The organism is Streptomyces flavusporus (genome assembly GCF_046267975.1).
Lineage (GTDB): Bacteria > Actinomycetota > Actinomycetes > Streptomycetales > Streptomycetaceae > Streptomyces > Streptomyces flavusporus.
The window spans coordinates 5,664,475-5,779,125 of sequence record NZ_CP176503.1 but is presented as its reverse complement, the minus strand read 5'-3'; the positions used below and the strand labels follow the sequence as shown (position 1 = coordinate 5,779,125).

Here is a 114,651-nt window from a genome sequence, read left to right as displayed (position 1 = left end):
ACTGGCGGTAGAGCGTGGCCTTGCTGGAGCGTGTCCGGGCGGCCACGGCGTCCATGGTGAGGGCGTCGTAGCCGACTTCACGGAGCAGGTCGAGCACGGCCTCGTACAACTCGGCCTCGCGCTCGGGAGTGATACGACTGCGACGCGGCGTCGCGACCTCAGCCATTCCGCTCACCTTCCCGCTTCCGAACGACACGGTTTCGTACACGACGAATGTAGCGCAGAGACTCGCGAAACGAAACGGTTTCGTACGTGCGCTGGGTCACGCCCAGCCTCTTTTCCACAATTTGCCCTGGTCCATCCCCAGGCAAAGCATGGAAACGTGACCTATCTGCGCCTGCCCCACCTCAGCGGTGACCTGCTGTGCTTCGTCGCCGAGGACGACCTCTGGCTCGCCCCTCTCGACGGCCCGGGCCGCGCCTGGCGGCTCACCGTCGACCGCACCAAGATCGGTCATCCTCGCTTCTCGCCGGACGGCCGCCACCTCGCGTACACGAGCTGGCGCAGCCTCGTCCCGGAGATCCATCTCGCGCCCGTGGAGGGCGGTGCGGGACGCCGGCTGACCTACTGGGGCAGCGCGGACACCCAGGTCTGCGGCTGGACCCCGGACGGCGACATCCTCGCCGTCGCCTCGCACGGCGAGCCCTTCTCCCACTTCACCTGGGCCTACAAGGTCTCCCCCGACGGCGACCCGGGCCGCAAGCTGCCCTGGGGGCCGGTCTCCGACATTCAGGTCGCCGACATCGAGGGGGAGCGCAAGACCCTTCTCCTCACCGGCACCCCACCCCACGAACCGGCCTCCTGGAAGCGTTACCGGGGCGGGGCGATGGGCCGGCTGTGGCTGCACGGGCAACGCCTGCTCGCCGACCTGAACGGCCATCTGCACTCCCCCATGTTCGTCGGCGGCCGCATCGCCTTCCTCTCCGACCACGAGGGCGTCGGCAACCTCTACTCCTGCGCCTACGACGGCTCCGACCTGCGCCGCCACAGCGACCACGACGCCTTCTACGCCCGGCACGCGTCCAGCGACGGCACGCGGGTCGTCTACCAGTGCGCGGGCGACCTGTGGATCGTCGACGACCTGGCCGCGGACTCGGCGCCCCGCCGCCTCGACGTACGCCTGAGCGGGCCGCGCGCGGGCCGGCGTACATACCAGGTGCCCGCCGCCCAGAACGTGAACGGCATCTCCGTGGACGAGACGGGCCGCGCGAGCGCGGTCGTCGTACGAGGGAGTCTCTACTGGCTGACGCACCGGGACGGACCGGCGCGCACGCTCATCGACACGCCCGGCGTACGGGTCCGGCTCCCGGAGATGCTCGGCTCGGGCGACCAGGTCGCCTACATCACGGACGCGGAGGGCGAGGACGCGATCGAGATCGCCTATCTGCCGCGGGCCACCGGCGATCGCCGGCCGCGGCGGCTGGCACAGGGGGAGCTGGGGCGCGTCCTGGAAATGGTCTGCGATCCGCAGGGCGAGCGGCTCGCGATCGCCGCGCACGACGGCCGACTGCTGCTGATCGACGCGACCGAGGAGTCGAACGGTGAAGTGACCGAGCTGATCCGGTCGATCAACGGATCGGTGCGGGACCTGACCTTCTCGCCGGACGGGACGTGGCTGACGTGGTCGCACCCGGGGATCGGGCGCACACTGCGCCAGATCAAGATGGCCCGCATCAAGGACCGTTTCATCGTCGACGTCACCAACGGCCGCTTCGAGGACGAGAACCCGGTCTTCACCAGCGACGGCCGCTATCTCGCCTTCCTCTCCTGGCGCGGCTTCGACCCGGTGTACGACGTCCACACCGGCGACCTGTCCTTCCCGCTGGGCTGCCGCCCGTACCTGGTCCCGCTCTCCTCCGCCACGCCCTCCCCCTTCGCCCTGAATCCCGACGGCCGCCCGGCCGCCGGCGGTCTGGACCCGGTCGAGGAGGAGGAGCCCGGCGAGGCCGGCGCGGTGACCGTGGAGATCGAGGGTCTGGAGAGCCGGGTGACCCCGTTCCCGGTCGCGGCCTCCAAGTACTCGGCACTGGCCCCGGTCGCGGGCGGCGGCCTGGTCTGGCTGCGCTGGCCGATCTCGGGCGCGCTCGGCGAGACGTTCGTGAACCCGGACGACACCAGCGGCCGCCCCACCCTCGAGTACTTCAACATCACCAAGGCGAAGAAGTCCGAACTCGTCCAGCACCTGGACTTCTTCGCGGTCAGCGGCGACGGCACCCGGCTCGTCGTGGTCGACGAGGGCGATCTGCGCGCGGTGCCGTCCACGGAGGCCGGCGACAGCGACACGACGACCTGGATCGACGTGCGCCGGATCATGCACGAGGTGGACCCGGGCGCCGAGTGGCGCCAGTCGTACGAGGAGGCGGGCCGGCTCATCCGCGCGTACTTCTGGGACCCGGGCATGTGCGGGATCGACTGGGACGCGGTGCTGGACCAGTACCGGCCGCTGGTCGACCGGGTCGCATCACCGGACGAGTTCGCCGACCTGCTCCGCGAAGTGCTGGGCGAGCTGGGCACCTCGCACGCCTACGTCTCCGCCGCCCGCCGCAACGAGGGCCCCGCGCACTACCAGCGCTGGCAGGGCCTGCTCGGCGCCAACTTCGTGCGCAGGGACGGCGGTTGGGCGGTCAAGCGGATCCTGCCGGGTGACTCCTCCGACTCCAAGGCCCGCTCCCCGCTGGCCGGTTCGGGGATCCGGGAGGGGGCGATCCTGACCCATGTGGACGGACGCCCGGTGGATCCGGTGGCCGGCCCCTACCCGCTCCTGGCCGGTGCGGGCGGTACGACGGTGGAGCTGACGTTCACCCCGGCCGGAGGCGAGGGACGCTCCCGCCGGGTCGCCGTCATCCCGCTCGTCGACGAACGGCCGCTGCGCTACCAGGACTGGGTGGCCAAACGCCGTGCGGTGGTACGGGAGTTGAGCGGCGGCCGCTGCGGCTATCTGCACATCCCCGACATGGGCGGCTCCGGCTGGGCCCAGTTCAACCGCGACCTGCGGATGGAGGTCTCGCGGCCCGCGCTGATAGTGGACGTGCGCGGCAACGCCGGCGGGCACATCAGCGAACTCGTCATCGAGAAGCTGACCCGCACGATCCTCGGCTGGGACCTCACCCGCAACGCCCAGCCGGTGTCGTACACCTCGAACGCGCCCCGCGGGCCGGTGGTGGCCCTGGCCGACGAAGCCACGTCCTCGGACGGCGACATGATCACAGCCGCTTTCAAACTCCTTAACCTGGGCCCGGTCGTCGGGCAGCGCACCTGGGGCGGAGTCGTCGGCATGACCGGCCGGCACCGCCTGGGCGACGGCACCGTCATCACGGTCCCGATGAACGCCGCCTGGTTCGACGCCTATGGCTGGTCCGTCGAAAACCACGGCGTCGCCCCCGACTTGGAGGCCCTGCGCACCCCCCTCGACTGGGCGGAAGGCCGCTACTCCCAACTCGACGACGCGGTCCGGCTGGCCCTGGAGCTGTTGACGACCAACCTCGCGGCCACTCCCCCGGACCTCAGCGACATCCCGGACCGCGCCCGCCCCAAGCTCCCCCCGCGGACCTGAGCGCCGCCCCCGTGAACGAAGGAACGCGGGGCGCCCTCACAAGCAGAGGGCACCCTGCGTCAATCGGCCGCGGCCGAGGACAAGTTGACGGACGTTACACGTCGTAGTCCTGGTCGAAGCGGTCCTCCGCCTCCCGCTGCTCGCGCTCCGTCTCGCGCCGGCTGCGCTCGCTCATCGGCTCACCGCGCTCGCCGCGTTCGCGCTCACGCTCGTCCTGTCGACCGACCTTCTCCTTGGCCTGCTGCTTGATCTGCTCGGCCTTGTCCTGGAACTGGTCCTTCATGCCCATGAGATTCACTCCCAATGTGGGTGAGGGGATCGGGCCTCGACCAGATTTACACGGACGGACTAAGCGCGCATTTCGATCAACTACGCTGCGTAGCGCGGGCCTGTTCATCGGCGGCGCCGCCCGCACCGACGAGCCCGGTCCGCATCCCCTGCAACCGGTCCGCGAACCGCCGCATCTCCCGCTGCCCCACCGTCCCGATGATTCCCGGCAGATACCCGCGGACCCCCTGCATCCCGCGCAGCCACCACTGCCCGTACACATGGCTCGACCGCCGCTCGATCCCGGCGACGATCCGGTCGACCGCCGGCCCCAGCGGATACGTCTTGTTGGACGGCCACGGCAGCCGCTGCCTCAACTCCCGCATGACGTCGTCCTGATCGGCCCCGCGCACCATGTCGGTGTCGGTCCACGACAGATACGCGACGCCCACCTTCACGCCCTGGTACCCGACTTCGGCCCGCAGACTGTGCGCGTACGCCTCGACGCCCGACTTGGAGGCGCAGTACGCGGTCATCATCGGCGCCGGTGTGATCGCGGCGAGGGAAGCGATCTGGAGCAGATAACCCCGGCTCTCCACCAGCACCGGCAGGAACGCCCGGGCCGTCACCGCGGACCCGATCAGATTGACCTCGATGACCCGCCGCCACGCCTCCGGATCGGAGTCGACGAAGGGACCGCCGGTCGCGACACCGGCGTTGGCGACGACGATGTCGACCTTGCCGAAGCGTTCCTTGACTTCGCGGGCCACCCTCGCCATGGCGTCGTGGTCGGTGACGTCGGCGTGCCAGTGGTCGCTGTCGCCGTGCAGCCGCGCGGAGACCTCCTTGAGCGCGTCCGGCTCCAACCCGACCAGCGCCACCGTGGCGCCGCGCGCCGACAACTTCCGGGCGAGCAGCTCGCCGACGCCCCGCGCGGCCCCGGTGACGACCGCGACCTGCCCCTGAAGGCTCACCCTGCTCATGCGCCCTCCTTGACGTCGGTGTCCGCCGCGCTGTTCGCGTAGGTGGTGACGAGTTCCCGGATCCTGCCGGTGACCAGCTCGGGCGCCTCCACCGGTGTCATGTGCCCGAGCCCGGGCAGCTCGGTGAGCCCGACGCACTGCGGCAGTGCGGCGACCAGGGCCCGCGAGTGCACCGGCGGAGTGAGCCGGTCGTGCGACCCGACGACCACCGCCGTCGGTACCGCCAACTCCCGTACGCCGTGGTCGAGATCGAGCAAGTCGAGTACGTGTGACCAGGCGTGGCGCACCTTGCGCGGACAGGCGTGCACGATGTGCGCGCAGGCCTCCACCATGTGCGGGGCCGAACCTGCGCCCATCGTGGCGTACTTGAGGATTCGCCGGGCGAGCGGCGTGACCGGTCCGAGCGGCGCCCGGGAGCCGAGGACGCGCCGCGTCAGCGCGGTGCGCAGCCGACCCGCGCGCAGTGGCAGCACCGTCGACTCGGCGACCAGCCGCGAACTGCCTGTGCTGCACAGCAGGACGGCTGCCGCGTGCGCCTGGAAGCGGGGGCGCGCGGATGCGGCCATCACCGTCATGCCGCCCATGGAATGCCCGGCGATCACCGCCCGTTCGCCGGGCGCGAGCGTCGCGGCGAGTACGGCTTCGAGGTCGTCGGCGAGCGCCTCGGTACTGCATGCCGGACTCGCGGGGCTGCGTCCGTGGCCGCGCTGGTCGTAGGCGATGACGCGGTGGTCGGCGGTCAGGGCCCGGATCTGCGCCGCCCAGAAGGCGGTGGAGCAGGTCCAGCCGTGGACCAGGACGACGGGGGGCGCCTGTTCGGGGCCGTGCACCTCGACATGCAGGTGGGAGCCGTCGGCGGAGGTGACGGTGAGCTCGCGGGCGGGGACGGGTGGGGCGTAGGGGCCGGACGAGACGTGCAGCAGACGGCTCATACGGCGGCCTCCACGGTGTCCTGCTCGCCGGTCCTGACATCGGTCCGGGGCCGCAGCACCGCGTACTCGGCGAGATCCACCCGCCGTGTCGCGCGCCGGAACTCCCCTGTCGTACCGGGCCAGATGGTCGTGTTGCGGCCGGCCGCGTCCAGGTACCAGCTGGTGCAGCCGCCGGTGTTCCACACCGTGCGCTTCATCCGCTCCTGCACCCGCCGGTTCCAGGCGTGCACGGCACTCGGGCGCGCGTCGAGGGCGACGCGCCCACCGAGCACGTCCAACTGCCGTACGAAGTCGGCCAGGTAGTTCAACTGGGACTCGATCATCAGGATCATGGACGAGTTCCCGAGGCCGGTGTTGGGCCCGATGATCGTCATCCAGTTGGGGAACCCCGCGGCGGAGGCGCCGCGCAGGGCCTCCATACCGTCCTTCCAGACCTCCGCAAGCGTCCGGCCCTCCGCCCCGACGACCCGCTCGGCGATCGGCATGTCGGTGACGTGGAAGCCGGTGCCGAAGACGATCGCGTCGACCTCGGTCTCGGTGCCGTCGGAAGCGATGACTGTCGAGCCGTTGATCTCGCTGAGCCCACTCGCGACGACGTCCACATTGGGCCGGGCGATCGCCGGATAGTAGTCGCTCGACAGCAGGATCCGCTTGCAGCCGATGCGGTAGTCGGGCGTGAGCTTGGCGCGCAGGGCCGGGTCCTTGATGGCGCGGGCCATGTTGCGCTTGGCCAACTGCTCGACCAGACCCAGCTCGTTGGGGTGCTTGGTGAAGGCCTGGACCTGCAACTCGCGGATGCCCCAGAGCAGTCCGCGGCGGAGCTGGGTCGTCAGCGGAACGGCGCGGTGGAGCCGGCGCTCGGCGCCGGTGATGGCGCGGTCGATACGGGGCATCACCCACGGCGGGGTGCGCTGGAAAAGGACCAGTTTCGCCACGTCGGGCTGAATGGCCGGCACGATCTGGATGGCGGAGGCGCCGGTGCCGACCATGGCGACCCGCTTGCCGTGCAGGTCGTAGTCGTGGTCCCAGCGGGCCGAGTGGAAGACCTTGCCGGGGAAGGTGTCGAGCCCTGGGATGTCCGGGACCTTCGGGTCGGGCAGGGGGCCGGTCGCGGAGACCACGAGGTCGGCGGTGAGCCGGCCGGAGCTGGTCTCGATCTCCCAGCGCAGCTCCTGGCCGTCCCAGGTCATCTTCTTCACCTCCGAGTTGAAGCGGAGGTGCGGGCGGAGCCGGAAGACGTCGGTGACGCGCTCCAGGTAGGCGCGGATGTGCTCCTGCCCGGAGAAGGTGCGCGGCCAGTCCGGGTTGGGCGCGAAGGAGAACGAGTAGAGATGCGACGGCACGTCACACGCGCACCCCGGATAGCTGTTGTCCCGCCAGGTACCGCCAACGCTGTCGGCCCGCTCCAGGACGACGAAGTCGGTGACACCCTCGCGCCGCAGCCGTACGGCGGCCCCCACCCCGCCGAACCCGGACCCGACCACCGCGACCCGCACATGTTCGTGCTCGTGCTCGGCCATCCCGCCTCCACGCTTCGTTCGCGACTCCGCCAGTGAACACTGGCGCAATGGGAGGGTAGGGCAGCTCCGTACTGATGGGTAGGGGGCGTGCGCCAGGAAAGTTACCGGCAGTACGACTTAGGGTGCGTTCGTGGCAGACAAGCGTGAGTACCGCATGGAGGAGCTGGCCCGGCTGGCCGGCATCACAGTGCGCACCCTGCGCTTCTACCGCGAACGCAAGCTGATCCCACCACCGCGCCGGGAAGGCCGTATCGCCTGGTACGACGACCACCACCTGGCCCGCCTGCGCACCATCGGCGCACTCCTCGAACGCGGCCACACCCTGAGCGGCATAGCGGAACTGGCCGAGGCCTTCGACAACGGCCGCGACGTCGGCGACCTCCTCGGCCTGGGCGCCCCCACCGAGGAAACCCCCGTCCGCCTCACCCCCGAGGAACTCGCCGACCACTTCGCGGGCCAGGCCACCCCCGAGAACCTCGCCGCCGCAATGGAACTCGGCTACCTCGGCACCGACGGCGACGAGATCGTCCACATCAGCCGCCGTCTGCTGGAGGTGTCCGCCGCACTGGTGCGGGAGGGCATCCCGCTCGCGGAGGTCCTGGCGGCGGGCAAACTGGTCCGCGAACATGCCGACGCGCTGGCCGAGTTGTTCGCCGACCTGGTCCTGCGCCACGCCACCGAGGACGACCTGCCGCGCCTGCGCCCGCTGGCCCGCAGCGTGGTGGAGGCGGAGCTGTCGCTGGCCATGGACCGGCGGCTGCGGAAGAAGCCGTAGGCCCCGAGCGGGCTCGGCGAAGTCCGGTGCGGTTCGGCAGCGCCCCGAAGGGGCGCGGGGCTGTTTCGATATGCGGCTCCGCCGCGTGGGCGCGACCAGCCACGACGCACCCGCAGGTGGCGTACCCGACTTCCAGCGGAGCGCTTGGTCATCGCTCGAAGAGCACCGTCACCGGCGCATGGTCCGACCACCGCTCCGCATGCGTGGCCGCCCGCTCGACGACCGCCTTGACGGCGCGTTCGGCGAGCCCTGGCGTCGCCACCGCCAGGTCGATACGCCATCCCGTGTCGTTGTCGAAGGCCCGCCCCCGGTACGACCACCAGGTGTACGGCCCCTCCACGTCCGGATGCAGCGCCCGCACCACGTCGACGTAGCCGCCGTCCCCGGCGTCGAAGACCCGCCCCAGCCACTCCCGTTCCTCCGGCAGGAAGCCGGAGTTCTTCGTGTTGCCGCGCCAGTTCTTCAGGTCGGCCTGCTGGTGGGCGATGTTCCAGTCGCCGCAGACGAGCACCTCACGCCCGTCGGCGGCGGCCCGCTCGCGCAGGCCCTTCAGATGGGCGAGGAACTCACCCATGAACCGGACCTTCTCGTCCTGCCGCTCGGTGCCGACCTCGCCGGAGGGGAGATAGAGGGAGGCGATCGTCACACCGGGCAGGTCGACCTCGGCGTAGCGCCCACTGTTGTCGAACTCGGCCGACCCGAACCCGACGCGGACGGCGTCCGGCTCACGCCGGGTGTACAGCGAGACGCCGGCGCGCCCCTTGGCAGCCGCGGGGACGTGCACGACATGCCAGCCCTCCGGCGCGCGGACCTGCTCGGGCAGCTGCTGCGGCTCGGCGCGCACCTCCTGCAGGCAGAGCACATCGGCTTGCGTACCGGCGAGCCACTCCACGAAGCCCTTCTTCGCGGCGGCCCGCAACCCGTTCACGTTCACAGAGGTCACAGTGAGCACCCGGGCACGATACCGGCACACTGGACGAAGTCCGGATTCGATTATCGCATAGATGTACGATGCCCAGCATGAATATACGTCGCGTCTCCTTCGAGCACCCCGACGCCGTCAAGCTCAACGACGAGGTCCAGGCCGAGTACCACGAGCGCTACGGCGACGGCGGCGACGCCACCCCCCTCGACCCGTCGGACTTCGCGCCGCCGAACGGCGTGTACCTGATCGCCTACGACGAGAGCGACCGCCCCGTCGCCACCGGCGGCTGGCGCAGCCAGGACAAGAACGGCGAGGGCAACGAGGACGGCGACGCCGAGCTCAAGCGGATGTTCGTGATCAGGGAGCTGCGCGGCCGCGGCCTGGCCCGGCGCATGCTCACCACCCTGGAGGACGACGCCCGCGCGGCCGGCCGCGTCCGCATGGTCCTGGAGACCGGCACAGAGCAGCCGGAGGCCATCGCCCTGTACACATCCAGCGGCTACGAGCCGTGCACCAAGTTCGGCTACTACCGCTTCCACGAGGCCAGCCGCTGCTTCGCGAAGCCCCTCGCCTGACCCGGCATCAGCCGGGCAGGGGGCAGGCAACAAAAAGAAGTCCGCCCGATCAACCGATCGGGCGGACTTCCCTCAACCGACTCCGAGTTTCCCCGGGGCAGTTGTTGCGGTGGACCTGAGGGGATTTGAACCCCTGGCCCCTCGATGCGAACTACGGGCGGGGTGGTTGCCGAGGTCTGCCGAGCTGGCTGATTGGCTCCCAGGGTGCGTTGAAGGTCGGCTACGGTCACCGTGGTTGCTGTACTCCGCTGCTGTACAGCACGGCCGCCGACCACCGCTTTGCAAGTTCGATCGGGGTAGGTGCCGACTGCTGGACCACCGCGCTCACCGTGCGGCACCTTCTCCATCGGGCAGCGTCGTGATCCGCTCGCGTCCGCCGTCGGTCAGATGTGGATGTCATCGACTGCCCCACACACCGCGCGTACGAAACTACACGCACGGCTCCGGAGGGCCTTCGGCCCCAGACGTCTGCGCAGGTCAAAACCCCTGCGATTGATCAACGGGCTCGCGAAGTGGGCCATGACCACCGGGACCCACTTCGCGAAGCGCACCAGCTAGGGCTCGATAGTGATGATGGTTTCGGCGGCTTTGTTCGGATTCGACTTGCAGGCGAAGTAGATGCGTTCGGTGGTTCCGCGTTTGGCATGTTCGTTTATGTGGGTTATGCCGACGAGCGTTCCGGAGGGGTGCTCTCCGGTGGTGTCAAGCTTGAGCTCCGTGATCCCGATGGGGGATCTCGCTGTAGTCTCGCCGCCGATGAGCGCGCCCTCGGCAAGCCCACCCTCGCTGGGGTTCTCGCAGTTGCGCAAGGTCAGGATGACGGTTTCGCCGGGCTTTGCGGTCTTGGGGTCGACGGTGCCGATGGGTTCGACGGCCATCGCAGCAGGGGCCGACAATCCCAGCACGATGCACCCTGCGACGGCGACAGCGGGTATTCGAAGCATGGTTGCCTCCTTCAGGCGCAATCTGCGGGATCCCCGAATGGATGACCGAACCCCGTCCCTTCCGACCGTAGGAACGCAAGGCGTGCGCCGCGTTGTCGATTAGCCCAAACGAGGGAACGACTCGGGCGATCGGCCCCTCGCAGCGAGCTTGCGCGCCTGACCGTTGGCGGCGGCGGATCTGGTATCGGTGGCGGCTCCTGTGGCCTACCGATGGGGCTGCTGCCAGGGGGGTTCACGAGTGCTGATGACGTGCGGCGACAAGAGGCCCTGAAGATCGTTCCCCGTGTTGACGAAGATCGTTCCCCAGCCGCCAGGGAAACGGAACCAGTCGCCGCCGTTCGGCCGCTCGTGAGGTGTGCGTGACCGGTCCGCTGCTCTGTGCCCCTCTTCTGGGTGATGGCGCCGGGGCGAGTTTCGAAGTAGTTTCAAAGTTATGAGCATCGAGAGCGCCGCCGTGAACTTCTCCGAGCTGGTGAACAAGAACAAGCAGACGCTTGCCCGGCTCCAGGAATCGCCGAGACTGCTCCTTCACCGCAGAGACGGCGAGGATCTGGTCCTCACCACCGCGGCGCGGGCCGAGCAGGACCGGACGGTGGTGTCGGCCGCCACCCGGATGCTGGCCGCGATGGCCCGCCGGGAGCCCGGCAGCATGGAACTGCTCCTCGACATACTGCCGGACGCCTTCCCGTGGGTCCGTTTCCTGCCCGAGCCCGAGCTCCACGCCTTCGCCGTCGAACTGGTCGACACCATGCGTGCCGCCGACTCAATCGGCAACAGCGCGTCCGTCGCCCAGTTGCTCATCGCCTGGCAGCACACCGCCGAGGTCTACTCCGACCCTGAACTGCTCGCCGCGCTGACCCAGGACCACGGCGAAGACTACGGCCCGGTACCGGACCCGCGGGGCACCGCATGACCGCGGGTCGCGGCGACCGCGCCGCGCCCCCGGCACCCGACGGCCACTGGGAAGTCCGCTTCGCCGACGCGGCCTCGGCCAAGGGCTGGGAGAGCCTCGCCCAGCAGGCCCGCGAGAACACCTACCGCGCCTGGATCACCATGCGCAGCGCCCCCAGACCGGCCACTGAGACACCCCGGCACCACCGCCTCAAGGGCGGTCTGGCGCACGGAACCCACCGCGGGCAGACCTGCGAGCAATGGCAGATCGAGGTGACCGGCGGCGGCCGCATCTGGTACCTCCTGGACACCGCCCGCGACACCTGCTGGATCACCTTCGCGGGCACCGGGCACCCGCGAGCCACAGACCGCCGCTGAGCCAACACAGCTTGGTGGTCGGCGGAACGGGACGGCGCGAATCGACCGCCCCGTTCCGTCCTTGGTCGTTCAACGTGGCCGGTACACCGATACAACGAAGGAAGCAGTCGCCTGGAAGGGTGTTCCCAGTAAGGCGATCCGCCGGCGCAGTACATCGGCGTTGATGTGGCGGGCAGTGGGGCCCATGGAGGACAGGGCCTCGATGTCCTGGGCGGTCAGGACCATGACGTACTCCAGCGCTTCGGTCTGATCGCGCTGGAAACCCGTGGAGAGCGTGCGGCGAAGGCGCTCTTCCTTGGCTGGGTCGACCGACAGCAGGCCGAGATGCCGCTGGAGTTCGCCGAGGTGCTGTGGTGAAGGGGTGACGGTCAGCAGGACGCCGTTCGGCTGGAGGGTGCGGTGGAACTCGGGGCCGTTGCGGGGTGCGAAGACGTTGAGCACGAAGTCAACGGCGTGGCTCCGTATCGGAAACGGTTGCCAGATGTCCCAGCTGGCGGCTCCTGCGCGGGCGTGGGACCGGGCTGCCCTGCGGAGAGCGTACGGGGATGTGTCCAGCCCGAGGCCGACGGCTGTGGGAAGAGTGTTCAGGACGGCAGCGAGGTAGTAGCCGGTGCCGACCCCGGCGTCCAGGACGGTGCTGTCGGGCGGGCAAAGCGCCGCGGTGAGACGGGCAAGAGTACGCGCGAGCGGTGCGTAGTGGCCGGTCTGCAGGAAGAGGGTGCGGGCCTGGACCATGGAGGCAGTGTCCACGCCGGTGGAACGCCGGTTGCCGGCCAGGAGGCTGGCATAGTCCTGCCGGGCGATATTGAAGGAATGTCGGCTGGGGCACCGCAGCGCCTGGCCTGGAGGCTTGAGGCGGTCGTGGCACAGCCGGCACCGGATGCAGCCCCTGCGTCCCGCTTCTTGGTGAATACGACCAGGCCCCGTCCATTGGCGCCCGGTCTCCGGACTGACCCCGAGCCGCCGCGCTGCCCGATCAGCGCTGCAGCCCGGGCAGGCCGACCGTCAGGATTCTTCGCCCTGCGCAGGGCGGGTGAACGCTCCGGCGGCAGCGGCCAGGGTTGCTGTGGTGGCGGCGTGACCGGGCAACTGCGGATCAGGAGCGGTCCGCAGGAGTACTAGCTGGTGGTAGAGCGGTGCGGTGGCGGCGATCAGCAGACGCCGCGCGTCCGTGTGCGGCGGGAGTTCACCGCGATCGATGGCGCGCTCGACGAGGGCCTCGCAGCGCGCGTACCGGTCCTCCCACAGCTGATGCTGGGCGTGGGCGGCTTGCGCGGAGCGGAACGAGGCGGCCATCAGGGCTTCGGGGACCGACGGTTGTGCGACCAAGGACTCCTGGATCTCGTCATTGAGGGCTGTCAGATCGCCGCGCAGGGAGCCTGTGTTCGGGGGCTGCCAGTCGTCCTCGCCGGCGGCGTCAAGGACGTCGGCGAGCAAGCCACCGACGTCCTGCCAGCGCCGGTAGACCGTGGCGCGGTGCACGCCGGCGCGGGCCGCCACGCCCTCCATCGTGAGCCCCTCGTAACCGTGTTCACCGAGTTCGGCGCGCACCGCGTCGAGTACTTGGGCTCGGATGCGGGCGGTGCGGCCGCCCGGTCGGCGGTCGGGCGGTGCGGTGGGGCGGGCAAGTTCCGGCGGGTTGTCCGGTGGGTCTGTCATCGGGAATCCGGTTGCTCGGCGGGACTAGATCATGACAGCATCTTAAAGTAACAGCTGTCGCACTAGTGGAGTTGCCGATGCTCTTCCGAAGCGTTCTTCCGGCCTTGCGGTCCCAGGCGACCGTTCCGTCCCTGACAGCTTCGGAGTTGCTCGTATGTCCACACAGATCACCGCGCTCGCAGTCAGCAAGTCCTTCGACGGCAGGCCCGTTCTCGACTCGGTGACCTGCTCGCTCGCGAAGGGTGAGTGCACCGGGATCGTCGGCGAGAACGGGTCCGGCAAGACCACCCTGCTGCGGCTGCTCGCCAAGCGGGAGCGCCCCGACCAGGGGGAGATCATCCTGCAGGCCGACGGTGGCGTCGGCTACCTCGCCCAGGACGGGGGCCTGCCAGCGGATGTGACGGCCCAGCAGGTCATCGACCAGGCACTGGGCGATCTTCGTGCGACCGAAACGCGGATGCGCCGCCTGGAGGCAGCGATGGCCGACGGTGACGAGTCGGCGCTCGACGCGTACGGCGAGGCCGTCTCGGCCTTCGAGCTGCGCGGCGGCCACGACGCCGATGCCCGGCTGGAACGCGCTCTGCACGGCCTCGGCCTGAGGCAGGTGGGCCGTGCCTCGACTATGGGCAGTCTCTCCGGCGGCGAACAGGTCCGGCTGCGTCTGGCGGCGGTGCTGGCAGCTGCCCCGGAGGTGCTGCTGCTGGACGAGCCGACCAACCATCTGGACGAGGCCGCCCTGGCATGGCTGGAGGAGCACCTGCACAGTCGGCGGGGCACCACAGTGGTTGTTTCCCACGATCGGGGCTTCCTCGAACACGTCGCTACAAGCCTGCTGGAGGTGGACGGGGACCGACGCAGCGTCGTCCGGTACGGCAACGGCTACGCCGGCTACCTCGCGGAGAAGGCGGCGGCGCGGCGGCGCTGGGCCCAGCACCACGACCGGTGGCGTGCCGAGGTCGACCGAGTGCGCGCCTCGGCTTCGGGTACCGCCCGCCGGGTGGCCCCCGGCCATGCGATGAAGGACGGCAACAAACTGGCCTACAACCAGGCCGGTGCCCGTGTGCAGCAGTCCCTGGCCAGCCGCGTCCGCAACGCCGAGGAACGGCTGCGCCGCCTGCAGGCCGACCCGGTCCCGGCCCCGCCGGAGCCTCTGAACTTCTCGCCTGCGCTGCGCGCCGGACAGCTGCACGGCGCCGTGCTCGACGCCGTCGGGGTCGCCGTCGCCGTCGCCGGCAGACTCGACCCGATCGATCTGACAGTCCGGGCGGGCGAGCGCCTGCTGGTCACGGGCGAGAACGGCGCGGGCAAGAGCACCCTACTGCGCGTCCTAGCCGGCGATCTGGCCCCCGGCCGCGGGCACGTCAACAGGCGCGGCCGGATCGGGCACCTCCCGCAGGACCCGGACCCCGGTTCGGCGGATGAGACCCTCCTCGCCGCCTACGCCCGTGGGCGGGCGGGGGAAGCCGACGACCACGCCGAACGGCTTCTGGCCCTCGGGCTGTTCGACCGGTCCCGGCTGGCGGTGCCAGTCACGCGGCTCTCCACCGGCCAGCGGCAGCGGCTCGCCTTGGCGCGGTTGGTCAGCCGGCCTACGGACATCCTGCTGCTCGACGAGCCCACCAACCACCTGTCTCCAGCCCTTGCCGAGGAACTGGAGACCGCCTTGGCCAGTTTCGCCGGCACCGTCGTCCTCGTCAGCCACGACCGGTTGCTTCGGCGGCGCTGGAGAGGAACCCACCTGGCGCTGCACGCCGCCCGAGTGCCCGTGATCAGAGGCTGAGGGTTCCTGTCCGACCCCAACGCCCGTTCCAGAGAGGAATCGACTCACGATGCCGGCTGCTCCCGCCGACCCCACCGTCCTGCACCCCATGCCCGAACAGCAGCGGGTGGTGCTGCTCAAGCCGCTGGTGAAGTCCCCGCTGATCGAAGTCGGCGAGTACTCCTACTACGACGACCCAAATGACCCGACTGCGTTCGAGACGCGCAACGTCCTCTACCACTACGGCCCTGAGAGACTCGTCATCGGTAAATTCTGCGCGCTGGGCACCGGAACACGGTTCATCATGAACGGCGCCAACCACCGTATGGACGGCCCCTCGACCTTCCCCTTCCCCACCATGGGCGGCTCCTGGGCCGACCACTTCGACCTGCTCACCAACCTGCCCAGCCGGGGCGACACCGTAGTCGGCAACGACGTCTGGTTCGGCCACAGCGCGACGGTCATGCCCGGCGTTCGGATCGGCCACGGCGCGATCATCGCCTCCGGTGCCGTGGTCACAGGCGACGTACCCGACTACGGCATTGTCGGCGGCAACCCTGCCCGGCTCATCCGCACCCGCTACGACGCCGAGGACATCGCCCGCCTCCTCGCCGTCGCCTGGTGGGACTGGCCCGCGGATCACATCACCGAGCACGTACGGACGATCATGTCGGGATCGGTCGCCGAGCTGGCGGCAGCCGCCCCGCGCACTCGTCATCCGTGACACCGACGGATGCACCTCGATCCCGCCCATGCCCACCCCGCACCCGAAACGAGTGATCGCCCATGTCCCGTCGCCGTGCCCACATCGCGATGGTCGGCATCCCCGCCGTCAGCCACGTCCTGCCCAGCCTAGAGATCATTCGCGAGCTGGTGGCCCGCGGCCACCGGGTCACCTACGCCAACGACCCAGCCGTGGCCGACCGGATCGCGGACACCGGCGCCGAACTGGTGCCCTGCACCTCCGTGCTGCCGGTTGCCGACAACAACTGGCCCGACGGCCCCATCGCCGCGGCGAACCTTTTCCTCGACGACGCCGTCCAGGCACTCCCTCAGCTGCGCGCCGCCTACGACCACGACCCGGCGGACCTGTACCTGTACGACATCGGCGCCTACGCCGCGCGCGCCCTCGCCGAATCGCAGGGCCGGCCCCTCATGCAGCTGTCCCCGACGTTCGTGGCCTGGGACGGCTATGAAGAGGAGATCGCGGCGCACCTGCGGAAGTTGCCGGGTGCCGACGTGTACCGGGCGAGGTTCGCACACTGGCTCGCCGACTGCGGGGCGACCACCACGGACGTGGACGCCTTCTCCGGTCCTCCCGCACGGGCCCTGGCCCTGATCTCTCGGGCGATGCAGCCGTACGCCGACAAGGTCGACACCGACTCGGTGACCTTTGTCGGGCCCTGCTTCGACGCACGTGCGGACGCGGACAGCTGGACACGGCCGGCGGACGCGGAGAACGTACTGTTGATCTCCCTGGGCTCGGCGTACACGCGCCAACCGGAGTTCTACCGCAAGTGCGTCGCGGCGTACGGAAACCTGCCCGGCTGGCACATCGTGCTCCAGATCGGCAAGTACACCAACCCGCACGAAATCGGCGACATCCCACCCAACGTCGAGGTGCATTCCTGGGTCCCGCAGAGGGCGATCCTGGAGCAGGCGGACGCCTTCGTCACCCACGCCGGAATGGGCGGCTGCGGCGAAGGACTCCTTGCGGGCGTCCCGATGATCGCCGTGCCGCAGGGCGCCGAACAGTTCGTGAACGCGAACCGGCTCGTGGAGCTGGGCGTCGCCCGCCGCATCGACACCCCGGACGCCAGTGCTGAGACCCTGAGAGCGGCCCTGAACGAACTGGTCACCGACACGGAAGTCGCCCGCCGATCGGCACAGTTGCGCGCCGACGCCCGGGCCGAGGGCGGCACCCTGCGCGCCGCCGACCTCATTGAGAACATGCTGGCCATCGCTGACGGACCGGCGGGCTGACTGGTGCTGTAGCTGCAAGCAACGGGTCTTACGGCGCTGCGCGGGACGACACCGCGAACGAGCTGGGTCAGCTTCTGAAGACACTGGCTGCCGGGCAGCGGCCAGCAGCAGCGGATGAGCGCTGACGTGCTCGAAAGCCAGCTGACCGATACCGGTACGCTCCTTCGTCACAGCCAGATTGGTATGGAGGAGGGAAATGGGATGGGGCGTAAGACGTGGTTGTCCATAGCAGCAGCCTTCTTGGTGGGCGCAGGGAGCGCGGCGACGGCATACGGGCTGGCCGGAGCATCGTCGGGGGTGACGGTCGCCAGCCAGCCGCCGGCTGATCAGGTCCCCCGCACACGGCAGGCCCTGGTCGCCCAGTGGGAGAAGGAGCTTGCCAAGGCAGACCTCAAGCTCCCCGAAGGCTGGGAGAAGATGTCGACGGACCAGATCCGCGCCCAGTACATCATCCAGAGACGGCACAACGCAGGCCCGCTCCCCACCGGCCCGGACTACGACCCCGGCTTCCACAACAACCCCTACGGCTGACACAACAAGCGGGCCCCAGCCGAATCCGGCCGGGGCCCGCTTGTTTGCGCCCTGCTGCTAGCTGAGCGCGCCCACCGCGTTGATCACCTCGATCGCGTTGTCCGCGTGCGCCGAGCTGTACAGGATCGGCACCGTCGTGGTGTTCGGGTCGTCGCCCTCACCGTGCGAGTTGGTGCCGACGATCTGACCCTCCGGAGTGGCCATCGGACCGCCCGAAGCACCGTGGCCCATGTCGCAGTCGAACTTCAGCCGCTCATCGATGAAGAGGTACGGGTTGGCGTCCTCGGCGTTGCCCGTGCAGTAGAACTGCGTGTAGCCGTCCATGTCGGTGCGCTGGTAGCCCTCGCCCGGGAAGCCGGAGTTGATGATGTCCGACCAGTCGGGGCCGGAGCCGAAGTTGTAGCCCAGGGCCCCCACCGTGTCGGTCAGGTTCGTGTACTCGGGCGGCGCGGTGACCGTGAAGGCCGCCATGTCGGCCCAGAGCACGTCTCCGTCAGCAGTCCACGAGGTGGGTGCGACCTTCCCCTTGGCAGCCCACTCGCCCCACGGGGCGTCGTAGCCCTTGGGGTCCAGTTCGTTCTTCTTGAAGCCGGGGATGAACAGGATGTCCTGGTAGAAGCCTTCCGCGCCGGTCCCGTCCCCGGGGTGGATGCAGTGCCCGGCGGTCCACACGGTGTTGTTGTTGGCGGTGACGATGGACGACCCGCTACAGCCGTGATCCTTCCCCTCCTTGTCGGTGAACAGGATCTTCCCGACCACGACGGCGGGCTGAGACTGCGGGAAGGGCACCGGCTGGGCGTACGGCATCTCCGGCACACTCGTGGCGGAGGCCGTGGACAAAGACGTGAGCGTCTTGCTGGAAACCGCGGTCCTGGACTGCGCCGGCAGGACCTGCTTGACGGGCGCCCGGCCCTCGCTCCTGGTCCCGGCTGCGGCCCTCTTGCTGAAAGCGGCCTGGTCCTTCTTCTCGTTGGCAAGGGCACGGCTGACGCGCTCGGCGGTCCAGTACTCCCGCACCTTCTGCGGGTCGTCCGTCTGCTCGCCGACGGTCAGCTTCGGCGTGGGCTCCGGCGTCTTGGCCTGCGCGACACCGGCGGAAACGAGGGTGGCGGGAAGGAGCGCTATGGACAGCAGGGCGGCTGCAGTTGCTCGTCCGGTCGTGCGTAAGTTCACAGTCGGCCTATCCGGTCGGGAGGTTGATCTTGATCCGAGAGTGAAGCACGTCGATGAGGAGGGTCAGTGAAGCGCGTGTGAGGGATTCCCCTGGTTCAAGAGCTGGTTGAGGACGGTCTCGCAGCGCTCTTCGCAGTCTGCGCCACCCTGATCTCCGGGGCGACGACCGCGCTCGCAGGCCGTCCGTCTCGCCGCGGCCCTGCGGCTGGCACTGTCGGCCGTGCCGGCCTCCATTCGGTCCGCGGTCCGCGAGTACCTCGACGTGAGGTTCCCCTCCTACTGTGGAGACCGTGACCGGAGGGATAGTTGGGGTCATGGCATCCAGGAAGCGCATCTACGACACTGAGTTCCGCGAGGGAGCGGTACGGATCGTGACGGAGACCGGGAAACCGATTCCGGAGGTGGCTGAGGATCTGGGCATCCGCCCGGGGACGTTGCACAGCTGGGTGTCGCGGGCGCGGCGCACCGGGTCGCCCTCGTCGGACCGGCCGGTGGCCGAGCCGTCGCCCGGCGGTCGTGTGCGGGAGAGGGAGCGCGCTGAGCTGGAGCGGCTGCGGACCGAGGCCAGGGAGAAGGACAAGCGCATCCGCGAGCTGGAGAGGGAGCGTGATGTGTGCAAGCGATTCGTGGCCTTGTGGGTGAAGTAGCTGAGGCGGACCCGGCCGTCGCGGTCGGGGTGATCAGCAGCTGCAAGGCCGAGCAGAAGATTCCGTACCGCACCGCCTGCCGGGTGCTGGGGGTGTCCGAGTCGTGGTTCTACAAGTGGCGGGATCGTCCGCCGACAGCGCGTGAGGCGCGCCGACAGCAGCCGGCCGAGGAGATCGAGGAGATCTTCCACGGCTCGGGCGGCACCTACGGCTCGCCGAAGGTGTTCATCGAGCTGGCGCGCAGAGGCTGGCGAGTATCGGTGAACACGGTCGCGAAGGTCATGGCCGAACTCGGGCTGGCCGGACGGAAGGTGCGCCGCCGCCGGTCGCTGACGAGGCCGGGCAAGCGGCCGGCCGCCCCGGACTTCGTGCGCCGGGACTTCACCGCCGAGGAGCCCGATCTCGTCTGGGCGGGCGATCTCACCGAGATCGAACCCGGCGAGGGCAAGCTGTACTTGGCGACGGTCATCGACCTGTTCTCCCGCCGCCTGCTCGGCTGTGCGATGGCCGAGCGGCACGACGCCGACCTGGTCGTCGCGTCCCTGAACACAGCCGCGGCCACCCGCGGCGGCGACGTGCGCGACGTGATCATGCACACGGACAGGGGCAGCGAGTACTGCTCGCGGCGGTTCAGGCGGGCCCGCCGAAAGCTCGGCATGGTCCAGTCCATGGGCAGAGTCGGATCGTGCTTCGACAACGCCGTGAGCGAGGCGTTCAACAGCGTCCTCAAAGTCGAGTACGTACACCGCCACACTTTCCGCACCCGCACCGAGGCACGCATCAAGATCGCCACCTGGATCACCGACTTCTACAACGCCAGGCGGCTACACAGCGTGTGCGGGTTCAAGAGCCCGATCGACTACGAACGTGACTACCGAGCCACCCTCGCCGAGGGACTGGCCGCATAGATCGTCTCCACGCTGCGAGGGGATTGACACATCAACCGGCGTCTCATCCACGAAGAGACCAAGACCGAAGCATCAACGGCCACACTCCCACTCCCCCAGATCTGCGTCACCGCCCTCCAGCTCCGCCGGAAGGAACAGGAGTTGGCCAAGCAGGCGGCCGGTGAGCTGTGGACGTCCTCCGATTTCGTGTTCACCACCCGCTACGGAACTCCGATCAAACCTCGCAACTTCAACCGACAGTTCGCGGCCCGGTCGGTCAAAGCCAGGCGTCCGCCGCATCCGTCTCCACGACACCCGGCACACGTGCGGCTCACTCCTCGCCGCTCTCGATGTCCACCCGCGCGTCGCGATGCAGATCCTCCGGCACAGCAAGATCGCCGTCACGATGGAGGTGTACACGCACGTCCCGTCAGAGGCCACCCGCCGGGCACTGCGAAAGCTCGGCAAGCACCTCGGCCAGCAAGATTGGAAGTAGTTGCTGTACTTCGCTGCTGTACGGCATGCAAGAGCCCCCGCCGGCGATCACCGACAGGGGCTCTATGCTGCGTGGACCTGAGGGGATTTGAACCCCTGGCCCCCTCGATGCGAACGAGGTGCGCTACCGGACTGCGCCACAGGCCCTTGCAACGAGTGAAACTTTAGCACCCCGATCGGCCTGCTCGGAAATCCGTTGCCGTGAGGGCCGAGGTGCTCTACTCGTTGGCCGCCCGCGGTCGCTCCCCGTCCTCGTACTGGTCGAACAGGGGCGTACGCCCGCGTTCCCGTGCCCGGCGGGCCGAGGCCGCGCGCCGGGCGTCGCTGCGGTCGTCACCGTCCGTACGGTCCGCCGCCTCGTCCGGCTCCGCCGTCTCCACGCCTTCCGGGGAGGCCGTGGAGGAGGCCCCGTCCCCGGCCTCCTGGTCCCGCGCGACGGAACTCGACCGCGCCGAACTCCACGCGTCCGGTGCCCCCAGATCGACATCGGGCGTGGCCCGCGGAGCGACCGGCGCCGTCACATACGTCGGCAGTGGCACCGGCACCGGCTCCCAGCTCTCGCCCCGGCCCGGCCCGCGCTGCCGCTCCCGCTGCTGGTCGACCCACTCGGCGTGATCGGTCTGCTCGACGAGCGCCCGCCGGTCCGCCGCAAGCGCCGACAGCCCGGGGTCGGCCTCCGGCTCGGGTCCCTCGTCGGGGTCGCCGGCGTCGATCTCGGCGGCCGCCTGCCGACGGGGCTGGCGTGCCCGCTCGCGCAGGTGCTGCGCTGCGACCTCCGCCCGGCGGCGGTCCATCTGGTAGGTGAAGCGGCGGCGCTCCTGGGTGCGCAGATACGCGATGTACACGCTGAGCAGCACTGCGGGCACACCGGGCGCCCACAGGAAGGCGAGCCCGCCCACGGCCGCGACGATCGCGCCGAGCGTGAACGCGAAGAAGAGCACCACTGTCGTACGTCGGCGGCGCGCGAGCACCTTCGAGCGCTGGGCGCGCGCCGCGGCCGCCTCCGCGGCGGGCGCGCGACGGGCGGACGGCACTCGGTTGCCCGTCGGCGCCGAGGCGCCCTCGCGCGCGGACGCGGCGCCGGATGTGTGCGCGGACGCGTCACCGGGCTTCCACGCGGGCGCACTTTCCGGCTCCCGCACGGACGCGCCTGCGGGCTCGCGCGCCGGTTGTGTCTGCTCCGTGCCCTGCGCCTGGACCGTCGCCTGCGTCCGGGGCCTGGTCGGAGACACAGCGAAGGCCCGGACGTCCACCGAGTCGGTGACGGCGTCCGGGTCGCCGGGGTCGGGCTCCCCCTCATCGGCGGAGCGCGCCTGCAGGTCCTTGGCGTATCGACGCTCCATGGCCGCCCGTCCGGACAACAACCGGATGGCGGTGCTGAAGCGCTCCGTCGGACGGGCCTCGTTCAGCTCGTCCTGCCTACGGAGCCACATGGGCACCAAGTAGGCGGCCCAGGCCCCGACAATGACTGCGTAGATGAGGCCGCTGCTGCTCACGCCTCACACGGTAGAGGGGTTTGCGTGAGGCCATCTGCCAATTGAGCCGGTGTGTCGCACGATCTGGCTGATATTTCGAGCTTTTTTTGTGAGCGATGCGATCAGTAGGTCACCGAGGTCGCGAATTCAACGCCCCGGAGTGGTCACCGTCCGATCATTTTCGAACGTTTATTCAATTCCGGGGTTACGCGTGATTGCCCGGGGCGTTCTGTGGGTTCCACGGCAGGCTCTGCGGGTTGCGCGGCGTGCTCTGCCCGTTCTCGCCCGTGCTCCGCAGCCGGTTCCGCCGCCAGCGGCTCAGCAGTCCGTCGGGCACTTCTTCCGCGGTGAGGGCGAAGACGAGGTGGTCGCGCCAGGCTCCGTCGATGTGGAGATAACGGGGCCTGAGGCCCTCCTCGCGGAATCCGAGTTTCTCCACGACGCGGCGGCTGGGTGCGTTCTCGGGGCGAATGCAGACCTCGATGCGGTGGAGCCCGACGGTCCGGAAACAGTGGTCCACGGCGAGCGCCACAGCCGTCGGCATCACACCGCGTCCGGCCACGGACTCGTCCACCCAGTAACCGATGTGCCCCGAGCACATCGAACCCCAGGTGATCCCGGCCACCGTCAACTGCCCGGCCAGCCGCCCCTGGTACTCGATGACGAACGGCAGCATCCGGCCCGCGTTCGCCTCGGAGCGCAGATGGCGCACCATCTGGCGGTAGGTCGGCCGGTGCGCGGTCGGCCCGCCGGGCGCGGGCGGCGGAATGGTCGCCTCCCAGGGGCGCAGCCAGTCGCGGTTGCGCCGGTTGACCTCACGCCAGGCCCGCTGGTCGCGCAGCCTTATCGGCCGGAGGACGACATCGCCCTCCACCAGTTCGACGGGCCAGGATGGGCTGTTCAGCTCGCACCCCCACTGCTGGGTCTGGGGTGATCGCCGCCGCGCAGCTGGTCGACGGCGTGGGTCAGAAGGGGCTCCAGGACGGCCAGTCCGTCCCGCACCCCGCCGGAGGAGCCCGGCAGGTTGACGATCAGTGTCCGCCCCGCGACCCCGGCCAGCCCCCGGGAGAGCGCGGCGGTCGGCACCTTCTCCCGTCCGAACGCACGGATGGCCTCGGCAATCCCCGGCACCTCGTGGTCGAGCACCGCGCGGGTCGCCTCGGGCGTGCGGTCGGTGGGCGAGATGCCGGTGCCGCCGGTGGTGACGATCACGTCGTACCCGGCGTCGACACCGGCGCGCAGGGCGGCCTCCACGGGGTCCCCGTCGGGGACGACCTGCGGTCCGTCGACCGCGAACCCGAAGCCTTTGAGGCCCTCGGCGATCAGCGGGCCGCCCTTGTCCTCGTACAGGCCGGCGGCAGCCCTGTTGGAGGCGGTGACCACAAGTGCGCTGTACGGCGCGAGCAGTGCGCCGCCGGCCGACGCGTCATGTGTCATGCCCGGCTCCAGTCGCCCGACTTGCCGCCCGTCTTCTCCTCCACCCGTACGTCCGTGATGACCGCTCCCTTGTCGACCGCCTTGACCATGTCGATCACGGTGAGCGCGGCGACGGAGACCGCGGTGAGGGCCTCCATCTCGACGCCCGTGCGGTCCGTCGTCTTCACCGTGGCCAGGATCTCCACGGCGTCGTCCGCGACCGACAGGTCCAGTGTCACACCCGACACCGACAACGGGTGGCACAGCGGGATCAGGTCCGGGGTGCGCTTGGCGCCCATGATGCCCGCGATCCGCGCGGTGGCCAGGGCGTCGCCCTTGGGTACGCCTTCGCCGCGCAGCAGCTCGATCACACGGGGCGAGACGAGGACGCGTCCGCTCGCGCGCGCGGTGCGCGCGGTGACGTCCTTGTCCGACACGTCGACCATGCGGGCGGCCCCCGCGTCGTCGATGTGCGTCAGTCGGTCCTGCACAGGGGGTCCGGGGGTCTCCCCCCGGGAAGGCACGGTCATGGTGTGGCGCTCCCGGTCCGGGCCCGTCGCGGTGCGGCGCACGGGCCTGCTGTGCGCGACACGGTACCGCCAACCTGGGGCGCTCAGCCGAGCAGGACCACCTCGACCTCGGTGCCCGGCGCGACGGACTCGACGTCCTCGGGGATCACGATCAGCGCGTCGGCGTGCGCGAGGGCGGCCACCAGGTGGGAGCCGGCACCGCCGACAGGGGTCACCTCGCCGTCGGCGTACGTACCGCGCAGGAACTGCCGGCGGCCCTTCGGCGAGGTCAGCGCCTTGTCCGCGGTCAGGGTCGCCCGGGTCCTGGGCCGGTGGACGTCCTCCAGCCCCATGAGGGTGCGGATTGCGGGGCGGACGAACAGTTCGAAGGAGACGTACGACGACACCGGGTTGCCGGGGAGGGCCAGCAGCGGGGTGTGGTCGGGGCCGATGGAGCCGAAGCCCTGCGGCTTGCCGGGCTGCATGGCGAGCTTGCGGAACTCGATGCCGCTGCCCGGTTCGTCCTCGTCGGCGACGTGCGACAGCGCCTCCTTGACGACGTCGTACGCTCCGACGCTGACGCCGCCGGTGGTGACCATGAGGTCGGCGCGGACGAGCTGGTCCTCGATGGTGGTGCGCAGGGTCTCGGCGTCGTCGGCGACGGCGCCCACGCGGTAGGCGATGGCGCCGGCGTCACGGGCGGCCGCGGTGAGGGCGAAGCTGTTGGAGTCGTAGATCTGGCCGCTGCCCAGTTCCTCGTCGGGCTGGACGAGTTCGCTGCCGGTGGACAGCACGACCACGCGCGGGCGCGGGCGTACGCGTACCGTGCCGCGGCCGATGGCGGCGAGCAGGGCGATCTGCGGCGGGCCGAGGATGGTGCCGGCCTCCAGGGCGCGGTCGCCGGCCTTCACGTCGCTGCCCTTCGCGCGTACGTGCGCGCGTGCCTCGGCCGGCCGGTGCACGCGCACGTGCCCGGTGGCGCCCTCGGGGGCGAGGCTGCGGGCCCGCATCCCGGTGACGGGTCCCTCGCCGAGGCCGCCGTCGGTCCACTCGACGGGGACCACCGTCTCGGCGCCGGGTGGGAGTGGGGCGCCGGTCATGATGCGGGCGGCCTGGCCGGGACCCACCTGGAGCAGGTCCGCCTGGCCGGCCGCGACGTCCCCGATGACCTCGAGGACGGCCGGGAACTCCTCGCTCGCGTCCGCGACATCCCCGACCCGCACCGCGTACCCGTCCATGGAGCTGTTGTCGAACGGCGGCAGGGAGACCGGCACCGTGACGTCCTCGACCAGGACGCAGCCCTGGGCGTCGAGGAGTTGCAGCTCGATGGGTTCGAGGGGGCGGACGGTCTCGAGGATGTCCTCCAGGTGTTCGTCCACCGACCACAGGTGGTCCTGGCCGGTGGCGCGGGGCGCGGTGGTGCTCAAGGTGGCTACATCTCCTCGGTGACGTAACTGCGAAGCCAGGTCCGGAAGTCCGGGCCCAGGTCTTCACGTTCGCACGCGAGTCGGACAATGGCACGCAGGAAGTCGCCGCGGTCGCCGGTGTCGTAGCGGCGGCCCTTGAAGACGACGCCGTGCACGGGGCCGCCGACCTTTTCGTCCTGGGCGAGCAGCTGGAGGGCGTCGGTGATCTGGATCTCGCCGCCGCGGCCGGGCTCGGTCTTGCGCAGGACGTCGAAGATGCGCGGGTCGAGGACGTACCGGCCGATGATCGCGTAGTTGGAGGGGGCGTCGGCCGGGTCCGGCTTCTCCACCAGGTCGCCGACCTTGACGACGTCGCTGTCCTCGGTGGTCTCCACGGCCGCGCATCCGTAGAGGTGGATCTGCTCGGGCGCGACCTCCATGAGCGCGATGACACTGCCGCCGCGCTGCTCCTGGACCTCGATCATCCGCTTGAGGAGCGGGTCGCGCGGGTCGATCAGGTCGTCGCCGAGGAGCACGGCGAACGGCTCGTTGCCCACGTGCGGGGCCGCGCACAGGACGGCGTGGCCCAGTCCCCTGGGGTCGCCCTGGCGCACGTAGTGCATCGTCGCGAGGTCGCTGGACTCCTGGACCTTGGCGAGTCGCTCGGCGTCCCCCTTCTTCTCCAGGGCGGACTCGAGCTCGTAGTTGCGGTCGAAGTGGTCCTCAAGGGGGCGCTTGTTGCGGCCTGTGATCATGAGAACGTCGTCGAGACCGGCGGACACGGCCTCCTCGACCACATACTGGATCGCAGGCTTGTCGACAACCGGCAGCATCTCCTTGGGAGTGGCCTTGGTGGCCGGCAGAAAGCGGGTGCCGAGGCCTGCTGCGGGAATGACGGCCTTGCTGATCCTGAGGTGCGACTGAGTCATGCCCGCAACCATATCCGGTGCCTTTGTGCGGAATCTGTAGCTCCGGTTAATTGGCCCTCATATGAGTACTTTGAAGACGGTACGGGAGCGACTCATGAGTCACATCGGACGCGCGGCCGAGCCTGACAAGCGAACGTTGCGGCGAGAAATCCTCGCAGTGAGAGGCAGGTTGCCTGCGGATGACGTACAGGCGGCCTCGGCCGCGTTGGCCCGGCGTGCGCTGGATCTGCCCGAACTGGCGCAGGCAGGCACCGTGGCGGCGTACGTCTCCGTGGGGAGCGAACCCGGAACGCTCGCCCTGCTCGACACACTGTACGCCCGGGGCGCACGCGTCCTGCTTCCGGCTCTTTTGCCCGACAACGACCTGGATTGGGGCGCATACGCCGGGGAGGGTTCCCTCGCGCGCGTCCAACACGGCGGGAAAATGACCCTTTTGGAGCCCATCGGCGAGCGCCTCGGACCGGACGCGGTGACCGCCGCCGACGTCGTGCTGCTGCCGGGGCTCGCGGTCGATGCGCGCGGGATGCGTCTGGGGCGCGGCGGAGGCTCGTACGACCGCGTGCTCGCGCGCCTGGAGGACGCGGGCGCCCGGCCGGCGCTGGTGGTACTCCTGTACGACTCCGAGCTCGTCGAGCGCGTCCCCGCGGAGGCGCACGACCGGCCGGTGCACGCGGTGGTGACGCCGTCGGGGGTCCGCCGCTTCACCGGCGACTCGTAGCACTCGTAAGGCGAAAGGGCCCTCCACGCGCGCGTGGAGGGCCCTTGGCGTCGCTCGCCCGTCAGCGGCTCACGGCTTCAGTACGAGCGTGTCGCTGGTGCTCCTGTCGACCGCCTGCCTGGAGAAGGACCAGTCCAGCAGCTCGCCCTTGGCCCACTTGCTCGTCTGGTCGGTGTAGTGGGCGTTGTAGGCGTGCCCCGAGGCTCCGGTGAGGTTGATCCACTTCGACTTGTCGAGGTCGTCGAGGTTGACCACCATCCGCATCGACGGCACCCAGACGACGCCGTAGCCGCCGGCGGCGTTCCAGCCGCTCGCGTTGACGGTCGCCTCGCCGCCACTGAGCTTCCAGGGGCCGCGGTTGAGGGCGTACTGCAGGAAGCCGGGGCCGTCGTTGCCGAGGGTCTGGTTCTTCAGGAACAGACGGTGCAGCCGGCCCCAGCTCCAGGTGTCGATGTCCTTGCCGAGCTTGGCGGTCAGCTCCCAGCGGGCGTCGATCATGGCGCGCTTGAACAGATCGTCGCGGTTGCGGTCCGCTCCCTCGCGGGCGCCCGACGCGGGCGTCGTCCACCAGTCGCTGTTCTCGTCGTCCATGAGGTTGCGTACCACCTCGAACCAGCGGTCGCCGCCGTCCGGCTGCGCCTGGTCGGCGTCGCGCGCCCCGCATTCGCGCACCCGGCGCTCCTCGTCCACGGGACCGGTGGTGTCGACCGGCTCGACCCACAGGCACTGGCCCTTCACGCGCAGCTCCTTGGGCAGCTTGTGGCCGAACGCGAGCTTGAGGACGTTGCGCCAGACCGAGTTGAAGTAGGCGGCCGCCGCGGAGTCGGCGTCCTGGGTGTAGTCCCAGCCCTCGAGCAGCTTCTGCGCCTCGCGGACGTCCTTGTCACCGACGTCGATCTTCAGCAGCTGCGGCACCAGCAGCTTGGCGATCTCGCTGGAGTTGTCCAGCTGCATCTGGCGCATGTCCTCGGTGGAGACCTTGCCGCCGCCCTTGATCTTGGACTCGATCAGGTCGGCGATCCGCTGGCTGCGGGCGCCGTAGCTCCAGTCCGTGGTGAGCGTGTAGGGGTAGTCCTTGTCCACGACGGCCTGGTTGGCGGTCACGATGTAGCCGCGCTCCGGGTTGTACTCGTAGGGCAGCTCGTCCTGGTCGATATAGCCGGTCCAGTCGTACTTGGCGTCCCAGCCCGGCGCCGGGATCGAGCCGTCGTGGCCCTGCGCGCGTGTGGGGATCTTTCCGGGCAGGGTGTAGCCGATGTTGTCCTGGGTGTCGGCGTAGACGAGGTTCTGCGAGGGCACGTCGAACAGGGCGGCCGCCGCGCGGAACTCGTCCCAGTCGGCCGCCTTGTTCATCGCGAAGACGGCATCCATGGAGGTGCCCGGTTCCAGCGCGGTCCACCGCAGGGTGATGCCGTAGCCGTCGCCGCGGTCGGGTGCGGCGGTGTCGACGGTGGCCTTCTTGCCGACCTTCACGAGCTCGTCGTCCCGGTCGGACAGCAGGGGGCCGTTGTGGGTCTCCCGGACGACGATCTTCTTCGAGGTGCCGCCGGCGACCTTGATGGTCTCCTCGCGGGAGTCGAAGGGCTTCACCTTGCCGTCGTACAGGTAGCCGTCGCCGGTGAGCTTCTCCAGGTAGAGGTCGGTGACGTCGGCGCCGGAGTTGGTCATGCCCCAGGAGATGTCCTGGTTGTGGCCGATTATCACGCCGGGCATGCCCGCGAAGGTGTAGCCGGAGACGTCGTACTGGCACTTGTCGGAGACCGTGCGGCAGTGCAGGCCCATCTGGTACCAGACGGACGGCAGGGAGGCCGACAGGTGCGGGTCGTTGGCCAGCAGCGGCTTGCTGGTGATCGTGTGCGCTCCGTCGATGACCCACGAGTTGGAGCCGATGCCGTTGCCGTTCACGCCGACGGCCGTCGGGACGTCCTCCAGGACCTCGTAGAGGCCCGACAGCTGGCTCTGCAGCGCCGACGAGGCGGAGGAGGACGTCGACGTCCCGCTCGCGGGAGTACCGGTGCCACTGACGGCCGTGCCGTCCGTGGAGGTGCCGTCTGCGTCATCGGCCCCCTCGAACGTCCCGTTGAGCTCGTCGTACTGGCCCTGCTGGACGATCACCTGGTTCCGGCTGTACGGGTACTGCGGGTACAGCTCGGCGATCTGCTGGGGGCCGAGACGGCTGGTCATCAGGGAGCGGTCGATCTCGTCCTGCATGTTGCCGCGCAGGTCCCAGGCCATCGCCTTCAGCCAGGAGACCGAGTCGACCGGGGTCCACTGCTGCGGCTTGTAGTCGTTGGTGAAGCCGAGGGCCGCGTACTCCAGGGAGATGTCCTCGCCTTCCTTGCCCTTCAGGTAGGCGTTTACTCCCTTGGCGTACGCCTGCAGGTACTTCTTCGTGGCGGCGGACAGCTTGGTGTCGTACTCCTCCTTCGCCACCCGGTCCCAGCCCAGGGTGCGCAGGAACTCGTCGTTGTCGACCTGGTCCTTGCCGAACATCTCCGACAGACGCCCGGAGGTCATGTGACGGCGTACGTCCATCTCGTAGAACCGGTCCTGCGCCTGGACGTAGCCCTGCGCCATGAAAAGGTCCTCGTCGGAGGAGGCGTAGATCTGCGGGATGCCATGGCCGTCCCGCTTGACGTCGACGGGGCCGGACAGGCCGTCCAGCGTGATCGAGCCCTTCGTCTGCGGGAAGGAGGCGCGGACGGTGCTGATGGACCAGTACGCCCCGCCCGCGACGCCGCCGACGACGGCCAGCACCAGCACGAGCACGATAAGACGGGCTTTGCGCCCCTTCTTCCTGCCGGACTTGCCGGGCTGCTGACCCGTTGGAGCGGTGGTGTTGGGGGGCATCGCTGTCCTTGCTGTCCTAACGCGAGCGGCAGGTCGGGCTGTGACTTTGAATGAACGCTGGAGCAACCATAGGCGCAGGGCCCGACGGGCCTTGACGCGGACTGGGGAACCAGCACGGACGGACGTTCGATCTTGCCCTGGCAAGCGTCAAGAAATCGTCAAGAGTTAGGTAAGGTAACAAAGTAACTGCACCAGGGAAGGGAACGGCCGCTGAGTATCCACGACCTCAATGAGCTCCTGCTCGTCTGCTCGATCGTCCTGCTCGCCGCCGTGGCCGCGGTCCGGATCTCCTCACGCAGCGGGCTCCCCAGCCTGCTCGTCTACCTGGGCATCGGCGTCCTCATGGGCGAGGACGGGATCGGCGGCATCCACTTCGACAACGCCGAGCTGACCCAGGTCATCGGGTACGCAGCCCTGGTGGTGATCCTGGCCGAGGGCGGTCTGGGCACGAAGTGGAAGGAGATCAAGCCGGCCCTGCCGGCCGCGACCTCACTGGCTCTGGCCGGGGTCGCCGTGAGCGTCGGAATCACAGCTGCGGCCGCGCACTATCTGGTCGGACTGGAGTGGCGTCAGGCGCTCATCATCGGGGCGGTCGTCTCCTCCACGGACGCGGCGGCAGTGTTTTCCGTATTGCGGAAAATCCCGCTCCCCCCGCGCGTGACGGGCACACTGGAGGCCGAGTCCGGCTTCAACGACGCTCCCGTCGTCATCCTGGTGGTCTCCTTCTCCGCCGCCGGCCCGATCGAGCACTGGTACGTGCTGATCGGCGAGATAGCGCTGGAGCTGACCATCGGCGCGGCCATCGGCCTCGCGGTGGGCTGGCTGGGCACGTGGACGCTGCGGCACGTGGCCCTCCCGGCCTCCGGTCTCTATCCGATCGCCGTCATGGCCATCGCGGTCGCGGCCTACGCGGCGGGCGCGCTGGCGCACGGCAGCGGCTTCCTCGCCGTCTACCTCGCCGCCATGGTGATGGGCAACGCACGGCTCCCGCACTGGCCCGCCACGCGCGGGTTCGCCGACGGGCTCGGCTGGATCGCCCAGATCGGCATGTTCGTCCTGCTCGGCCTGCTGGTCACCCCGCACGAACTGGGCGACGACATCGTGCCCGCGCTCGTCATCGGGCTCGTGCTGACCATGGTGGCCCGCCCGCTGAGCGTCGTGTTCTGCCTGCTGCCGTTCCGGGTGCCGTGGCAGGAGCAGACCCTCATGTCCTGGGCCGGACTGCGCGGCGCCGTGCCCATCATCCTGGCGACGATTCCCGTGGTGAGCGACGTCGAGGGCAGCGACCGGATCTTCAACATCGTCTTCGTCCTGGTCGTCGTCTACACCTTGATCCAGGGGCCGACGCTGCCCTGGGTCGCCCGCAAGCTCCGCCTGGGCGACAGGTCCGCGGCCGCCGACCTCGGCATCGAATCGGCGCCCCTGGAGCGACTGCGTGGGCATCTGCTCTCCGTGACGATCCCCGCCGAGTCGAAGATGCACGGAGTCGAGATCAGCGAGCTGAGGCTGCCCGCCGGGGCCGCGGTCACCCTCGTCGTGCGCGAGGGCAAGTCCTTCGTGCCCCTGCCCACGACGGTGCTGCGGCGCGGCGACGAGCTCCTCGTGGTGGCCACGGATCCGGTCCGGGACGCGGCAGAGCGGCGACTGCGCGCGGTGGGCCGCGGCGGCAAGCTGGCCGGGTGGCTGGGCCTGAACGGCGGCGGAGCGGAGCGTTAAGGGTGTGTTTCACACAGTTCACACCACGGCCAATCACAGTCGAACAGCCCCATGGTGCTCGTTTTCACAGGTACACCAGGTGTGATCCCTGTACGATAAAGGCACCCTGATCGAACCAACTCTGCCTGACGCAGAGCTGGCGCGACCGTATGGCGGCCGGGACGCCCCCCTCAGTGGGCGCCGGTATCTACCGCAGTTCCGCGCAAGAGGACAGCTCTCGGCGCGCCCGCACGGGCGCGCTACCAGGCGGCAGAAAGGCACAGGCCGTGGCGTCCACGGTCACGCCGTCGAAGGACTCGCCGGCCCCCTCCTCCCGCCCGGGATACGGGCAACTGCTGCGCACCCGCGGCGCCTGGACGTTCCTGCTCCCCGGTTTCGCGGCGCGCCAGCCGTTCGCGATGCTCACGATCTCCATCGTGCTGCTGGTGCAGCACACCACCGGCTCGTACGGCGTGGCAGGCGCCGCCGCGGCCGTCACCGGCGTCTCCATGGCGCTGTTCGCGCCCTACAGCGGCCGCCTCGCGGACCGCTTCGGGCAGCGCGCTGTGCTGATCCCCGGCGTGCTGGTGCACACGCTGTCCGGCCTCACCCTGACGGCGCTCGCACTGGCGGACGCCCCCCTGTGGGCGCTGTTCGCGGCCGCCGTCCCCACCGGCGCCTCGGTCCCGCAGATCGGCCCCATGGTGCGCGCCCGCTGGGGAGTGAAGCTCAAGGACTCACCGCTGATGACGACGGCGGCGGCGTTCGAGTCGGTCACGGACGAACTGACCTTCGTCGTCGGCCCGCTGCTCGCCACCGCACTGTGCACCGCCGTGAACCCGGCCGCCGGCCTGGTGACGGAGGCGTCGCTGACCCTGGTCGGAGGTCTGCTGTTCGCCGCGCAGAAGGACACCCAGCCCGCGGTCGCCGCCGGTGGGCACGCGCGCGTGCAGCACGCTTCCGCACTCCGGGTCCCCGGGGTGCGTGTTCTGATCGTGGCCTTCCTGGGCATCGGCTCCGTCTTCGGCGGCATGCAGGTGTCGCTGGCCGCCTTCACCGAGTCGATCGGCGAGCCCGGCCTGAACGGCGTCCTGTACGGGACCTTCGCCGCCGGCAACATGCTCTCCGGGATCGCCTGCGGCGCCATCGCGTGGAAGGCGGCCCCCCACCGGCGCCTGGTCGTCGGATACGCGGCCCTCGCGCTGGCCGCCTCCGGCCTGTGGGCGGCACACTCGGTGCTGCTGCTCGCCGGTCTCGGCCTCCTGGTCGGCATGTGCATCGCGCCGACCCTGATCACCGGCTACACGCTTGTCGAGGGGCTGGTTCCGGCCGGGGCGCGCACCGAGGCCTTCACCTGGCTGACCGGCGCGGTGGCGCTCGGCCAGGCGGGCGCGGTCACGGTGGCCGGACAGTTGGAGGACCGCTTCTGGGGCGGCGCCGGGTTCCTGGTTCCGCTCGGCGGCACGGTGCTCGCCCTGGCGACGCTGGTGGCGCTTCGCTCGCGGCTCACGGCACGGCCGCACAGCCGCACCGTCGCGCGTGGCGTCGGTCACCGCACGCCGGTCGCAGTGGACTGAACCCGAGGAATACGTCACTATGGACCGTCGTTAGCACTCATTGAGTGAGAGTGCCAGGAGGAAGACAAGTGCCGACCTACCAGTACCAGTGCACCGAGTGCGGCGAGGGCCTCGAGGCGGTGCAGAAGTTCACCGACGACGCCCTGACCGAGTGCCCCAACTGCGGTGGCCGCCTCAAGAAGGTGTTCTCCGCCGTCGGTATCGTCTTCAAGGGCTCCGGCTTCTACCGCAACGACAGCCGCGGCTCCTCGTCGAGCAGCTCGTCGGCGTCGTCGAAGCCGTCGTCCTCGTCCTCGTCCTCGTCGACGTCGTCCTCCTCGTCCTCGGACTCGAAGGCGTCGGGCACCGGCACCTCGGCCGGCAGCACCGCCGCCTGATTCACACGCACGGGACCCTGCCGTCGTACGGCGGCAGGGTCTTCGGTGTTTTCGGCACCGGCCCGTGCGCGTCGTCGGGCGCCAGCTACTGTGCTGGTCATGGCGAACGCAGAGATCGGTGTAATCGGCGGCTCCGGCTTCTACTCGTTCCTCGACGAGGTGACCGAGATCCAGGTGGAGACGCCGTACGGGCCGCCCAGCGACTCCCTCTTCCTCGGCGAGATCGCCGGCCGACGGGTCGCCTTCCTGCCGCGGCACGGACGCGGCCACCATCTTCCGCCGCACCGGATCAACTACCGGGCCAACCTGTGGGCGCTGCGGTCACTCGGGGTGCGTCAGGTGCTCGGCCCGTGCGCGGTGGGCGGCCTGCGGCCCGAATACGGGCCGGGCACGCTGCTCGTCCCGGACCAACTGGTCGACCGTACGAAGTCCCGGGTGTCGACGTACTTCGACGGGCTGCCGCTGCCCGACGGCACTGTGCCGAACGTGGTGCACGTCTCGCTGGCCGACCCCTACTGCCCGGCCGGACGGGCCGCCGCGCTGAAGGCGGCGCGTGGGCGGGACTGGGAGCCCGTGGACGGCGGCGCGCTGGTCGTGATCGAAGGGCCGCGCTTCTCCACCCGCGCCGAATCGTTGTGGCACCGGGCGCAGGGCTGGTCGGTGGTGGGCATGACCGGCCACCCGGAGGCGGCGCTCGCCCGCGAACTCGAGCTCTGCTACACGTCGCTGACCCTGGTCACCGACCTGGATGCCGGCGCCGAGACCGGAGAGGGCGTCTCGCACGACGAGGTGCTCCGGGTGTTCGCCGCGAACGTGGACCGGCTGCGGGGCGTGCTGTTCGACGCGGTGGCCGCACTGCCCGCGAACGACGAGCGGGACTGTCTGTGCACGACGGCGCTGGGCGGGATGGATCCGGGGTTCGCGCTGCCGTAGCGCGGTCCCGATTCGCGCTGCCGTAGCGCGGAACGTCCCGTTCGGGTGAGGGAGTTTTCCACAACCTGTCGGTAGTCCACCTGTCTCAGCGGGCTGTGGCGCGAAGCCTCATCGTGGGTTCGCAAGCCCAGTCCGCAGTGCAGGTGGTGGTCCACATGTCCCTTTCTCCCTCTTCCTCTCCGTCCTGGGCGGAGCCCTCCCCCTCTTCTTCCGTTCGGCGTCCGCATCCGCATCCGCCGGGTGGCGACGTGCCCGCGACGTGCGAGGTACCGCACTTCGCGCCCGTCCGCGTGCGCGGCGGGCGGTTTCTGCTGCACCGGCTCGTACGGCACCGGCGGCGGGCCCTCGCGGCCGGGCTCGCGGTGACCGCTGCAGCGCTCGTGGCGGCAGGACCGCGGGGCCCGGCCGATCATCATCGCAACGAGCAGGCCCGCGGTCACCCGGTGGCGGACCGTTCGTCGGAGCGCCGACCGGTGGAGCGGGTCTCCGCTCCCGTACGGATCGCCGACGCCGCCACGGTACGGCTGCTGCGGCCCGGCGACCGGGTCGACGTCGTCGCCGCCGAGGAGACGGCGACGGGCGGAGAGGCCGGCGTGGTCGCACGCGGGGCACTGGTGACCAAGGTGCCCGAGCCGCTGGACGGTGAGGTGGACAGCGGTGCGCTGGTGGTGCTCTCGGTACCGCGTTCCACCGCGGCCCGTCTCGCCGGGGCGAGCGCCACGGCACGGCTGGCGGTGACGTTGTGCTGAACCGAGCCTTGCCAACGGGGCGCCAATTGCCGTCAAGTCCCTCGTTCCAGCTACCGGATTGGACAGTGCTGCCTCGCTCTGACGTAGGTTGCGGAGCTGTTTGTTCCACAACCTGTGTGTGTGACGAGGAGAGGCCACGAGGTGAGCGAGAAGAAGGAACCGGGCGTCTGGGACGGCTTCAAGGCCTTCCTGACGCGCGGGAACGTCGTCGATCTGGCGGTAGCGGTGGTCATAGGCGCCGCCTTCACCAACATCGTCAACTCGGTGGTGAAGGGCGTCATCAACCCACTGGTCGGAGCGATCGGCACCAAGAACCTCGACAGCTACAGCTCGTGCCTGAAGGGCCCGTGCGCGCTGGCGACGGACGGTTCGGTCTCGCGCGGGGTCATGATCCTCTGGGGCTCCGTGCTGGGAGCCACGCTCAGCTTCGTGATCACCGCGGCGGTGGTCTACTTCCTGATGGTCCTGCCGATGGCCAAGTACCTGGCCCGTGTGGAGGCCCGCAGGAAGGCGAGGGAGGGCACGCACGAGGTCATCGAGGTGACCGAGCTGGAGGTGCTCAAGGAGATCCGCGACTCGCTGGTCGCTCAGCGCGGCTCGGGCCACACCGAGCATTAGGGCTGATTCGCGGGGCCCCGGGGGCGGTTGTCCGCCGGGACCCGCCGGTTCACAGGTGGTGGGGCGGCTTCTCGTCGAGGAAGCGCTTCAGGTCGTCCGTCGCGTCCCCGCCGGTGCCCGGACGCTCACCCCAGCCACGGTCCGTGTCGTCCGCGGACTGCTCGTTCAGCGGGTCGTCGAAAATCAGCGCGGCCTTGGGGTCGCGCTGCTCGGGGGCAGGGGAGGTGCTCATGCCCCCAGAGTACGGGGCCGAGGACTCCCCTCCTCGTGAATCCGTTCACACGACTTTCCGACCGATATCTGCTGTGCTGGGCATCATGACGTCCAGTCCCACTTCATCGCCCTCGCCGGCGGGCGCGCCGGGCAACCCTCACAGACCACTGCGCCGGCTCACGGCCCGCGGTCGCGGCGAGGCGCATCGCGTCGCCTCGCCGCTGGAACTCTTCTTCGACCTGTGTTTCGTCGTGGCCGTCGCGCAGGCGGGCATCCAACTGGTGCACGCCGTCGCCGAGGGACACGCGGGCGAGGGCATCCTCAACTACGCCATGGTCTTCTTCGCCATCTGGTGGGCCTGGATGAACTTCACCTGGTTCGCCTCGGCGTACGACAACGACGACGCCCTCTACCGCGTCGTGACGCTGGTGCAGATCGCCGGCGTGCTCGTACTCGCCGCCGGGATCTCGCGGGCGTTCGAGGACCATGACTTCACCGTCGTCTGGCTCGGCTATGTCGTCATGCGGCTGGCGATGGCCGCACAGTGGCTGCGGGCCGCGAGATCCGCCGAGGGCCGGGCGAGAGCGGCGGCACTGCGCTACGCGGTCGGCGTGCTGCTCTGCCTGGTCGGCTGGGTGGGGCTGGTGCTCCTGCCCGAGCCCGCTCGCCCCTGGTGGTTCCTGGTGATGGCAATCGCCGAGCTGTGTGTGCCGATCTACGCGGAGCGGGCCTCGATGACGTCCTGGCATCCGCACCACATCGCCGAGCGGTACGGCCTGTTCACGATCATCGTGCTCGGTGAGACGATCGCCGCGGCCACGGTCGCCGTGAAGTCGGGCGTGGACGAGAACGACGCACTCGGCGAACTGCTGCCGATCACGGTGGGCGGCCTGCTGATCGTGTTCTCCGCCTGGTGGATCTACTTCGTAGTGCCCATTCACGGACATCTGCGGTCCAGCAGACAGGCGTTCGTGTGGGGTTACGGCCACTATCTGATCTTTGCCTCGGGGGCCGCGATCGGCGCCGGCCTGGAGGTGGCGGTCGAGCAGGCGGTCGGCAAGGCACACATCTCCACCTTGTCCGCCTCTGCCGCAGTGACCCTGCCGGCGGCGCTCTACCTGCTCACCGTCTGGGCACTGCACTCGCGCCACTTCAAGGTGGGCATCACCGAGCAACTGGTACTGCCGACCGGGGCATTGCTGGTGATCTGCTGCACCTTCCTGGGCAACTGGGCGGTCCTCGCGGCCGGCATCGTTTCGGCGCTGACCGTGGCGATTGGGGAGACGTTGACGGCACGTACGGCGTTCGGACGGCTCAAGGCGAGGGTCACGACGCCGGCGGGCTGACGCCGTGCTGTGGGCGGGCGCCGGGGCGCGCGTGCTGGGGAGCGGGCCCCGAAGCAGGCGAGACTGATTCCCATGACAGTTGACGCTCTGACGGACGTGACAGGCCTGCGGGTGGGGCACGCGAACCGCACCGGCGACGGTTGGCTCACCGGCACCACGGTGGTACTCGCCCCCGACGGCGGGGCCGTCGCCGCCGTGGACGTGCGCGGCGGCGGTCCCGGCACCAAGGAGACCGACGCTCTCGACCCGCGCAACCTGGTGCAGAAGGTCGAGGCGATCGTGCTGACCGGCGGCAGCGCCTACGGGCTGGACGCGGCGTCCGGTGTGATGGCCTGGCTGGAGGAGCAGGAGCGGGGCGTGCGTGTGGGGGCGGATCCGGCGCATGTCGTGCCGGTCGTGCCCGCCGCCTGCGTCTTCGATCTGGGGCGGGGCGGGAACTTCCGCGCCCGGCCGGACGCCGCCCTCGGGCGGGCCGCGGTGGAGGCGGCCGCGGCGAGCGAGGTCGGCGCGGCCGTGGCGGAGGGCTGCGTCGGCGCCGGTACGGGGGCCACGGTCGGGCCGGTCAAGGGCGGGGTCGGCACCGCGAGCACGGTCCTCGACTCCGGGATCACGGTGGCGGCGCTGGTGGTCGCCAACGCGGCGGGGTCGGCGACGGATCCCGAGACGGGCGCCCTGTACGGGGAGTTGTTCCAGGGGCGGGTGAACTACCCCGATGCGCACGTCCATGACGCGGCGCGTCGGCGCCTCGCCGAGTGCGCGGCCCGGAACGCGCCGCCTCCGCTGAACACCACGCTCGCGGTGGTCGCCACCGACGCGGACCTGTCGAAGGCGCAGGCCCAGAAACTGGCGGGCACGGCGCACGACGGGATCGCGCGCGCGGTGCGGCCGGTGCATCTGCTCAACGACGGCGACACGGTGTTCGCGCTGGCGACGGGAGTGCGCGGGCTCGACGCCGGGCAGCCCCTCGCGCTGAACGAGATCCTCGCGGCCGGCGCGGATGTGGTGACGCGCGCGATCGTACGCGCGATGCGCGCCGCGGAGTCGGTGGACGGGCGGGGTGGGGTGTGGCCGTCGTACACGGAGCTGTACGGGAGTCACGCGACCCGGCACTGAGAGGGTTCTGCGCCCAGCCGACCGGGCCGTTTGTCCCGGTTCTGTCACGCGATGGCGTTCAACGCGACCGGAGGGAACCCCACCGGTCGCCGATCCCCTCTTTCTCGACGCTTGGAGCGGATCACGCACATCTGACGAATGGGAGCAGCCCGTGACAACGCCGGACATGGCGCAGCGGCGCGCACTGGTGGCCGGTGCGGCCCTGATGGTCGGCGCCCTCACCCTCACCGCCTGTGGCGGCAGCGCCAAGGCCAGCAACAACGGCAAGAGCGGCGGCAAGGACGACGCCAAGACCTCCGCGGCCAGGATCGCCATATCGGCCAAGGACGGTTCGACGGGCGCGTCGATCAACACGACGGGTGTGAAGGTCAGCGACGGACGGCTGACCGACGTGAAGATGACGGTGGCGGAGACCGGGCAGGCCGTACCGGGGGCGTTGTCCTCCGACGGCAGGAGCTGGAAGCCGAAGGAGCAGCTGGAGCGGGGAACGAAGTACGAGATCGCGGCGACCGCGAAGGACGCGGACGGGACGGCCGCCGCCGCCAACTCCGTCTTCACCACCGTCACTTCGGCCAACAGCTTCATCGGGACGTACACCCCGGACGACGGCACGACGGTCGGGGTCGGGATGCCGGTGTCGTTCGAGTTCGACAAGGCGATCAGCGACAAGAAGGCCGTGCAGTCGCACATCACGGTCACGTCGAGCAGCGGACAGAAGGTGGTCGGGCACTGGTTCGGGTCGCAGCGGCTGGACTTCCGGCCCGAGGAGTACTGGAAGGCCGGCTCCAAGGTCACGATGAAGATCGACCTGGACGGTGTGGAGGGCGCGAACGACGTCTACGGGGTGCAGAAGAAGACCGTCACCTTCACCATCGGACGTTCGCAGGTCTCCACGGTCGACGCCGGCACACAGACCATGACGGTCGTGCGGGACGGCAGGACCATCCGCACGGTGCCGATCTCGGCGGGCAGCCCGCAGCACAGCACGTACAACGGCCGGATGGTGATCTCCGAGAAGTTCGAGCAGACCCGGATGAACGGCTCGACGGTCGGCTTCGGCGGGGAGTACGACATCCCGGACGTGCCGCACGCGATGCGACTGACCAGGTCCGGCACGTTCATCCACGGCAACTACTGGTACAGCAAGGGCAGTCCGCCCTTCGGCCGCCAGGGCACCAGCCACGGCTGCGTCGGACTGCAGGACGTGCAGGGCGCGCAGGGCGCGCAGGGTGACACTCCCGGCAAGTGGTTCTACGACAACTCGCTCGTCGGGGACGTTGTGATCGTCAAGAACTCTCCCGACACGACGGTGGCGCCGGACAACGGCCTCAACGGCTGGAACATGGCGTGGAGCGAGTGGATCGCCGGCAGCGCCACCTGACCGCCAGGCTCGACAGTTCGCCGCAAGTAGCCTCTCACCAGCCGCCTTTGATGAGACGTCGGGTCGCGTGGGAACCTCATCCGCGGCCCGCCCGTTTTCCGGGCGTACATTTTCTCGGTTCCCGGACATGATGTCCGACCGAGGGGCTACGGTATGCACCCACAAGGTGACACGCAGCAACGCCGGGAGAAACCTTGAGCGTTCCGTACGAGACGGCAGCGTACGAACCACCCGAGTCGCCCGAGTCTCCGGAGGAGCACCTCACGCGACTGCTCGGCCGTGCCCTGAACTCGTTCGAGCTGCCCGACGAGACGATAGGGCGGCTCGAGGGTGCGCTCGCGCATGACAGTTCTCTGCACTCCGCGCACCACAGCGCGGGCCTGCACCGCGAGACGTACCGGCACACCTGGCTGCTCGCCGACGGCTCGGCGCTCACGCTCTGGGAGCTCGTGCACAACACCACGCCGGGCGGCGCCCCGCAGCACGAGGTGTATGTCGACGCGGAGGAACTGCGCGCCGCCGGCGCCCGGCTGCCGCTGCCGCCGGACCCACCGGAGTTCGAGCTGCCGATGGTGATGCAGCTGTCGCCGGTCCTCGAACCGCGGCATGTGTACGTGCCCGACGACTCGGCGGACCACGCGCGTCGGCTGCTGCGCCGGGCGGAGAACCCGGACCGGCCCGGTGCGGAGACGGCCGCGCTGCTGGCCACGGCGTGCGCGCACCAGATCACGCAGGCCTTCGGGCGTCCCTGCCGCGCGGGACGCGCCGGGCTGTGCTTCTCGCTCTACGAGCATGCGTTCCTGCTGATCGACGGGCAGGAGATCTCCCTGTGGGAGGTGGAGCACACGGCCACACCGGACGGGCGGCACATGTGCGAGGTGTACAAGACGGAGGACGCGGCGCGGGACGCGATGGAGCGCAGGGCCGCGCAGGTGTCGTAGACGCCATGGTCCCGGGACCGAAGTCCCGGGACCATGAACTCCCTTAGGGCCTGTCCGGCGGATCATGCCGCAGACGCGGGGTCTGGCACGCCCATCTGCACCTATGGGGCGCCGCCGATTTCCTGCGACCTGATCCGCCGGACAGGGGCCCCGCACCCGCCGCCGGGTGGTTGGCGTGAGCCTTACGCCACCACCGGCTGCTTCACCTCCGCCGCCGCGGCCGGGCCGCCCGCCGGTTCGGACGCCTCGGCGCCGGGTGCCGGCTTGCGCAGGCCCTTGAGGAGGATCACCAGGCCTGCCGTCACCGCCGTACCGGCCGCGATGGCCAGCAGGTACAGGAACGGCTTGCCGATCAGGAAGGTGACCCAGATGCCGCCGTGCGGGGCACGCAGGGTCGAGCCGAACGCCATGGTCAGCGCTCCGGTCACCGCGCCACCCGCCATGGAGGCCGGGATGACCCGCAGCGGGTCGGCAGCCGCGAAGGGGATGGCGCCCTCGGAGATGAAGGAGGCGCCGAGGACCCAGGCCGCCTTGCCGTTCTCGCGCTCGGCGCTGGTGAACAGCTTCTTGCGCAGGGTGGTGGCGAGGGCCATGCCCAGCGGCGGGACCATGCCGGCGGCCATCACCGCGGCCATGATCTTCATCGCGGAGTCGCTGGGCGCCGCGACGGAGATGCCCGCGGTGGCGAACGTGTACGCGACCTTGTTGACCGGTCCGCCGAGGTCGAAGCACATCATCAGGCCGAGCAGCACGCCGAGCAGGATGGCGTTGGCGCCGGACAGCCCGTTCAGCCAGTCGGTCAGGCCCTGCTGCGCCTCGGAGATCGGCTTGCCGATGACCACGAACATCAGGAACCCGACGACCGCCGTGGAGATCAGCGGGATCACCACCACCGGCATGATGCCGCGCAGCACCGGCGGGATGTTGATGCGCTGGATGCCGAGCACGACAGCACCGGCGATCAGACCGGCGACCAGACCGCCGAGGAACCCGGCGCCGATCGTCAGGGAGATCGCGCCGCCGACGAAGCCGGGCACGAGTCCTGGCCGGTCGGCCATGCCGTAGGCGATGTATCCGGCGAGCACCGGGACGAGGAAGCCGAAGGCCGCCGCGCCGATCTGGAACAGCAGCGCGCCCCAACTGTCGACCTGGCCCCAGTCGAAGTACTCGGTGACCGACTTGGCCTCGTTGATCTGGTAGCCGCCGATCGCGAAGCCGAGGGCGATCAGCAGACCGCCTGCCGCGACGAACGGGACCATGTAACTGACGCCGGACATCAGCCACTTGCGCAGCTTGGTGCCGTAGCCCTCGCCCGGCTCACCGGCGCGTTCCACCGGCGTGCCGGGGCGGGCGGCGGCCGTGACCTCGCCGCGCTCCGCCTTGCCGCGCACCTCGGCGATCAGCTCGGCGGCACGGTTGATGCCCGCCTTCACGCCGACGTCGACGGTCGGCTTCCCGGCGAAGCGGTCCTTCTCGCGTACGGGGAGGTCGTGGGCGAAGATCACGCCGTCCGCCGCCGCGATGACGTTCGGGTCGAGCCGGGTGAATCCGGCCGAGCCCTGCGTCTCGACGACCACCTCGACGCCCGCCTCGCGGCCCGCGTTCTCCAGCGACTCGGCCGCCATGTACGTGTGGGCGATGCCGGTGGGGCAGGAGGTGACGGCGACGATACGGAAGGGGCGGTCGCCGTCGGAGTCGTCGGCGGTGTCACCCGTGGCGGCGTCGGCGGAGGCCGCCCCCGACGCCGCCACGGAGTCTTCGGTGGCGCCCTCGGCGCCTTCGGTGGTGCCCTCGGCCGGGGCCGCCTGCGGCTCCTCCCCACGGATGAGCGCCGCCGCGGCCGCCGCGTCGCCCACCGAGCGCAGCGCGTCGGTGAACTCGGTGTTCATCAGCTGCCGGGCCAGCGACGACAGGATCGTCAGGTGGGCGTCGTCGGCGCCGGCGGGCGCGGCGATCAGGAAGATCAGGTCGGCGGGCCCGTCCGCGGCACCGAAGTCGATGCCGGCGGCGCTGCGCCCGAAGCCGAGCGTCGGCTCGGTGACGTGTTCGCTGCGGCAGTGCGGGATGCCGATACCGCCGTCGAGGCCGGTCGGCATCTGCGCCTCGCGGGCGGCCACGTCGGCGAGGAAGCCCTCCAGGTCGGTCACCCGGCCCAGGGCCACCATGCGTTCGGCGAGGGCGCGCGCCGCCGCTTCCTTGGTATCGGCGGACAGGTCGAGGTCGACCAGGTCCGCGGTGATCATGTCGCTCATCGCGGGCTCCTTCGCACGCGTATCGCCCGGTCAGTGGGGTGGGCGGAAGAGGGGACGGGGGTGCAGTGGGGGGTCGGGGGTGAGGTGGAGGCGGGGCCGGGGAGACCCCGCCTCCACCGGACGGCAGGGCGGCTCAGGGTGCCCTGCCGTCCGGCGGCCGCGGCGGGCAACGGGGGGTGCCGCCGCTTCGTGGCCGGTTCAGGGGGTGTCGTCGAGGACGTCGTCCGTACGTTCATGAGACCGGCTCCGTCAGTTCGCGGTCCACCGGGACCTCGGCCGTCACCGTCACCGCGGCCGGGTCCAGGTCGCCCGGCGCCGGCATCACGCTGCCGGGCAGCTGGACGGCGGCCGCGCCGTGCGCGATCGCGGAGGCGAGCGCCTCCGGGCCGTTGCCGCCGGCGATCAGGAAGCCGGCGAGCGAGGAGTCGCCGGCGCCCACGTTGGAGCGCACGACGTCGACGCGCGCGCTGCCGAACCAGGTGCCCGCACCGTCCACGAGCAGCTGCCCGTCGGCGCCCAGGCTCGCCAGCACGGCGCGCGCGCCCCGCTGGCGCAACTCCTCGGCCGCCTTCACGGCGTCACCCACGGTCGCCAGCGGGCGCCCGACGGCCTGCGCGAGCTCCTCGGCGTTCGGCTTCACCACGTCGGGCCGTTCGCGCAGCGCTTCGAGCAGCGCGGGGCCTGAGGTGTCCAGCGCGATGCGCGCACCGTCGGCGTGCGCCCGCGCGACCAGGTCGGCGTACCAGGACGGCGCGAGGCCCCGGGGCAGGCTGCCGCAGCAGGCGATCCAGTCGGCGTCGCGCGACCGCCGGCGCACGGTCTCGAAGAGCAGCTCCTGTTCCTCGGCCGACAGCTCCGGGCCGGGCGCGTTGATCTTCGTGAGGACGCCGTCGGCCTCGGCGAGCGCGATGTTGGAGCGGGTGGCGCCGGCGACGGGGACCGGCGCGACCTCGATGCCCTGTGCGTCGAGCAGGTCGGCGACGAGCGCCCCCGGCGCACCACCCAGGGGCAGCACCGCCACCGTGCGCCGCCCGGCGGCCGCGACGGCGCGTGAGACGTTCACGCCCTTGCCACCGGGGTCCACGCGCTCGGTCTCGGCACGGATGACCTCACCGTGCTTCAGGGCCTGGACCTCGTAGGTGCGGTCGAGGGACGGGTTCGGGGTGACGGTGAGGATCATGCGCGCACTACTTCCGTGCCGCCGCGCTCGATGGCGGTGGCGTCTTCGGGGCTCAGCTCGGTGTCGGTGATCAGCAGGTCCACATCGCTCAGATCGCCGAAGCGGGCGAAGTGCTCCTGGCCGTGCTTGGAGGAGTCGGCGAGCAGCACCACGCGGCGGGCGGCGGCGAGGGCCGTCCGCTTGACCGCGGCCTCGGCGAGGTCGGGAGTGGTCAGGCCGTGCTCGGCTGAGAAGCCGTTGGCGGCCACGAAGAGGACGTCCGCCCGGATCTCGCCGTATGCACGCAGCGCCCAGGCGTCCACGGCGGCGCGTGTGCGATGCCGTACGCGCCCTCCGACGAGGTGGAGCTGGATGCCGGGGTGGTCCGCGAGGCGGGCCGCGATCGGCAGGCTGTGCGTGACGACGGTGAGCGAGGACTCCGGCGGGATGGCGGCCGCCAGCCGCGCCACGGTCGTACCGGCGTCGAGGATCATCGTGCCCTCGGTGGGCAGTTCGGCGAGGGCTGCCTTCGCGATGCGGTCCTTCTGGTCGGCCGCGGTGGACTCGCGCTCGGCGAGGTCCGGCTCGAAGTCGAGTCGGTCGGCCGGGATGGCGCCGCCGTGCACCCGGCGGAGGAGGCCCGCGCGGTCGAGGGCCTTCAGGTCGCGGCGGATCGTCTCCGCCGTGACCTGGAACTCCTCGGCCAGCGACACCACGTCCACGCGGCCGCCGTCACGGGCGAGACGGACGATCTCCTGCTGCCGCTCCGGTGCGTACATGCCCGATCGCCTCCGAACCATGCCCGAACGTGTGGTTTCACCGGCGAGGCTACGCCTGGATTTCGGGAAAGTAAACAGGTTCGGACCCAGTCGGGCGCAAACGGGCCTCTGTTTCTGCCTGAGCACAGGCGAGGGCCCGGCACCTGGAACGAAGCCGTTCCCAGCTGCCGGGCCCTTCGACGGACGGTTCGTGCGGTCCGCTCAGTGCACGAGCTCCGGCTCCTTCTCCACCGCCGGCAGCTCCTCCCCCGCGCCCTCCACATGCTGCGCCGGACGCCTCGGCAGGGCGAACATCAGCAGGAAGATCACCACCATCACCACGGCGACCCACCCGACCGCATGCTGGAAGCCGTCCACGAACGCCGGACCCGGCTGCGCCGAGGCAGGCCGGTCGTCGACGACACCGAAGAACACCACCGAGACCAACCCGAGCCCGAGCGCGTTGCCCATCTGCTGCACGGTGCTGATGAGCCCGGACGCCGAACCGGCGTGCTCGCGCGGCACCTCCGACAGGATCGCGTCCGTGAGCGGGGCGACGATCAGGCCCATGCCCGCACCCATGACGATCAGCGGCAGCGCCATCTGCCAGGGGGCGATGGCAAGGCCGTACCGCTCGGACTCCCAGACGTAGAGGACCAGTCCGGCCGCCATCACCAGCGCGCCCGCCTGCAGCACCCCGCGCCCGAAGCGCGGCACCAGCTTCTGCACCGACATCCCGGCCGCCACCGACACCGCGATCGAGAACGGCACCCCGGTCAGCCCCGCCCGCAGTGCGCTCCAGCCCAGGCCTATCTGCATGTACAGCGTCCACACCAGGAAGAAGATGCCGAGCCCGACCCCGAAGACGGTCTGCACGGCGATGCCGGCGGCGAAACTCTTGACCCTGAACAGGGACAGTTCGATCAGCGGAGAGCCGTCCCGCGCCGCCTTACGCCGCTCGTACGCCACCAGTGCCGCGAGGACCACCAGCGCGCCGCCCATCGAGACGTATCCCCACAGCGGCCAGCCCAGCTCGCGGCCGCGGGTGAGCGGGTAGAGCAGCATCAGCAGACCCAGCGTGACCAGGGCGACGCCGACGAGATCCAGTTTCAGGGCGTACGGGGCCCTGGACTCGGTGATGAAACGGCGGCCCAGGATCAGGCCGGCGACACCCACCGGAAGGTTGATCAGGAAGATCGGGCGCCATTCGAGGCCGAACAGGTTCCACTCGGTCAGCAGGGCGCCGAGCAGCGGACCGGAGACCGCGCCGAGGCCGACGATCGCGCCGAACAGCCCGAAGACCTTGCCGCGTTCGTGCGCCGGGAAGGTGGCGTGCACGATCGCCAGGACCTGCGGCACCATCAGCGCGGCCATCGCGCCCTGCAGGATGCGGGAGGCGACGAGCATCTCCGGGTTCGCGGCGAGGCCGCACAGCGCGGAGGCGAGGGTGAAGCCGCCCATGCCGACGAGGAAGACGCGTTTGCGGCCGTGGATGTCGCCCAGCCGGCCGCCGGTGATCAGACCGGCGGCGAAGGCGAGCGCGTAACCGGCGGTGATCCACTGGATCTGGCTGAAGGAGGCGCCTTCGTTCCGCTGGATCGACGGGATCGCAATGTTCACGATCGTGACGTCGACGAGGTCCATGAAGGCCGCGGTCATCACGATCGCGAGGGCGAACCAGCGGCGGCGGTCGGCCGCTCCGGCCCCGGCCGATGAGGTCAAAGAGGTCTCGGTGGAGGTCATGTCCCGAAACCTATGGGCGCATTAGGTCAGATCATGTCCTAGTGCTGCGGCATCCTCGAACTCATGACGACGGACACTCCAGCACGCATCCTTCAGCTCCTCTCCCTCCTCCAGACGCCCCGCGAATGGCCCGGCGGCGAGCTCGCCGAGCGGCTCGGGGTGTCGCGGCGCACGGTCCGGCGGGACATCGACCGGCTGCGCGAGCTGGGCTATCCCGTGCAGGCGACCAAAGGGGCCGACGGCGGCTACCGGCTCGTCGCGGGCAAGGCGATGCCGCCGCTCGTGCTCGACGACGAGGAGGCGGTGGCCATCGCCGTCGGCCTGCGGGCCGGGGCGGGGCACGCGTTGGAGGGCGTGGACGAGGCGTCGGTCAGGGCCCTGGCCAAGCTGGAACAGGTGCTGCCGGGTCGGCTACGGCACCGGGTGGCCACGCTGCAGGCCGCGACCACGCCGCTGACCAGCGGGGACGGGCCGAGTATCGCGCCCGAGACGCTGACCGCGATGGCGTCCACGGTGGCCGGGCGGGAGCGGCTGCGGTTCGCCTATCGGGCGAAGGACGGCAGCGAGTCGCGGCGGCTGACGGAGCCGTACCGGCTGGTGTCGACGGGGCGGCGGTGGTACCTCGTGGCGTACGACCTCGATCGGGCGGACTGGCGGACGTTCCGGGTCGACCGGGTGAGCGAGCCGTTCGCCACCGGGGTGCGGTTCGCTCCACGGGAGTTGCCGACGGGGAGTGCGGCGGAGTATCTGCGGCGGTCGATCGGGCGGCGGCAGGAGACGTACGAGTTCGCCGTCACGTTCGAGGCGTCGGCGGAGGTGGTGGCGGCTCGGCTGCCGCGGTGGCTGGGGGTACCGGAGGCGGTGGGGGTGGGGCGGTGCCGGTTGGCCGGCGCCGGCGGGGATCCGGTGGAGTGGTTGGCGGTGCGGTTGGCGATGGTGGGGGTGGAGTTCGCTGTGGAGGGGCCGGGGGAACTTGTGGAATGCGTACGGGAGTTGGGTGGGCGGTTGAGTCGGGCGGGTGAGGTTGGGGGGGACGCCGGGTGAGGCCGGCGCGGGTGCGCGGCGTGAGGGCTCGGCGGGGGCGGGTGGCGCAGCCCGGCGCCGGCGGGTTGCCGCCCGCGCCCACCCGTACCGGACCTTCAGCGGAGCGCTACTCCCACCGGAATCCCCGCAGTGCCCCAAGGTTTCGCAGGGCCAGCTCCGCTGGGCCGGACGGGCCCGAGGCCGGGGTCTGGCCTGATGCCCAGGACTCGACGGCCACGCGGACCGATGCGCTCGCGACCGCTGCGGTGAAGCGGAGTTCCGGGGTCACGGTGATTCGGTCGGCAACGTTGTCCTGACGCTCTGTGACCGAAGACGTCCCAGCCCGTGCCCTTTCCGCCAGCACCTCCGCCAGCATGTCCTCCGACACCCGGCACACCTCTGCCCACACCTTTCCGATGGCCGGGTTCGTATTGGCCAGGTGGATGAGGGTGCGGACCCATTCCCAGGAGGCGGCCGAGACGCCCAGGCCCGGGGTCAGGGTGTGACGTATCGCGTGTTCCAGGGCCTCGGGTACGGGAAGGCCGACGGGGGCCTCGCGGACGGCCTCCACCCAGCGCTGAGCGCCGGCCGCGTAGAGCGGGGCGACCGCCTCCTCCTTGGTGGCGAAGTAGCGGTAGAAGGTGCGCGGGGCGATGCCCGCGGCCTGGGCGATGTCCTCGGCGCGGGTGGCGCGCAGACCGCGTTGTACGAAGAGTCCGGCCGCCGCCCGGGCGATCTCCATCCGCGTTGCCGCCTTACGCCGCTCCGTCAGCGAGGACGAAGGGGCAGACCGGGAGGTATGGGACGAAGAACGGCGCGGGTTCTGCGCGGAGGTGGTGCTGCTCACCTCGGCAGGCTATGCCCATGTGACACAATCTGCCATCCGGCGGGCCACCCCGGTGTTCAGGTACGGGGTGCCCCGCCGCCCAGTCGTGCCCGCGCCCGGAAGAGCAACAGCCGGGCCCCGACGCCCGGGGGAAGGCGCCGAAGCCCGGCTGGGGAAGGTCCCGGCGCCGGGGGGAGTGCGTCGGGACGTGGCTCTGGTTGCGGATGCGGTCCAGCTGCGACCGGTGCTGGGCCCCCGAACTCCCGTGCTCGGAGGTCTTGTTCCCTGGCCTGCGTCGCTTGAAGCGGCGTTACATCGCCATGTTTGCGCGGCCTTTCGCCACCCCGCGTACGACCCGGCACGGGTCGTACGCCCATCGAATGCCGGCCGCCGTCCGACGGGCGGTCACGCCGCCGCGTCGAACCCGGTGGACCGCGCCAGCTTCTTCAGCTCCAGCAGTGCGTGCTTCTCGATCTGGCGGATGCGCTCGCGGGTCAGGCCGTGCTCCTTGCCGACCTCGGTCAGCGTGCGCTCCCGGCCGTCCTCGATGCCGTACCGCATCTTGATGATCGAGGCCGTGCGCTGGTCGAGGCGGCCGATCAGGTCGTCCAGCTCCTCGCTGCGCAGCAGCGTCAGCACCGACTGCTCCGGCGACACCGCGGAGGTGTCCTCGAGCAGGTCGCCGAACTGGGTCTCGCCCTCGTCGTCCACCGACATGTTCAGGGAGACCGGGTCGCGGGCCCAGTCGAGCACGTCGATGACGCGCTCCGGCGACGAGCCGAGCTCGGCGGCGACCTCGGTGGGCTCCGGGTCGCGGCCGTGCTCACGGTTGAACTCGCGCTGCACGCGCCGGATCCGGCCCAGCTCCTCCACCAGGTGGACGGGCAGGCGGATGGTGCGCGACTGGTCGGCTATGGAGCGGGTGATCGCCTGGCGGATCCACCAGGTGGCGTACGTGGAGAACTTGAAGCCCTTGCGGTAGTCGAACTTCTCGACCGCGCGCACCAGGCCCGCGTTGCCCTCCTGGATCAGGTCGAGCAGCGGCAGACCGCTCCGGGGGTAGCGGCGGGCCACGGCGACGACCAGGCGGAGGTTGGAGCGGATGAAGATGTCCTTGGCCCGCTCGCCCTCGGCGACCAGGGCCTCCAGTTCGGCGCGGGTGGCGTCGGTCTGGGTCTCCTCGTATCCGTCGAGGACCTGTCGCGCGAACACACCCGCTTCGATCGTCTGGGACAGCTCGACCTCCTTTGCGGCGTCGAGCAGCGGTGTACGCGCGATTTCGTCGAGGTACATGCCGACCAGATCGCGGTCCGCGATCTCGCCGCCATGGGCGCGAACACTGCTGGGCGCGTCGACGGTCTCGCCCGCGGCGGACGTACGACGGGCGACGGCACGGGTTGCCATGCGTGCTCCCTTGCGATGGTGAGGTCAGCGGGTGGTCTTGCGGACGCTCAGCACTCTCGGCGCTTTCTGCGGCTCTTCGGGTGCCCTGCATCCGATGGAAACAACGACTGGAATCCGGACAGAATTCCCAACCCACCCTCGATTTTTCTGATCATGCAGTACCCTGTCCCGCCAAGCAGGGAGGCGCGATGCGGCCGGGACGTACAGAGGTGCAGGTCAGGCCAGGAGTCGAGAGTGACCTCGAGGCCCTCACCGACCTCTACAACCACTACGTACGTGAGACGCCCATCACATTCGATACCGCGGTCTTCACTCCGGAAGAGCGCCGCCCTTGGCTGCTCTCCCACCCTGAAGACGGACCGCACCGGCTGATGGTTGCCACGGACGCGGACTCACAGGAAATTCTGGGGTACGCCACATCCAGCCCTTATCGCGCGAAGCCCGCCTACGACACCTCCGTGGAGGTCACGGTCTACGTCGCCCCGCACGCCGGGCGCCGCGGCATCGGCACGCTGCTCTACAAGGCCCTCTTCGAGGCCCTGGCCGGCGAGGACCTGCACCGCGCCTATGCCGGCATCGCACAGCCCAACGAGGCGTCCGCGCGGCTGCACGAGCGCTTCGGGTTCCGGTACGTCGGGACATACCGGGAGGTGGGCCGCAAGTTCGGGCGGTACTGGGACGTCGCCTGGTACGAGAAGGACCTCTGAGACGCCCGGCGAACGCCTGGCGACACCCGGCGAACACCCGGGGAAGACCGTCAGCCGAACTGCACCGACCGCTTCGCCATCCCCATCCAGAACCCGTCGATCACCGACTTCTGCGCGTCCAGCTCACCGGCCACCTCCGCCGCGCCCATGGTCACGAACAACGGTGCGAAGTGCTCGGTGCGGGGGTGGGCGTAGCGGCCCGCCGGCGCCTTGTGGAGGAAGTCCAGCAGGGCGTCCACGTCACGGGCCTCCAGCGCGCGCCGGCCCCAGTCGTCGAACTCCGAGGACCAGCTCGGCACTCCCCCGTCGGCGTGGCGCAGCGCGGCGAGGTTGTGGGTGAAGAAGCCGGAGCCGACGATGAGCACGCCCTCGTCGCGCAGCGGGGCCAGCCGGCGGCCGATGTCCATCAGCCGCACGGGGTCGAGGGTCGGCATGGAGATCTGCAGGACCGGGAGGTCGGCCTCGGGGAACATCTCCACCAGCGGGACGTACGCCCCGTGGTCGAGCCCCCGGTCGGGGATGTCCTGCACCGGCATGCCGGGGGCGCGCAGCAACTTGCGTACGGACTCGGCGAGTTCGGGGGCGCCGGGGGCCTCGTAGCGCACCTGGTAGTAGTGCTCGGGGAAGCCCCAGAAGTCGTAGACGAGGGGGACCGTCCGGGTGGCACCGAGGGCGAGGGGGGCCTCCTCCCAGTGGGCGGAGACCACGAGGATCGCCTTGGGGTGGGGCAGGTCGGCGGACCAGGCGGCGAGCTGGCCGGGCCAGACCGGGTCGTCCGCGAGGGGCGGGGCGCCGTGGCTGAGGTAGAGGGCGGGCATGCGCTCCTGGGCGGCTGCGGCGGACATGACGGCGGCTCCCTGACGGATTACTTGAAGTCTCAAGCTGTCTCTCAAGAGACTACGCCGCTTTTGTTTAAAATTCAAGAAGAGGGCTCGTACAGTGGACCCCATGAACACGGCACCCGCATCCGCTGACGCACCCCGCTGGCTCACCGAGGAGGAGCAGCGCATCTGGCGCTCCTACCTGCATGCCACCACCCTCCTCGAGGACCACCTCGACCGCCAGCTCCAGCGCGACGCGGGCATGCCGCACGTCTACTACGGGCTCCTCGTCGGACTCGCCGAGGCCCCGCACCGCCGGCTGCGGATGACCGAACTGGCCATGAAGGCGAAGATCACCCGCTCCCGCCTCTCGCACGCGATCGCCCGCCTGGAGAAGAGCGGCTGGGTGCGCCGCGAGGACTGCCCCTCCGACAAGCGGGGCCAGCTCGCGGTGCTGACGGACGCGGGCATGGAGGTACTGAAGCGGTCCGCGCCGGGCCATGTGGCCGCCGTACGGCAGGCGCTGTTCGAGCGACTCACGCCGGAACAGCAGAAGTCCCTCGGCGAGATCATGCAGATCGTCGCCGAGGGACTCCAGCCCGATGACGCGGGAGCGGACCTGCCCTGGCTCCGCTGAGGGAACCAGGGCAGGTCCTGGGGTCGTACGGACGAGGCGTCCCCTCCTCGTCCGTACGGATGGCCCGAAGGGGTACGAGCCGGCGTCGGCGTCAGTGTGCGATCACCGGCACCGCCACCTCGTCCTCGGCACCCTCACCGGAACCGGAGCCGGTCACCGCGGCGGTGTCCGGGCGGCCGGCGTTGATGAAGGTCACGGCGATCACCGCGGCGAGGACCAGGATGCCGACGGCGACCCAGATGGCGCTGGTGTAGCCCTGCACCATGCCCTCCAGCTGCACGACCTGCTGCTGGGTGGGGGACGTGGCCGAGCGGATGTGGTCGGCGATGTACGAGGTCGTCGCCGAGGCGGCGATCGTGTTCAGCAGAGCGGTGCCGATCGCGCCGCCCACCTGCTGCGAGGTGTTGACCATCGCGGAGGCGACACCGGAGTCCCGCGGCTCGACGCCCTGGGTGGCCAGGGACATCGCCGGCATGAAGGCCGTACCCATACCGAGGCCGAGCAGCAGCATCGCCGGCAGCAGCAGGGCCGCGTACGAGGAGTCGATCTCCAGCTGGGTCAGCATCAGCATGCCGACGGCCGCGACCAGGAAGCCGGGGCCCATCAGCAGGCGCGGCGCGACCCGGGTCATCAGGCGGGTGCCGATCTGGGTCGAGCCCACGATCATGCCGACGATCATCGGCAGGAAGGCGAAACCGGTCTTGACCGGCGAGTAGCCCTTCACGATCTGGAGGTAGTAGGTCAGGAAGAGGAACAGGCCGAACATCCCGATGATCGCCAGGCCCAGCGAGAGGTAGACACCTCCGCGGTTGCGCTCGGTGAGCACCCGCAGCGGCAGCAGCGGGGCCTTGACGCGGGCCTCGACGAACACGAACGCGGCGAGCAGCACGGCGGATCCGACGAACATGCCGATCGTCACGGAGTCGCTCCAGCCCTCGGACTCGGCGCGGGTGAAGCCGTAGACGAGCGCGACCAGACCGAGGGTGGACAGGATCACGCCGGGGATGTCGAGCGGGGAACGGTTGCGGCTGCCCTCGGGCTCACGGATGACGAACCAGGCACCGGCCGCGGCGACCACCGCGAACGGGATGTTGACGAAGAACGTCCAGCGCCAGTCCAGGTACTCGGTGAGGAAACCGCCGAGGATCAGACCGACGGCGCCGCCACCACCGGCGATCGCACCGTAGATACCGAACGCCTTGGCGCGCTCCTTGGCGTCCGTGAACATCACGGCGAGCAGGGACAGCGCGGCCGGCGCGAGGAGGGCGCCGAAGACGCCCTGCAGGGCGCGGGAGCCGAACATCATCGCCTCGTTGGTGGCGGCGCCGCCCAGCGCGGAGGCGGCGGCGAAGCCGGCCAGGCCGAGGACGAAGGTGCGCTTGCGGCCCCACAGGTCGGCTATGCGGCCGCCGAAGAGCAGCAGGCCACCGAAGGCGAGGGCGTAGGCCGTGACGACCCACTGCCGGTTGCCGTCGGAGATGCCCAGGTCCTGCTGGGCGGAGGGCAGGGCGATGTTCACGATGGTCGCGTCGAGGACGACCATCAGCTGGGCGAGCGCGATGAAGACGAGCGCTTTCCAGCGGCCCGGATCAGGGGCGGGTGCGGAGGCGTCGGGGACGCTTCGGGCTGTTTCAGACATGGATGTACCCACTTCGGGACTTCGGGACTTCAAGACGTCAGAACGTCAGGACGGAAAACTCAGTACGTCGGGACGGTGAACTCAGTACGTCGGTACGGGAATTCGGGACTTGCTTCGGGATTTCGGAACGTGCGGATCGGTCGGCGTCTATGCCAGGCGCAGGTCCTCCACGGTCACCGCCCTGCCCGGCAGGGCGGAGGGGGCCGGCGCCCGCAGTCCGTCCAGGAACAGCTGGAGATGACGGTGTACGAACCGGTCGATGCTCAGGCACGGCGACCCGGCCGGGGGCCGGCTGAGCTGGGCGACGACGATCATCAGGTCACCGACGCCGATGTCGGTGCGCAGTTGCCCGGCCGCCTTGGCCCGGCCCATGAGCTCCTCGACGAGCTGCTCGACCCGCAGACGCGCGGCCTCCAGGTCGGGATGGTGTTTGTCGAACGTGGTGGAGACCATCGGGCACAGCGCGCTGATCCGCTCGTCGGCGGCGGTGTGCACGAAGTGCTCCAGTGCCTCGAAGGCGTCGCCACTCTCCGTGAGGGCGTGCTCGGCCGCCCGGGCCGTACGGTCCATGACCGAGCAGACGACCTCGCGGACGAGGGCGTCGCGGTCCGGGAAGTTGCGGTACACCGTGGCGTTGCCGACGCCGGCCCGGCGGGCGATCTCGTCGAGCGGCACATCGGGGCCGTGTTCGACGAACATCTCCCGGGCGGCGGTGACGATCCGTTCCCGGTTGCGCAGGGCGTCGGCGCGCGGCTGGCTTGCCTTGCGGCGTTCGGGAGTGGCGGTCTGCACGGCGTACTCCTGGGACTGGTGAGGCGGATGGGCTCAGTGGGCTGACGATCCGGGGAGCGAATCCCCGTTTCGCTCGGACGCATGGTTAAACGGGGATTCGATCCCCGGTTATTTCCCGCTCCAGGAGAGATTTCCTGTGACCCGCGTCACAAGGTCGGTCATATGGCCGTAAGGGCCCGCTGACCGGCCCTTACGCACCGGAAATTCCCACGATCGGTCTCCTCCAGCGCGCGTCCGCGCCCCACCCGGCACAGGGTGAGCGAGAGGGTGCAGCCGGAGACCGGTGGCTGCCTGGAGCGAAAGGTCCAAGCATGCAGCCGCAGTCGTCCAGCCATCGGATACGCAGGCGGCGTGCGGCCGCCCTCGCAGCGGTGACCGCGCTGACCTTCGCACTCAGCACATCGGCCGGCACGGGCCGGCTCACGGCGGGCTCGGTGTCGGCGGGGGCGCGTCCGCTCACCCACCCGGCCCATCCCTCTGCCCTCACCCCGTGCATGATCCGCAGCGATCTGGACGTCCAGATGTCGGAGGGCATACCGACATCCGACGGCTACTCCCGTTCCACCGGCACAGTCCGCGCCCTCACCCTGATGATCGACTTCTCGGACACCCCCGGTCAGGGCAAGGCGATGGACCGCTTCCACGAGTTCTTCCCGCAGACCCGGGAGTGGTTCCGCACCAGCTCCTACGGCCGCCTCGACTACCGGCCCGAGACCCCGGTCCGCGGCTGGCTGCGCATGCCGAAGTCGTTCAAGGCGTACGGCATAGAGCGCGGCGCGCCCTTCGAACCCGGCTACCGCCGGCTGGTCCAGGACATCGTGGCGGAGACCGACGCCAAGATCGACTTCCGCGCGTACGACCTGCTGAACGTGCTGGTGACGCCGAACGCGGGCCCGTCGGCGCTCGACACCGTCCTGTCCGTCACCTTCGCGGGCAACGGCGACGCACCCACGGCGGACGGCATACCCCTCGCGAACGCGTCCTTCGTCTACTCCCGCCAGGACGACGGCTCCGGCTCCTACGACAAGACCGGCTTCCGCGTCCTGCCGCACGAGAACGGCCATGTCTTCGGGCTGCCCGACCTCTACACCCAGGAGGGCGGGGGCGCGGTCGGCCACTGGGACATCATGAGCGAGGACTGGGGCGCCAACAACGACCTCCTCGGCTGGCACAAGTGGAAGCTCAGCTGGCTGGACGCGACCCAGGTGAGCTGCGCCGCCGCCCACGGCACGACCGAGCACACGCTGACCCCGCTGGCCCGCAAGGGCGGCCCGAAGCTCGTCTTCATACCCCTCGACAAGCGCACGGGCTACGCCGTCGAACTGCGCACCCGCGACGGCAACGACGAGGCGGTGTGCCGGGCGGGCGTGCTGATCTACAAGGTGGACGCGGAAGTGGACACCGGTCTCGGCCCGGTGAAGGTGTTCGACTCCCAGCGCGACAGCGGCGGCTGCACCCGCAGCCCGAACGTCCACGCCGAACTCTCCGACGCCCCCTTCACCCCCGGCGAGACCTTCGAGGACCCCCGGCGGGGCATACGGATCGCGGTGGCGGGCGCGGACCTGGACGGCAACCACACGGTGCGGGTGACCCGGCGGTAGCCGGTGCGACGGCCCACCGGGAACGCCGTCGGGCGGATCCGCCGTTACCGTAGGCCTGCCGCGATCGCCGTACCGGAGAACAGATGCCCGCCCATCCCACGCTCGACGAGGCCGCTACCCCCGCCGTACCGGCCGAGGCGGTCACGCCGTTGATCCGCGGGATCGCCGTCCTGCGGCAGCTGACCGAGGCGGGCGGAACCCTGAGCCTGAGCGCCCTGGAACGGGCCACCGGCCTCGCGCGTTCCACGGTCGACCGGATCACGGCCACGCTCGCCCGGATGGGATACGTCCGCCTCGACGGCCGGGACGCGGTCCTCACCCCCCGGCTGATGGAACTCGGCAACGCCTGTCTGGCCGCCCTGCGCCTGCCCGCGCTGCTCGACGCGCGCGCCGACGCCCTGGCCGACGCACTGGACGAGTCGGTGTCGCTGGCGGTTCGCGACGGCGACGGCATCCGCTTCATCCACCAGGCGACCCGCCGCCGCGCGATGTCGCTGAGCTTCCGCATCGGCGACCTGCTGCCCGCCGAACGCACCGCGCCGGGCCCGCTGTTCGCGATGGAGTGGACCTCCGAGGACTGGCAGCGCTGGCGCACCCGCCGGGCGGCGGACCCGGAGAACCACGGCTTCCCGGCCGTACCGCCGAGGGAGAACCCCCCTCCGGCCGAGGAGTTCGCGCGGCGGGTGGCGCAGGCCCGGCAGGACGGCTGGGCACTGGACGACCAGTTGATCGAGCCGGGGCTCGTGGCGGTGTCCGTGCCCGTACGGGATCCCCGTACCGGCAGGATCGCCTGTGCGGCGAACATCGTCAGCCACACCAGTCGGCACACGGCGGCCGGCCTGCGCGACACACTGCTGCCGCGGCTGCGGGAGGCGGTGGCGGCGATGGAGGAGGACCTGCGCACGGCGCCCCCGCCGGAGCCCGCGCCGGCCCCTTCGGGGCTCGCGACCTGGACGGGTGCGTCGAAGCAGGAGCTGGGCCGGGAGTTCGTCGAGTCGCTGGCCCGGGGCCTGACCGTGCTGACGGCCTTCGGCGAGGGCCGCGCGGAGCTGACGCTGACGCAGGTGGCAAAGGCGACCGGCCTGGCCCGGGCGACCGCCCGCCGGGCGCTGATCACCTACGAGCACCTGGGCATGGTCACCCAGTCACGCGCAGGCGCCTTCCGCCTCACCCCGCAGGTCCTCTCCCTCGGCTACCCGCCCCTGTCCCGTACGTCCCTCCCGCAGATCGCGGCACCGCATCTGGCCGCCCTCGCGGAGCGCATCCACGAGTCGACGTCGCTGGCGGTCCTGACGGCGGCGGGCGACGAGATCCAGTACACGGCACGGGTGGCCACAGGCCGCGTGATGAGCGTGAACATCACGGTCGGCACACGCCTGCCGGCCTACGCGACGTCGATGGGCCGTGTCCTGCTCGCGGACCTCCCGCCCGCCGAACGCCACCTCGGCACCGGCCCGCTGCGCCCGCTGACGCCCCGCACGCTCACGGACCCGCAGGCCCTGGCCCGCGCCCTGGAGGAGGTCGGAGCGCAGGGATACGCCCTGGTCGACGAGGAGTTGGAGGAAGGGCTGCGCTCGATCGCGGTGCCCGTCCGCGACCGTACGGGCCGGGCGGTCGCCGCCCTCAACACGGCGATGCACAGCTCCCGCCACACCCTCCAGGAATGCGTCGAGCACATCGTCCCCGCCCTGCGCACGACGGCCGCTCACATCGAGTCCGACCTCCATGTGTCCGCCCGCTTCACCCACGTACCCGTGACCTGACCGTCGGCGCCGGTCTCTCTCGCTCGAACGGGTGGCGAAGCGTTTCCTGGCTGCCGTGCAGGCGTTCACACCGTGCGCACAGGTACAGCGAGACAGCGTGAGGTGAGGTTCGTGGCCATGGAACAGGAGACCTCGGCATGACCCAGTCAACGCAGCAGGCGGAACGGACGCGGCGGGCGGCACAGCCCGTGCTTCCCGAGCGGCTCATCGCCCTGCTGACCGGCCATCTGGACGTGGCGGCCGATCCCGGCGAGCTGTACACGACGACGACGTTCGAGAGCCTCGGCATGGACTCGCTGTCGCTGATGGAGCTCGTGGTGGCGGCGGAAGAGGAGTACGGGATCGTCCTGCCCGAGGACGCCCTCGACCTCTCCCCCGGCTCGACCCTCGGTGACGCGGCCCGGGCGTTCCGGGATGCGGCCTGAGGTCGCGGTCACCGGGCTGGGCCTGGTGACCCCGGCGGGCCACAGCGCGGAGGAGAACTGGGCTGCCCTGTGCCGGGGCCGCTCGTCGGCCGCCCCCGACCCCGAACTCGCCGGGCTGCCCGTCGACTTCTCCTGCCGGGTGCGGGGCTTCGACGCCGGGTCGGAGCTCGGCCGGTCACCCGCGCGGCGCCTGGACCGCTTCATCCAGTTCGCCCTGGTCGCCGCGCGCCGGGCCGTCGCCGACGCGGGCCTCGATCACCGTACGTGGCACGGAGACCGGGTCGGGGTCGTCCTGGGCGTCGGATCCAACAGCCTGAGCACCTACGTCACCGAGTTCTGCCATCTGGCCGCGGACAGACCGGAGCGGGTGTCGCCGCTCGCGCTGCCGCGCAGTGTGCCGAGCATGGCCGCGGGCGAGGTCGCGATCGACCTCGGGGCGCGCGGCCCCAGCTTCACCACCTCCAGCGCCTGCGCCTCGGGCGCGACCGCGATCGGCGTCGCCCGGGACCTGCTGCGGTCGGGGACGTGCGACATCGTGCTGGCCGGCGGCAGCGAGTCCGCACGCTCCCGGATGACCGCCACCTGCTTCACCCGGATGCGGGCGCTGTCCCGGCGCCGGACGGACCCGGCCCTCGCCAGCAGGCCGTTCGACGCGGCACGGGACGGTTTCGTCCTCGGCGAGGGCGCCGCCGTACTCGTCCTGGAGCGGCTGTCCACCGCGCGGGCCCGCCGGGCACCCGTCCTGGCGCTGCTGCGCGGATACGGCGCCACCGCCGACGCCCACCACCCCGTCGCCCCGCACCCCGACGGCGACGGCGCGGTCCGGGCCCTCGCCGCGGCCTTGGCCGACGCGGGCTGCCGCCCCCGCGACATCGGTCACGTCAACGCACACGGCACGTCCACCCCGCTCAACGACGCGGCGGAAGCGGCGGCCCTCACCCGGGTCTTCGGCGGAAAGGTCCCCCCGGTCACCGCGTCCAAGGGCGTGATCGGCCACGCCCTCGGCGCGGCCGGCGCGATCCAGGCCGCGTACACGGTCCTCGCCCTGCGCCACGGCAGCGTCCCGCCGGTGGCGAACTTCGAGGGCCAGGACGGCGACCACAAACTCGACATCGTGACCGGCCGCCCACGCCCGACCGGAGCGGACACGGGCATCACCTGCTCCTTCGGCTTCGGCGGCCAGAACGCCGTCCTGCTGTTCACAGCTCCCTGACACGGGCCGACCATCCTCGGCGGTCCCGCCGCTGACCCCCTCGAGTGACTCTTGACCTGCGGAAACGAGAACCTTGCCACCGCCGATCCCTTATCCGCTAGGCTAGTCGCCGGATCTCACCGAGATCCCTGCCTTCGTGGGATGTGTGGGAAATTCCGTCGCCGCAGGTCAGGCCTGGTGGTGCGCGACGCCCCCAAACGCGGCAGCCCCGAACCCCAAACGCCTTTGCAGTGTTTTCGCAGCTCATGAGCGCGCAGAGGGTGCAGCGGAGCACACGAATTCAGTGCGACGCGTGCACGCTGTCGGGGGCGTGCAGGCCATGGGCGGCGGCACGCATCTGACACTGCACGAGTGAACCTGTCACCCAAGAGATGGCACTCATTTTGCTACTTGAGTAGCGAGACGGCAGCCTGACCGCATGGCAACGTCCCACCCCCCGTCGGTCGACGACCGCCGCGCCCTCCTGCTCCTCCTGGACGACCAGGACCGCCTGATGCTGTGCGGCGGATGCTGCGGCGGCTGGACGGTCCCGCAGACGCTGCTCGGCGCCGGCGCCGATTTCAAGGACGGGGCCACTCAGTACCTCGCCGAGCGATTTCACATCACAAACCCTCACTTCGGGTCCCTCTACGGCGTTCGCGAAACGCAGGAGTCCGACTGCTGGGAACACGACCAGCGAACCGTTTCCCGCGTTTTCATCGTGCGGATCGACGGGGAAGAGTCGGACTCGTTTCAGGCGATGTCTCCGTCGCACACCCGGTGGGAAATCAGCGAGCTCAGAACTCGCCACCGAGATGTCTCACCTGAAGGCGTGGCCCTTCTGGTCTCCGGATACGTGGAAGGTTGGCTTCCCGACGGTCCCATCACGCTCTATTGACCTGGAGTCTCTATGCCTCTGCACGCAATTAAGATCGTCCTGAATCGAACCGTACGCGGAGTCGAACTCAAAGCCGCGCGACGGATCAGCCGTATACCCATGGCACCGAGGGAGGGCAGCCCGTCCAGGAGCCTGGCCATCTCGGCCGCCTGGGGTGGTGGCCATCCGCTGGGCCAGTCGGAGCGGGCGTGCCAGAGCTGCAAGATGGCTTCTCGTGCCTGGGCACCACGAGCATCGGCATCAGGCGCATTGGCCGTCTCGGCCTGGCCGGGGAAGTCGTGCGTCTTGACCCACGGGCTGCCCTGCGGGCCGCCATTCGTGCCCGGCGTTCTTCTAGTCGCCGATCAGCTCATTCTTCTTGCTGTCCACGCTGATCACCGGGTCACCGGCGTCCCTGTAGTCTCGTGCCTGCTCGTTGAGGTAGCGGAACTGGGCGTCCCTGTCGGGGTGCTGAGCGCCTTCGATGGTCTTGACGTTGGCCTGCAGACTAAAGCCTTCCTCCCGCAGCAGGCCGGCGACCGTGTCGGCGGAGACCCGGTGGCCCTGGCGGGTCAGCTCCGCTGCCAGCTTCCGGGTCGACTTCGTCGTCCACCGCAGCGGCGACATCGGATCGCCCCGCTCGTCGGGCTCGACCAGCATTGTTTCCTGGCAAGCCCTTGACTCTGTCGGGGATCTTGGAGTTGCCCGGTGCGCCAGCGTGATCGGCGGGCATGCTCGGGGTGTTCCGAGAGCCCATGCAGTTGTCGAGGTGTTCGTTGTCGCTCCGTCCTCGTTCCGGTGAGCAAGTCCCGCTTTTGACCGCGCAGATCGCGCGGGCGAGCAACCCGGACGGTACGGCGGCGATGTGGGTGAGAGACCGCCTGGACGGGCTGTGGCGTGACGAGGACTTCGCGGACTGGTATCCGCGCGACGGACGTCCGGGCCTCTCGCCCGCCCAACTGGCCACCGTCTGTGTGCTGCAGTTCGTGCTCGGCCTGTCGGACCGGCAGGGCGCCGAGGCGGTGCGCTGCCGCATCGACTTCAAGTACGCGATGGCCATGGAACTGGATGATCCCGGCTTCCACCACAGCGTGCTGGCCGACTTCCGCGATCGTCTCACCGAGGGCGACCGCGCCGACCGCCTCCTCGACCTCGCGCTGGCCCGCGTGAAGGAGGCTGGCCTGGTGCGGGAGCGCACCACACAGCGCACCGACTCCACTCATGTCCTGGCAGCGGTGCGCGACCTGACCCGGCTGGAGATGGTCACCGAGGCGGTCCGCGCCGCGCTGGAGGAAGTCGTCGGCACCGCTCCGCACCTGTTGGACGGGCTGGTCGACGAGGACTGGGGGCGCCGCTACGGCCGTCCGGTCCGCCTGGGCAAGAACCCCACCAAGCCCAAGACCAGGATTCTCGCCACCGGCGACGACGCCGTCCGGCTCCTGGAGCACCTCTACCGGCACGGGGGAGAGCGCGCGTCGGGCCCTCGTGTCCAAGCCCTGCGCCAGATCATGGTGCAGAACTATCACCGCGACGCCGCGGGACGCCTGCGCTGGCGCACCGCCGAGTCCGAGGACGGACCCGGGCTGCCGCCCTCGTCCCGGGCGATCGTCTCCCCCTACGACTGTGAGGATGGTCGGGTGCCGCCTCGGGCGGTGGTCTGGCCCGCCCTACGACTGGCCCTGGTGCCCTGGTTGTGATCTGCCGACCACCGTTCGAGGCGGTGCGTGCTGCCGCCGGACCGGTGGGCGTGTCCCGATAGGGGCCTTCGCGACAGGCACCGTCACAGTCCTGACCGCCACACCAGCCCGGCGTCGGCCACCGGTGTTCCCCAAGCGCTCAGGAGACAGGCGACCGTGCCCAGCATGACCCAACCCACCCGCCCCCGTCACCACACGGCCGAAACGCCCGAGGACGTCGTACTCGGAGTGGACACCCACAAGGACAGCCACGTAGCCGCGGTGACCACCCTTACAGGGGCCATGCTGGACACCCGCAGCTTCCCGACCACCCAGGAGGGCTACCGGCAGCTCCTGTCCTGGGCACGCTCCTTCGGGCGGCTCCAGCGGGCCGGCGTCGAGTGCACCGGCTCCTACGGCGCGGCGCTGACGCGCTACCTGCACCGCGAGGGCATCACGGTCATCGAGGTCAACCAGCCGGACAAGGCCACCCGGCGCCGACGTGGCAAGACCGACGCGATCGACGCGGCCGCTGCCGCCCACGCGGTGCTGTCCGGCCGAGCCACCGCCACCGCCAAGACCAGCGACGGTCCAGTGGAGACAATCCGGATGTTCAAGATGGCCAAGGGCTCCGCCATCAAGTCGCGCTCACAGGCAATCAACCAGCTCAAGGCCATCCTGGTCTCCGCAGACCCTGCCCTGCGCGAGTCGCTGACCGGCCTGAGCAACCCCAAGCTCATCCGCAGATGCTCCGAGCTGGAAGCCGCGGACGGGACCGGCCCGGCAGCGGCGGCCCGCCACACTCTCCGGCTGCTGGCCCGACGGATCCGGCACCTCACCGAGGAGATCCACGACCTCACCGCCCGGATCACCACCGCCATCGGTGCCTGCGCACCGAGGCTTCTGGACCGCTACGGCGTCGGCCCGGACACCGCTGCCGCGTTGCTGATAGCGGCCGGAGACAACCCGGGCCGGATGGGCAGCGAGGCGTCCTTCGCCGCACTCTGTGGCGTCAGCCCGGTGGAGGCATCGTCAGGCAAGACCCAACGCCGCAGGCTCAACCGCGGCGGTGACCGCCAGGCCAACTCCGCGCTCTACACCATCGTCCTGGCCCGCCTGCGCTGGGACACCCGCAGCCGCGACTACGTGGAGCGGCGCACCAGCGAGGGCAAGACACGCCGAGAAGCCATCCGCTGCCTGAAACGCTACGTCGCACGAGAGATCTACCAGACGATCACCCGCCCAGGCGGACCGCGGTGACACCAGCATCAGCCGATTGACATCCATAGGGGCATCACCTCGGCCCGCTATGCCCGCCACGGGCACATCATCAGCTGGAAGGGGTTCTCCGCCCATCTGACGGAGACGTGTGCTCCGGACGGCCCCAACGTGATCACGGACGTGGCCACCACCGCGTCCACCACCCATGACAGCAAGGTCCTGCCCGGCGTCCACACCCGCCTGCACCACCGCGGCCTGCTGCCCGCCGAGCACCTGGTCGACAGCGGCTACACCTCCCTGCCCCACCTGGAACAAGCCGCACGTGACCACCAGGTCACCGTCTCCGGGCCACTCCGCAGCAACCCCACCCGGCAACACCGCCGCGGCGAGGGCTTCGCCCGCGACGACTTCCACATCGACTACGACCGCCGACAGGTCACCTGCCCTCAGGGCCAGGTCAGCCAGGGGTGGCACGGCCCCTACCCGACCTCCTCACCCACCGCGGCCCCGCTAATCGTGGCCAGGTTCACCAAGAGCCAGTGCCACCCCTGCCCGGCCCGCGCCCAGTGCACCACCTCCCGCGAAAGCACCCGAACTGTCGGCTTTCCCCCACGAACTCCGCGACCTGCAACTCCGTGTCCGTGCCGAGCAACAGACTCCCGACTGGAAGACCCGCTACGCGGTCCGCTCCGGAGTGGAGGGAACGGTCAACGAGTTCGCCCACGGCCACGGCATGCGCCGCTGCCGCTACCGAGGACAGAGCAAAGCCCACGTCCAGCACGTCCTGACCGCCATCGCCATCAACATCGAGCGTCTCAGCGGTCTCCCACCGACCGAGGAAGCACCCCCTCCCCGCCGACCGACCGCCTTCCAGAACTACCTCGACCAGCGCGAAATCCCCCGGCCAAAATCCTGGCGCACCCTGGGCACCTGACCTCGGCAACTCCAAGATCCCCGACAGAGTCAAGCTAACAGTCCAGTACGAAGGTGCCGCCTGCGGTCGTCGCAAGGTCGGCCCCGAGGGCGGCTGCCGGCGTCCAAGCCCCGGGCGTGCCGACGCCGCGGGCCAGCAGTTCGGTGACGGTGGCGGTGACGTCAGCCGTGAAGTCCATGCCGTCGCCGGCGCGGAGCCATCCCTCGTGCAGGGTGCCGTCCGCCCACTCGACGACGGCGTGCCCCCAGGAGTGCTCGCGCGGACGGGGTGCGGCCTTCACCGGGGCCCGGCCCAGCCGGTCGACGGCGAGGCGTCGCAGCGTCGGAACGGACAACAGGCGGCCGAGCAGCGGGAGCAGGACACGTATCAGCGGAGCGGTCGGCACGAGAGCCGAAGTCGCGGTGACGAATGGTGCTCCGCTCACCACATGCGCCGCGAGGAGCTCGCCGGACGCGACACCTGCCGACGTCGCCGACTCACCGTCAGGGAACATGAGCTGCTGCGGGTCCGCGCCGAGGCGCGACGTCACCAGCCGCCCGTTCTCGTACTGCCGCCCGCCGGCGGTGAGCGCGTCCACGATGCTGGCCGCAAGGGCGGCACCGAGCACACCCGCCTCGACGGCCACCGAACCCACCGCGTCGACCCGAACCCGGTGCGGCGTGGGACGTCCTTCGCACAGCTTCGCTACCACCGCCTCCGTCGCCAGCACGCCGAATCCGGCGCCGGTGACCAGGGTGCTGCCCGCCCGCACCGCTTCGTCGTGCAGGGCGAGCAGCCGGTCCACGGCGACCACGTCGTTGGCCTGGTCGACGTAGTGGCCGCCCGGCATGCAGGCACGGGCGATCACTGGTGCTGTCGCGGCGAAGGCGCCCATCGTGTTCACCACCACCCGCGGGCGCTCCCGGACGATCTCGTCCGCGACCCGCTCGGCCGAGTCGGCGATGACCACCTTCGCGTCCCCAGGCAGACCGGCTTCGGTCCCGGCGGCGACCATCCGCTCCCGGCTGCGGCCGACCGGCACGACCGTCAGTCCCCGCGCGACCAGCCGCGCGGTCACGCCTCGGCCGACACGGCCGGTGGCCCCGACTATCCACACCTCGTCGTTCGCCCTGCTCTTGCCGGCCGTTCCGTCGGTCTCGCTGGTCTGCGTCATGTGAACCTCACCCCTGCCTGCTCCGGGCCCCACCGGGGACGAGTCCCCCAGTGATGACACAGTGTGTCGTGGGCGCAGGCTAGCACTGATGACACAGTGGGACATCACCTGTTACCGTCGACCTATGGCGAGGTGGGATCCGGGTGCCGAGGAGCGCCTGAAGCGGGCGGCCCTGGAGCTGTACTTGGAGCGCGGCTACGACAACGTGACGGTGACCCATATCGCCGAGCGGGCCGGACTCACCCGGCGCTCCTACTTCCGCTACTTCCCGGACAAGCGCGAGGTCCTGTTCGCCGGCTCGGAACGCCTGCCCCCGGCACTCACGAAGGCGGTCCTGGCGGCAGACCCGGACGCGGCCCCGCTCGCTGCCGTCCTCGACGCGCTTGCGCAAGTCGGTGCCCAACTCGTCGAGCAAGTGGACGGCGCGACGGAGCGCCGGGCGGTGATCGACGCCAGTCCGGAGCTGCAGGAGCGCGAACGGACCAAGGCGGTCGCGATCACCGAGGCGATCCGCGACGCTCTGAAGCAACGTCAGGTGAAGGCCGAGACAGCCGAACTGGTCGCGCAGCTCGCCACCGTGGTCTTCCAGAACGCCTTCCGGCACTGGATCGATGGCAAAGGGCAAGCGAGTTTCGGCAGCTGCCTGTACACGGTGACCGACGAACTGCGAGCCACCCTCGCCGTGACGTGAGAAGAACGTCCGCCCACTGCCGTAACTGATCGCTTCAGGGCGAGACCGACGCCCCAACCTGCCCAACTTCGTGACCGCTGCCACCGAACGCCTGGAAGGCGCCAGAGTGGCCAACTGCCGCGCCCAGTTGCAACCTCACAGCGCGTCACCGCTTGTCGCTGTCAATAGCTCACTGGACCGCCCCGTGATGCGCCATCAGCCACCTACACTTCGGAGGGCACATCTGACCAGGCATGAAAGTGAATGCTGAAGTATCGGGTCATGGCATCGAAGCGAATTCGGGCAGCGTGAGGGCTGAGTGGGCCGGTCGCGCGGTCGCGGAGGGCATGGTGGTGAGGCCACGCAGGATGGTGTTGCGTTGCTCCAGGGCCCGCATCGTGGTGGGGAAGAGCGTGGCGGCACCGTTGGCGACCAGTGCCTGATTCATGGCGACGAACTCGCGAACGTCGCGCTCGTAGGCGGCGAAGGCCGCAGTGTGGTCCGGGTTCGTGGCCAGGGCGTGGGCGAGCATGTAGGCACCGACCAGCGCAAGGCTTGAGCCCTGTCCGGTGAGGAACGAGGGTGCGTAGGCGGCATCTCCGACGAGCGCGACGCGGCCGCTGGACCAGCGGGGCAGGTGGATCTGACCGGCCGTGTCGAAGAACAGGTCATCCGCGTCGCGCATGGCGGCGACCATGCCAGGGACCTCCCATCCCGCGCCTGCGAAGGCCGTGGCGACCAGGTCCCGTTGGGCGTCGGGGTCCCGGAGGGCATCGACCGGCGGTTCCGGTTGGTGAAAGTTCAGGAAGGCGTGCAGCTCGTTGTCGGCCCCGACGGCGTAGAGGGCCGCGGCTTGCCCCGGAGCGTTCCACATCATGAGCTCGCGGGAGAGCCCGAAGGTGTTCGGCATGGTGAATATGGCGAAGCAGTAGCCGAGGTAGCGGTGGAACTGTGCTTCGGGGCCGAAGAGTGCGCCCCGGGTGTGTGAGTGCAAACCGTCGGCGCCGATCACCAGGTCGAACGTGCGCTGTTGACCACTGTGGAAAGTGACCTCGGCCTTGTGTACGGACTGGTCGAGGGTGTCGATGGAGTCGTTGAACAAGAATTCCACGTCGCCGCGAACCAGCGCGTAGAGGATCGCTCCCAGGTCCCCCCGGCGCACCTCCAAGTCCTGCCCCTTGACACTGCCGACAACGGCGTCCGGGCTGAGTACAGCCAGTTCACTGCCATCGGGGTTGAGGAAGGTGCAGCGATGCGAGTGGATGTGCGTGTCGTGCAGTTGCGGCAGTATTCCCATCCGCCGGACCACCTCTGTCGCAGTACCGCGGATGTCGATCGGATATCCGCCGTCGCGCAGTGTGCTTGCCTTCTCCACCACGGTGACGGCGAACCCGGACCGGCTCAGCCAGTAGGCCAGCGCAGGTCCGGCAATGCTGGCCCCGGAAACCAGAACCGTGCGCTTCGCGGTAGTACTCACGTCCATCGACAGACCGGTAGGCGTCATGCCTGGGCTCCCTTTTTCGTCATGTTGCGGACAACGAGCAATGACAACGCGGCGACGAGGCCGGCGATGGCGAAAGCTGTGGCGAAGGCCGATTCGGTCGACAGACCCGTCGCCGGATCGGCCCCGGCATCGAGGATCGCGCCGGCGATCTGGGCACCCAGAACGGTGCCGATCACCCGGGTCACCGTGAGCAGGCTGGTAGCGATGCCGATGTCCTTGGTCTCCACGCCGGTGGCGGTACTGGCAAGCAACGCCGTCGTACCGATGCCCGCGGCGAACGCGATCAGCACCTTGGCGAGGGCGAGCTGCCATTCCGCGGTGTGCAGCACCGTGAGGGCCATCATCGTGGCCACCGTGACGGCGGCTCCGACGGTGACTACGGCGCGCGTACCGAAACGCCGCGCCGCGATCCCGCCGATCGAATCGCTTACGCACCCGGCGATAGCGCCGGGCAGCAGGAGCATTCCTATGTCGGTGGTGTTGGCTCCGAAGCCGTACCCGTCGGCCGGTGCCCCGAACATCTGCGGGAAAAGATAGCCCACCATCCCGAAACTGGCGGTTATGACGAAGGTGAGCCCGAACGCATTTCGCACTGCGGGCTTTGCCAGCATGCGCAGATCGACCATCGGCGAGGCTGCCCTGCGCTCGACGGAGACCCATGCGGTAGCGAGTGCGGCCACGCCCACCACGATGGCACCTACCGCAGGCGGCGACACGCCGCCGCCCTCCGTCACCGCCTTCAACCCGAGCATGAACGCGAGCAATGTGGCGCTCAGCAGGGAAACGCCAGGCCAGTCAATCCTGTTGTCCGACTCGATCGGCGGATCATGCGGCATGAGCCACATCACGGCCGACGTCATCCCTATGATCACGATCGTTGGTAGCGCGAACATCCAATGCCAGGACATTCCTTCCGCTACCGGCCCGGCGAACAACATTCCCACCATGCTGCCGCCGGTGAACAGCGCAACGACCACCCCGATCGCCGCCTGTGACGCTCCTGTCGAGAGGTGTTTGCGCGCGAGGATGAATGAGAGGGGCAGCGCACCCACCATGGCGCCCTGCAACGCCTGACCGAGTAACAACAGCGGCAAGTTCGGCGCCAGGCTGGCCAGCAGACCACCGGCCGACACTACGGCCATCAGCGAGACCAGCACTCGCTTTCCCCCGTAGCGGTCGCCAAGTTTGCCTGCGACAGGCGTGATGACCGCGCCGGTGATGAGCAATACGTTGCCGATCAATGCCGCATCGCCATTACTCACCCCCAGCTCACCTCGCAGCAGCGGGAGCGCAGGCTCCACCACTGACTGCAGGGTGCCGAGGGCGAGTGCCAAGAAGCCGAGGGCACCGATCGCCGGCCTCCCGATACGGGTTGGGGAAACTCCAGCTAACATGGACGTCCTTTCATTGTTGGTTGCGAGCAAGTACGGGAACCTGCTGGATGTGTGCGCTGCGCTTCCGTGGCGCACACGCGAACGGGGGCTACCGATCGCGCTGGTCCGTTGGCGGGATGAACCGCTCGGCCAGTCCGCCGACTGAGTCGACCCGCCGCGTCGTAGCGGCACCGCCGGAAGACCCAACATCCGATGCGGTCACGAAATGTCGCCACCTGTTGATCACTCCAGACACCGCCAGGCAGGGGAAGCGCGCGGGATTCGCGCGCCTCAACACTTCCTTGCGGCGCCCCGCGGGGCATCGTTCCCCGCCGCCGTCTTTCCCTGGTGCACCCGGACCAGCCACGCACATGTCCTGGTGCCTACGCACCACAGGCCGACTGCACCCGCAACGAGGCTCACCCCGGAACTCCATGACTTGGGTGACAGCCGGACTGTCACACCCTCCTCGGACGAGCGGCGGGCCGCCTCCTGGACGCAGGGGCGTCCTGGACGTGACCGGCTCGTGGGCCGAGCACGCAGCACAGCAACGTACGCGCCAGGTGAATCAGGGCCCACATCCAGGGCAGGGCTGCGCCGGTGATCGGCCTTGAAGGCAGCGGTCGCATGCCCATGCCGGCCATGAGGGCGACGGTGACGCGGACGGCGTCGCCGTCGCAGGCCGCGCGCAGGCGGCCGACCTGTTCCTTGGTGAGGGGTCGCGGTCGAGCTCCGGTGAGGTGGCCGCCGTGCTGGAAGCGCACCCGAGATCCTTGACGCTCGAAGCGGAGGCCACGGGCCACTCGGGCCGCGTGGAGCGGGCTGTCGGCACGGTGCAAGGTTCCAACGGGCCGGTCATGACCGTCAGCCCGCGGACGGACTCGGTTCGGGTCGCCGCTCCGGGTCGGTCCCCCACTCCTCCGCGATGCGCATGAGTTGTCTGTTCCCGCGCTCGTGCGGAGCCCAGCCCGGGGCTCCGGTCGTGGCGAAGGCGATCCATGCCGCGTGTGTGCGGGCGGCGAGTTCGGCCGGCGGCGCCCCGGCACCGAGCAGGGCGTCGGGACCGAGCAGAGCGGGCTGGTCGGTCACATCGAAGACAAAGGGGACCCGACGGTGTGCGCCGCGCTCAGTTCACCGCCCAGCGCGGGAGAACGCCAGGCGGATTCGGAAGGTGCGGGAGTTGCCGCTCGAGCACCTCGAGCAATTCTTCGCTCAGCTTGGGCCTGGACGCCGGCCCCTTGGACTCCAGGGCCGATGTTCCGCCGTGCTCCCAGGCCCGGCGCCAGCGCTGGACCGAGCGCACGCTGACACGCAACCGCCGGGCGACAGCGGCGTTGTCGTCTCCCCGGGTGAACAGCTCGGCCGCTTGCTTGCGGATGTCCTCACGGAACAGCCGTCGCTCAGTGGTCAGCCCGCCTCTTTGCGGATACCTCATACGACCGGCCTACCGCGACGACGATTGCTTGTCAGCCCACGACATCACGCCAACAAGCTCAGTAAGCGATGGACTCCCACCGGGGGAGCCCGTCGTGCAGCTCCTGATCGTTGACCGTCCCTTCATCGCGCATGGTGCGCCCCCTCTCGATTCCGGAAGGGCAGGTTATCCACAGGAACACGCGTTTCCTGCCTGGCGGTCTACGGTGCCTGTCGCCAGTCGAGTGGCGGGGGGGGAACGTCATGCACGGGACGGTGCTTGAGGAGCTGGCCGTCGAGGTGATGACGGAGCTGCCGACAGCGGCAGCCAGGGGTGAGGTGTTGGCGCAGACCTCGGCCCTCGTCCCCACGCGGCTTACGCACCGCCCGGTAGGCGAAGTCCGACGTACAAGCCCAAGCCCATAAACGAACATCAGCCTGAAGGCCGGGAAGGTCCGTGGCTCGGCACGCACCGGTCGCCGCGGTGATGGGCTTCCATCACCACGTTCCGCCGACGAGCCTGAGCGACTTCTTACCCGCTGGGAGTGCTCCGCCGAGTCGGCCCGGTGACGTAGTGCCAGATGGGCTGCGTCATGCCGGCGCGCGGGGATGGTGCAGTGCAGGCGACGGCTGGTAAGCCCGAGGAGCGAACGGCGTCGCCCGCGCGTTTTGTGCGACTGTACGGCGGTCTCAGCCGCCCTCGTCGTCTTGCTCTCCAGGGGCGCCATCCACAGCCGCCCCTCCCCTCCCCTCCCCGCCGCGCTGCCTGCGCCTCCTCGGTCGCCTCAAGGAACCGTCCCTTTGGGGCAGCTGCCTGAGAGGCCGCCTACACGGTGGTGTCGTGCAAGGGGCTGACGACCTGAGTGCTGACGTGCTGGTAGATCACGTTGCTGCGGAAGTTGACGATCTCTCGGCGCTGACTGAAGCGGTCCATGAGGAAGGTGTGCAGCTGGTCGACGTCAGGTACGGCTACGTGAACGAGGAAGTCGTCGCCGCCCGCGATGACGAACACGGAGAGAACCTCGGGCAGTGCACTCACATATGCCTTGAAGCCTTCGATGACGTCTCTGCTGAGTGGGCGCACCTGGATCGAGAGCAGCGCCTGGACGGGGCGGTTGATGGCCCTCAGGTCGACCGCCGCGTGAAAACCGGTGATGATTCCGCGCTTGCGCAGCGCGCGGGTGCGCTCCAGACAGGTGGAGGGGGCGATACCCAGAACGCGAGCCAGTTCCCTGTTGGTGGTCCGTGCATCGCGTTGCAGATGTTCCAGGATCAGCGAATCAAGTTCGTCCATGAGCGCCAGTTTTGCAGGTCCGCCGAATTGCCTTCGGCGCTTCTCCTGCCCCCCGGCTGATCGCTCTACGTTCACCCTCAGCAGCCGAACAACGAGTGGAGGCGTGTGATGGAGAGGCGTTCTGGTCTGGGGGTCGGGACAGGTACGGCGCTGTGCATCGGTGCGGTGCTGGGGCCCGGGGCACTGACGTTGACGTCCACGGCCGCGGCAGTCGCCGGGCCGGGGTCGATCCTGGCGTGGCTCGGGCTCCTCGTGGTGAGCCTTCCCATTGCCTGGGTGTTCGCCGTGCTGGGTGCCCGGCATCCCGGTGACGGCGGGGTAGCGGCCTTCGCTCGCGCAGCCTTCGGGCCACGACTCGCCGCGCCGGTGGGCTGGTGGTTCTATTGGGCTGTCCCCCTGGGCGTACCTGCCGCGGCCCTCATCGGCGGGGAGTACGTGGCAGTCGCCGCGGGGTGGGGGCGCTCCATCACGGCCACGGTCGCCCTGCTGGTCCTGGCCACGGCCTACGGCAGCAACCTCGTCGGCCTGCGCCTTTCGGGCCGGATGCAACTGCTCATGGTCGGACTTCTGAGCTCCCTGCTGGTGGTCACCATCGCGGTGACCGGCACGCATGTCCGGCCCGCCCATTTCACTCCCTTCCTGCCTCACGGCTGGACCTCGGTCGGAATTGCGGCGGGCATCCTGTTCTTCGCCTTCGCGGGCTGGGAAGCCATCAGCCACCTCTCGGCGGAGTTCGCCGTGCCCAGCCGTGACCTTCCCCGCGCAACCCTGCTGGCCTGGGGCATCGTCAGCGTCCTGTACCTGGGACTTGCCCTCGTCACCATCGGGGTGCTCGGATCACGGGCCGGAACCACCACCACCCCTCTTACGCTCCTCCTGGAGGAGGGCTTCGGTGCACCTGCCCGCGCGGTGGCCGCAACCGCCGCACTCCTGCTCACCTTCGGCGCGGTCAACGCCTACCTCGCGGGAGCCGCCCGGCTGGGTGAGGCGCTGGGCCACCAGGGCGCCCTGCCGCTCGGCATCATCACTGGAGCTGCGGGCGCCACAGCCGTCCCACGGCGCAGCCTTACGGTCGTCACGCTGGCCTCGGCAGTGATCACCGTGACGGCGGCATTCAGGCTCATCGGCCTGGACAGCCTGTTGCGGGCCACCTCTGCCTGCCTGGCCGCCGTCACCCTGGCCGGACTCGCCTCCGCGACGGTCCTGCTACAGGGCCGCACCCTCCTGCGAATCAGCGCCGCTGCCAGCTGTCTTGTCGTGGGCACCGTGCTCATTTTCTGCGGCCCCTACCTGCTGGTGCCCACTGCCCTGGCCGGCGCTGCCACCTGCTTCCACGCCGTCAAGACCTCCGCACGAAGCGCGAGGACTCACCAGCTCGCTCAGAACTGCGTAGTTGGATCCGCCGTCGGAACGGTAGGCGGGCGCGTGGGTAAGCCGACGGCTGGAGGGGCTGACTGACTTCTGCTCGCCCTTGAGAACTACCAAGCGTGTCGGTGTGAGGTTTCAGGACTTCCTTGACGGTTTGTCGTCAGGAGATCCTTGACGGTCCTTCTGCGTGCCCGTGCCTTTGACGTAGAGATTGGTGATCGGGTCGGTGTTCTTGCGGGGGCGGACAGCGAGTTCGTCTTCTCCGTGCAGAATCGGGTAGTGGGTGTCTCCGATGGCGATGGTGACGATCTTTCCGGCATGTGGTGGGCTGCGCTTAATGAACGGGCCGTTGATCATGAGGCGGCCGCTCGCATGGACCTCGCTCGTGTCTTCCACGCGGCCCAGAGCCAGATGACCTGCAAGCGCAGGCCGTGATGGCGATTTTCACCGGCGTGCTTCCGGTCAGGCGGCCCTTCCGGTGCGACGCGGGGCGGGGGATGAGAGTGCCGTCGATCACCGGTCGGGAGCGGTGCGGCGTGGAAGAAAAATACGTACCCGAGGCGGAAGTTCAGTCCGCGAATGCGGCCACGTACGACGCCACGCACGGCTCCGGAGTGGCCAGTGAGGTGACGACGTGGCCGTCGACGGTCACCGGCGGGTCGAGCGGCACCTGGAGCAGCCGCTCGGAGCGGGTCCCGTCGAGCTGCTCGGCAGCCATCAGCGTCCAGCCCTCGGGATCCCGGCCCACCTCAAACAGTACGTTGAGCATGTCCCCGGCCGGTGGCCGCAGCGGGACCACCGGCAGGGCGGCGAGGACCGCGTCGTGCATCGGCGGGTCACTGGCGCGGGCGGGAAGCCGCAGGCCGTACGGATCGAGGTCGTGCAGGCTGACCGCGGGCTTGCGGGCGGCGGGATGTTCACGCCCGAGCACCGCGTACAGCGGCTCGGACCAGGCGCGCGCCACCGTCACCGCCGTGGAGGTGAGCGCGCCTCGCACTAGCGCCAGGTCCAGCTCGCCGTCGCGGACGGCGTCGAGTCGAGCGGCCACCGGCAGGTCGACCAGTCTCGGCTCGACGGGGCGTTCGCCGTCGCCCAGTCGGCCCACCGCGCGGTCGAGCCGTCGGGTAGCACAGGAGGCCACCCCGATCCGCAGGACGGCCGCCGGTTCGCCGGCGACCACCCGCACCCGGGCCGCTGCTGCGAGGGTCTTACGGGCCGCGGCGAGCACTCGCTCGCCGGCCGGGGTGAGCCGCACCCGGCGCGAGGTGCGGTCGAGCAGGCGCACGCCCAGCTCACGTTCGAGCCGAGCGATCTGCTGGCTCACCGCCGGCTGCACGATGCCCAGCCGTTGCGCCGCGCGCCCGAAGTGCAGCTCCTCGGTGACGGTGACGAAGTACTGCAGCGCTCTCAGTTCCATCCGCCTGATCTATCACACGATGTGATCGCTGCCGAGCGTTCCTGGCCATTGTTCGGGCAGAACACCTCGACTGTGATGGGTACGACCCGCCGGAGCGGTCCTACCCGCTGGATGCCTCAACGCGGGGAAATGTGAACGGAGAACAGAGTGAGCCCAACAACCCTCGGCGTCATCGGCACCGGCATGGTCGGCGTCGGAGCCGCCCGCCGCGCCGTCGACGCCGGCCTGAACGTCGTCCTGAGCAACTCACGCGGCCCAGAGACCCTGGCCGGTCTCGTCGCGGAGCTGGGCGAGCGGGCCCGCGCGGCCACCCCGGCCGAAGCGGCGAGCGCCGGTGATCTCGTCCTCGCCTCCGTGCCACTGGCCGCCTACGAGAAACTGCCTCGGGCCGAGCTTGCCGGCAAGACCGTGATCGACCCGATGAACTACGCGCCCCATGCCAACTTCGAGATACCGGTACTCGACAGTGACGAGCTGACCTCCAGCGAAATGGTGCAGCGCCACCTCGTGGACGCCCGGGTGGTGAAGGCCCTGCACAACATCGGCCCCAAGCAGCTGATGGAGCTGTTCCGCCCGACCGGAGCCTCCGACCGTACCGCGCTGCCGCTTTCCGGCGACGTCCCGGACGCCAAGAAGGAGGTGGCCGACCTGCTGGACGACCTCGGGTTTGATTCGGTGGACCTCGGTACGCTGGCCGACAGCTGGCGCAGCGAACCCAACAGCCCTTTGTACGCCATCCCGTACGTGGGACAGCCGCCGTCCGGCCTCACCGTCAGGGAGTTCGTGGCCTGGGTCCAGCAGGCGCCCGGTGTGCCCGTACCCGCCGCCCGGGTCGGCGAACTCGCCGCCGCTGCGGTGCGGGGGCCGGCGGGTTTCCGGATGTAGCAGCGGCTTGGGTTCGGGCTCTGGCGGATCGGGGGCTCTGAAGTTGTTGTCTTTCCGGACTTGAGGGCGGCGTTTTCGCTGGTCAGGAGTAGGGGCAGTGATTCGGTGGGAGTCGTGACCTGTCGTGTGGTCGCTCCCCGGGAGGTTGCGGATGCCTATGCCCTCCCCATTGGCTGTGACCGCGTAGGTTCACCGGGTTGAGATTGAACCGCACCGTTCCTAAGGACTGAGCGGGAGTGAGTCCTGTCGCCAGAACTCCTGCTCAGCCGGGTGTCCCGAACGGTGGTGGGCACCCTGGTCGTCCGCTTTCGCTCCACGGCCCGGCGGCGCGCATCCGGTGCGCGGTCCTGGAATGTGGGGGCGGGTTTCCTCACGCCGCCGGGTGTCCGGTCGGGCCTGGACGGTCCGATGCCCCGCACCATCACTCTGGTGCTGCGGGGGCGGTGCCGTCCGACGCCTGATCGGATGTCCGAGGGCGCGTCGCCCGACCGCGATGCTCGCCGCATCGTGCCGGGAAACCTTGCGAGTCGGTGTGGTCAGCGGTTTCTGCCAGTGCTGGGCACCCCACCGGCTGGTGTAGGCGGGGTCGACCGCGACGATCACGATGTCCTGCTCGGCGGCCATCGACACCAGCCGGGCCTTGAGTTTCGCCGTGGGGAAGCGGGAGAGCAGCCGGCGGAAACGCTTGCTGCGGCCGTGCTTCTCGCGGCTTGTGCCCTCGCGGAAGTCGAGTTCCTCGATCGCGATCGCGGCCGCCCCGCAACGGCGGGTGTGGTGCAGCAGTCGGGTCAGCGCGTGCCGGATCTGCGCGTCACGGTGCGCGCTGCTGCCGGTCAGGTCGTAGAAGAAGCGATGCGGCTCGCCGACCGGATTACCGTGCACATCCAGGCGCCAAGCGGCGAGATGGTCGTCGTTCATGTCCGCCCCCACCACCCCCCTGCGCCAGCGCCGCCTCAAGCGGCAGCACCGGAACGGCGGCACGCTGCCATGAGGCCGTCACATACCAGCGGCCGCGTGCCACATCGTGGTGGATGCGGTAAGCCACCGCCCGGTTCGCGGTGACCCGGTCCCGCCACTCCTCACCCCGGTACCGGAACGCCAGGGTCGCATCCAGCACATACCGACCGTGCGGCGCGTTCGCCAGATGGGCCAGCGCTGCCGGGAGCCTGATCGAGAGCTGTCCGGTGTCGGTGACGCGGATGGTCTCGTTGCCGAAGCGCTTGCCTGACTCCCCGTCGGCGGACAGAAACATCCGCTCCGCCCGCCACCGCTGTCGCCACGCCTGCTCACTCAGCCCGGCCGCTGCCAGGTGATGGCGGGCATTCGCGAGGCGCTTGCCACCGCGCACCACGTGTACCCGGCCCGCCGCCCAGTCCGCCTCCACCCCCGCCAACCGCGCCTTCAGGGATTGCAGACGCCGGGACTTGGCATGCCACTCACCCCGCGAGGCATACCCGCGCACCAGCCCCGCCCGCTTATCCGCCTTGGCACCCAACGGCCGCGCCAGCCGCGCCTCAACCGACGCGATCTGCCCCCGCAACCACGCCATATGGGCCACCTGCCCACGCCTCGCCAGCGCCCACTGATCATGCGTGGCCTTGGTGACACTGCCCGCCCACCGCGCCGACGACCTCCCCGTCAGCCCCCGCTTACGCACCGCCCACGACGCCGCATCATGCGACAACCCCTGCCGGGAACGTTCCGCGAGATCTCCGGCCGCCAGCGCACCGAGGAACATCCCAACCTCGGCCAGCACCGCCGCATCAGCCTCAGACACCCGCAGCCGGTCCCGAACTGCCACCCCCGCCGGACCGGGCACCACGAACGACGCCGCCAACTCCCGCAACCCACCCACCCGTCCACCCCCGCCCACGGCTCAAGACCCCGTCACCGCAGTCAACGAGCACCCCCGGCAAAGGTCACCCATTCGACCCAAGAACTCCCGTTCCCCTCAGGAAACAGAACCCAGCGGTCGCAGGAGACACCCCGGGCAGGCCGACGGTCGACCGGACCCACATCCGGCCCCAGCACTCACTCACACTCACCCAAACTCACTCCCGCTGACTACACCGCCAGCAGTTCCGACCCTGTCGCCGCGTGCTTCTGTCAGGGTCTCCCGCATGTTCGAAGAGGGTGCTGCTCGCCGCGACGCCTACGGCTACGCGTCCGGCGCTGAAAGCCCATCCAATGAACAGCGCCGCGCGGGCTTGCTGAGGCTCACGGCAGCCTTCGAGTGGCTCTCCCGGCGATCGACGACTTGTGCGCGGCCAAGTACTACGCCCACGTGCGCCACATGGCCGTGCCGGCCGGACTTCGCCATCAAGATGGCCATCACCCGGCCGTTCAGCCTCAGCCGCTCCGTATCGGACTACGACAGGCGGTCGGTGCCACCGTCGTCGGTGGCGCGGGCCAGGCCCGTTTGGTAGGCGATGACGACGAGTTGCGCCCGGTCGCGGGCCTGGAGCTTCGTCATGGCCCGCTGTACGTGGGCGCGGACGGTGAAGGGGCTGAGGAACATCCGCTCGGCGATCTCCTGGTTGGACAGGCCGGTCGCGACCAGAGCCACCATCTCGCGTTCGCGCGGGGTGAGTACGGCGAGCCGTTCGGGGTGGTGCGGCGGGGCGTCGTCCGGTGTGGCCAGGAAACGGGCGACCAGGGAGCGGGTCGCGGCGGGGGACAGAAGGGTGTCGCCGTCGGCGATCGTACGCACGGCGTCCAGGAGGTCCTCGGCGCCGATGCCCTTGCCGATGAAGCCGCCGGCCCCCGCGCGCAGCGCCTGGGCGACGTACTCGTCGCTCTCGTATGTGGTGAGGATCAGGATGCGACTGGCACGCAGTTCCGGGTCCGCGCAGATCTCCGACGTGGCGGTGAGACCGTCCACCTCGGGCATACGGATGTCCATGATCACCACGTCCGGGCGCAGTTCCCGGGTGAGCCTCACCGCCTCCCTGCCGTCGGCGGCCTCGCCGACCACGGTGATGTCGTCGGAGCTGTCGAGAAGTATCCGGAAGGCACTGCGCAGCAGGGCCTGATCGTCGGCGAGCAGCACCCGCAGCGTCACGGCGTACCCCCGGTCTCCCGGTCGCCCGTCCTTTCGTCACCTGTCGATTCGCCGGTCATCCATCCCTCGGTGGTTGTTGCTTCGTCAGTCCCCCGCGTCGGGTCCTTGACAGGCGGCAGGGGCAGTTGGGTGGAGACGAGGAAGCCGCCCTCGGGGCGTCTGCCCGCGGAGAGGTGCCCCCCGACCGCGGTGGCACGTTCACGCATCCCGATCAGACCGAAACCGGGCGCCCGGCCCCCCGCCGTGGACGTAGCCGATCCCGTGGAGCCGGTCGATGTTGTACGGGCGCCGGCTCCGTCGTCGGCGATGGTAATGGTCACGCGGTCGCGGTTCCAGGCGAGGCGCACCCGGGCGCTGCCCGTACCGGCATGCTTGGTCACGTTGGTCAGGGCCTCCTGGACGATGCGGTATGCGGTGAGGTCAACCCCCGGCGGCAGCGGCCTGACCGTGCCCTCCTGGTCCATCGACACCTCCAGACCCGCGCGGCGGAACGACTCGAGGAGCGTGGGGAGCCGCGACAGCCCGGGTGCCGGTCCGGCGGGCGCGGCCGCGTCCCCGGACTGACGCAGCAGACCTACCGTGGCCCGCAGGTCGTCGAGCGCGTCGCGGGTGGTCTCGACAAGTTCCTTCAGGCTCTTGCGGGTCTGTTCCGGGCGGATGTCGAAGAGGTGGGCTGCGACCGTGGCCTGCGCGTTGGCCAGGGTGATCTGATGGGCCACGAGGTCGTGCAGTTCCCGGGCGATGTGTACCCGTTCCTCGGCCACTCTGCGGCGCGCCTCGCTGTCCCGGCTCTTCTCGGCCCGCAAGGCCCGCTCCTCCACGGCTGCCAGGTAGGCGCGTCGGGTCTGCACCGAGTGACCCAGCACGCCGGCCACCAGCGGGAACGCCGCCACCGCTCCTACCCTGCTCGCGTCCTTCCACGAGAGGGCACCGAGCAAGGGGGTCGAGGCGACCAGCAGTGCCACGGAGATGAGCGCCACGGCGCTCGCCGCGCGCCGTTCGGTGCGCGCGGCGAGCGAGTAGGAGTAGGCGGTGATCACGGCGGGGGCCACGATGAGCGGGCTCAGCAGGAGGCCCAGGAGCGGAGCCAGTACGCCGCTCGCGGTCGTGACCGCCATGGCGGCCAGGGGCGCCCGGTGCCGCACCGGCAGCACCGCGCAGGACACGACGGCGAGGAAGTAGGCGGCGGCGGACGGCGGTGACAGCGTGCGGCCGTCGTCCTGCACCACGCCGCCGAGCAGGCAGAGCGCGAACGCCGTCGTCGTGATCGCCGCCTCCCGCCACCACGTGCTGCGTGCTCGCGGGCCACCGCCACCCGTGTTCGCCATGGCCGGCTCAGCCCCGGCCGACGGGCAGCCGCCGCCCTGCTGCGTCCAACTCGGCTGCGGGGGCCGGGACGTGCTTGCTCAGTGCCTCACCCTCGATATCCACATTCGGCAACACGCGGTTCAGGATACGGGGCAGCCACCAGGCCCGGTGGCCGAGCAGTGCCAGGACCGAGGGGGCGATCGCCATCCGGACGACGAAGGCGTCGAAGGCGACGGCGGCGGCCAGACCGACACCCATCGTCTGGATGGTCGGGCTGCTCATCCCGATGAACCCGGCGAACACACTGATCATGATGATTGCCGCCGCGGCCACCACACGTCCGCTGTGCCGGAACCCGCTGACGATCGCCTCGCCGGAGGAGGCGCCATGGGCGTAGGCCTCCCGCATCCGGGTGAGGAGGAAGACCTCGTAATCCATGGCGAGGCCGAACACGATGCCGATGATGAGAATCGGCATCAGCGACATGACCGGTCCGGTCTGCTCGATGCCGATGAGGTCCGCCGCCCAGCCCCACTGGAAGACGGCGACGAGGACGCCGAAGGCGGCGCCCACCGACAGCAGGAAACCGAGCGCGGCTTTCACCGGGACCAGGACCGAGCGGAAGACCACCATCAGCAGAAGCACCGCCAGGCCGATGACCACGCTCAGATACGGGATGAGGGCGTCGGACATGGCTTCGGAGATGTCGATGTTCAGCGCGGTGGTCCCGGTCACCAGGACGCCGGCGCCCGTGTCGGATTCTACGTCCCCGACCGCGCCGCGAAGCGCGTGCACCAGGTCCTTGGTCTCGCCGCTGTTCGGCGCGGTCTGCGGGACGGCGGTGAGGACGGCCGTGTCCTTGGCCCGGCTGAGAACCGGATCACCGACCGACGCGACCCCGTCCACTGCCCGTACGGCCTTGACGACCTGGTCCGTGATGGCCTGGGTGTCCCCGGAGTCCGGGGATGCGGGTGCCGACATGTCCACGACGATGGTCAGCGGGCCGTTGAAGCCGGGGCCGAAGCCTTCCGACAGCAGGTCGTAGGCGCGGCGCTGGGTGGTCTGAACCGACTTGGACTCGTCGCCGGGCAGGCCGAGTTCGAGGCTCAGTGCCGGCAGGGCCACGGCGCCGAGACCGAGCCCGGCGGTCAGCAGCACGGCCACCGGCCGGCGCAGTACGAACCGTGCCCAGCGGGTGCCGAGCCCGGGCCGCCGGTCGGCGGAGGTGGGCAGCGGGCCCGGGCGGTCGCGTCCCGGCCGGGTGGACTTGCGGACGGCGCGGGACAGTACCCGTCGGCCGAAGAAGCCGAACAGCGCGGGGACCAGGGTCAGTGCGACGAGTACGGCCAGGGCCACGGCGCCCGCGCCGCCCAGGCCCATCCTGGTCAGTTCGGGGATTCCGACGACCCCCAGCCCTGCCAGGGCGATCAGGACGGTCGCGCCCGCGAAGACGACGGCGGATCCGGCCGTGCCCACCGCCCGGCCCGCGGCCTCCTCCGGTTCGCTGCCCTGGGCGCGCTCGTCGCGGAAGCGGGAGGTGATGAAGAGCGCGTAGTCGATGCCGACGGCGAGGCCCAGCATCAGCGCCAGGATGGCGACGGTGGACGTCAGGCCCAGCGGCACGGCCAGCGCGGACACCAGGCCGAAGGCGATGGCCACGCCTACGAAGGCGGTCAGCAGCGACAGTCCAGCCGCGACCAGCGAGCCGAGGGCGAGGATCAGCACCACGGCCGCGACCCCGACGCCGATCATCTCTGTCGTACCGCCCAGTTCCTCTTCCGCGTCCAGGGCCGAGCCGCCGATCTCCACGGTGAGCCCCGCGTCCCGGGCATGGCTCGCGGCGTCCTCGAGGGTGCTCTTCGTCGACTCGGACAGGTCGACGGCGTCCGCGGTGTAGGTGATCGTGGAGTAGGCGATGGTGCCGTCCGTGCTGACCGCGCCGGTCTCGTAGGGGTCGGTGGTCGACGCCACCTGGTCGCCCCCGTCCAGCGAGCCGAGCGTATCCTTGACGGCTACCCTGTTCTCCCTGGCCGTTACCTTCTGTCCGTCCGGGGCCTGGAACACCAAGCGGGCTTCGGCGCCCTGGGAGTTGCTCTGCGGGAAGCGGTCGTCCAGCAGGTCGAACGCTTTTTGCGACTCGGTGCCGGGCATGGCGAGGTCCTCGTCCTCACTGGCCGGCGCCAAGGCCGCGGCGGCCACGGCCACCACCAGGGCACCGAGCCAGAGACCGCCCACGAGCCGGCGCCGCCGGAAGGCCCACCGTCCGATCCGGTAAAGAATTGTCGCCACCGTTGATCACTCCAGACACCGCTAGGCGCGCCAGGCAAAGGAATTGCGTGGGATTCACGCGCCTCTCACCCTTCCCTGCGGCGCTCCGCCGGGCATCGTCCCCGGCCACCGTCGTCGCCTGGTGCTCCCGGACCAGCCATGCCCGTGACCTGGTGCGTACGCACCACATGCCGGCTCGGGGCGCTGGGGGTGCCCCGGATGCAGGACCCGGGCCCCCGGGTGGTCTGTCAGCGCGGGGCTCTCTGGTTGGACTTCCCGGAATCCACGCCGGTCGCTGAGCGGCCAGGGCCGTCACCCAGGACGTCCACTCGGCTTCCTGGGCGTCCACGACCGCGTCGGTCGGTGCTGCTACGCCAGGCCACACCAGCACCGACCGACGCGGTCGGCCCGGGCAGCGCGTACTCGCGCACGCGGCGGCCGACGGCGACGGCACTTGGCCGTGCACTTCGCCACACACCTCGGCGCCGAGGTCGTGGCGACCGCCCGCGAGTTTGGCACACCAGGTTTCAAGGAACTGGGCGCGGACCAGACGAACTACTACACGCAGCAGCGGTTCGAGGACGTCACGGCGACATCGACGTCGTCATCGAGCTGAGCGGGGACCAGGACGACAACGCGGCCCGTTCGGTGTCGGTAACCCGCCCCGGCGGTCTCGTCGTCGCGATCCCCGGCGGCGTCTCGCAGCGCCTCGCCACCGTGGCCGGGCAGGTCGGGGCCCACACCAGCCCGTTCCTGGTGGAGCCGGACGCCCCGGCCTAACTACGATCGTCGGCCTGGTCGACTCCGGCGAGGTCCGCGTCGCGGTGGAGCGCTCCTTCGCGCTGGCGAAGGCCGCCGCGGCCCACCGTCTCGGCGAGACCAACCACACCCGCGGCAAGCTCGTCCTCACCGTGACCGATGGTCCTCACACCCTCCGGAGCACGCAGACCTCACAGGGTATGACCGTGACCTCCAACAGTCGTGCTGCACGATCACCCGGTCGTGCTCCCAAAGACGCTGGTGCCCTCGCTCTACCAGCGGCGATGACTTTTCGAGCGGCACAGGATCAACGCTTCTGATGCCACGACTTCTCGGCGTGGCAGTCCATGCGCGAGGTGGTCGTGAACGCCAGGTCCAGCAGGCGTGTACTACGCGGCCGTGCCGCTGGAGGCCGGCAAGGTCGCGGTACGTGACCCTGCCGGATATCAGTGAGGGGGCGGTGATGGGCAGCGTGGCGATGCACGTCTTCGCCCTCGCCGTCGGTTGATCCGCTACTGGTGTCCCGTGGTGCTGCCGCGCACGCGGCAGCACCACGGGACACCGAGGCCGGGTTACCGATCACCCCCGTTGACCCCGACACCGACCGCGACGGGACTTCCCGTGCCGTCCGGGTTCCTCAGGGTGGTGAGCGAACCGATGTCCACCGCGTCCGACGCCGCGGTACGAGCGCTCGGTGAGGGGTTCAGCGCGCTGCCGCCGGGGTTGGTCGGCGCGCTGCCGTCGGGATGGGGCGGGATGACGCAGTTGGACTTGTCGGACTCGAGGGAGCCGTTGACGGCCGTCACGCAGAACTCGAAGTTCCACACGCCCGGGAACAGGAATGCGACGCCGTGGTGGGTGTCCTCGATGATGTTCTCGTCGGCCTCCGGCGGGGTGGTGCCGCCGTCCTTGACGTTGGAGACCCACAGCCGGTAGCCAGCCGCCGATTTCGCGCCGTTCCAGTCCAGTTCCACCGTGGTGGCATCGACGGTGGTCACCCGCAGGCCGGTCGGGGTGGCCGGGATGCCGCCGCCGACCATCACCGGCCGGGCCAGTGCGGGCAGCCCGCCGCCGGCGGCGTTCCAGGTGGCCGCCGCGACGAGGTAGCGGTGGCCCGGCTTCAGCCCGTAGACCTTGACGCTGTTGCCGCGGAAGCCGGTGCCGGTGAGCCAGGCGCCGGGGGTGTCCTTGTCGAAGAGGATCACTTCGTACCGGTCGATGGTGACGGGGTAGTCAGGTGGTGCGATTTCGAGCTCGATGCCGTCCTGGCCGATGGGCCGGCTGGCGACGATCCGCGGCGGCGGCGCCGTCTTCGGGTGGGCGACCGCGCTGACCGTGCCGGACCAGAGGCCCTTGACGTTGTCACCGCCGATGGTGCGCACCTGGTACTCCCACCGGATGCCGTCGACGGTCCAGGTGGTGTCGGTCCGGTTGCTGTTGACGCGGCCCTCGCTCCAGGTGCTCTGGCCGGCGATCCGCGACCGCACGTCGTAGCCGAACGCCCCGTACACCGGGTCCCAGGTGACGGTCACGCCCTGGGGGCTGGACTCGGCCTTCAGACCGGTCGGCACGGGTGTCGGACGGACCGGCAGGTTCTCGGGCGGGAAGGGGATCGGCCCCCGGCCCAGGCCGTACCGGTCGTGCAGGGTCTGCTCGAAGGCGATGGCGAGCTGGTACTCGCCGAAGGCGTTGGGGTGCAGGCCGTCGTAAGCGGCCGGGCAGGCGGCGGGGGCGCAGGAGTACCCCTTCTGCCAGTCGACGACCTCCACCTGGGAGATGGCCTTGCTCCACCGGGGGGCCGCGTTCGTGAGCAGCCGGTTGAAGTTGTCGGTCTTGGTGATCAGGTCGTCCCGGCCGCCGATCTTCGACCGGTGCGGCACGGTGGCCACCGCGAAGTCGACCCCCGGCCGGGCCGCGCGGGCCTGGTCGATGATGGTCTCGACGCTGTCCAGGGTGCCGTTCTCGTCGCTGACGAACCAGCCCATGTCGTTGAAGCCGGCCGCGAGCAGGACGAGGTCCGGCTTGTAGGTCTCGACCTGCCGGCGGATGTCGCCCTTGATCTGCGCGGCCTGCCTGCCCCAGTGCGCGTAGTGGTCGCTGTCGAAGGCGACCCCGGCCGCGTAACCGCCGTCGACGCGGATGCCCTGGTCCGCCGGCTTCTCACCGACGAAGGGCGGCGGTTTCGGCGGGGAGGGCTGGTCCGGGGTGAACGTGCCGTGGTAGGGACCGACGAAGTCGACCGAGACGTTGTTCTCCTGGAACCACTGCCACAACCGGTAGCGCCAGGTGTAGTCACCCTCGTGGCCCTGGCTGATCGAGTCGCCGACCACCATCACCCGGATCGTCGACGGCCAGGCGCTGGGTCGCTGGCCCTGGAGCAACCGTTCGATGCTCAACCTCAACCTCTGCGCGAAGTCGGCAGTGAACAGGCCTCGGAGGTCCGCCAACGGCCGCGACCACGAGCCGAGCCGGGTGATGATGTTCTGCGTGGTCTTCCCCACCGCTTCGATCACCGAGACCGCCCCCGACGTGGCCCACTTCAGCAACCCCCCAAAGCCGATCCCGGTCAGCGCGCCCAGGAATGCCTGGCTGAGTGCCTCCTTCCAGACCTCCGCGTCGCCCAGCGACCGCCCGTCGAAGTAGGCGTTCATCAGGTCAGTGACGAGCGCGCACAGTCCGCCGCCGACGGCCCCGCAGGTCGGTATGGCTAAAGGCGCAGCGGGGGCGGCGAGGGCGAAGAACACCAAGCACGCCGCAGAGGCCACGACCAACACCGCGGTGCCGACCATGGTGGCAATGGCCTTCTGCCACCAGTTCGCCGAAGCGTTCACCTCACCCGTGGGTATGACGACGACGAGGCTGTCGCCGACGACCCGGATGCTGCCGTCGAACCGAACGTCGCTTTGCCGGTCGTAGAAGTCCACATTGCTCTTCTGCGCCCGCAGGTCGAACGACTCGCTGAGCGTGAGCCCCTTGTCCTTGTCGGCACGCACCGTGTCGACGATCTGCCCCATCTGCCGCTGCCACTCGTCCGGCCGCTGCGCGGTGTTGAAGTCGATGGCGGCCACCATGTCGGTGTCACTGCCCGCCAGCGACCGCAGCGCTCCCGCGTCGCGGGCGCACCCCATCCGCAACGCCGCCGTGCTCTCCGCGATCGTCTGGCTGGCGAAGTTCGATCCAGCCGTGGCACACGCCTCCTCCGCCGCCTCGGCCGGTTCCGCCGTCCCTGCCGTCATCAGCGTCACTGCTAAGACGAGCGCGGTCAGCCACCCGGGTCTTCTCATGAACGTCCCCCAACTGCGTAGAAGCGTACAAGCGACCGCATGCCGTACGGACCCGAGCCGACCAGCCACGAGCGTCCAGTGACCATGACAGCGTCTTCCGGTCAGGGTGTACGGCTTATGCGATCCTCGTCGTCGATGGCACGACACCACCGGCGACGTGCGGCCGTTCCTGCCCGCCGCCCCGGAAAGACGCGGCCGTGCCCGCCTGACGATTCTGCGGCTCGACGAACAGCCGGGGTATGCGTCATGTGACTGCATCGGTGCCCCGGACGACGACTGCGCTCTGAGCGCTCTGAGCAGGTTCGATGCCGCTGTCGGCGCTGCCGCCGTAGCCCCACGCTAGTGTCTGGGGTATTTCGATTCCTTGGAGCATCCGTGCAAAACGATGGAAGGGCTCGTGGGGACCAGCGCTCGACGCGGAATTCCGGTCCGGCGGTGGTGAGCCGAGAAGCCGAAACCGCAGAGATCATCCGGCGTGTGGGAACTGACCGGTCCCACAGCGACGTCTTGATCGTCACGGGTGACCCCGGCGCCGGAAAGAGCACGCTGCTCGACCTCGCGGCCGATCGCGCACGGGACGCGGGTGGCCGAGTGCTGCGGGCGGTGGGGACCAGATCCGAGGCGCACCTCGGATTCGCCGGTCTTCATCAGTTGTTGCGCCCGGTACTCGCTGAAGCGCAGGGACTGCCGTCGCGGCAGCGCTCCGCGCTCCGAGCCGTCCTGGGGCTCGAAGAGTGTGCGCAGACTCCCGACGCAATGCTCGTCGGTCTGGCGGTCCTGACCTTGTTGTCGGACCTGGCGGAAACCGCCCCGCTGCTGGTGGTGGTCGACGACGCCCAGTGGATCGACCGCGGATCACTGGACGTTCTCTCGTTCGTGGCGCGACGCATGGACAGCGAGCCTGTCACGCTGCTGGTCGGAGTCCGCACCGCGGCCGCCCTGCCTGGATTCGACAAGGGATACGAGCGCCTCGAACTCGGCCCGCTGGACGCTGAGGCGGCCAACCTACTGCTGGACCGGCAACCCACGCCGCCCACCGGCCGAGCCCGGGTGCGGATCCTCCAGGAGGCGGCCGGCAACCCGCTGGCCCTGGTGGAACTGGCCCACGCCACCGCGATCCGGCACCCCGAGGGCAGTGGCGTGCTGGGCCCGCTGCCGGTCACCGACCGACTGGAGCGGATCTTCGCGGGGCACGCGGCGGACCTGCCGGAACCGACCCGCCGCATCCTGCTGCTGCTCGCGGCCGCCGATGCGGCGGACGCTCCGGCGGCGGCCGTGGGACTTCCCGAGGCGGACGACGAGGCATGGGTACCCGCGGACCGGGCCGGTCTCGTACGCCAGGACGGATCCCGGATCTCCTTCCGTCACCCGCTCATCCGCTCCGCCGTCTACCATGCCGCGTCGTTCGAGGAACGCCGCCGGGCCCACCTCGCTCTCGCGGAATTGCTGCGCGAGGAGCCCGACCGCCGCGCCTGGCACCTCGCCGCCGCGACCGTACGCCCCGACCAGGACGTGTCGGCCGCACTGCAGCAGACGGCCGACCGGGCCCGGCGCCGAGGTGGCTTCGCGGCCGCGGCCGCGGCCCAGGAGCGCGCCGCGGAACTCAGCCCGCGCCGCGAGGACCGGGCGCGTCTTCTGACCGAAGCCGCCGCCACCGCCGTCTTCACCGGTCAACTCGGCTGGGTGGAACAACTGGCCGCCGCAGTCCGCGAGTGCACCGACGACCAGGCACTGCTGGGCAAAGCCGCGCTGGCCACCGGACAGCTCATGTCCCTGGGCTCCCATCACACAGCAGCCTTCGCCCTGCTCATGCGTGTTGCCGACGAGGCGACGGACGCCCGGTCGCCCCTCGTTCTCGACGCGCTGGCCGCGGCGGCGGTGGTCCGCTACTACTCGGGCGAGGAGTCCCAACAGCAACAGATCCAGAGCCGGCTCTCCCGCATGCCCGACGATGCCGCCGGAGCGGCGCTGCGCGCCTGGGTCCTGGCCGTCTCCGACCCCAGCAGCGCAGGAGCCTTCCTCACACCGGCCCTGCCCGGGCTCATCGCCAAGGCCAAGGGCGACGCCAGTCGCCTGACCGCGCTGGCCATCGTCGCTTGGCTGCTCGACCAGACCACCCTCGCCGCCAGGACCTTCGACGAGGCGTTCGACCAGTGGCAGGCCTGTGGATGGCTCCCGGACGGACTGGGATGCGCGGCCGGCTGGACCCGCCTGGAGCAGGGCCGATGGGCCGAGGCCCGCTCGGTGGCGAGTGACATCGCGGCCATGGCATCGTCGGCCGGACTCGACCACGCCGAGGCGTGTGCTCAGGCACTCGATGCCACGGTGGTCGGTCTGCTCGGCGACCCAGCCGCCGCACGTCGGCTCGTCGAACGAGCCCTGGCTCTTGTCGATCCACTGGAGAGCCGCTCCGTCGCGGTCTTCGCGCGTCGGGCCCTGGGGATGGCGGCAGTGGCCGAGGGCGACTACGACACCGCGTACACGCAGTTCCGCTCCGCGTTCACCGACGACGGCGACCCGGTCCACTACCACGTCTCCTACACCCTCCTGGCCGAACTGGCGGCGGCGGCTGTCCGCCGAGGACGACAGGAGCACGCCGCAGAGCTGCTGGAACGGTCGGCGCGGCGCCTCGGTACAGGCATGTCGGCACGGGTGAGGACACTGATCGACCGGGGCCGCGCCCTGCTGGCGGAACCCGAGCACGCGGAGCCGTTCTTCCGCGCAGCGCTCAAGGAACCCGCAGGTGAGCAGTGGCCCTTCGAGCGGGCGCAGACCCGGCTCGACTACGGAGAATGGCTCCGGCGGCAGCGCCGTATCGCCGAGGCCCGTCCACTGCTGAGCGCCGCCCTCGAAACCTTCCAGCGGCTGGGCGCGCGGCCGTGGGTCGAGCGGGCACAGGCAGAACTACGCGCCGCCGGCATCGAAGCCGGCGACGTCGTACCCACTGCCTTCGCCGAACTCAGCCCCCAGCAGCAGCAGATCGTCCAGCTGGCGGCCCGTGGCCTGACGAATCGTGAGATCGGGGAAAAGCTGTTCCTCTCACCGCGCACGGTCGGTTCTCACCTCTACCGGGTGTTCCCCAAGCTCGGCATCACCGCCCGCTCACAGCTCCGCGACGTGGTCGAAGGCATCCTGTCGGGTACCGGCGTCCAGGGCTGAGTGAAGTTTCCCTGAAGTCTCCCCGTAATAGTGGACACTCGATGCTTACGCTGCGAGGGCGTGTGCTTGCTCGTGTCGCTGCCGGGTCTCCAGCGGGGTGAGGTAGCCCCTGGACACCCGCCCGAGCCGCCAGCTGATCTCCACCTGACCGGCGGCCTCGGACGGAGCGTCGGCGACGGACAGGCCGACGACGTCCGCCAGTTCACCGGAGGCCAGGAGCTCGACCGCGAAGATCCCGAAGCCTTCCTCGTCCCACGCCTCGATGTCCCCGGCAGTCTGCCCCGGGGGAGCGTGGCCTGCCGTCGCCGAAGCCTTGCATCACCGCAGGACCGGCATGGATCTCGGACAGGTGGACAGCGTCGTCGTCCAGCCATCGGCACAGCAGAGGACGGGGTGTGCGGATCTCAATCATGGTCCCATCCTGCCGACGCGGCGGCGGGAACATGAATCGCGGTGCCGCACAGCTCGTCACTCGGGACTCGGACATTCGGCCCGACTCCCGGGAATCGAATACGCCGGCGCAGATACCTGTCGGCCGACCAGCTCCGCCGACGGGTCCGTACCGGCCACGACGATGCCCCTGCGACTCCAGAGCCACCTGCGGCTTCGACGCCGGAAAGGGAATCAACGGCCGCAAGAGACACATCGCGGTCGCCACCTCGGGCTCCCGGTGACGACCACGGTGACACCCTCGGACACCAGCAGCCCTGACACCACCCGCGAAATGTTCTGGCAGCTGCGGGTCACGCAGCCCCAGATCGCCCGGGCCCGGGCCGACGACTCCGCCAACGCCGGCTGCTCACCTACTCGTCCGACGAATCCCCTCCACCTCGACGGACGTACGCAGCCCTTGGCTCAGGGCCCTGTCCAGCTTCTTGCCGATAGGCCAGAACAGCGGGGAATGAACCCGGCCGACTCGGGGTTGCCAAAACCGAATCTGATTCGGATAACGGAAGGACAGCCATGACCGACTTGTCGCAGCGGGACGCACTCTTGGAAGCCCGCTACGGGCAGCAGGCGACGCCGGAGAACATCATCTGGAACGACCAGATCGAAGCGCTGCTCGCGCACCGCTCAGTGCGCGCGTTCACCGACGAGCCGCTGCCCGACGGCGCTCTGGAGACGGTGGTGGCAGCCGCCCAGTCGGCGTCCACATCGTCAAACCTTCACCAGTGGAGTCTCGTGGCCGTCTCGGACCCGGAGACGAAGGCCGAGCTCGCGAGGCTGACGCACGGCGTGGAGTTCACCGGGTTCGAGTTCGTCGCCCAGGCCCCCAGCGTGCTGCTGTGGGTAGCGGACATGTCGCGCAACCACGCGATCAGCGTCGAGCTGGGCAGCAAGCCCGTCGTCACCGACTACGTCGACGCCTTCCTGATGGCGTCGATCGACGCGGCCCTGGCTGCTCAGAACGGTCTCGTCGCGGCAGAGGCGATCGGCCTGGGAGGCGTGTACCTGGGCTCGCTGCGCAACCACGCCAAGGAGCTCGCCGACCTGATCGGACTTCCCTCGTACGCCTATGTCGTGTTCGGCATGGCCATCGGCACCCCGGACCCGCACCGCCCCAGCGCGGTGCATCCCCGCCCGGCGCAGGACGTCGTGCTGCACCGCGAGCGCTACCGGACACGGCCGACCGAGGAGTGGATCGAGGACTACGAGACCGCGTTCAAGGACTTCCGCGCCGAGTACGGACTGCGTGACAAGACATGGAGCCATTCCGTCGTGGTGGGCATGGGCCTGGACTACATGGACGGGCGTGAGAACCTGCGCCATACGCTGGAGGAGCGCGGCTACCTGTTGCGCTGAAGGGCATTCGACAGGAAGTGGGGGCACCGGGCGTGGCCAGGCCGAAGACGCCGCTGTTGTCCGCGACACGAATCGCGGACGGTGCGATCGAACTCGTCGATCGCACCGGTGACATCCAGATGGTTCAGCTGGCCCGGCACCTCGGCGTCGCCCCGTCGTCGCTCTACTCCCATGTCACAGGCCGGGCGAAGGTCATCGACCTCGCTCGGCTGCGGATGCTGGAACGTATGGAACCCGTCGGACCCGCGCACGACTGGCGCGAGGCCGTGGCCAACCTCCTGCGCCAGCTCACCACCCTGTACGCCAGGCACCGACGCATCCTGCCGCTCCTCTCCACCACCGCCGTGGCCTGCGACCGTTCCATCGCGGTTTACGAGCCGATGTTCGCCGCACTGATCGAAGGGGGCTTCCGACTAGACCAGCTACGCCTGGTCGTCGCCATGGTCGAGTTCCAGGCATTCGGTCTCGCCCAGGGACTGCCGGCGCCGGCCATGTCCGACCACATCCGCAAGACCCTTCCCGCCTACACCGCATCGGTGGACCACTCAAGCTACGACCTGGCCACCGCGACCGAGTTCTCCGTGGCCATGGTCATCGGCGGGCTGGAAGCGATCCGGACCCACCCCGGTGGGCCGTGACGCACTCCGGCACAACCGCGGCCGTCACGGCGGGCGGCCACTGGCATTCGACCGTCACATCTATCGGCGTCGCAACGTAGCGGTGCTTCAACCGCCTCAAGGGTTTCCGCGGCATCGCCACCAGATACGACAAGACCGCCACCTCCTATGAGGCAGCGGTCAGTCTCGCGTCATTCCCACTCTGGACAAGATCAGTGATGACGGACTCTAACGAGCTCGTGCATGGTTGGCGTCTGGGCCGCGGGGCGGCATGGTCGTCCCATGGGAGCGTTGCCCGTGCGGTGATCGTCAATGGTCCGCGGATCACTGGTCTGGCCAGGTACGTGATTGCTGAACTCGTCGCCGAGGCCGGCCCGTTTGGCGCTGTTTCTCGGATCATGTGCGAAGCCAGATGATGAGCGCTGCGAGGGTGACGGTGCCGAGGTAGATGTAGGCCCGTTTCTCGTAGCGGGTGGCGACGGCGCGGAAGCCTTTCAGGCGATTCACGCTCGACGGTGTTGCGTTTTTTGTATACTCGCCATCGAACCCGGTCGGGCGGCCGCCGCGGGAGCCTCGGTTGAGCCGGTTCCTGCGCTGGTCCCTCCGCTCGGGAATGGTGTGGGCGATCCCGCGTCGCCGCAGGTAGCGGCGGTTGTGCCGCGACGTGTAGGCCTTGTCGGCCAGGACATGGTCAGGCCGGGAGCGCGGTCGTCCGACGCCGATGCGGGGCACGGCTGTCTGCCGCAGCACGGGCTCGAGTTGTGGGCCGTCACCGTAGTGGCCGGGAGTCAGCAGGACGGCGAGGGGCCGGCAGTGTCCGTCGGCGGCGAGATGGATTTTGGTGGTCAGTCCGCCGCGGGAGCGTCCCAGGCACTCGCCGAGGCGACCACCTCCTCCAGCCGGACGACCAGTCTCCGCAGAACCGGATCGACCTGATTCGTCCCTGCGCGGGCCGGCCCCGTCACGGCGGCCGGAGCTCTGAGGCGGCTGCGGCACGCATGCGGCGTGCGTCTGTACGACGTCCTCCGGGACACGGCCTCGGTGGTCGCCACCGGGCAGGACGACGGCACCCGCAGCCGTCTGTTGCAGGAGCGCCTCGACAGACTGCACGCAGCCGCGCTGCTGATCGAGGACTTTCTCGACGAGCGCGCAGTCGACGAGGGCACCGAGGCCCCGCTGCGGCACATTGGTCGTGTGGAGGTGTCCGCGCAGCGCCTGGCCGTACTCACCGTCCGCGCGGTCCGCACACCGGCGGCCCGCAACGATCTGGCGGAACGAAGGGCGCGGCAGCGGCTCGCGCAGCGGATCCGGGCTCTCGGGCACCGGGTCACCGCGGGAACAGCCCGCGCATCCGAACAGTGCGAGGAGAGGGACGAAGGCGGCCCGGCGAACCGGCCGGCCGGCTCCGCACATGTGCAGGACTGCTTCCTAGCGGTCGACGAACTCACCGCAGCCCTGCGGGTTCTCGGCCCACGAGGCCGCCCAGCAAGGTTCAAGACACCTCCTCACAATGCCGCCCCATCAGCTTTGGGGGCGGTGCCGCGCAGGGACACGGACACCGAAAGCCTGAAGCGCCAAGCCACCCGCCAGGCGGTCCAGGTGACAACAGCCTCGGCCCTCGCCGTCGCGGGCGGTCATCTCCTGTCTCCGCACCTGTGGTACTGGGCAGTGGTGACCGCATGGGTCGTCTTCATCAGGACCGAGAGCACCGGCGAGGTGCTGCTGCAAAGTGCCCGGCGGCTGGCGGGCACTGTCCTCGGCGTGGTGTTCGGCTACGGCCTCGCCGCCCTGGTCGGCGGAGACGGCCCTGTCCTCCTGTTCCTGCTCCTGCTCCTGCTCCTGCTCCTGCTCCTGCTCCTGCTCCTGCTCCTGCTCCTGCTCCTGCTCCTGCTCCTGCTCCTGCTCCTGCTCCTGCTGTGCAGGTTCGGGATCTTCTACACCCCGTCACGGGCCTATGGGGCCGTGACGTTCTTCATCACCGGCACACTCAGCATGCTGCTCGCGCTGATGGACACCTTCTCGACGCACGTGCTGCTTCTGCGTGTCCAGGAGACCACACTGGGAGTAGCCTGCGGGCTCCGCGCCGCCGCCCTCGTACTTCCCACCACGGTCCGCCGGGCCAGTGACGAGGAGCTGGTCGGTTTCCTGCGCGTCCTCGACCGCCTCCTTCGGGCCATCGCGTCAGAAAGCACGGACGCGGAAACCCCGGCGAACTGAGTCCGCGCGGCACGCGACCTCGACCAGGCACTGGAGTCCTTCCGCAAGGCCTGTCTGCCTCTCACCCATCCGCTCAATCCGCAGCGCGGCCGACGGCACCACACCCGCCACCTGCTGGAACTCCTCGAGGCCGGCGCGTACCACGCACGGAGCCTGGCCGCCACGGCCGAGCGTCTCCCAGCGGGCCATGCTTCGAAATGCGCCCCCCGCCTCACTGCCGCGGCCGACCGTGCGCACGAAACCGTGGCCCACCTGATCCGCGTCACCGGCCATCGACCGGGATTCTCCTCGCACACGGCACGCCCCAGAGTCGTCAAGGCACTGTCCCTGCTCTCGGAGGAGCTGCGCGTCAGCCGCAGCCGGCCGTCGCAGGAGTGTCGCCTGCTGCAGCACATCAGTCGCCTCGACGCGACCTTGACCGCGCTTGTGGACCCGCTCGTCCCGGACCCCGGCCGCACCACCATGGTCCCGCCCCGAAAGCGTTGACATCCCGTCGCCGCACGGGCCGGCCCCGGCTGTCGCGGTGCGCTGCGTCGATCTCGAAGACCAGCGCAAAGGCGCCCAAGCCCTCTGACACCCGCCAGAACGTATCACGGGATGACCGCGCACCCGTGCATTTCGCTGATTTGCAGGCATCAAAGCCGCCGACGTGAAAGGAAGGGACAATCACCGCACACGACACGGCCAGCAAGTGGGCATACGGACCCGGCTGCCGTCTCGTGAATGCGGCGAGGTGGCCACGTACTCGTCCGCAAGGCATCCGGGAACGGAACTCGAAACGGGGAACCGCCTCGCCTTTCACCTGGCCTACAAGAGGAAAAGCCCGTGTTCAGAGCCGTACGCACCGGTGCAGTCACGTGACGGATACCGCGCCCGCTGAAGCCGCTCGTACGGTTGGGTAAACCTTACGAGCTCCAAGGAAATCACATGGAACAGATTGCGCTCGGCAACGTCTCTATCACCCGTGTTTGGGAATACTACGGGTCCGTCGAAATGGAGCCCCATGCCTTCTTCCCGGAAAGCTCGAAGGAAGTCTGGAAGGACAGCGTCCACTGGCTGGCCCCGCATTTTCTGGACTCCGAGACCAACACCGTGAATTCCGCGATCCAGACCTGGCTGCTGCGCAGCGGAGGCAAGACCATCCTCGTCGACACCGGTGTGGGCAACCACAAGGAGCGCCCGTACGCGCCGGTCTGGAGCCACCTGGAGACAGACTTCCTGGCCAACCTCGCCCGGGCAGGTGTCCAGCCCGAGGACGTGGACATCGTGATCAACACGCATCTGCACATCGATCACGTCGGCTGGAACACGTACCTGGACGGGCGGAGTTGGGTTCCCACCTTTCCCAACGCCACCTATCTGATGCCGAAGGATGACTTCGACTTCTGGAACCCGGCAAACGGCCACCAGCCGCTGCCCGGCCGCGGCAACCAGAACGTCTTCGAGGACAGCGTGGCCCCGGTGCACCAGGCCGGCCAGACGCTGCTGTGGGAAAACAGCCACCAGATCGATGCCGACCTGCGCCTGGACGCGGCTCCCGGACACACCCCCGGCTCCTCCGTGCTGACCCTCAGTTCCGGGACGGACCGCGCGGTGTTCGTCGGTGACCTGCTGCACAACCCGGTGCAGATCGTCGAGCCGGACGCCAACAGCTGCTTCTGCGAGGACCCCGCGGGCGCCCGCGCCACCCGCCGCAAGGTGCTGGGCTGGGCGGCCGACAACAACGCGCTCCTGATCCCCGCGCACCTGGGTGGTCACGGTGGCGCCGAAATCGCGCGTAACGGCAACACGTTCGACATCAAGGGCTGGGCGCCCTTCGCCCCGTACTCCGAGCAGGGCTGACGCCCCCGGAAAGGCATAGCTGTGAGCCACGAACCCGAGCCCGTCGTCACCACCGCACAGGGAGCCGTCCGCGGTCTCCGTCAGGACGACGGCACCGCCACCTTCCTGAACATCCCCTACGCCGCTCCTCCGATGGGCGCCGGCCGGTTCGCCCCGCCGCAGCCGCACGAGCCCTGGGACGGCGTACGGGACGCCACCGTGCCCGGCCCCAACGCCCCGCAGTCCGAGCGGAAGCTCGGCAGCATCAACATGGCCCCCTACTTCGGCGCCGGCTGGAGCCGTGGCGAGGACTACCTCACCGTCAACGTCTTCCAGCCCACCACCGCGGACAGCGCTCTGCCCGTGATGGTGTTCGTCCACGGCGGCGGGTACGTCGCCGGATCGACGCGGTCCGCGCTGTACGACGGTTCCGCCTTCGCCCGCGACGGCGTCGTCCTGGTCACACTCAACTACCGGCTGGGCATCGCCGGGTTCCTCGACATCCCCGGGGCGCCCGCCAACCGCGGCCTGCTCGATGTCGTCGCGGCGCTGCGCTGGGTGCGGGAGAACATCGCCGCCTTCGGCGGTGACCCGGACAACGTCACCCTCTTCGGCCAGTCGGCCGGGGCGACCGTCGTCGGCGGCATCCTCGCCACCCCTGAGGCCGCGGGCCTGTTCCGCCGGGCGATCGTGCAGAGCGGCAGCGGTCTGGGGGCGTTCACCTCCGAGCAGGCCGCCCGTGTCACCAAGACCGCGGCCGAGGAACTGGGCATCGAGCCGCACACCGACGCCTTCGCGGACATCTCCGACGAGCGCCTGGTGGAGGCCGCCTCCCGGCTCGCGGGCATCGACCTGCGGACCGAGACGCACCACGATCCGCTGATCGGCCTCAGCCCCTTCAGCCTGGTGCTCGACACACAGCCCGCCGTATCCGTCGGCGCCGGTCTGAGCGCCGATGTCGACCTGCTCGTCGGGACCAATACCGAGGAGGGAAACCTCTACCTGGTCCCGGTGGACAAGTTCGCAACCTCGACCGCCGACGATGTCGACGATACGGCGGCGCGCTCGCACCCCAAGCCCGCGCAGCTCGTGGAGACGTACCGCACCACCCGCCCCGAGGCGTCCTTCGGTGAGCTGCGGTCGGCCATCATGGGTGACGCGCTGTTCGGCGCGGGCAGCTGGGCCCTGGTCGGCGCACATGCCGCGCACCCCCAGTCCGCCACGTTCAGCTACGAGTTCGCCTGGCGTTCCCAGGCCCTGGGCGGAGACCTCGGCGCCACCCACACGATGGAACTCCCCTTCGTCTTCGACATCGCCGAACTCCCGCAGCTGGCGGGTGAGGGCGTCCTGCTCGGCCCCGACAAGCCCCCCGCGGACCTCGCCCCCCGCACGCACGAGGCCTGGATCCGCTTCGCCAGGACCGGCAACCCCGGCTGGGACCAGTACGACACCACACGCCGGACCACGATGCACATCGACGCCGAGTGGACCCAGGTCGACGACCCCCGCAGCCAGGAACGACAGGCCTGGGCCTGACCCCGTCGCACAGATCGCTCTGTGCGCCCTTCCGTGAAGGACACACCATGAGAACCGTCATCACCACCGAGAACGCACCCACTCCGGCAGCCCCGCTGTCCCAGGGCATCCGCAAGGGCCCGATTCTTCAGGTCTCCGGGCAACTCCCGTTCGACCCGGCCACCGGCGCGGTCGTCGGCACCACGGTCGCCGAGCAGACCACGCAGACGCTGCGCAACGTCACCGCCGTACTCAAGGCGGCCGGCGCCGGACTGAAGGACATCGTGATGCTCCGCGTCTACCTCACCGACCCCGCCCACCTGCCCGAGCTGAACGAGGCGTACGCGGCGGCCGTCGGCGAACCCTTCCCCGCCCGCACCACCGTTTACATGCAGCTCCCTCCGGGACTGCTCGTGGAGATCGACGCCCTGGCAGTCCTGGACGACTGACTCGGCTACAGGGCAAGGCCGGTCTGGCGCGGCCCCCGGGACCGCGCCAGACCGGCCTCCATCCCTGAAAGAGGAGGGGGACACGATGGATGATCGCCTGTCGAGAGCGTGCGTCAACCTGAGGGTTGCACCGGTGAACCTGCTGGACGCCTTGTGCTCCCTGTCGGGGCGCCCTGCACCGCCCTCCGGTCCTCATCCGGCACGGCGCGTCTACGGGCGCGTACTTCACGCAGCGACCTCGCTGCCGCTGGGCGCGCTGCAACCGGGCGACGTGAGCGCGGCCACCGAGGTGCGCGCCGGCCTCCTGAACGCCCACGTCCCGCCCCTGTCGGACGCGGTCGCCCGCTGCATCCAGCACACGGTCGACGACCTGGGGCCCGCCGACCTGTGGACGCTGGCACGCTGCACCGCCATGACCCACGACGACCTCGCGTGGGGCGCCACCGCATCTCTGGCGCGGGAACGCCTCGAACAGCCGGACTCTCTGGACGACATCGCCGCGCAGGTCATCGTGGACGAAATCGCCGAACGGACCCCATGCCGGTGGGGCCGTCACCACAGCGACACGGCTCGTGCCGCGCTGTATCGGACTCTGGCCGACTTCGCCGATGTCCTCCTGGAAGTGTCGGAGTCCTCCCCGACGCCCCTGGCCTGGAGCACCGACGACAACGTGAGGCGTTCCTCTACCGTGATCGGCGGAGTGGTCCACGACGTACTGGTCCAGAACGCGGAGAACCCACCCTCCTCCGCACAGCCCGTCTGGCACCACCCCTCGCCCCCTGCCGCACACACTGCCTGGCAGTGGCGTATCACGAACGGACCGACCGGCCGCGCTTCCCACGGTTGCGGGCCCTTCCCTTCCGCGCTCGCGGCACGGCACGCCGCCGAGTGCGCGATCACGGCACTCGCCGCCGGGAGATGCAGCCTATGAGGGGTGTCGGCAGGTGAATCCGTGCCGGCGCCCACGCCCCATCGTGTCTCCCACAGTCCGTTCCGCGCTCTGAGTACGACAGCGGCCGAGTCCTGAGCAGATGCCGGGATGACCAGGGCTGCGGGAAAAGATCTAAGATCCACACTGTTCGGACAGACCCTGAGCGCCGCAAACATCATCCACAAACGCACCCGGCCCTACCGTCCGCAAACGAACGGCAAGGTGGAGCGCCTGAATCGCACCTTGCTCGACGAATGGGCGTACGTGCGCCCGTACTCCAGCAACGCTGAACGCACCGAAGCCCTGGCGGACTACCTGCACACCTACAACTACCACCGGTGCCACACCGCGCTCGATGGCCCGCCACCCATCAGCCGCGTCAACAAGCCTGCGGGTCAATACACCTAGTACTGCAATCACAGTTATGGGGTCTGGTGTGATTGAGTGTCCCGGTGTCTGTGGATCTTGGTGTGCGTCAAGTCGAGTCCTGGCGTGAGGCGTTGGTGGGGTTACACGCGCGGTTCGCGTCGCGGTTTGCCCGCTCGGAGCCACGGGGCCGGTCGCTGGAGTACATGACCGGGCTGGTGGCGCCGCTGGAGCGCAAGAACGGCTGGTCACTGGCGGAACGAGCCGGTGAGGCGCATCCGATCGGGATGCAGCGGCTGCTGGGCGAGGCTGACTGGGACGCTGACGGGGTCCGCGATGACGTCCGTGACTTCGTCATCGAGAGTATCGGTGACAAGGACGCAGTGTTGATCGGTGACGACACCGGGTTCCTGAAAAAGGGAGTCCGCTCGGCCGGGGTGCAGAGGCAGTACTCCGGCACCGCAGGCCGGACCGAGAACTGCCAGATCGGCACCTTCCTCGCCTACGCCTCCCGGCGAGGGCGGGCGTTGATCGACCGGGAGTTGTATCTGCCGAAGTCCTGGACGGACGACCGGGAGCGGTGCCGGGCGGCCGGTATCCCGGACGATGTGCCGTTCGCCACGAAGATCGAGCACTTCCAAGCCATGCTCCAGCGCGCTCTGGATGCGAAGGTGCCGTTCGCGTGGGTGACCGCAGACGAGGCATACGGGCAGGTCAAGCGACTGCGGTACTGGCTGGAGCAGCGCGCGGTCGCGCACGTGCTGGCGACCAAGGTCAACGACATCGTCATCACCACCCGGGGCGCCGAGGCCCGGGTCGACGCCTTGGTGGCCGGCCTGCCGCGGCAGGCGTGGAAACGCGTGTCGGCAGGAGCCGGCGCCCACGGGCGCAGGTTCTACGACTGGGCCCGGGTGCCGATCCGGATCTGGTGGGAGAACGGCTTCGGCCACTGGGTACTGGCCCGCCGCAGCCTCAGTGACCCGACCGAGATTGCTTACTACGTCTGCTACGGCCCGGTCGGCACCCGGCTGAGGGACCTGGCCCGGGTGGCCGGGGCCCGGTGGCAGGTCGAGGAATGCTTCCAGGCCGCAAAGAACGAGTGCGGCCTGGACCACTACCAGGTCCGCCGCTACGACGCCTGGTACCGGCACATCACCCTGTCCATGGCCGCACTCGCCGCACTGACCGCCATCCGTGCCCAGGAACTGTCAAAGGGGGCAGCGATCTTGGACAAACCCGCCTGATACCCCTGTCCGTCGCGGAGATCCGCCGCCTGATCGGACTACTCCTCCGCCCACAACACCTCACCCCGACGCACCATCTGCACTGGTCATGGTGGAGACGGCTCAGTCAGACCCGTGCTCGCCTCAGCCACTACAAACGCCGAGGCCAGACCCCATAACTGTGATTGCAGTACTAGTACTGCAATCACAGTTATGGGGTCTGGTGTGATTGAGTGTCCCGGTGTCTGTGGATCTTGGTGTGCGTCAAGTCGAGTCCTGGCGTGAGGCGTTGGTGGGGTTACACGCGCGGTTCGCGTCGCGGTTTGCCCGCTCGGAGCCACGGGGCCGGTCGCTGGAGTACATGACCGGGCTGGTGGCGCCGCTGGAGCGCAAGAACGGCTGGTCACTGGCGGAACGAGCCGGTGAGGCGCATCCGATCGGGATGCAGCGGCTGCTGGGCGAGGCTGACTGGGACGCTGACGGGGTCCGCGATGACGTCCGTGACTTCGTCATCGAGAGTATCGGTGACAAGGACGCAGTGTTGATCGGTGACGACACCGGGTTCCTGAAAAAGGGAGTCCGCTCGGCCGGGGTGCAGAGGCAGTACTCCGGCACCGCAGGCCGGACCGAGAACTGCCAGATCGGCACCTTCCTCGCCTACGCCTCCCGGCGAGGGCGGGCGTTGATCGACCGGGAGTTGTATCTGCCGAAGTCCTGGACGGACGACCGGGAGCGGTGCCGGGCGGCCGGTATCCCGGACGATGTGCCGTTCGCCACGAAGATCGAGCACTTCCAAGCCATGCTCCAGCGCGCTCTGGATGCGAAGGTGCCGTTCGCGTGGGTGACCGCAGACGAGGCATACGGGCAGGTCAAGCGACTGCGGTACTGGCTGGAGCAGCGCGCGGTCGCGCACGTGCTGGCGACCAAGGTCAACGACACCGTCATCACCACCCGGGGCGCCGAGGCCCGGGTCGACGCCTTGGTGGCCGGCCTGCCGCGGCAGGCGTGGAAACGCGTGTCGGCAGGAGCCGGCGCCCACGGGCGCAGGTTCTACGACTGGGCCCGGGTGCCGATCCGGATCTGGTGGGAGAACGGCTTCGGCCACTGGGTACTGGCCCGCCGCAGCCTCAGTGACCCGACCGAGATTGCTTACTACGTCTGCTACGGCCCGGTCGGCACCCGGCTGAGGGACCTGGCCCGGGTGGCCGGGGCCCGGTGGCAGGTCGAGGAATGCTTCCAGGCCGCAAAGAACGAGTGCGGCCTGGACCACTACCAGGTCCGCCGCTACGACGCCTGGTACCGGCACATCACCCTGTCCATGGCCGCACTCGCCGCACTGACCGCCATCCGTGCCCAGGAACTGTCAAAGGGGGCAGCGATCTTGGACAAACCCGCCTGATACCCCTGTCCGTCGCGGAGATCCGCCGCCTGATCGGACTACTCCTCCGCCCACAACACCTCACCCCGACGCACCATCTGCACTGGTCATGGTGGAGACGGCTCAGTCAGACCCGTGCTCGCCTCAGCCACTACAAACGCCGAGGCCAGACCCCATAACTGTGATTGCAGTACTAGGGCGTGTTTCAGAAGTGGATCAAGGTCGTGCGATGATCACGTCTCGTGACTCGGGGAGATCTGACAGAAGCTCAGTGGGCGGTGCTGGAGCCGCTGTTGCCGAAGGGCATCAGGTCCGGACGTCCGCCGGTGCACACCAAGCGGCAGCTGATCAACGGGATACGGTTCCGCACCCGGACCGGCATACCGTGGCGGGACCTCCCCGAACGGTATGGGCCGTGGGAGACGGTGTACGGACTGTTCCGCCGCTGGCAGCGCGACGGCACCTGGCACCGCATCCTGGAACAGCTCCAGGCCCGGGCCGACGCGAAGGGCCTGATCACCTGGGAGGTCTCGGTGGACTCCACCATCGCCCGCGCCCACCAGCACGCGGCCGGCGCTCGCAAAAGGGGGATCTCCAGGTCGAGCCGCCCGGCGGGGTCTTCACCGAGCCCGACGACCACGGGCTCGGACGCTCCCGCGGCGGGCTGACCACCAAGCTGCACCTGGCGGTCGAGCAGGCCCAGAAGCCGATGTCGCTGGTGATCACGGCCGGGCAGCGCGGAGACTCCCCGCAGTTCCAGGTCGTCCTCGGCCGCATCCGCGTGCCCCGGCTCGGGCCTGGACGCCCGCGCACCCTGCCCGACATCGTCCGCGCCGACAAGGCGTACGGCTCCCGCGCGAACCGCGCCTACCTGCACCGACGGGGGATCCGCTGCACCATCCCGGAGAAGCGCGATCAGATCGCCAACCGCAAGAAGCGCGGCTCCCGCGGGGGCCGTCCGCCGAAGTTCGACCCGGCCGACTACAAAGAGCGCCACGCGGTGGAGTGCGGGATCAATCGCCTCAAACGCCACCGCGCGGTCGCCACGCGATACGACAAGCTTGCCGTCCGCTACGAAGCGACCGTGCTGGTCGCGGCCATCAATGAGTGGCTGTGACCAGCACTTTCGAAACACGCCCTAGCTCGGCCTGCAACTCCTCCACCCGCCTCCGGGCCGCACGCTCCCGCTCCTCCAGCCGCCCCAGCACCGACGCCATCACGCACCTCCAGCACGCCACATCCACGGACGCACTGGACCTACCTCACCCGCCCCACACCATGCCTGACCAGCACAAAGCCAAGTCCCACACTCGGTTTCGAGGAGCCCTCTGATACCGACGATAGGGGCGACCACTGACATTCGGCTGCACAACCCGAGTCACCGTGGTCGGCGGGGGCTCGTCACCCCGCCGAGGGGTACGGACCGCCCCCGAAGACCTTCTCCTCCGCCCGATCGGCAAAGGCATCGTTCCATCCTCAAGCACGTCCCGCCGAGCGCTCGAATCGCCTCCCACTACGCCTACCACGAGTAGAGGTAAGAGCGCCTTCTATCCTCTATGCGGTCTTGGCGACGTCTCTGCAGTGCCCGGCTCGGGGATCCTCCACTGCGTGTGGTCGGGCCAGAGCAGGACACCCAGGGCCCCCTCCAGGTCCACGAGCGTCAACATGTCGGGCCAGACGGTGCCGTTGAGCACGTTGGTGATGACCTGTCGATTGACACCACTTTTTTTAGCGAGGGCGTTGGCGCTGATCCCCCGCTCTGCCATCGCCTCAGCGAGTTTGCGGGCTATGGCCTGTGCAACGCGAGCACCTCGATGCGGCTCCATCACGGCGTGCGGCCAGTCGCCGTCGATGGCGAAGCTGCTCGGCTTCTTGGCACGTCTCATTCCTCCAGGCACGGCATAAGTGTGGCCGAGGCGCACTCGGGATGCGTCCCCCACCCCCTAATGCTACTTGTATAGCAAGTAACGGAGCGTGATTTCGAGAAAGCCGCGCATGAACCAGATCGCTGAAAGAGGCACCAATCCTCTCGGGATGCCCGAGGGGGCCTCGCCTGTGCAAGAGAACCTGCGGAACTGTCGCAGTGCAACGCGTATGACTTGCCGCACCGACCCGGCAATCACGACGGCCGGCTTGTGGCAGGGCAACTCACCTGCGGAGTTGCATGCCTCGATACGTGTTCGATGTCCTGTCGCCCCCTGCCGGGCCGTTCATGCGGGAACTTCCCTTCAGGGACTGGGAGTTGGACTGCACTGCAATGTGGTCGATTTCCCTGCACCACTGCGCCGCCGTGTCCTACGCTGCCCAGGCGCCCGTCTGTGCGCAGAGGACACAGGAGGGGCGATGCCGGGTCAGAGATCCACTGAGAAGACCGCACCTTCGCGTGAACTGCCTACGAACCGGGTGGTCGCGCAGGAGCAGCTCTCTATTGCCTGCACGATGGGCATCCTGCCGCAGCCGTTTTCGGTGCACGACGTCAAGGCGAAGCTCGGTTTGAATGCCGGGCGCGTCGGGCTCACGATGGCGTTCTTCGAGTACTGCGGTCTCGTCACGAAGGCCCCAGGTAGGGGCATGTACCTCGCAACCCCCATGGCGACACGGGTGGCGGAAGCATGGGCAAAGGATGCCGAGCTCGGCAAAGCCGTACTACGCAAGGCATGGAATCAGACGTGGTTCACCAAGAGCGCACGGAACAGGCTCGCCCAGGGCCCTGGACTGCGCGACGGCTTGCACGCCCGCTTCATGATGCTGGCCGGGGGCGGCGCCACGCACCGCCGGTCGGTCGACAAGCTCATGGAGCTGATGATCCTTTCCGGCCTTCTGATCGAGGAGCCCGACGGGTTCGTCCGCTGGTTCGAAGACGCGACACCCCGTCCCCCTGAGGACTCGCCCAGTCCCCGGCCATGGGATGAGGAGGCGCAACAGAAAGCCCGCTCAGGCACCGCGCGGAACAGTGGTTCGTCACACCCCGGCGGCGAGGAGCGCGTCCAGGCGGAGGAACCTCCTGCGGACCGAGACCTCGATGCAGAGGATGTTCAGACTCCCTCATCCGAGGCCTCTCCCCGCGGTACCACGGAGGCAGAGGACGACCGCACTGTCCCGGTCTACGAGGAGGACCCGGCAGAACTCCTTTCTGACCCACTCTGGCTGAAGTATGTCCGCTATATGACGCCGGATGCGGCCGCGAAACTGCATCAGCAGCTCCACGGTGTTCTGAGCATCCTCGCCGAGGCACGCGCTTGCGCTCGGGCCGACACGGGTGCTCCCACCGTGGAACTCGATCAGCCCCTGCATTTGTCGGACCTGGGGCGGGTGAGCTTGAAGACCTGGCTCACCGTCTACGCGTCCAGCAGAGAGATGTCCGTAGTCGTCCCCGCGATGAGGAGCCGCCAGTCGACCCCCCAGTCATGAGTTCGGGTCCGGAGATGCGCTTCCCCGGCTAAGGATCACGCCTCTCCGGACCCGCCACCGTCACCCCGTAGGCCTTGTCGCGGCGCGAACCGCGAGAAAGGGGGGCTTTGGCGTGCCCTCACACAGAGCGAGAGCCACCAGTCACGGTAGCGTGCCAGCGCGCCGTACCCCATACGTTTCGATGATTCCCCTGCTCACACACCCCCTCCAGCAAAGCCAGTTCGGCCTGCGAGGTGGCCGTCGTGCGTAGGGTCACTCTGCGGGCGGCTCTTCGTCAGGTCGCCCAGCAGTGGCAGGAGAAGGTTGCCCGCGGCGCACTCAGGCCGCAGACGGCGGACTCCTACATCACCAACACCGAAAGACTTCTACGTTTCGCCCTGGCGCTCGGCCTCGATCGCCTTGATGACATCACCGACACTGTCGCCCAGGCCTTCATTGACGCACCCGGGCACGACCGTCATGGGCGGTTGGTCACCTGCCCAGCCGACAGCACCCGCCGAGTTCGCCGGTCATCGGTCGACGCCTTCTTCGCGGAGGCCCGGAGACTTGCGCTGACCACTCGGGCGCCGCTCTTGGACCTCCCGCCGATCCCTCGCTCGCAACCGCGCCCCACCGGCATCCTCACCGATACCGACATCGACCAACTCCGCTTCTACGCTGAGCGAGGGATGCCGCAGACCAGGCACGCCGCCGTGCTCGGCCTGCTGTTGTCCGGTCTCCACACCGGCGAAATCGGCCTCGCCGGCGTCACCGATCTGGATCTCGAGCACGAGCGCGTCTGGGCCGTGGGCGCAGCCCGGATCACTGCTCGCTACTGCCCGCTCGATGATCCGTGGAACCGGGAAGTCCTCCGCCTCCGCGCCGAGTATGTCCAGCAGCAGTCCGGCTCCGACCGCCCCCAGACACTCACCACGAACGGCACCGCCCCCACCCACCGGATGCAGTCCAGCATCTGCACCACGTTCGGCGAGGTCGTACGCGCCAGCGGAATCGCACCCAAGGGACGGTCCGCCACGCCGCGGGACGTATCCAGCTGGCTCGCCGCCAAGATCCACGCGGAGACCGGGCAGATCGCCGAGGTCGCGCTTCGCCTCGGTCTCGCCTCGCTGGACCGCGCCGCCAAGCTCGCCGGCTACCACTGGCGGCCATCAGGGACGGAGGACTGATGGGTGCGCCGAAGCGACATACCCCTGCCTCCAAACCCAAGAAGAAGGCCAAGCGGAAGCCGGACTACGTCATGGGCCCCGTTCCCAGGGACGTATTCAGTCTCAGCCGCCGCGAACCTCCGGGGCCTCCCGCCCGCTCCTTGCCCGAACTCGAGCGCCTCGAACTCCTCGTCTCCAACCCCGACCTTTACGACGTGGCCGACCAAGTCTTCCCCGGACGCACCCCAGGCGCCCGGGGGCGTCGCCCCGCGTACCCCCCGTTCATCTACCTGATCGTTCTCGCCTCGATTTCGATCTTCGAGACTGCCGAGATGGCCTGCGCCAACTTCCAGCACGAGCACATGTGGAAAACCGTCCGTGAGGGCGTCCGTCAGCATCGCGGCGACACCACAGCGGACAGCCTGCCCGAGACCGGTCCCCAACGGCACCATTGGCATGACTTCAGACCCAAAATGATCGAAGCACTGCACGAACTTCGAGAGGCCAGCCGTGACGCCTGGATCAAGCAGGCTCTCGCAAAAGGAATGCTCGGGCGGAAACGGCGAGGAACCCTGGTCCGCCCCCACCGCAGCCAAGTCATCACGGGCGACGGAACCGTCGTGCGGCCAGCCTCGGATCAGACCGAGGAATTCACCATCGACGAGAAGACCGGGGAACTACAGCATCACCGGGTCGACCCTGACGCCACGATCCAACTGGAAGGCGGCGACCGGGAAATCTACGGCAACAAACTCGTCACCTTCTCGGTCCGCGACGAATGCTCGCCGCACAGCCGGATCATTCTCAACACGGACACCGCACGGCATCAGTCCGAGGAACTGGATCCTGACCGGCAGGAAGAAGCCAAAGTTGCGCTCCGTCTTGCCCTGGAGATCCGCACACGCGCCCCGGGAAACCACACAGTGGTCTACGACAAAGCCTGGCGTGGCATGCACCGAGCTCCGCTGATCAGAGCGGGCTTGTTGGTCTTCACTCGCCAGTACGACGGACTCAAGCCCCACCCACTGAAGAAATATCGATACAAAGCCACGGGATGCACCCACGACGTCTACGCGGCCGAAGGGCGCGCCTGCGATCGTTTGCTAAGCGTGGAAGGAAAGACCCTCTACGATCCGATCCCCGTCCGAGAGGTCGAGTACAGAGGCGGAGAGGAAAGCCGCTTTTATCACATCCTGGAAATCCCCTGCCGAACCGGCCCGCACGTGGAAAGAATTCCGGTGTATGAGACCCGAGAAGACATGGCGCTGGATCCAAGAACGAAGCGAATGAGGTTCAACAGGACCGAGCATCTTCGAATCATTCCGCCAGGAACAGAAGCCGGAGATCGCCTCATCGGATTCCGCCAGGACAGCGAATCCGTTTTCTCCACCCTGGATGAAACGCATCGCCTCCGCCGGGTCCCTGCCTATGGAGCCGACGGCGCCCTGCTCATCTACATCGGGTACGCGTGGGCCAAGAACTCCGTGGCCCTCGGCATCGGCCGCCGAACCAGGTAGGCACGCGACGGTCCACGTACCAACGCACGCACAGACCCCCCGTCGGCACAGAGGGCTCGGCGCATAGCCGCAAGGCAGCACATGACGCTCCGACGGACGGCCGACAACCGCTAGACTGTGTGCGGTGCACCGCTTCGGCGGAGCACCCTGTGGATGTCTGGGGCCCCTCAGGGGCGGGATCCACCCGATACGGGTGAATTTCCAACACATTTGCCCACACATCCCTGCCTTCGTAGCTCAGGGGATAGAGCACCGCTCTCCTAAAGCGGGTGTCGCAGGTTCGAATCCTGCCGGGGGCACAACGCATTACCGCGCTGACCTGGGGTTTCTCGCCCAGGGAGGCGCTTTAACCGGCCTCGGACTCATCGTCCGGGGCCGTTTGCGTGAGCGGACGGGGAGTTGATCTCCCGAACGTCTCCCAACGGATCAGCACCATTCGGCATGGATTCCGTGTCGGGCTTCTCCGCGTCGGCGGGCTCTGGCTCCGCTTCGGGAGCTGTGTTCTCGGAGGTGGCGCGGGCGCGCGGTACGAGCCGGGCTGCGGCCTCGGCGATCGCAAGGTCCGCCTCGGGGAGCAGGCTCGTGTACGTGTCGGCCGTGATGGTGATCGAGGAGTGGCCGAGCATCTCCTGGATGTTCTTCAGGTCGGCCCCGGCCGCGTGGGCGAGGGTCGCGGCCCCGTGGCGGAGGTCGTGGAGCCGGATCGGTGGGAGGCCGGTCTCCTCACAAAGTTCGACGAACCGCCGGATGACGTTGGCGGGGTGGAGCATCTCGCCGTTCTCCTTGGTGAAGACGCGGCCGGTCTCCACCCAGGCGTTCTCCCACTCCTTACGGTCCTTGTCCTGCTGGGCGCGGTGCCGCTTGAGGGCCTGGACCGTGTCGGAGTCGAGCGCGATGGTCCGCGCGCCGGCGTCGGTCTTGGGGTCGTCCTCGTACACCTCCCAGCCGTCCACGACGAGTTGCGTGGCGACGGTGATGAGACCGGCTAACAGGTTGGTGTCGGTCCACTTCTGCCCGCACGCCTCGCCCCGTCGCAGTCCGCGGAACGCAATCAGGTGGAACAGGGCGTACAGGCGGTCCTCCGCAACGTGGTCGAGGAAGAGACCGGTGTGCTCCGGCGTCCAGACCATCACCGGCGAAGGCTTCTCTCCGGTCCGCTTCCAGTGAAGGATGCGCTCGTCCGTCCACACCAGCGCCTTGGGACGCTTACCCGCCTCCAGCTCGACGTGGGCGGCTGGGTTGAAGGTGATGAGCTACTGGGCGATCGCGGCGTTCAGCGCGGCCCGCAGCGCGGAGCGGACGCGTTGGCGCGTAGCCGGACCCACGATGCGGCGGTGAGGCTCCATTTCGGCGATCGCCGCCTTCATCGCCTTGCGGCGAGCGCGGTGCTCGCGCCCCTTCCAGGGAATCTGGGCAAGGTCTTCGAATGCCTTTCGCCGTGCGGCGTTGCCCTCGGCGATCTCCACGTTGGCCTCGGCGATGGCCTCGAACATCTCCGTGAGGTGGCTGACGCGGAGGCGGTCCAGGCGGAAATGCCCAATCCGCGGTTTGAGGTGCGCCGCAGGTCCTCGCGGCGGTGCCGGGGCCGTCGCCCCGAGGAACGGGGCGACCGCCTCGCCGGCCGCCTCCTCGCCGAACGACTTCGCCCGCTGCGCGAGAACGGTGCGGTGATCTCCACCGTCTGGACGTCCTCGAACGGCCACCCGCGCCGTCTCGGCTGGCAGGCACCCGTCCCCGTCTTCGCGTGGTCGATCGCCACCGAGGGCCTCAAGCGGGCCTTCACACGGCAGCGCCGACGCGGACCCGCCCGCCGACGGACACCCGGGCCAAGGCGAGCCCGCCACCGCCGACGAGATCTGACGGGCACGCACCGGCGCAACCTCGGGAGACGGAGGGGGCTTGAGCTACGCGGCCGAGCCCCGCTGTACAGCACCGAAGTACAGCGTGCAGGCCCGATCAACTGGGCGCGGCCGGGAGCTCGACGGCGCCCTGGATGCCGCTGACATCGGCCTGAAACTGCTGACGAAGTCCAGCAACTACCTCGAACCACATTCCGCGGTGCCGACCGTACGGGAGTTCCGCGACCGCCTCCGGGCTCTTCCAGCTGCTTTCTGACAGCGCGGAACTGCCGAATGCCTCACCTCAGTCCGCTCTCCGCACCGCACTGGGTTGCTTGAGCAGTCACACTTCGATCGGTTTGCTGGGGTGTGCGATCGGGCCTACACCCAGGAGTGCAGGCCCGATCAACTGGTCGCGGCGCCTACCAGGATTCCTTTGTTCCCCTGCGCGGAAGCTTCTCCCTGACGGAGGCCGCGGCCTTGCGGATCCGCGGCCAGGCGGCGCCGATCAGCAGGGCAGCGCCGAGGACGGTCACTGCCGATGCGATCATGTGCGTCGGGAAGCGGGCCTCCACGCCGGGGTCGTCGGCCAGCTTCCACAGCGGCCAGGCTGTTCCGGCGACCCTTCCCTGGATGTGGCTGACGGGCAGGGTGCCCGAGTCCGCTGTGAGGTAGGTCCGTGAGTCCACGGCGATGCTGCGGGAGTCTCCCAGGAGGAAGACGCGACCCTCGGGCACGGTGATGTCGTACGCGCCGAAGGTGTTGTCGTCCCCGTGGGCGTACGGCTCGGTGAGTGCTTTGCCGTTCACTGAGACCCCGCTGCCGGAGGCGTGGCTCACCTTGTCGCCCCCGAGGCCGATGACCCTCAGGGTAAAGAGGTGGCCGGCCGGGGTACCGGGCCAACCTCCCCGGATGACGACGACGTCTCCGCGCCGGACGCCGCTCCCTCCGGCCGAGAACGTGTCGACGAGGGCGGTGTGGTCTCCGTCGAAGGAAGGAGCCATCACCTCCGTCCCGACCTTGTGCTGGTCGTACCCGAGCGCGAGGAAGATACCGCCGGCGAGCAGGAGTACGACGCCCAGAACGGCCGTCACAACCCTGCGGCGCGGTGAGCGAGATGATTCCCCTCCGGCTGCCGTGGCCACTGCGGACTCGGCCATCGCCATATCCTCTCCCTTTCCGTTATTCACGACGTAGATCCTCCGGCCGCGGTCGGACTCCCACGGTGAACGCCCCCACCCCTGCCGCGCATGCCAGGGCTATGAGCACGAGGGGGCCTGCCGCGTCGAACGTGCCCGCGTACCAGCCGTTCTGCCGTCCTTGGAGGAGCAGGACCGCGTTCCCCGCCAGCACCCCGGTGCCGGCTGCGAGGCCGAGGGCCAGACAGAGCGGCGCGAGGAGTTGGAGCCACTGCACCGTCCTGAGCGTGCGTCCGGGGACACCGACCACCACAAGCGCGGTGATGTCCTTGCGGCGTTCCAGCGAGCGGCCGATGGCGCTCACCAGGAAGGCCGTGAGGCCGAGCAGGAAGGCGATGGTGATGCCCGTGTCGACGGTCCCGCGGTGTACCCGGAAGTCCTCCAGGCCGTCGAGATCGAGATCCCCGGCCCGCAGCAGCGCGGCCGGAGCGACCGTGGCCAGTTCGGACGCGAAGCGGTCGATGAGGGTGATGTCCGAAGGGAGTTGGTACCAGAGCCTCGTGTCGGACGTGACACCGAGAGCCGGCAGCGGCGTGGTGTCCAGCAGTGTCGGGCCGGCCGCGAAAGTGGAGGCTGTGGTGAGCTTCAGCAGCGGTTCGGGGGCGGTGACCCGGGTCACGGCCCCCTTGCGGTCGCGGAACTCGATCGGCATTCCCGTCGGGATGGGCTGCTGCGGTCCGGCGGCGACCCGGTAGCGCGTACCGTTTCGGCAGTCGGGCAGCGCCTCGCCCGTCAGCCGGCGCACCGTGGCGCAGTCGGCCGTGATCAGCGTGGCTCCGAAGGTCCGTACCTCGTCCTCGACCGTCTCGGGAGCTGTGCTGGAGGGCTGCTCGGGGATCACGCTCAGCTGCCACGACCAGCGTGTGGTGGCGGGGAGGGAGAGAAGCTGTTCCCTCGTCGACGCGGGAACCTCGCGGGCCTCGACGGCGACCGCGGTCGGTCCGGTGGCGGGGCTCGACGCCAGTTCGACCTGGCGCAGTACGCCGGTGCCGATGCAGGCCACCAGGACCAGGAGGACCAGGCCGGAGAGGTGCCAGGTCAGGCCCTGCGACTCGTACTCGACCTTGCGGGCGGCGAGTCGGGCGGCGAGCGGGATCCGGGTGCCGCCGGCCCATCGGGCCAGTCCGACGAGTACGGGGCGCAGCGCGAAGAGCATGCCGACGGAGGCCAGGACGACACCGAGGATGAGCAGGATGCCTTCCGCTGTCGCCGCCGCACCACGGGGTGCGTCGCCGCCGGCGGCCAGGACGGGGTAGGCGATGAGCCCGATACCGAGGGCGAAGGGCAACGCGTGCCACCACCTGGCCGGTTTGTCGGCCCCTTCGAAGCGAGCCTGGAGCGGCTTCGCCAGTGCCTTCGAGGTGTTCTTGGAGCCGATGAATCCGGCGGCCAGCGTCACGACGACCACGGTGACGACGGCGATGGGCGACGATGCGCGCGAGGTGTCCGCGTACCAGCTGAACCCCACCATCCCCGAAGGGCCGACGTAGCGGTTCGCGGCCGAGTAGAGGGCGAGACCGAGCAGGGCTCCCAGGAAACCGGCGGTCGCTGACTCCAGGGCCGCAAGACGCAGCACCTGTTGACGACTCATCCCGACGAGCCGCAGCGCGGCGTAGCGGCGGGTCCGTGTCACGGCCGACAGCCGGGCGCAGACGTTGAGGTAGATGATCGCGGGGGCCGCGGTGATCAGAGCGAGCTCAAGGGGTACCTGGGAAAAGCGCTCGCGCACGTCGACATCCGCGTTCATGCCGCCCCAGCCTCGGGCGGTGCGCTCTTCGGCGATCTGCTCGGCCGGGACACCGACGTAGGCGTACAGCTCGTCGGGGCCGAGCAGGCCCGCGGGGGAGATCTCCCCCGTGGGAACCCCCGGTACGAGCTTGGCGAAGGCCGCGTCGGCCTTGGCCTTGGCGCGGGCCTCGGGAGAGAGGACGACCTGCCCCGGCCTGGGGAGTGCCGACACCCCGGGTGGCAGTGCCGCGCCGTCGGCGTCGAGGGCCACCATGATGCGGGTGAACCGCTCGCCGCCCCACGAGCCGGGTACTAGCTGGTACGTGAACTGGGCTCCGGATGCGTCGGTCTGTGCCGTGGTCGGCAGCGGCACACGCGCGGAGCTGATCTCGGCACGCTTCCCCAGAGCTGCCGGCATGGTGGCGAGGAGAACGACGACGACCACGCCCATGGCGATACCCGCCACCATCAGTGCGAGGCGGATCAGCCCGGCGGCACCGCCGCCGCGCAGCACCCTGACGAGAAGCCTGACATCGCTCATGAGTGGCTCTCCGGCCGCTGCGGGACGATCTTGCCGTCGAGCAGTTCGATCGAGCGGTCCGCCCGGAGCGAGAGGTCCCGGTCATGGGTGACCATGACCACGGCAGTGCCCTGTTCCTTGGCGAGCTCCCACAGCACGTCGACCACGACCGCGCCGTTGGCGCGGTCCAGGGCCCCGGTCGGCTCATCCGCGAAGACCACGGCCGGCCGGTGCACCACCGCACGTGCGACCGCCGCGCGTTGCGCCTGACCGCCGGACACCTTGGCGGGGCGTTTCTTCGCCTGCTCGGCCAGCCCAAGCTGCTCCAACAGCTCGTCGACCCTGCGCGTGCGCTCTCGGACCGGGACTTTCTGGAGCTCCAGTGGCAGCAGGACGTTCTCCCGCAGAGTCAGCTCCGGGACGAGTTCCGCCGACTGGAAGACGAACCCGAATGACCGCTGTCTCAGCTCGGACCGCTGGGCATCTCCGAGCGCGCCGAGATCCTCCCCGCGGAAGGAGATACGGCCGTTGGAGGGCTGGATCAGTCCCGCCAGGCAGTACAGCAGGGTGGTCTTCCCCGATCCACTCGGACCGACGAGGGCGACCTTCTCGCCCTCACCCACCGTCACGTCGACTTCGGACAGGACGGTGGCGGTCTGATAGGCGTGACCGACATTCTCCGCGACAAGCATGCTGTTTCCGTTCGTTCTGGCTGCGCGAAAGACGGCGGCGGACCACCGAAGTGGTCCGCCGCCCAGGGGGTCAGCGAGTCATGTACTCACTGGTGCACTGGTCGGTGCCCCAGCTGTTGTAGCGGCAGGTCTGCACGCTGCCGGTGGTCACGTAGAGCGCCGCAGGGTCGTAGACGACCTTGTCGCCCCACACGCGGGTTCCGTTCCCGTTGGAGTTGGTCCACAGCGTGGTGTAGCTGTAGCCGGAGACCTTGCCCTGAACCTTGACGGAGTTGGAGTCCGGCTCGTCGTCGTACAGGTAGCCGGACACCTCCATGCCGCCGTGGTTGCTGCCGCTGGGCCACCAGTAGATGGAGCCGCTGATGTGCGCGTAGGTGTTGCCGACCCAGATGGAGCCGTTGCCGTCGCGCGCTATCGCGGCCGAAGCCCCCCCGACGACGACAGCGGCGGCCAGGGACGCGACAGCGATCCCCTTACGCATGTTGGTCTTCATTGGTTCCCCTCCACAAGAGAGAACCGTCCCCAGTTAGGGGACGGCACGCGCCACAGCACCGACTGAACTCGAACTGATGTTCAATCTCGCCGTGACGGCTCGTAACAGTAGGGGCGCAGAGGGTCCACAGGGGAGCACTCATGATCCAAATGTGATGCACGTCACAATGGTGCCGGGTCTTTGCGGTCCCACGTAGCCGCGTCAGGCCCAAGTCTCCGAATAAATACGGAAGATGAGACTCCGGCCGAGAATGCCGTGTGCGATCGCGAAGATCGTGTGCGCGAGCGGTCTGGCTTTCA

Annotated in this window: 98 protein-coding genes, 2 tRNA genes and 7 pseudogenes (2 of these 107 cut by a window edge); 56 read left to right on the top strand and 51 right to left on the bottom strand. The window is 69.6% G+C overall.

The features are described 5' to 3' along the window. Positions 1-166, bottom strand: partial view of a TetR/AcrR family transcriptional regulator gene (locus ACKTSN_RS27450; RefSeq protein ID WP_409471547.1) — the 5' portion only. 434 nt of this gene lie to the left of the window's left edge; 166 of the gene's 600 nt are visible here — the first part of the coding sequence; it begins with the start codon at positions 164-166; its stop codon lies beyond the left edge, outside the window. Between the two features lie 156 nt (positions 167-322). On the opposite strand from ACKTSN_RS27450, the gene ACKTSN_RS27445 reads away from it, so the two are divergent. Next, positions 323-3,553, top strand: coding sequence for a S41 family peptidase (locus ACKTSN_RS27445; protein WP_409471546.1), 3,231 nt, complete (start codon positions 323-325; stop codon positions 3,551-3,553). A gap of 94 nt (positions 3,554-3,647) precedes the next feature. On the opposite strand, the gene ACKTSN_RS27440 is transcribed toward ACKTSN_RS27445, so the two are convergent. The 4 genes from ACKTSN_RS27440 to ACKTSN_RS27425 all read right to left on the bottom strand — a co-directional run bounded on the left by ACKTSN_RS27440 (position 3,648) and on the right by ACKTSN_RS27425 (position 7,255). Further along, positions 3,648-3,842 (bottom strand): hypothetical protein, encoded by a 195-nt coding sequence (locus tag ACKTSN_RS27440; protein ID WP_409471545.1) that lies wholly within the window; start codon positions 3,840-3,842, stop codon positions 3,648-3,650. Positions 3,843-3,918: 76 nt separating this feature from the next. Continuing rightward, entirely contained in the window at positions 3,919-4,803 is an 885-nt protein-coding gene (locus tag ACKTSN_RS27435) for an SDR family oxidoreductase (RefSeq protein ID WP_409471544.1), read from the bottom strand. Continuing rightward, the gene (locus ACKTSN_RS27430) at positions 4,800-5,735 is read right to left on the bottom strand and encodes an alpha/beta fold hydrolase (RefSeq protein WP_409471543.1); all 936 of its coding nucleotides are present in this window, start codon (positions 5,733-5,735) and stop codon (positions 4,800-4,802) included. The genes ACKTSN_RS27435 and ACKTSN_RS27430 overlap by 4 nt, the downstream gene beginning before the upstream one ends. After that, positions 5,732-7,255, bottom strand: coding sequence for a flavin-containing monooxygenase (locus tag ACKTSN_RS27425; protein WP_409471542.1), 1,524 nt, complete (start codon positions 7,253-7,255; stop codon positions 5,732-5,734). The genes ACKTSN_RS27430 and ACKTSN_RS27425 overlap by 4 nt, the downstream gene beginning before the upstream one ends. 130 nt (positions 7,256-7,385) lie before the next feature. On the opposite strand from ACKTSN_RS27425, the gene ACKTSN_RS27420 reads away from it, so the two are divergent. After that, the gene (locus ACKTSN_RS27420) at positions 7,386-8,030 is read left to right on the top strand and encodes a MerR family transcriptional regulator (RefSeq protein WP_409471541.1); all 645 of its coding nucleotides are present in this window, start codon (positions 7,386-7,388) and stop codon (positions 8,028-8,030) included. Positions 8,031-8,178: 148 nt separating this feature from the next. Here the strand turns inward: ACKTSN_RS27420 and ACKTSN_RS27415 are convergent, their stop codons facing one another. Next, positions 8,179-8,982, bottom strand: a complete 804-nt coding sequence (locus ACKTSN_RS27415) for an exodeoxyribonuclease III (protein WP_409471540.1) — start codon at positions 8,980-8,982, stop codon at positions 8,179-8,181. A gap of 68 nt (positions 8,983-9,050) precedes the next feature. Between ACKTSN_RS27415 and ACKTSN_RS27410 the strand changes: the two genes are divergently transcribed. Further along, positions 9,051-9,530: a GNAT family N-acetyltransferase gene (locus ACKTSN_RS27410; protein WP_409471539.1), complete on the top strand. Its 480-nt coding sequence runs from the start codon at positions 9,051-9,053 to the stop codon at positions 9,528-9,530. A 554-nt stretch (positions 9,531-10,084) separates the two neighbouring features. Here the strand turns inward: ACKTSN_RS27410 and ACKTSN_RS27405 are convergent. Then, positions 10,085-10,474, bottom strand: coding sequence for a hypothetical protein (locus ACKTSN_RS27405; RefSeq protein WP_409471538.1), 390 nt, complete (start codon positions 10,472-10,474; stop codon positions 10,085-10,087). Between the two features lie 433 nt (positions 10,475-10,907). On the opposite strand from ACKTSN_RS27405, the gene ACKTSN_RS27400 reads away from it, so the two are divergent. Next, positions 10,908-11,387 carry a hypothetical protein gene (locus tag ACKTSN_RS27400; protein ID WP_409471537.1) on the top strand — a complete coding sequence of 160 codons (480 nt, stop codon included), beginning with the start codon at positions 10,908-10,910 and terminating at the stop codon, positions 11,385-11,387. Beyond that, the gene (locus ACKTSN_RS27395) at positions 11,384-11,743 is read left to right on the top strand and encodes a hypothetical protein (RefSeq protein ID WP_409471536.1); all 360 of its coding nucleotides are present in this window, start codon (positions 11,384-11,386) and stop codon (positions 11,741-11,743) included. Before ACKTSN_RS27400 ends, ACKTSN_RS27395 begins: the two co-directional genes overlap by 4 nt. 69 nt (positions 11,744-11,812) lie before the next feature. Here the strand turns inward: ACKTSN_RS27395 and ACKTSN_RS27390 are convergent, their stop codons facing one another. Both ACKTSN_RS27390 and ACKTSN_RS27385 read right to left on the bottom strand, forming a co-directional pair. Beyond that, positions 11,813-12,613 carry a methyltransferase type 11 gene (locus ACKTSN_RS27390; RefSeq protein WP_409474930.1) on the bottom strand — a complete coding sequence of 267 codons (801 nt, stop codon included), beginning with the start codon at positions 12,611-12,613 and terminating at the stop codon, positions 11,813-11,815. Between the two features lie 135 nt (positions 12,614-12,748). Continuing rightward, entirely contained in the window at positions 12,749-13,402 is a 654-nt protein-coding gene (locus ACKTSN_RS27385; RefSeq protein WP_409471535.1) for a TetR/AcrR family transcriptional regulator, read from the bottom strand. Positions 13,403-13,556: 154 nt separating this feature from the next. On the opposite strand from ACKTSN_RS27385, the gene abc-f reads away from it, so the two are divergent. The 4 genes from abc-f to ACKTSN_RS27365 all read left to right on the top strand — a co-directional run bounded on the left by abc-f (position 13,557) and on the right by ACKTSN_RS27365 (position 17,675). Beyond that, on the top strand, positions 13,557-15,182 hold the full coding sequence (gene abc-f / locus ACKTSN_RS27380; protein ID WP_409471534.1) for a ribosomal protection-like ABC-F family protein: 1,626 nt from the start codon (positions 13,557-13,559) through the stop codon (positions 15,180-15,182). 49 nt (positions 15,183-15,231) lie between these two features. Continuing rightward, positions 15,232-15,885, top strand: a complete 654-nt coding sequence (locus ACKTSN_RS27375) for a CatB-related O-acetyltransferase (protein WP_409471533.1) — start codon at positions 15,232-15,234, stop codon at positions 15,883-15,885. 62 nt (positions 15,886-15,947) lie between these two features. Then, complete coding sequence (locus tag ACKTSN_RS27370) at positions 15,948-17,144, top strand: macrolide family glycosyltransferase (protein ID WP_409471532.1); 1,197 nt, start codon at positions 15,948-15,950, stop codon at positions 17,142-17,144. 201 nt (positions 17,145-17,345) lie between these two features. Beyond that, on the top strand, positions 17,346-17,675 hold the full coding sequence (locus ACKTSN_RS27365; RefSeq protein WP_409471531.1) for a hypothetical protein: 330 nt from the start codon (positions 17,346-17,348) through the stop codon (positions 17,673-17,675). Between the two features lie 57 nt (positions 17,676-17,732). On the opposite strand, the gene ACKTSN_RS27360 is transcribed toward ACKTSN_RS27365, so the two are convergent. After that, positions 17,733-18,848, bottom strand: a complete 1,116-nt coding sequence (locus tag ACKTSN_RS27360) for a trypsin-like serine peptidase (RefSeq protein WP_409471530.1) — start codon at positions 18,846-18,848, stop codon at positions 17,733-17,735. Positions 18,849-19,162: 314 nt separating this feature from the next. Between ACKTSN_RS27360 and ACKTSN_RS27355 the strand changes: the two genes are divergently transcribed. Then, positions 19,163-19,495 carry a transposase gene (locus tag ACKTSN_RS27355; RefSeq protein WP_409471529.1) on the top strand — a complete coding sequence of 111 codons (333 nt, stop codon included), beginning with the start codon at positions 19,163-19,165 and terminating at the stop codon, positions 19,493-19,495. Beyond that, positions 19,483-20,403, top strand: coding sequence for an IS3 family transposase (locus ACKTSN_RS27350; RefSeq protein ID WP_409471528.1), 921 nt, complete (start codon positions 19,483-19,485; stop codon positions 20,401-20,403). Before ACKTSN_RS27355 ends, ACKTSN_RS27350 begins: the two co-directional genes overlap by 13 nt. A 547-nt stretch (positions 20,404-20,950) precedes the next feature. Here ACKTSN_RS27350 and ACKTSN_RS27345 read toward each other — a convergent pair. The 7 genes from ACKTSN_RS27345 to galU form a co-directional block, all read right to left on the bottom strand. Further along, positions 20,951-21,024, bottom strand: a tRNA-Ala gene (locus ACKTSN_RS27345). A gap of 71 nt (positions 21,025-21,095) precedes the next feature. Further along, positions 21,096-22,373 carry a divisome protein SepX/GlpR gene (gene sepX / locus ACKTSN_RS27340; RefSeq protein ID WP_409471527.1) on the bottom strand — a complete coding sequence of 426 codons (1,278 nt, stop codon included), beginning with the start codon at positions 22,371-22,373 and terminating at the stop codon, positions 21,096-21,098. 184 nt (positions 22,374-22,557) lie between these two features. Further along, complete coding sequence (locus ACKTSN_RS27335; protein ID WP_409471526.1) at positions 22,558-23,226, bottom strand: GNAT family N-acetyltransferase; 669 nt, start codon at positions 23,224-23,226, stop codon at positions 22,558-22,560. Positions 23,227-23,252: 26 nt separating this feature from the next. Beyond that, positions 23,253-23,789 carry a MogA/MoaB family molybdenum cofactor biosynthesis protein gene (locus tag ACKTSN_RS27330; protein ID WP_409471525.1) on the bottom strand — a complete coding sequence of 179 codons (537 nt, stop codon included), beginning with the start codon at positions 23,787-23,789 and terminating at the stop codon, positions 23,253-23,255. Then, positions 23,786-24,298 carry a cyclic pyranopterin monophosphate synthase MoaC gene (gene moaC, locus ACKTSN_RS27325; RefSeq protein WP_224733605.1) on the bottom strand — a complete coding sequence of 171 codons (513 nt, stop codon included), beginning with the start codon at positions 24,296-24,298 and terminating at the stop codon, positions 23,786-23,788. Before moaC ends, ACKTSN_RS27330 begins: the two co-directional genes overlap by 4 nt. A gap of 83 nt (positions 24,299-24,381) precedes the next feature. After that, entirely contained in the window at positions 24,382-25,704 is a 1,323-nt protein-coding gene (gene glp, locus ACKTSN_RS27320; protein ID WP_409471524.1) for a molybdotransferase-like divisome protein Glp, read from the bottom strand. A 5-nt stretch (positions 25,705-25,709) separates the two neighbouring features. Continuing rightward, positions 25,710-26,612, bottom strand: coding sequence for a UTP--glucose-1-phosphate uridylyltransferase GalU (gene galU / locus ACKTSN_RS27315; RefSeq protein WP_409471523.1), 903 nt, complete (start codon positions 26,610-26,612; stop codon positions 25,710-25,712). A gap of 94 nt (positions 26,613-26,706) precedes the next feature. On the opposite strand from galU, the gene ACKTSN_RS27310 reads away from it, so the two are divergent. Further along, positions 26,707-27,330, top strand: a complete 624-nt coding sequence (locus tag ACKTSN_RS27310; RefSeq protein ID WP_409471522.1) for a 5-formyltetrahydrofolate cyclo-ligase — start codon at positions 26,707-26,709, stop codon at positions 27,328-27,330. 69 nt (positions 27,331-27,399) lie between these two features. Here ACKTSN_RS27310 and ACKTSN_RS27305 read toward each other — a convergent pair whose 3' ends face one another. Then, the gene (locus tag ACKTSN_RS27305) at positions 27,400-30,180 is read right to left on the bottom strand and encodes a penicillin acylase family protein (RefSeq protein WP_409471521.1); all 2,781 of its coding nucleotides are present in this window, start codon (positions 30,178-30,180) and stop codon (positions 27,400-27,402) included. Positions 30,181-30,366: 186 nt separating this feature from the next. Between ACKTSN_RS27305 and ACKTSN_RS27300 the strand changes: the two genes are divergently transcribed. The 6 genes from ACKTSN_RS27300 (at position 30,367) to mscL (ending at position 36,129) form a co-directional block, all read left to right on the top strand. Beyond that, positions 30,367-31,896, top strand: coding sequence for a potassium/proton antiporter (locus ACKTSN_RS27300; protein WP_409474929.1), 1,530 nt, complete (start codon positions 30,367-30,369; stop codon positions 31,894-31,896). A gap of 266 nt (positions 31,897-32,162) precedes the next feature. Further along, a complete protein-coding gene (locus tag ACKTSN_RS27295) occupies positions 32,163-33,452 on the top strand; it encodes an MFS transporter (protein ID WP_409471520.1) in 1,290 nt (429 codons plus the stop codon). Positions 33,453-33,520: 68 nt separating this feature from the next. Next, a complete protein-coding gene (locus ACKTSN_RS27290; protein WP_409471519.1) occupies positions 33,521-33,829 on the top strand; it encodes an FmdB family zinc ribbon protein in 309 nt (102 codons plus the stop codon). Positions 33,830-33,928: 99 nt separating this feature from the next. Then, positions 33,929-34,762, top strand: a complete 834-nt coding sequence (locus ACKTSN_RS27285; protein ID WP_409471518.1) for an S-methyl-5'-thioadenosine phosphorylase — start codon at positions 33,929-33,931, stop codon at positions 34,760-34,762. A 155-nt stretch (positions 34,763-34,917) separates the two neighbouring features. After that, positions 34,918-35,511, top strand: coding sequence for a hypothetical protein (locus tag ACKTSN_RS27280; protein ID WP_409471517.1), 594 nt, complete (start codon positions 34,918-34,920; stop codon positions 35,509-35,511). A 141-nt stretch (positions 35,512-35,652) separates the two neighbouring features. After that, positions 35,653-36,129, top strand: coding sequence for a large conductance mechanosensitive channel protein MscL (mscL, locus tag ACKTSN_RS27275; protein WP_409471516.1), 477 nt, complete (start codon positions 35,653-35,655; stop codon positions 36,127-36,129). A 49-nt stretch (positions 36,130-36,178) separates the two neighbouring features. Here the strand turns inward: mscL and ACKTSN_RS27270 are convergent, their stop codons facing one another. Continuing rightward, positions 36,179-36,361: a hypothetical protein gene (locus ACKTSN_RS27270; protein ID WP_224733615.1), complete on the bottom strand. Its 183-nt coding sequence runs from the start codon at positions 36,359-36,361 to the stop codon at positions 36,179-36,181. 85 nt (positions 36,362-36,446) lie between these two features. On the opposite strand from ACKTSN_RS27270, the gene ACKTSN_RS27265 reads away from it, so the two are divergent. The 4 genes from ACKTSN_RS27265 (at position 36,447) to ACKTSN_RS27250 (ending at position 41,123) form a co-directional block, all read left to right on the top strand. After that, a complete protein-coding gene (locus ACKTSN_RS27265; RefSeq protein ID WP_409471515.1) occupies positions 36,447-37,688 on the top strand; it encodes a low temperature requirement protein A in 1,242 nt (413 codons plus the stop codon). 72 nt (positions 37,689-37,760) lie between these two features. After that, positions 37,761-38,801 (top strand): P1 family peptidase, encoded by a 1,041-nt coding sequence (locus ACKTSN_RS27260; RefSeq protein WP_409471514.1) that lies wholly within the window; start codon positions 37,761-37,763, stop codon positions 38,799-38,801. Between the two features lie 151 nt (positions 38,802-38,952). Beyond that, positions 38,953-40,182: a L,D-transpeptidase gene (locus ACKTSN_RS27255; protein WP_409471513.1), complete on the top strand. Its 1,230-nt coding sequence runs from the start codon at positions 38,953-38,955 to the stop codon at positions 40,180-40,182. 194 nt (positions 40,183-40,376) lie between these two features. After that, positions 40,377-41,123: a DUF6227 family protein gene (locus ACKTSN_RS27250; protein ID WP_409471512.1), complete on the top strand. Its 747-nt coding sequence runs from the start codon at positions 40,377-40,379 to the stop codon at positions 41,121-41,123. Positions 41,124-41,305: 182 nt separating this feature from the next. On the opposite strand, the gene ACKTSN_RS27245 is transcribed toward ACKTSN_RS27250, so the two are convergent. The 4 genes from ACKTSN_RS27245 to ACKTSN_RS27230 all read right to left on the bottom strand — a co-directional run bounded on the left by ACKTSN_RS27245 (position 41,306) and on the right by ACKTSN_RS27230 (position 47,035). Further along, entirely contained in the window at positions 41,306-43,375 is a 2,070-nt protein-coding gene (locus tag ACKTSN_RS27245) for a PTS fructose transporter subunit IIABC (protein ID WP_409471511.1), read from the bottom strand. A gap of 232 nt (positions 43,376-43,607) precedes the next feature. After that, entirely contained in the window at positions 43,608-44,555 is a 948-nt protein-coding gene (gene pfkB, locus ACKTSN_RS27240) for a 1-phosphofructokinase (RefSeq protein ID WP_409471510.1), read from the bottom strand. Continuing rightward, complete coding sequence (locus ACKTSN_RS27235) at positions 44,552-45,313, bottom strand: DeoR/GlpR family DNA-binding transcription regulator (RefSeq protein ID WP_409471509.1); 762 nt, start codon at positions 45,311-45,313, stop codon at positions 44,552-44,554. The genes pfkB and ACKTSN_RS27235 overlap by 4 nt, the downstream gene beginning before the upstream one ends. 201 nt (positions 45,314-45,514) lie before the next feature. After that, positions 45,515-47,035 carry an MFS transporter gene (locus ACKTSN_RS27230; protein ID WP_409471508.1) on the bottom strand — a complete coding sequence of 507 codons (1,521 nt, stop codon included), beginning with the start codon at positions 47,033-47,035 and terminating at the stop codon, positions 45,515-45,517. A 63-nt stretch (positions 47,036-47,098) separates the two neighbouring features. Here ACKTSN_RS27230 and ACKTSN_RS27225 point away from each other — a divergent pair, with 63 nt between their 5' ends. Then, a complete protein-coding gene (locus tag ACKTSN_RS27225; RefSeq protein ID WP_409471507.1) occupies positions 47,099-48,079 on the top strand; it encodes a helix-turn-helix transcriptional regulator in 981 nt (326 codons plus the stop codon). 106 nt (positions 48,080-48,185) lie between these two features. Here the strand turns inward: ACKTSN_RS27225 and ACKTSN_RS27220 are convergent, their stop codons facing one another. Both ACKTSN_RS27220 and ACKTSN_RS27215 read right to left on the bottom strand, forming a co-directional pair. Beyond that, positions 48,186-48,800: a TetR/AcrR family transcriptional regulator gene (locus tag ACKTSN_RS27220; protein WP_409474928.1), complete on the bottom strand. Its 615-nt coding sequence runs from the start codon at positions 48,798-48,800 to the stop codon at positions 48,186-48,188. A 489-nt stretch (positions 48,801-49,289) separates the two neighbouring features. After that, positions 49,290-50,288, bottom strand: coding sequence for a sigma-70 family RNA polymerase sigma factor (locus ACKTSN_RS27215; protein ID WP_385513431.1), 999 nt, complete (start codon positions 50,286-50,288; stop codon positions 49,290-49,292). Between the two features lie 188 nt (positions 50,289-50,476). Here ACKTSN_RS27215 and ACKTSN_RS27210 point away from each other — a divergent pair, with 188 nt between their 5' ends. After that, positions 50,477-50,995 carry a GNAT family N-acetyltransferase gene (locus ACKTSN_RS27210; RefSeq protein ID WP_409471506.1) on the top strand — a complete coding sequence of 173 codons (519 nt, stop codon included), beginning with the start codon at positions 50,477-50,479 and terminating at the stop codon, positions 50,993-50,995. 50 nt (positions 50,996-51,045) lie between these two features. Here ACKTSN_RS27210 and ACKTSN_RS27205 read toward each other — a convergent pair whose 3' ends face one another. Beyond that, positions 51,046-51,840, bottom strand: coding sequence for a dioxygenase family protein (locus tag ACKTSN_RS27205; RefSeq protein ID WP_409471505.1), 795 nt, complete (start codon positions 51,838-51,840; stop codon positions 51,046-51,048). A gap of 103 nt (positions 51,841-51,943) precedes the next feature. Between ACKTSN_RS27205 and ACKTSN_RS27200 the strand changes: the two genes are divergently transcribed. Next, positions 51,944-52,453 (top strand): MarR family winged helix-turn-helix transcriptional regulator, encoded by a 510-nt coding sequence (locus ACKTSN_RS27200; RefSeq protein WP_224739716.1) that lies wholly within the window; start codon positions 51,944-51,946, stop codon positions 52,451-52,453. 91 nt (positions 52,454-52,544) lie between these two features. Here ACKTSN_RS27200 and ACKTSN_RS27195 read toward each other — a convergent pair whose 3' ends face one another. Beyond that, positions 52,545-54,092, bottom strand: a complete 1,548-nt coding sequence (locus ACKTSN_RS27195) for an MFS transporter (RefSeq protein WP_409471504.1) — start codon at positions 54,090-54,092, stop codon at positions 52,545-52,547. 147 nt (positions 54,093-54,239) lie between these two features. Continuing rightward, positions 54,240-54,884 carry a TetR/AcrR family transcriptional regulator gene (locus ACKTSN_RS27190; protein ID WP_409471503.1) on the bottom strand — a complete coding sequence of 215 codons (645 nt, stop codon included), beginning with the start codon at positions 54,882-54,884 and terminating at the stop codon, positions 54,240-54,242. Positions 54,885-55,195: 311 nt separating this feature from the next. On the opposite strand from ACKTSN_RS27190, the gene ACKTSN_RS27185 reads away from it, so the two are divergent. The 5 genes from ACKTSN_RS27185 (at position 55,196) to ACKTSN_RS27165 (ending at position 60,763) form a co-directional block, all read left to right on the top strand. Beyond that, a complete protein-coding gene (locus ACKTSN_RS27185; protein ID WP_409471502.1) occupies positions 55,196-56,485 on the top strand; it encodes a M6 family metalloprotease domain-containing protein in 1,290 nt (429 codons plus the stop codon). Positions 56,486-56,568: 83 nt separating this feature from the next. Beyond that, positions 56,569-58,248 (top strand): IclR family transcriptional regulator domain-containing protein, encoded by a 1,680-nt coding sequence (locus ACKTSN_RS27180; protein ID WP_409471501.1) that lies wholly within the window; start codon positions 56,569-56,571, stop codon positions 58,246-58,248. Positions 58,249-58,385: 137 nt separating this feature from the next. Further along, complete coding sequence (locus tag ACKTSN_RS27175; RefSeq protein WP_409471500.1) at positions 58,386-58,673, top strand: phosphopantetheine-binding protein; 288 nt, start codon at positions 58,386-58,388, stop codon at positions 58,671-58,673. Beyond that, complete coding sequence (locus ACKTSN_RS27170) at positions 58,663-59,886, top strand: beta-ketoacyl-[acyl-carrier-protein] synthase family protein (RefSeq protein ID WP_409471499.1); 1,224 nt, start codon at positions 58,663-58,665, stop codon at positions 59,884-59,886. Before ACKTSN_RS27175 ends, ACKTSN_RS27170 begins: the two co-directional genes overlap by 11 nt. A 418-nt stretch (positions 59,887-60,304) precedes the next feature. After that, a complete protein-coding gene (locus ACKTSN_RS27165) occupies positions 60,305-60,763 on the top strand; it encodes a hypothetical protein (protein WP_409471498.1) in 459 nt (152 codons plus the stop codon). 269 nt (positions 60,764-61,032) lie between these two features. On the opposite strand, the pseudogene ACKTSN_RS27160 reads toward ACKTSN_RS27165, so the two are convergent. Next, positions 61,033-61,399, bottom strand: a pseudogene (locus ACKTSN_RS27160) (ISAzo13-like element transposase-related protein); the annotation flags it as partial. A gap of 158 nt (positions 61,400-61,557) precedes the next feature. Here ACKTSN_RS27160 and ACKTSN_RS27155 point away from each other — a divergent pair. The 3 genes from ACKTSN_RS27155 to ACKTSN_RS27145 all read left to right on the top strand — a co-directional run bounded on the left by ACKTSN_RS27155 (position 61,558) and on the right by ACKTSN_RS27145 (position 64,573). After that, a complete protein-coding gene (locus tag ACKTSN_RS27155) occupies positions 61,558-62,439 on the top strand; it encodes a transposase (RefSeq protein ID WP_409471497.1) in 882 nt (293 codons plus the stop codon). A 165-nt stretch (positions 62,440-62,604) separates the two neighbouring features. Beyond that, positions 62,605-63,678: an IS110 family transposase gene (locus ACKTSN_RS27150; RefSeq protein ID WP_409469504.1), complete on the top strand. Its 1,074-nt coding sequence runs from the start codon at positions 62,605-62,607 to the stop codon at positions 63,676-63,678. 556 nt (positions 63,679-64,234) lie between these two features. Further along, on the top strand, positions 64,235-64,573 hold the full coding sequence (locus tag ACKTSN_RS27145) for a transposase (protein WP_409474927.1): 339 nt from the start codon (positions 64,235-64,237) through the stop codon (positions 64,571-64,573). A gap of 34 nt (positions 64,574-64,607) precedes the next feature. Here ACKTSN_RS27145 and ACKTSN_RS27140 read toward each other — a convergent pair whose 3' ends face one another. Then, complete coding sequence (locus tag ACKTSN_RS27140; RefSeq protein WP_409471496.1) at positions 64,608-65,726, bottom strand: saccharopine dehydrogenase NADP-binding domain-containing protein; 1,119 nt, start codon at positions 65,724-65,726, stop codon at positions 64,608-64,610. Positions 65,727-65,850: 124 nt separating this feature from the next. Between ACKTSN_RS27140 and ACKTSN_RS27135 the strand changes: the two genes are divergently transcribed. Next, positions 65,851-66,417 (top strand): TetR/AcrR family transcriptional regulator, encoded by a 567-nt coding sequence (locus ACKTSN_RS27135; RefSeq protein WP_409471495.1) that lies wholly within the window; start codon positions 65,851-65,853, stop codon positions 66,415-66,417. A gap of 259 nt (positions 66,418-66,676) precedes the next feature. Here ACKTSN_RS27135 and ACKTSN_RS27130 read toward each other — a convergent pair whose 3' ends face one another. From ACKTSN_RS27130 to ACKTSN_RS27105, 6 genes and pseudogenes are all read right to left on the bottom strand, one after another. After that, positions 66,677-67,900, bottom strand: coding sequence for an FAD-dependent monooxygenase (locus ACKTSN_RS27130; RefSeq protein ID WP_409471494.1), 1,224 nt, complete (start codon positions 67,898-67,900; stop codon positions 66,677-66,679). Then, complete coding sequence (locus tag ACKTSN_RS27125; RefSeq protein WP_409474926.1) at positions 67,897-69,294, bottom strand: MFS transporter; 1,398 nt, start codon at positions 69,292-69,294, stop codon at positions 67,897-67,899. Before ACKTSN_RS27125 ends, ACKTSN_RS27130 begins: the two co-directional genes overlap by 4 nt. A 437-nt stretch (positions 69,295-69,731) precedes the next feature. Next, a complete protein-coding gene (locus tag ACKTSN_RS27120) occupies positions 69,732-70,037 on the bottom strand; it encodes a hypothetical protein (RefSeq protein WP_409471493.1) in 306 nt (101 codons plus the stop codon). 100 nt (positions 70,038-70,137) lie between these two features. Beyond that, complete coding sequence (locus ACKTSN_RS27115; RefSeq protein WP_409471492.1) at positions 70,138-70,362, bottom strand: hypothetical protein; 225 nt, start codon at positions 70,360-70,362, stop codon at positions 70,138-70,140. A 64-nt stretch (positions 70,363-70,426) separates the two neighbouring features. Next, a pseudogene (locus ACKTSN_RS27110) lies at positions 70,427-70,708 on the bottom strand (helix-turn-helix domain-containing protein); the annotation flags it as partial. 804 nt (positions 70,709-71,512) lie between these two features. Then, a complete protein-coding gene (locus tag ACKTSN_RS27105) occupies positions 71,513-71,980 on the bottom strand; it encodes an Lrp/AsnC family transcriptional regulator (RefSeq protein WP_409474925.1) in 468 nt (155 codons plus the stop codon). A gap of 108 nt (positions 71,981-72,088) precedes the next feature. On the opposite strand from ACKTSN_RS27105, the gene ACKTSN_RS27100 reads away from it, so the two are divergent. After that, positions 72,089-73,438 (top strand): APC family permease, encoded by a 1,350-nt coding sequence (locus ACKTSN_RS27100; RefSeq protein ID WP_409471490.1) that lies wholly within the window; start codon positions 72,089-72,091, stop codon positions 73,436-73,438. A gap of 45 nt (positions 73,439-73,483) precedes the next feature. Here the strand turns inward: ACKTSN_RS27100 and ACKTSN_RS27095 are convergent, their stop codons facing one another. Beyond that, on the bottom strand, positions 73,484-73,744 hold the full coding sequence (locus ACKTSN_RS27095) for a hypothetical protein (RefSeq protein ID WP_409471489.1): 261 nt from the start codon (positions 73,742-73,744) through the stop codon (positions 73,484-73,486). A 172-nt stretch (positions 73,745-73,916) separates the two neighbouring features. After that, positions 73,917-74,765 (bottom strand): LysR family transcriptional regulator, encoded by an 849-nt coding sequence (locus ACKTSN_RS27090; RefSeq protein ID WP_409471488.1) that lies wholly within the window; start codon positions 74,763-74,765, stop codon positions 73,917-73,919. Positions 74,766-74,912: 147 nt separating this feature from the next. On the opposite strand from ACKTSN_RS27090, the gene ACKTSN_RS27085 reads away from it, so the two are divergent. Continuing rightward, a complete protein-coding gene (locus ACKTSN_RS27085) occupies positions 74,913-75,650 on the top strand; it encodes an NADPH-dependent F420 reductase (protein WP_409471487.1) in 738 nt (245 codons plus the stop codon). A 219-nt stretch (positions 75,651-75,869) separates the two neighbouring features. Here ACKTSN_RS27085 and ACKTSN_RS27080 read toward each other — a convergent pair. The 4 genes and pseudogenes from ACKTSN_RS27080 to ACKTSN_RS27065 all read right to left on the bottom strand — a co-directional run bounded on the left by ACKTSN_RS27080 (position 75,870) and on the right by ACKTSN_RS27065 (position 82,308). Further along, positions 75,870-77,505: pseudogene (locus tag ACKTSN_RS27080) on the bottom strand (IS200/IS605 family accessory protein TnpB-related protein). Between the two features lie 513 nt (positions 77,506-78,018). Further along, positions 78,019-78,711: a response regulator gene (locus ACKTSN_RS27075; RefSeq protein ID WP_409471486.1), complete on the bottom strand. Its 693-nt coding sequence runs from the start codon at positions 78,709-78,711 to the stop codon at positions 78,019-78,021. Continuing rightward, entirely contained in the window at positions 78,708-80,039 is a 1,332-nt protein-coding gene (locus tag ACKTSN_RS27070) for a sensor histidine kinase (protein ID WP_409471485.1), read from the bottom strand. Before ACKTSN_RS27070 ends, ACKTSN_RS27075 begins: the two co-directional genes overlap by 4 nt. A gap of 7 nt (positions 80,040-80,046) precedes the next feature. Continuing rightward, positions 80,047-82,308 (bottom strand): MMPL family transporter, encoded by a 2,262-nt coding sequence (locus ACKTSN_RS27065; RefSeq protein WP_409471484.1) that lies wholly within the window; start codon positions 82,306-82,308, stop codon positions 80,047-80,049. 491 nt (positions 82,309-82,799) lie between these two features. Between ACKTSN_RS27065 and ACKTSN_RS27060 the strand changes: the two genes are divergently transcribed. Then, positions 82,800-83,366: a zinc-binding dehydrogenase gene (locus tag ACKTSN_RS27060; protein WP_409471483.1), complete on the top strand. Its 567-nt coding sequence runs from the start codon at positions 82,800-82,802 to the stop codon at positions 83,364-83,366. 252 nt (positions 83,367-83,618) lie between these two features. Here ACKTSN_RS27060 and ACKTSN_RS27055 read toward each other — a convergent pair whose 3' ends face one another. After that, positions 83,619-86,330, bottom strand: a complete 2,712-nt coding sequence (locus ACKTSN_RS27055) for a GDSL-type esterase/lipase family protein (protein WP_409471482.1) — start codon at positions 86,328-86,330, stop codon at positions 83,619-83,621. A 375-nt stretch (positions 86,331-86,705) separates the two neighbouring features. Here ACKTSN_RS27055 and ACKTSN_RS27050 point away from each other — a divergent pair, with 375 nt between their 5' ends. The 4 genes and pseudogenes from ACKTSN_RS27050 to ACKTSN_RS27035 form a co-directional block, all read left to right on the top strand. Beyond that, positions 86,706-89,489 (top strand): helix-turn-helix transcriptional regulator, encoded by a 2,784-nt coding sequence (locus ACKTSN_RS27050; RefSeq protein WP_409471481.1) that lies wholly within the window; start codon positions 86,706-86,708, stop codon positions 89,487-89,489. Between the two features lie 963 nt (positions 89,490-90,452). Then, positions 90,453-91,292: an NADPH-dependent oxidoreductase gene (locus ACKTSN_RS27045; RefSeq protein WP_409471480.1), complete on the top strand. Its 840-nt coding sequence runs from the start codon at positions 90,453-90,455 to the stop codon at positions 91,290-91,292. 32 nt (positions 91,293-91,324) lie between these two features. After that, positions 91,325-91,930, top strand: coding sequence for a TetR/AcrR family transcriptional regulator (locus ACKTSN_RS27040; RefSeq protein WP_409471479.1), 606 nt, complete (start codon positions 91,325-91,327; stop codon positions 91,928-91,930). Positions 91,931-92,010: 80 nt separating this feature from the next. Next, positions 92,011-92,115 (top strand): annotated as a pseudogene (locus tag ACKTSN_RS27035) (IS5/IS1182 family transposase); the annotation flags it as partial. Between the two features lie 190 nt (positions 92,116-92,305). Here ACKTSN_RS27035 and ACKTSN_RS27030 read toward each other — a convergent pair. Then, positions 92,306-92,794, bottom strand: a pseudogene (locus ACKTSN_RS27030) (IS5 family transposase); the annotation flags it as partial. A gap of 120 nt (positions 92,795-92,914) precedes the next feature. On the opposite strand from ACKTSN_RS27030, the gene ACKTSN_RS27025 reads away from it, so the two are divergent. From ACKTSN_RS27025 to ACKTSN_RS26980, 10 genes and pseudogenes are all read left to right on the top strand, one after another. Further along, positions 92,915-94,126 carry an FUSC family protein gene (locus ACKTSN_RS27025; RefSeq protein WP_409471478.1) on the top strand — a complete coding sequence of 404 codons (1,212 nt, stop codon included), beginning with the start codon at positions 92,915-92,917 and terminating at the stop codon, positions 94,124-94,126. Between the two features lie 243 nt (positions 94,127-94,369). After that, a complete protein-coding gene (locus ACKTSN_RS27020) occupies positions 94,370-94,612 on the top strand; it encodes a hypothetical protein (RefSeq protein WP_409471477.1) in 243 nt (80 codons plus the stop codon). Between the two features lie 441 nt (positions 94,613-95,053). After that, a complete protein-coding gene (locus ACKTSN_RS27015) occupies positions 95,054-95,968 on the top strand; it encodes an MBL fold metallo-hydrolase (protein WP_409471476.1) in 915 nt (304 codons plus the stop codon). A gap of 21 nt (positions 95,969-95,989) precedes the next feature. After that, positions 95,990-97,483, top strand: a complete 1,494-nt coding sequence (locus ACKTSN_RS27010; protein ID WP_409471475.1) for a carboxylesterase/lipase family protein — start codon at positions 95,990-95,992, stop codon at positions 97,481-97,483. Positions 97,484-97,530: 47 nt separating this feature from the next. Continuing rightward, entirely contained in the window at positions 97,531-97,911 is a 381-nt protein-coding gene (locus ACKTSN_RS27005; RefSeq protein ID WP_409471474.1) for a RidA family protein, read from the top strand. A gap of 271 nt (positions 97,912-98,182) precedes the next feature. After that, positions 98,183-98,842 (top strand): hypothetical protein, encoded by a 660-nt coding sequence (locus ACKTSN_RS27000; protein ID WP_409471473.1) that lies wholly within the window; start codon positions 98,183-98,185, stop codon positions 98,840-98,842. Between the two features lie 123 nt (positions 98,843-98,965). After that, positions 98,966-99,250: pseudogene (locus ACKTSN_RS26995) on the top strand (integrase core domain-containing protein); the annotation flags it as partial. A gap of 62 nt (positions 99,251-99,312) precedes the next feature. Then, positions 99,313-100,452, top strand: a complete 1,140-nt coding sequence (locus tag ACKTSN_RS26990) for an IS701 family transposase (protein ID WP_409471472.1) — start codon at positions 99,313-99,315, stop codon at positions 100,450-100,452. Between the two features lie 238 nt (positions 100,453-100,690). Further along, complete coding sequence (locus ACKTSN_RS26985) at positions 100,691-101,830, top strand: IS701 family transposase (protein ID WP_409470389.1); 1,140 nt, start codon at positions 100,691-100,693, stop codon at positions 101,828-101,830. Between the two features lie 221 nt (positions 101,831-102,051). Further along, positions 102,052-102,926, top strand: a protein-coding gene (locus ACKTSN_RS26980; protein WP_409471471.1) for an IS5 family transposase whose coding sequence is annotated in 2 segments (ribosomal slippage) — positions 102,052-102,441 and positions 102,444-102,926 — 873 coding nt in all. Because the reading frame shifts where the segments join, the coding sequence is not laid out codon by codon here. 430 nt (positions 102,927-103,356) lie between these two features. Here ACKTSN_RS26980 and ACKTSN_RS26975 read toward each other — a convergent pair. After that, positions 103,357-103,695, bottom strand: a complete 339-nt coding sequence (locus tag ACKTSN_RS26975; protein ID WP_409471470.1) for a helix-turn-helix domain-containing protein — start codon at positions 103,693-103,695, stop codon at positions 103,357-103,359. A gap of 457 nt (positions 103,696-104,152) precedes the next feature. Here ACKTSN_RS26975 and ACKTSN_RS26970 point away from each other — a divergent pair, with 457 nt between their 5' ends. From ACKTSN_RS26970 to ACKTSN_RS26955, 4 genes are all read left to right on the top strand, one after another. Beyond that, positions 104,153-105,220 carry a hypothetical protein gene (locus ACKTSN_RS26970; protein WP_409471469.1) on the top strand — a complete coding sequence of 356 codons (1,068 nt, stop codon included), beginning with the start codon at positions 104,153-104,155 and terminating at the stop codon, positions 105,218-105,220. Between the two features lie 242 nt (positions 105,221-105,462). Next, the gene (locus ACKTSN_RS26965; RefSeq protein WP_409471468.1) at positions 105,463-106,386 is read left to right on the top strand and encodes a hypothetical protein; all 924 of its coding nucleotides are present in this window, start codon (positions 105,463-105,465) and stop codon (positions 106,384-106,386) included. Beyond that, complete coding sequence (locus ACKTSN_RS26960; protein WP_409471467.1) at positions 106,386-107,882, top strand: hypothetical protein; 1,497 nt, start codon at positions 106,386-106,388, stop codon at positions 107,880-107,882. Before ACKTSN_RS26965 ends, ACKTSN_RS26960 begins: the two co-directional genes overlap by 1 nt. A gap of 226 nt (positions 107,883-108,108) precedes the next feature. Further along, positions 108,109-108,181: transfer RNA gene (locus tag ACKTSN_RS26955), tRNA-Arg, on the top strand. A gap of 47 nt (positions 108,182-108,228) precedes the next feature. On the opposite strand, the pseudogene ACKTSN_RS26950 reads toward ACKTSN_RS26955, so the two are convergent. After that, positions 108,229-109,438: pseudogene (locus ACKTSN_RS26950) on the bottom strand (site-specific integrase); the annotation flags it as partial. 343 nt (positions 109,439-109,781) lie between these two features. Between ACKTSN_RS26950 and ACKTSN_RS26945 the strand changes: the two are divergent. Then, positions 109,782-109,997, top strand: coding sequence for a hypothetical protein (locus ACKTSN_RS26945; protein ID WP_409471466.1), 216 nt, complete (start codon positions 109,782-109,784; stop codon positions 109,995-109,997). A gap of 145 nt (positions 109,998-110,142) precedes the next feature. Here the strand turns inward: ACKTSN_RS26945 and lepB (ACKTSN_RS26940) are convergent, their stop codons facing one another. The 5 genes from lepB (ACKTSN_RS26940) to lepB (ACKTSN_RS26920) form a co-directional block, all read right to left on the bottom strand. Next, the gene (lepB, locus tag ACKTSN_RS26940) at positions 110,143-110,880 is read right to left on the bottom strand and encodes a signal peptidase I (protein WP_409471465.1); all 738 of its coding nucleotides are present in this window, start codon (positions 110,878-110,880) and stop codon (positions 110,143-110,145) included. 22 nt (positions 110,881-110,902) lie between these two features. Continuing rightward, on the bottom strand, positions 110,903-113,188 hold the full coding sequence (locus ACKTSN_RS26935) for an FtsX-like permease family protein (RefSeq protein WP_409471464.1): 2,286 nt from the start codon (positions 113,186-113,188) through the stop codon (positions 110,903-110,905). Next, on the bottom strand, positions 113,185-113,859 hold the full coding sequence (locus ACKTSN_RS26930; RefSeq protein WP_409471463.1) for an ABC transporter ATP-binding protein: 675 nt from the start codon (positions 113,857-113,859) through the stop codon (positions 113,185-113,187). The genes ACKTSN_RS26935 and ACKTSN_RS26930 overlap by 4 nt, the downstream gene beginning before the upstream one ends. 70 nt (positions 113,860-113,929) lie before the next feature. Continuing rightward, a complete protein-coding gene (locus tag ACKTSN_RS26925) occupies positions 113,930-114,352 on the bottom strand; it encodes a hypothetical protein (protein ID WP_409471462.1) in 423 nt (140 codons plus the stop codon). Positions 114,353-114,648: 296 nt separating this feature from the next. Then, positions 114,649-114,651 carry the 3' end of a signal peptidase I gene (lepB, locus tag ACKTSN_RS26920; protein ID WP_409471461.1) on the bottom strand. Its footprint extends 765 nt past the window's final position, so the window shows 3 of its 768 coding nt (coding positions 766-768); the start codon falls outside the window, past its right edge; the stop codon is at positions 114,649-114,651.

Coding starts and splice junctions, on each gene's coding strand:
- ACKTSN_RS27440 (WP_409471545.1), bottom strand. CDS start 3,842: ATGGGCATGAAGGACCAGTTCCAGGACAAGGCCGAGCAGATCAAGCAG.
- ACKTSN_RS27435 (WP_409471544.1), bottom strand. CDS start 4,803: ATGAGCAGGGTGAGCCTTCAGGGGCAGGTCGCGGTCGTCACCGGGGCC.
- ACKTSN_RS27430 (WP_409471543.1), bottom strand. CDS start 5,735: ATGAGCCGTCTGCTGCACGTCTCGTCCGGCCCCTACGCCCCACCCGTC.
- ACKTSN_RS27425 (WP_409471542.1), bottom strand. CDS start 7,255: ATGGCCGAGCACGAGCACGAACATGTGCGGGTCGCGGTGGTCGGGTCC.
- ACKTSN_RS27410 (WP_409471539.1), top strand. CDS start 9,051: ATGAATATACGTCGCGTCTCCTTCGAGCACCCCGACGCCGTCAAGCTC.
- ACKTSN_RS27405 (WP_409471538.1), bottom strand. CDS start 10,474: ATGCTTCGAATACCCGCTGTCGCCGTCGCAGGGTGCATCGTGCTGGGA.
- ACKTSN_RS27400 (WP_409471537.1), top strand. CDS start 10,908: ATGAGCATCGAGAGCGCCGCCGTGAACTTCTCCGAGCTGGTGAACAAG.
- ACKTSN_RS27395 (WP_409471536.1), top strand. CDS start 11,384: ATGACCGCGGGTCGCGGCGACCGCGCCGCGCCCCCGGCACCCGACGGC.
- ACKTSN_RS27385 (WP_409471535.1), bottom strand. CDS start 13,402: ATGACAGACCCACCGGACAACCCGCCGGAACTTGCCCGCCCCACCGCA.
- abc-f (WP_409471534.1), top strand. CDS start 13,557: ATGTCCACACAGATCACCGCGCTCGCAGTCAGCAAGTCCTTCGACGGC.
- ACKTSN_RS27375 (WP_409471533.1), top strand. CDS start 15,232: ATGCCGGCTGCTCCCGCCGACCCCACCGTCCTGCACCCCATGCCCGAA.
- ACKTSN_RS27370 (WP_409471532.1), top strand. CDS start 15,948: ATGTCCCGTCGCCGTGCCCACATCGCGATGGTCGGCATCCCCGCCGTC.
- ACKTSN_RS27365 (WP_409471531.1), top strand. CDS start 17,346: ATGGGGCGTAAGACGTGGTTGTCCATAGCAGCAGCCTTCTTGGTGGGC.
- ACKTSN_RS27355 (WP_409471529.1), top strand. CDS start 19,163: ATGGCATCCAGGAAGCGCATCTACGACACTGAGTTCCGCGAGGGAGCG.
- ACKTSN_RS27330 (WP_409471525.1), bottom strand. CDS start 23,789: ATGACACATGACGCGTCGGCCGGCGGCGCACTGCTCGCGCCGTACAGC.
- moaC (WP_224733605.1), bottom strand. CDS start 24,298: ATGACCGTGCCTTCCCGGGGGGAGACCCCCGGACCCCCTGTGCAGGAC.
- galU (WP_409471523.1), bottom strand. CDS start 26,612: ATGACTCAGTCGCACCTCAGGATCAGCAAGGCCGTCATTCCCGCAGCA.
- ACKTSN_RS27310 (WP_409471522.1), top strand. CDS start 26,707: ATGAGTCACATCGGACGCGCGGCCGAGCCTGACAAGCGAACGTTGCGG.
- ACKTSN_RS27305 (WP_409471521.1), bottom strand. CDS start 30,180: ATGCCCCCCAACACCACCGCTCCAACGGGTCAGCAGCCCGGCAAGTCC.
- ACKTSN_RS27285 (WP_409471518.1), top strand. CDS start 33,929: ATGGCGAACGCAGAGATCGGTGTAATCGGCGGCTCCGGCTTCTACTCG.
- ACKTSN_RS27280 (WP_409471517.1), top strand. CDS start 34,918: ATGTCCCTTTCTCCCTCTTCCTCTCCGTCCTGGGCGGAGCCCTCCCCC.
- ACKTSN_RS27270 (WP_224733615.1), bottom strand. CDS start 36,361: ATGAGCACCTCCCCTGCCCCCGAGCAGCGCGACCCCAAGGCCGCGCTG.
- ACKTSN_RS27265 (WP_409471515.1), top strand. CDS start 36,447: ATGACGTCCAGTCCCACTTCATCGCCCTCGCCGGCGGGCGCGCCGGGC.
- ACKTSN_RS27260 (WP_409471514.1), top strand. CDS start 37,761: ATGACAGTTGACGCTCTGACGGACGTGACAGGCCTGCGGGTGGGGCAC.
- ACKTSN_RS27245 (WP_409471511.1), bottom strand. CDS start 43,375: ATGAGCGACATGATCACCGCGGACCTGGTCGACCTCGACCTGTCCGCC.
- pfkB (WP_409471510.1), bottom strand. CDS start 44,555: ATGATCCTCACCGTCACCCCGAACCCGTCCCTCGACCGCACCTACGAG.
- ACKTSN_RS27235 (WP_409471509.1), bottom strand. CDS start 45,313: ATGTACGCACCGGAGCGGCAGCAGGAGATCGTCCGTCTCGCCCGTGAC.
- ACKTSN_RS27230 (WP_409471508.1), bottom strand. CDS start 47,035: ATGACCTCCACCGAGACCTCTTTGACCTCATCGGCCGGGGCCGGAGCG.
- ACKTSN_RS27225 (WP_409471507.1), top strand. CDS start 47,099: ATGACGACGGACACTCCAGCACGCATCCTTCAGCTCCTCTCCCTCCTC.
- ACKTSN_RS27220 (WP_409474928.1), bottom strand. CDS start 48,800: ATGGAGATCGCCCGGGCGGCGGCCGGACTCTTCGTACAACGCGGTCTG.
- ACKTSN_RS27215 (WP_385513431.1), bottom strand. CDS start 50,288: ATGGCAACCCGTGCCGTCGCCCGTCGTACGTCCGCCGCGGGCGAGACC.
- ACKTSN_RS27210 (WP_409471506.1), top strand. CDS start 50,477: ATGCGGCCGGGACGTACAGAGGTGCAGGTCAGGCCAGGAGTCGAGAGT.
- ACKTSN_RS27205 (WP_409471505.1), bottom strand. CDS start 51,840: ATGTCCGCCGCAGCCGCCCAGGAGCGCATGCCCGCCCTCTACCTCAGC.
- ACKTSN_RS27200 (WP_224739716.1), top strand. CDS start 51,944: ATGAACACGGCACCCGCATCCGCTGACGCACCCCGCTGGCTCACCGAG.
- ACKTSN_RS27195 (WP_409471504.1), bottom strand. CDS start 54,092: ATGTCTGAAACAGCCCGAAGCGTCCCCGACGCCTCCGCACCCGCCCCT.
- ACKTSN_RS27185 (WP_409471502.1), top strand. CDS start 55,196: ATGCAGCCGCAGTCGTCCAGCCATCGGATACGCAGGCGGCGTGCGGCC.
- ACKTSN_RS27180 (WP_409471501.1), top strand. CDS start 56,569: ATGCCCGCCCATCCCACGCTCGACGAGGCCGCTACCCCCGCCGTACCG.
- ACKTSN_RS27175 (WP_409471500.1), top strand. CDS start 58,386: ATGACCCAGTCAACGCAGCAGGCGGAACGGACGCGGCGGGCGGCACAG.
- ACKTSN_RS27170 (WP_409471499.1), top strand. CDS start 58,663: ATGCGGCCTGAGGTCGCGGTCACCGGGCTGGGCCTGGTGACCCCGGCG.
- ACKTSN_RS27165 (WP_409471498.1), top strand. CDS start 60,305: ATGGCAACGTCCCACCCCCCGTCGGTCGACGACCGCCGCGCCCTCCTG.
- ACKTSN_RS27150 (WP_409469504.1), top strand. CDS start 62,605: ATGACCCAACCCACCCGCCCCCGTCACCACACGGCCGAAACGCCCGAG.
- ACKTSN_RS27140 (WP_409471496.1), bottom strand. CDS start 65,726: ATGACGCAGACCAGCGAGACCGACGGAACGGCCGGCAAGAGCAGGGCG.
- ACKTSN_RS27135 (WP_409471495.1), top strand. CDS start 65,851: ATGGCGAGGTGGGATCCGGGTGCCGAGGAGCGCCTGAAGCGGGCGGCC.
- ACKTSN_RS27130 (WP_409471494.1), bottom strand. CDS start 67,900: ATGACGCCTACCGGTCTGTCGATGGACGTGAGTACTACCGCGAAGCGC.
- ACKTSN_RS27125 (WP_409474926.1), bottom strand. CDS start 69,294: ATGTTAGCTGGAGTTTCCCCAACCCGTATCGGGAGGCCGGCGATCGGT.
- ACKTSN_RS27105 (WP_409474925.1), bottom strand. CDS start 71,980: ATGGACGAACTTGATTCGCTGATCCTGGAACATCTGCAACGCGATGCA.
- ACKTSN_RS27100 (WP_409471490.1), top strand. CDS start 72,089: ATGGAGAGGCGTTCTGGTCTGGGGGTCGGGACAGGTACGGCGCTGTGC.
- ACKTSN_RS27090 (WP_409471488.1), bottom strand. CDS start 74,765: ATGGAACTGAGAGCGCTGCAGTACTTCGTCACCGTCACCGAGGAGCTG.
- ACKTSN_RS27070 (WP_409471485.1), bottom strand. CDS start 80,039: ATGGCGAACACGGGTGGCGGTGGCCCGCGAGCACGCAGCACGTGGTGG.
- ACKTSN_RS27055 (WP_409471482.1), bottom strand. CDS start 86,330: ATGAGAAGACCCGGGTGGCTGACCGCGCTCGTCTTAGCAGTGACGCTG.
- ACKTSN_RS27045 (WP_409471480.1), top strand. CDS start 90,453: ATGACCGACTTGTCGCAGCGGGACGCACTCTTGGAAGCCCGCTACGGG.
- ACKTSN_RS27015 (WP_409471476.1), top strand. CDS start 95,054: ATGGAACAGATTGCGCTCGGCAACGTCTCTATCACCCGTGTTTGGGAA.
- ACKTSN_RS27005 (WP_409471474.1), top strand. CDS start 97,531: ATGAGAACCGTCATCACCACCGAGAACGCACCCACTCCGGCAGCCCCG.
- ACKTSN_RS26975 (WP_409471470.1), bottom strand. CDS start 103,695: ATGAGACGTGCCAAGAAGCCGAGCAGCTTCGCCATCGACGGCGACTGG.
- ACKTSN_RS26970 (WP_409471469.1), top strand. CDS start 104,153: ATGCCGGGTCAGAGATCCACTGAGAAGACCGCACCTTCGCGTGAACTG.
- ACKTSN_RS26960 (WP_409471467.1), top strand. CDS start 106,386: ATGGGTGCGCCGAAGCGACATACCCCTGCCTCCAAACCCAAGAAGAAG.
- lepB (WP_409471465.1), bottom strand. CDS start 110,880: ATGGCCGAGTCCGCAGTGGCCACGGCAGCCGGAGGGGAATCATCTCGC.
- ACKTSN_RS26935 (WP_409471464.1), bottom strand. CDS start 113,188: ATGAGCGATGTCAGGCTTCTCGTCAGGGTGCTGCGCGGCGGCGGTGCC.
- ACKTSN_RS26930 (WP_409471463.1), bottom strand. CDS start 113,859: ATGCTTGTCGCGGAGAATGTCGGTCACGCCTATCAGACCGCCACCGTC.
- ACKTSN_RS26925 (WP_409471462.1), bottom strand. CDS start 114,352: ATGAAGACCAACATGCGTAAGGGGATCGCTGTCGCGTCCCTGGCCGCC.